Genomic DNA, 115,343 nt, shown 5'->3' with positions numbered 1-115,343 from the left:
AGTTGTCAGTCGGGCCTCTCCATGGTTTCTGGCAAAACAACAGTAAACGTGGTCCCATTAGGGGAACTACTGGTCAACACAAGATCTCCTCCGAGGTTGCGTGCGATCAGCCGGCTAAACGGAAGGCCAAGCCCAAGCCCGCGAACGCGCTGCTTCTTTCCGTTGCCGCGATAAAACGGCTCAACCACATCGACTTGTTCTCCCGGGGGAATGCCTCGCCCCGTATCCGCCACCCGAATGAGCAAACCTGGCGTGCCTGCTCCACGTTCAAGTCTGACGTGGATAACACCATCCGGATCCATGGCATCTCTTGCGTTGTTGAACAAATTCACCAGAATCTGCTCCAGACGAATCGGATCGGTCGGGGTCATCCAGTCGGGGCCGTCCCCCGCCGTTTCGACGTTTAACCGAACCTTGTGCCCTTCCTGACCATACTGCCAACGCATGGCAATTTCCCGAACAGCTTTATTCAGATCGCAGGGTTCCATCGTCACGGACATTGTACCTGCCGCGAAGCTATTGAAATCGAGCAGATCCTCCACCATGTTCTGCAGACGATAACTTTCTTTCAAGCACATCTCCAGGAATGTCTCTGCCTCCGGACCGGTAACAACCCCGCCCTTAACGGCTTGCACCAATCCGCTGATCGAAGTGACCGGCGTTTTGAGTTCATGCGTTACTCCGGCAAGCAGCTGCGTCCGAAGCGCCTCCAGCCGTTTCAACCGATCGGCCATCTCCTTGAAGGCAGCTACCAGCTCATAAATTTCCTTCTCGCGATAATTTTTGTTCAACTTCACGTCGTAGTTTCCTGCCACAACCTGTTGAGCGGCTCCTGCCACCTCACGGATCGGCTTGACTAGGGTCCGTGTCAGTGCATAGACAATCCCCCAGCCCGTCAAGAGAACCAGACTAGCCAGAATTAACCTGGGAAGGCGAAATTGCAAAAAACTACCATAGGAAATCTCTTTAGGCAACAGAAGTAGGATGTACGCTTGTCTGTCTGGCAAGGGGTGTACAGCCACCAGATAGGGAGCATTATTAAGGTGGGGTTCAAGGGTAAGAAAATGCGGCACTCCCGGTCCCGTTATAATCTGCTCCCGCAATCCTGCAATTTGATCCGCTTCTTGCGGCATGGCGGGTGGGAATTTCATGACGGGCTCTCCCTGATCATCCAGCACCATCATTACGGAGCGGCCGTTTAGCCCAAGTTCCCCCGTCCGTGTATCGAGCCAATGCCCGAGCAGCGCCCCATGCGGCAACGTACCTTTCGCCCAGGCATCTGCTATAACGCCGCTCATCCGCTGCATGCCCTGACGTTGACTACGTTGCAGGTCCCATTGGACGAACAAGATCAACAATACGCCCACCAGCGCCATACTGGCGATCAGAACGATAAAATAGCGGATGGTCCAGTAGCGGACCAATCCTTTACGACCCATTGCTGACATGGAATTGATACCCCATTCGTCGGTAGGTGATCAGGTCTCCCTCTTCATTCGGCCATTCGGCAAGGGATTGCCGTATGCGCTTCACGGCCAGGTCTACCGCGCGATCGCTCCCTTCATAATCCATCCCCCATACGCTGCTGATTAAATGCTCGCGATCAAAGGTTCGATTAGGATGACGCGTCAGAAACATAAGCAGCGACAAATCTCGCGGCGTGAGACGTACGGGCTGTCCATTCAAGGTGACTTCGCAAGCAGAATAATCAATTTTTAAACTTCCGAATATCGCGGCATCCTCCGTCTGTACTTGAGGCAATCGCCTCAGCACCGCCTGTACGCGCGAAACCACCTCTTCACCGACAAAAGGCTTGCCCATGTAATCATCTGCGCCCCCATCCAGCCCCACCAGCCGGTTCTGAATGTCATCCAGCGCGGTCAGCATAATGACTGCGCAACTGCTTCGCTCCCGAATGCGTTGTAGAATCGACCAGCCGTCCATGTCGGGCAGCATCACATCGAGCAGCACAAGATCGGGCTTCCATTCGTCGAACAAAGCCATGGCACGCTCCCCGTCGAATGCCTGCTCTACGACGTATCCTGCCTTTGCCAAATACGCCTTCAGCACGACGGATATGCCCGCTTCATCTTCCACGACCAGAACTTTTCTCATGAACAGCAGCCCTTTCCTATATCAAACGGCATCCTGCACTTGCGCTTCGCCCGGGCCAATCCAAGGCAAGTCGAAGAGAAATGCTGTCCCTTCGCCAGCCAAGCTCTCCACACGCACCGTCCCGCTCAGCGATTCCACCGCCTTGTGAACAGCATATAGTCCCATTCCCCGGCCCGACAGTCTGGTGATATTATGTTTCGTTGTGAACCCTTCATGGAAAATCAACTTTCGCTGCTCGTAGGCCGACATGGCCTCCCATTCCTCTACCGTACACAATTGGTTGCTCAGTGCTTGCCTTCTAATTTCATCCAAATTCATTTCTTTTCCATTATTCGACAAATGCACTCGAATTCCTTGTTCGTCTTCGGTCAATTCGCACCGGATCGTTCCACGCCGGTCCTTGCCAACGGATGCCCGATCCTCTGGCGTTTCGATCCCATGGTCGACCATATTACGAAACACATGGACCAGAGAACGCGCGAATTCGGTATATACCTCCGGGTCTACAAGAAAATCTCCGCCAACGATACTGACCGGATAAATTTCCTTGCCGGTTCTTTCCGCCAGCTTTCCCGCGTACTCCGGATACATGCCGAGCAGCTCCCTGAACGGGCGATACCGCAGCTTTTTCAGCTCGATAACGATGGCCTGGGCCGCGGGGCTAGGTAATGTCGCATACACTTGGCGCTCGAGGTGACGCAACCGCTCGGCCTCGACGGTCACTAGCTCCTGCGCGGTATCGAAACGATCCCCCAGAATTTCGCGCAGCTGCTGCAAATCTTCCTCCAACCATTCGAACGGATGCAAAGTCCGCAGCCAATCTTCGAATAAAGAAGCCTGAAGCAGTTCCTCTACCTTATAAGGACTTGCAAGCCGCATCTTCCATTCATCCAGCCGAGTTTCAAGCTCATGCAAGCTCTCGGCCGTATGCATGAAGTCGAATTGCGCAAAATTGCCTTTAAGCGTGTGGACGATCCGGCTCAACTCCGCCCATTTCTCCATGGCCGAAAGCTCTTGAAGCAGCAGCTTGTCCAAACCCTCCGAGAAGAAAACGCGATATTCTTCGACCATCTCTTTGAAATCCCGATAATGCCGAATAACCCAGACCACCATATGCAGCACACGTCTTTCATGTGCAATCTGGCGTTCCATCCGCCGTTGCTCGCTAATATCGCTAAGGATCACCATCACATTGCCGGAGGACGATTCAAAGCCGGGTATCCACTTATACTGCAGCGCAACCCGTCTGCTCTGTACCTCGGCCTCTGCCGGAAGAAGCGTCAGGCATACTTCACGCTGCAGTTCATCTCCTCCAAAAGCGGAATGAAGGATATCCGCATAAAGCGCCTGTTCACTGACATTTTCTGGATAAAGCAACTCTACGAAACTGGCGTAAGCGATCTCTTGCCCGAACAGACGCCGGCATTCCTCGCTATACTCTTCCTGAACAATCAACCGCTCATCCAGCGTAAGAAAGCCCTGACCCGCATGATCCAGCAAATTGCGAATCGATCGCGTACGTTCCTTCACCTTCATTTCCAATGTTGCGTTCCAGTCTGACAACTGCTGGACATAGCTGCGCGTCGCCCGGTAGACTTCGATGTAGCGCTTGAACGAGATCACAGCAAAGAAAAACGTGCTGAAAAGCAGGGAGTAATCCAGTCCGGTACGCAGCAGCTTGGCGAATGCAAGCGGAGCTATCGCCAGACTGTCCGGACGGCTTTCGATATACATACGCAGAGGAAACCCGATTACATTAACAATCAAATACAAGGAAAAACCCGCAACAAACCATTTAGCGTCGCTACTCAGCCCCTTGCGGATAGAGACAACAATAACGGCCAGACATAGCGCGCACAGCACCGAGAAGCCTATATTTCGGACTATGGAAATCTCCTGGTGAAAAGTTTCCATCAGACCGGGGAAAAGCAGCTTGCCAATGGGCATCAGCAGACCTGCGGCCAATAAGACTCGCCCAGCGGTACGAATGATACCCGGGAAGGCAGGACGCAGCACCTCTATGAAGTATAAAGAAAACACATACACCATGGCGCCGCCCAGCGGTTCGCCTATATAGGGCAACAGAGCCGAATAATCCGCAAATAAGAGAGGTGATTTCAAGGAAAGCAACAGATTAACGCTGATGAGCAAGGCAAATAGAGCGAAGGTTAACGTCGCGTTGCTGTCCCGACTTACGAAATACATGAGAAGCGCCACAAAACCGATGATAAAAAAAACGAGCACGCCCGCAGCGTTCATCGCATCGCTGCGAATCAATCCCAGCTTAAGTTCCGTTTGCGAGCCATAATGCACGGGGCCGATTTTGCCGATCAGAACGTTATCCCGAATAGATTGGATTCGCACGAACAGCGGTGTATTAAGCGGAAGCTCTCCCAGCGGCACGAATACCGGATGGCCTGTTAGAACCGGGGTTTGGCCGTCCTCCAAATCTCCATGCTTATAGATCAGTTCCTTGCCCGAATACACTTCGAATTCATATTGGGCGTTGGAGAACAGCAGATAAGGATCGGGCTTACTGGAGTCCCCCGGCAGTGCAGGAATTTTACCCGCTAGCCAGACGTATTCCGTGTTCCTGTCTGGTTCTGAGCCAAGCGGAGGCATTGTGGGCCAATCCCTCAGTGCACCTGGCTTCGTCCATTCGAATGTGCCGCTTGCATCTCGCGGTGAATCGCCGAAATGGTAATGTGAAATGCGGAAGTCCGTTTCTGCCGCTCGCGGTCCTCCCGTCGGATGGGCGGCATACGCTTCTCCTTCTGTCCGAACGAAAAATCCGATGATACCGCTAACAAGCGCAAGCACAACGACTATATAGATGAGACGGCTCCATCGCCGATTCGCGTTACCACTCGATTTCATCATAGGATCGGTACACACCGTTCTGAAGCTTCGCTTTTATTTGCGTATAGTAGCCGTGGGCTCCCGACACGATTCCGACCGTCCCTCCCCTGCTGCGAACGACAGACACGAATTCGAGCATCAGCTTCATTCCTTCCACATCGAAGATTGGTTCCCACAGATCGAGCACATATTTAGCCTTGCGATAATAGAGCAATCCTTGCAGCGCGCTCGCTAAAGCGCCGATATTGACGGGTGTTATATGGCGCTGCACCACCAGCACTGCCCGTCCGTCCTTTATCACCAGTTCGAACGGCAAGGTCGATAGTATCGGAGTCTCTAACAGGGGTAATTCTCGTCCTGCCTGAGCCCGGTCCGTAGAAGCTTCTTTCCCATTGGCAATTGGCTCGGCTTTATCTGCCTGCTGCGGTTCCGGAATCCCGAGCACGGCTTGAATGACCTCGCCCACCTTATCCTCGGTATATGGTTTTACAATGTAATGTCTAGCGCCAAGCTTGATCGCTTCATACACTTTGCCGCGATGCTCCAGCGAACTGATCATCACGATCGCCGCATTCGGATTGCGTTCCCGGATGAGCCGAACGGCTTCGATTCCGTCTATGCCAGGAAGCTGGATATCCATCGTGACCAGATCGATTCGATCCTCGTCATATACTTGAATCGCTTCCTTCCCATCCTCGGCCTCGACTACGATCCGATGCCCCAGCGACTCCAGAATGCCGCGAAGACTGCGACGAATGATCGGGGAATCGTCCACAATCATAATATTGGCCATGTTTATCCTCCCTTTCTCGAAACGATCGCCCGGTTAATATATTCAGCATCATAGGCCACTCCCGCGATTAATGCAGAGCTTCGAGAATGCTGCCAGGGCATACCTAGAAAATACAGGCCCTCCACCGGGCTGATTCCTCTAAGATGAACGGGTTTACCCCCGCTGTCCAAGACGTCCGGAATATGAATCCAGTAGTAATCCGGGGAGAACCCCGTTGCCCAAATCACGTTCTGCACCTCGATGCGTGTACCGTTCTCGAAGAGCAATCGATTGGATTCAGCATTCACCGTGCCGGGCTTGAGCTTCACTTGACCGCTGCGGATCAAGCTAACAAGCCCATTGCCTACGATCGGGTCACCCCTCTTGCTTATTCGTTTCCCCAGCTTGGTATGAATGCCTAACCTGTAAATGCCCAGTTTGTCGAGCCACCAGAATATGCTTTTGCCCCACAATTTAAGCGGCATAAACCGCATCTGCCGATTGGTGGACAAATACACTTCCCGATCGCCTGCAAGCTCTTCGGCAATTTGCGCCCCTGAATTACCGCCTCCCACGATGGTTACAGGCCCTTCTTTCAGTTGGTTATGATTCCGATAACGAGAACTATGAACCTGAAACACGGATTTCGACAATTCACTTGAAAAATGCGGAATCCACGGCTTCTGAAAAGGACCGGAAGCTACGACGACATGCTTCGCGGAATATTCTCCGCTGCTGGTAATGACGATGAATTCGCCGCCTTGTTTGTAGAGAGACTTGACTTCCGTCTCCAACCGGACCGGCAGGTGATATCGAACGGCGTATTCCGCCAAATAATCGGCCGCTTCAAACTTGCCGGCAAATCCATCGGGATCGCCCTTCATTGTCATTCCGGGCAAGGCGCTGAACCACCTCGGTGTAAACAGAACCAGAGAATCATAGCGATTTCTCCAGACGTCGCCGACTCGCTCCTCCTTACCGAGAATGACATAGGAAAGCTCGGTCTGCCGCAAATAATAGCCCATTGCCAGACCCGCTTGCCCGGCGCCAATCACGATTACGTCATAAGCTTCGATGTTGCTGCATCCCCTTTTTCCTGGTTTCTTGTTGGAGCAGGCGTTTGAGCTTCACAATCCCCCATATCCGCTTTAACGCCAACTTTGACGTAAGGCGTGACGGCCGAAGCAAACCGGGGATATCTACCAACACCTTTTCGCGCACTGGACGACCAACGAGCAGGTCAAGGGCTGCCCAAGAGCTCAGCACACCATACAGCTCTGCCGTCGGACCCATCTGCGGTATACTCTTCTGCTTGCCGCGAATCATCGACTCCAGCACCGGCAGCATTTCAATCGGCAAATGAAGCGGAGCAATCACTTTCGACAAGAACGCGAGCGGAGTCAAAGCCGCAAGGTCAATCCCGTCGAATCTCCCATGAAGCGGCAATAGCTTACCCCGGCGGTAATCATAGATCCGCACAAGCTGCGTGCCGGCGATATCATAGCCGGAAATCACCGGCCGCCGCTGTCTCCAAGCCTCCTGGTGGAGCAGAACCTTGGCCTGAAGCGCGCTTGGCTCAGTAACGTCAACACCGTCCAAGATCACTTCGCAGGACCCGACGAAATATTGGACATTCTGCTCCGTAACGCCGCTTGGCAGAATATAACCCTTTATTCCAGGGTTGATTGCGCGCATCCGGCTTAACAATACTTCAGCCTTATGGGTTCCGATGTCCTGACGAGTGGCATGCTGCCGATTGAGGTTGTTCAGCTCATAGGCATCCGGCTCGGCAAGCAGGAATCGTTCTGCTCCCATACGGGCAAGAATTTCAAGCGAGGCCCCTCCAATGCTGCCGCAGCCGGCAACCCCGATTCGTCCTTTTCTCAGCTTCTCTTGATCGTTCTCGCCAATAAAAGGGAAGTTGCGTACGGTGAATTCCCGATACAGCTGGCCCTCATCGGGAAGAAGCTCGGGTGATTCGACGATGTCCAGCACATCCTCCAGATTTCTTCGCATGCTTCTCCGCGCTAGCGTTCTACCGGGGTAACCCATACGGAACAAGTGAACGACATGCGCTTCACCCTCCAGCGCAAATAGCTCGCGAATCCGCCCGGGGAATTGCTCGATCATATTTCGCCATTTGTCAGGCAGTGCCGTATGACAACCGGCCTCCTGAGCAAAAATAACATCTGCTATTGCGCTGTGAGGATGCAGCGAAAGCTGATGTTTCGTCGCGGTAAGCGCCAGGCGTTGTACCAATCTTCCGCCGTTCAAATAATCCGTACGGCGGCCGGTTCTCGACACCAGTAAGCATACCGCCGGAGCGCTTCGCACGAGCTCTGTCTCCTGGGTGCTGGCCAGCGCACGTTGGTAACCGATCTTGTTGAGAACCCGCATGATGGGCCATTTCATCGCTAACTTGCCAAGCCTTGCCGCCAGAGGCGGAATGAAGAATTGCTCCAGGGGCAACCCGTCCCGTTTGACAGCCGTTTCTTCCGAAGTAAATCGCAAATACTCGTAAAGCTCCCGATGAGTGGCTTCATGGCTAAACTTGAACCGGCCGGCTTCGCCGGCCAGGCGAGCTATCTCCTTGATTTGGCTCGGATCGGTTGCCACAATGAGCTCGAAGCCATCCCGCTTTGCGATTTCTTGCAGCTCTGTCATGATAGCGGGCGGTACGGGCTTCCGCTGGTATTTAGACCGATTAACCGTGCGTTTCTCGATATAGGGATAAAGCTCCGACGGCTCGAGATTGTACTGACGATCAAACCGGATCAAGGCGGTCAAATTCCGATCTTCCCCTTCGGGGTACCAATCCGCATAGGCGGCAAAGCCTTCCTGCCTGGCAGCCAGGACTAAATTCTCAAACAACGCTCCCTGTGCAATCGTGCCTTCCTTCTCCGTTGGATCCAATTCTTTGAGAATTTGACGGGAAGGGTCCCGCAGCAGCTCGAGTTCCTTGCCGTTATAACGGAATCTCCAGGCCTGGACATTGTGCGGCGATGGAGCCAGTGTGGCCGCGTAGACGATTCTATCGATCTGCTCGTGAGTTATCATGGTTTCCGTCATTTACACTCCTCATATGTATGGATTTATCCGATACCCGGGGGGATTTCTTGATAGAAGGATTCAACGATTTCCTGATTCCGGGCGTAAAGATTGCGGCGGAATTGCTCATGCTCTTCCATGGATCCCTGCGTCTGCGGTTGTGAATCCTTCGTAACCAGCGCGAACCTCTCAATCTTCTTGTCACCGGGGACTTGTTCATTGATAGCGTGAATGACATCGCAGAAGTACCTTCTCACCTCGAGATGATATAGCGTGATTCTGGCAGAAAGCGACGGCATCGAAGACGGCTCTTCCTGCTCTGCGACCAGCCTGCTTAGTTCATTGAGATCAGGCACGATCAGCGCGGCGTAATATGGCCGATCTTGTCCTACCACGAGGCATGTTTGCACCAATGCGCTTTGATTCAGAGCTTCTTCCAAGGCTTGCAGCAGATTCATTTCCGTTCTCATTCCGTCCCCGCCTCCACTTTATTTTTCCATTCCTCAATGTCGTAAGGCGTTTTTCTTGTATCGATGACGAGATACGTCGGGTTGCAAATATTTTTCACAATCGCATGACACGCGACGCAGTCTTGCTTCAGAGATCCGTAGATTTCCGGATACTCGCTTACGGTTAACGGCTTGAATCTCTTTCTGCGGTACAGAAGGACGGCCGGATTATGTTTGCTAACCTTAACCACTACGCACGGTCGGTCGTGTTCCAACGATTTCAACGTGACGAAGTCGCTGATTTTGTTGAACACTTTGAAGGACCGATATTCCTGGTCGACCAGCAGCGATTTAATCTCGGAAAACCCGGTTCTCGGTATAACAGCCACGCAACCGACCATTCGGCGATCCATCTGCACTTTGTAAAAATATTCCCGGTAGAATTCTACTGAGCCGTAATTCATACCATTTGCTCTTAACAACTCCACGACTCCGGGGATGTCTTCTGTGTCGATTGAAACAATTTGAAGATCCGATTCCAACAGCGTTAAGTTCGACATAACCTTCCTCCTATCGATCAGAACCCTTCTATTTTTCATTCACTAATCGCATCCTACTTGTCTAATTTGTCAGCTATATGTCAAAATCAAAAAAAGTTTTGCTTGGATAATTTCTTAAATCGCCATTTCAAAGCAAATAAGCCGATCTCATCACGCATGAGTCTGCGTAAATAAAAAATTTGTTCTTACGACCAAGGATTCCAGTACACGTCCCATAATTACCACGACATGCTGCAGAAGGTTGGCGTCCTAATCCTAAATGGGATTGTTACCGCAAACCTTTCCTTTACCATCACTTGTGGACGGTTCTCCGTACCACAGGCGAAATGGCAAATACTTGCAAAATGATACTATATGCGATATCATAAGTTTACATCTTGATATCGCATACGGTATTACGTTGTGGAGGTGTATCCCGTGTGTCGAGGGTAGATAAACTGGTACTGAAGATGAAGAACCAACCACATAACATCAGATATCCAGAAGCCGTAAAGGTGTTGGAACACTTCGGTTACCAGTTGGTTCGAACCAATGGTTCTCATCGTCATTTTCGAAATTCTGAGGGGGCGCTAATAACGGTAAAGGAGGATAAGCCCACTATCAAGCGGGCGTACGTGGAAGATATTTTGATCAGGATTGGGGAATAAGATTCCCCTTTCCTGACTACATTTAATTACAGTGTGCAGAGAGAAAAATTTGATCTAATTGGTGAATCGATATTAAGGAGGGTGCGGGTGAGGGGTTTAATGGAAAAAAATCTTGAGTACTACTTGGGATTAGAGTATACGATGGTTATCAGACATGTATCGGACAGTACGGGAAATTACTACCACGGAAAATATATTGAGTTGGAGGGTTGTCAGAGCACAGCCGATACCGTTGAAGAATTAATCAAAAACCTTGAAGAAGTAAAAAAAGACCACATTGAAATTAAACTTGATTTCGGCGATCCCATCCCCGAACCTAAAGAACTTCCAAGTGGGAATATTATGCTTAGAATGCCAAAGACTTTACACAGGGATTTAATTGATAACGCTGAGCGTGAAGGTGTAAGTCTAAATCAGTATATTTTGTACAAACTAAGTGGAAAAGTAAAATAAAAAGGATAAATTTCGGAGGGAAATAGATATGGGATTTTATTTAATTAATAAATCAAACTATGATTAGGAACTTTACAATAATATTATTTTTTGTTTTTACTTATAGAGTTACCTAACGAGAACTTTTCGCAATGTGCGAACGGTTCTCGTTTTGGTATTGTAGGGTTTCAATCACTTATGACTTACTTATGATACGGTTCTCCCCACCTCACTGACTGGTAAAGCGGACTGCAAAGGAGCATCGCCTTCCGTAAACCAGAAGACGATATCCTTTACTTTCTTCCTATCGGGCTCCACATGAATTTCCTTAATAATGGACCGCATCAATTTCCGTTTCTCTTCATTGCTTGCAACTTCAAACAGGTCGTCAAAATTCTTCAATGCCTCAATAATTATCTCTTTATTGATATTGATTGCTGTCTGCGACTTCCCGATCTCCCGCTCAATACCCTTAATCACTGTTTCAAGTTCAAAAATCTCCTCATCTAGGTTCCCTGACAATCGGTCATATGTCTGTACTTTGATTTCCCCTTTGTAGTAATCGGTATCTAATATCTTGCGACGGTCAAGGAGCTCCTTCATTTTCATCATTTGAATATTCAAGTCATGACTTAAATCGGTTATGCTGCCATCTTGATCTTTGTTGAGTTTACCTAGCACTTCATCAACTACATATTCACTGCCCAAGATTAACTGAATTGCCTTGATTATTTGGTCCTCAATCATTTCTTTCTTCATCAAGTTAGATTTGCAAACAGTGCTTCCTTTAGAGTGGAAATTCTGACACATATAGTACAAGTGGTACCCTAATCCATCCCGTTTCTTCTTCTTACTCATGACAGTACCAGCTCCGCACATCGGACAGCGTAAAAGGCCCGATAGGATAAATTCCCCTTTGAAATTGCTCTGACTTACGTTTGACTCTTCTTTTGCCTTTTTAACAGCCTGAACCTTTTGCCACAATTCCCTATCAATGATCGCTTCATGCTTTCCATCAACCATTGTTGGAATAGCCGTCCCTTTCCTGCGCTTTTCACTCCAATCTCTTTGCTTGCCCCATGTCATGTTACCAACGTATTTTTCATTCTCAAGAATGGTTTTAATACTATTAGTGCTGAAGGGAGCCTTCATCTTCGTTTTCTTTCCTCGTTTATTAAGTTGGTTGGCAATCGTTTTATAGCCTTTCCCTTGGGATCGTAACTCAAAAATCTCTTTGACTAATGCGGCTTCCTCTTCGTCCACAACAAGTTTTTTATTGAGTGTATTGTAACCCAGCATCTGACCGCCGTTCCAATCCCCTTCCTCGGCCCGTTTTTCCATACCATTTTTAACCCGTCCAACAATTAACCTGCGTTCGTACTCTGCAAATGTCCCTAGAAGCGATATGAACATTTTGCCTGTTTCAGTTGAACTATCAATATCGCATGTACTGATAAGAAGTTTCTTTCCTTTTGGATGCAGTTCACGATCAATAAATGTTAGAACATCAAGATTATTTCGGGAAATACGATCTACTGCAATTGCTAACACTACATCAAACTTGTCCTCCCTTAAATCCCGAAGCAGCCTTTGTATTCCAGGGCGATTAAAATCCTTGCCTGAATAACCTCCATCCTCATATAAGTCATAGACCTCAATGTTGTTCCTTTGACAATATTGTTCCAGTATTTCAACTTGTGCGGTGAGTGAATAACCCTCTCGACGCTGCTCATCTGTCGAAACCCTCGAATATAATGCTGCCCTAATCTTCTTCATATTCAATTCCTCCAATATCATTTTTTATCTGCCGTTATTGCGTAGCATGGAAATTATGTTGTATGTGATTCAAGACTTGACATGAAGCCTCTGCGGTCATGATTCCTTACGGAAGAGCGAAGCCACAAGGGTTTCGCATGGCTGGGTAGCCTATCATGACCGCCACTCCATGTAAAGTCTTGACAATGTAGCATGTAACAACCTCAGTTCAAGCACTACATTTAAGTATTTTGCTTCGACGCTGCATAATTCTTGATAAGTGCAGCTAGCACGGAATATAACTCCTGCTTCTTCACTTCTTCTTGCGTTTTTACGAGCAGTTCGTAATTTTCGAGTGAATTGCTTGTCTGTTTACCACTCATTTTTTCTATCTCCCTTTACTTTCTGTATTTTCTGTTGCCACGGCGAATTTCGCAAGCTTCTACAAACACACTGAACAACTCATCATCCCAGTTCCCTAGTGCTAAATAAAGGGAAAAATCTGGTTGATTATTGTACATATTCAAGCCTGCTTTAACAATGCATTGAAAGCCATATGATAGTCCTGCAAATACTTCGCTGAGCTCTCCATTCTCTGCAAAGTACCAGTCGAATGGACCATGGCCATCGCTCGCTGGGTCCATGTTGCAGCAGTCGTAAACAATCGGATGAGCTACTACATAAAACCCCGCACGATACTGCGAATCGGTTCTGCCAATCGGATATCTTGACAGCAATTCATTAAAGTTCACTTCATGTTCTCTGTTAACAAAGTACATTGTTAATCCCTCCATGTTTACCTTTCGACAGTTGCTAGAGTCCAGCAACCTGATATGCCATAATGTCCTCTGTAACCACTGACTCGCGTCGCTGGTCTTGAAACCTTTATAAACTGTCGAAATAATAACAGGAAAGTCGGCTTTGAGTTGGTTTTTTTCGAACATACGAACATCTACAAGGCGATATCTAAGGCATTTTTCAAACTGAATGGCTTTTGCAGAATTTCCTCAGTTCTCACAATGGCCTCGACTGGTACTGTCTTAAAATAACGGTAGCATTCCATTTCAAACACCTTACGGTTATGATCCAACGAGATTCGGATAAAATTTTGATCTAACTTGCTTGTATCTACCGTAATAAGGTGCGATCGGTAGGTCTTTGCGAACATACATGCATCTTTAGCGGTTTCGCAAAAGTATACTTCTCCGAAGAATTCGTGTGGTCGAATGCCATCTTTCATGATTGAAGAGAGCGCTCTTCTGTTTGTGATGTGATAAAAGTACGGTGGAATTCCCTTCGGATTAGGGCTCACCTTGAACATTTCTTTTGCTACAATTGTGTTTACTTCAAGTTTCATATAAATCCCCCTAATTGATTGTTTTGGGCATAAGAAAGGCGCCTCAGGGAGTAGGCGCCAATTGGCGGTGATTATTTAAAGGTCCATGGGTTCTGTTACTCTACCTAATGGCAATCCCTCACAAAGACTAACGATACCTACTGCCGCTTGGTGAGGAAACCCCATCCAATATTCCCTTCCCAGTCGATCAGTCGCCTTCCAGTAGTTGTCTTTTAACACCCCATCTTCGGTCTCAGTACCTTCTACAAGATATTCAATTACTGTGTCCATCCACTTAAAGGATTTTGGAAATCTCGGGGATGTCATTAATCTGCAAATATCGTACACTTCTTCATAGATTTTTTGTTGTGCATAAGTAGCTTTCGCCATTGAGTTTTCCCCCTAATAATTCACTTTTAGATTTTGGGCATTAAAAATGGCGGCTCCAGTTTGGAACCACCATAACCCTTACGGGTATAGGAAAAGCATCCGTCACAAATGAACAGATGCCTTGTGGGCTCATATGCAGTTTAATCTCAGGTAGAGATATCCCCCGTGGCCTTCTGCGTATTAAACGCATGAATTTCGAAAAAGTTGCGAAGTCTAGAGATATTTTCAAAACCACATAGTATGACGATTAACTAGCCGAAAGGTTACACCCATTATCGAAACTTTTTTATTTTTGATTTATTTGTCCCAGACGGCGGTAGAACGTAGCCTTCGATATGTTCGTGATTTGACATATCTCTTTCACAGTATACTTCTTGGATTGATACAATTGCATTGCATGATTCAGCGCTTCTAAGTTAAACTTCCTTGGCCTTCCGAGATGTTTACCTTTGCTTTTTGCTAACGCAATCCCTCTCATTTGCTTTTCCTTATTGGTTGTCCTTTCAAGCTCTGCAAACGCCGCCATAATGGTAAGAAAAAACTTGCCTGTCGGTGTTCTAGTGTCTATATTCAAGTTTAGAATGACAAGGTTCTTACGTTGTGTATCCATTGCCTCAGCTAGTTCAATCAACTGGCGTGTGGAACGACCGAGCCTGTCCATTCTTATGGCGACAAGTGTATCTCCCTGCTTCATCATTTCGACTACATCATTAAGCTTCTTATCTTCTGCAACCCCAGTAACTTTTTCGGTGATAATTTGATCGCAGCCGTACTTTACTAATTCGTCGACTTGCGTATCTAAATTTTGGTCAGCTGCCGACACCCTCGCATACCCATAAATCATTTATCTCCACCTCCAAGTTTTGAGACAGGCCTTTGAGACCTCATAAACCTAGATTCTGCCGTTCACCAATATGTCCTCCTAAAAGGTGTACCTTTGAGACGTTCCTGCATTCCTCCATGCACCGAGTGCATCAAGTACCGCACCGACAAATGATAATGCCAGTATCTAACTCCCCTGCGGGTAAGGGGTCCCCAGCAGTTGCTGGGAGGCTATTCTTTTGTCAAAGAACAGCCGCACAAAAAAAGCGCGGGATCACGGAAACCGAGATCACGCACCAATGAATAAAGGCGCACTGATCGTAGGTATGCGATCCAGTACGCCTTTGAATTATTCGGTTAAAATAGTGCTTTATCAATATATCAAGCCTTTTCATCGCAGTCAATAGTTTTTTCATTTTCATCCTTGATTTTGCGGTATTAACTAATAGCGGCGATGAACTTGGTCTCTCAGTTTACTGACTTCCTCTTTTAGTTCATCATTAGCTTTCTTTAATTGTTTCTCTACTCTCTCCCTATGTTCCTGATTCAGTTTCCGTTCTTGAATTTCTTCATTTCTACGATTCTCGGCAACACTCGATTCGTATCCTTCATGCTTACCGTCTTCATATAGTGAAATACAGTGGTCAACTGTAAATGCCTCATAATTACGTACGTATGATTCGAACCTTCTTAACGCTTCTGGATAAACATAGCCGATGGGAATGTCGCACTTGGTCCGCACTTCTTCTCGGATTGAAGCTTCTGTCGATGAAGCCTCATCTATTTGTGCCTTGTAAAGCTTTATCACTCTTTTTTGCTCATCCTGTTCATTCAATATGTCGGCTCGATTGACTAGACCTTTATAGGAACGTAAACCGTATTTGATTACCCCAAATCCGATTACCCCTAATCCGATAATCAAAGTTAACAATCCTGCCCCAAACAAAACGATGAATAAAATCCCTATGACTAAGCAAATGAAGAAGTACACAAGTGGCCGTTTATCCAATTGATCGTTGAGAGATGCAAGGAACTTATCATGTCTAGTCTTTTGAGACTCCAAATGTGAACGTTGCTGCCTTGCCCTTTGCATTGTCTGAAAACAATCATGCGCAAATTCGATTTCGTTCAGAAGCTGTTTCTGCAATTCCGCTTGATTATTCAAATCTCAGTCCCTCCCCCTTCTGACTTGCGGTGTTGCCATGTTTTTGTGACCTATATTACGCCCCAGGGTTGCTACAACCACAGTAGTCACAGGACCTTTGATCTGCCCAGATTGTGTGTCCGCATTCCCTGCATTTGGTTACGCCGCGCGCTTTGCCTCCAACTTCCCTGATTTTGAGAGTCATCCTTGTTCACCTTCAGGTATATTATTTTTGTTTCTGTATCTTAACTAATTCAAGCGATGTAGAGTCCCTAAATTCATTTATATGCCAAATATGAATTTCGTCTTCGGTCTCCGTAACATTAATACTATCTGTAAATAATCGACCTTTATATACCGTAAGCGGTATACCGATGCGTGCCGACTGAAGATTGTACTTATCATCGTACAAGCCTAAGTAAATAGATTGGGTTCTATCTGGATCGGATAAACTGAGGATATGTACCCCATTACTGGCTCCAATAAAGAATCCTCCATTTCCCTCAGTGGCTAGATCCTGACCGTCTTCATTGTAGACAGGTTTTCCTGCGGTAAGGTCATATTGCATTGCTGGCTCAAATGCACTCAATGGCCGATTCTTGTTATGGTAGCTATAATACATAAGGTTTTTATCAAGGTCGGCATGAATTTGCACATCCACAGCAACTGACTCTAAGGAGACAAAACGATCCAAAGCTATCGGTTCAAGTGTATTCTCAAAATACATATTCCTTTGCCGCTTCTCTTCATCCCCAACAACAATGTTTTGATCAATTACTGCACTTTGTCCCTTAGAGGTGGAAATAGAACCGTAAATGCTACAATTCTCGCATAAAAGTTCAGAGCTTGTAATGTCGCCATTATCATTAAATTTCTCAAGTTGAACAAAACGATTTATTATCGAGGCATCTTTTTCGTCATTCTTCCATCTACCGTGGTAAAGGCTATTCCCAACAACTACTGACGAACCATAGTAAGAACCATCGTCGCCAGTTTTCTCCACATCTAGGAGCAACTTATCTTTAACCGTCCACTTTCCATTTATTGCGATTGAAAGATAGAAATGTGAAGGGAATCCTTGACGATTTTCCCCTCTGTGAATCGCGTAAACTACGTTGTCTTTTTTCTGAACTGAAAGATTTGCTATATCGGTGAGACCGCTAGACGTAAAGCCATCCTCGCCATACTGTTTAATATGATCGAGAATCTCAAGCTGTTTTTCAGTCGCTTCTTCACTGTTTGAGTCAACTGTCGCTGCTGGAGCATTCGCTGTTGATTGATGCTCAATTTTATCTTTGTCTGTTTCTACTGATTTACTTGAATCACCAGTGCAACCACTTACTACAAAGACTGCTACTAGAAATAAGGCTAAGAGTGCGTTTTTCATAATAACCTCCAATAATTATTCATCCGTATCACAATCAATGCCGAGTAATACTGCAACTTGCTTGCGGTATCGTTCCGCTTTCCTTGAACCACTTATTAAATTCGATAATCTGTATTCGGGTATGTTATATCGATGGCAAAACTCCTTTTGATCGATTTCTAGTTCCGCCAATCGTTTCTTGATGTCCCAACCGAATTTGCTGATTGGCCTTTTACGACTCAAATGCGTCGCCTCCTTGTTCCTAGATATGCTATAATTTCAAGTGGCAATCTAATTGCCTAAGCCCATTGTATGGCGCATTTAAGTATGTTGTCAATTCAAATATACGCATTTAAGTATGTTTTGTATTATGTTGAAAAGGGTGAGCTACATGACGAAATCACCAAATGAGAACGAAGAGGTCAAAAACCCACTTGGACAAGCAATTGCTGGCCGTATAGAGCAAATCTTAAAGTCAAAAAAAATCACCAAAGTTGACTTTGCGAAGAAATTAGGGATTTCAACGGGTAACATGGGGGATTGGTCTCGCGGCAAGAGTGCGCCTGGCGCAAATGCGCTTGTTGCAATATCAGAGGAACTCGGGGTTTCGCTGGATTGGTTAGTTACGGGTCAAGGTCAGTTCCTAGTGAGCTTTAAGGAGGAACATACACCTTATTTTTTTGACGATTTGTGGCAATCAGATTGCCGTTTCGAGGATTTGTCCAAGGACGAAAAGGCTTTTATTAAGGAATACGTTGAGTTTTCCCTGGAACGAAGGAAAAAGAGAATTACTTGATTTTTTAACAATTCAGTTTTAAGGTTATCTTCTTTGCACCTCTGAAAAGAACAACAAAGACAAACAATGATTTATAATATGCTGGACTGGTCCGACCCGTTGATATTACTGGACTTGGCAAGATTTTCGATGTAAAGAAATCTCCGTAGTTTTGCAGATCGCCGTAAAAATTTGGCCGTTGTAAAAAAATCTGCGTAGTTTTGTTGATAGAAAATGCGCCCAATGATTGGACGCATTTTCCCCCTTAACTCCCTGAATTACGATAAATGGTCCATCTCACAACTATGTTCGCCGTCCCCCTCATGTCGATCAGATAAAAATTCAATCAACTCTTTAAACTCCCGCTCTTGTTCCAAGTTATCTGGATCACTTTCCTTCTCCATAATATTGGGCAAGCAGAATAGGCTGCCAATCACCTTTCTCCACTCATCATCGCATTTCATATTTGGTGAAACATACACCAGTGAAGGATTCATAATAATATATTCGCTCTTTCCTGTCTTCCAAGTTCCTAGTGCTTTAATTCGAGTTAATACGTACAAACAGGCCTCCAACTCCAACTTACGGTCACCGCTTAGGCTTTTGGTTTTCTTCCCCTCGTACAAATTCCACATTTCATACTTTTTCATAAATCGAAATCGTCGTCTCTTATGACTTGATCCAATCACCTCAGATACCGTCTCTTCATCGGAAATGATTTCATCTGTTGAGTTATTGACCAGGAAGAATGACTTGAAATGCGTCTTTGTCAGTAGAGCGCCGAACAGAGCAAGCGGATGGAAGGAGGAGAGTTGTTCTTTGTAAAGTCGCTCTTCCCTTGTGTATGGTTTATTCAAAATTCTATCGACTTCTTGATCGGCGGTTCGAATCATGTCACCCAATGATTTTAGTACCACTTTTTTACTGAAAAACTCCTTGTTACCTTTCTTACCCTTCAAGAACACATCATTTTTGAACTGGAAGACACTTCCGTTGACTTTGCTCAGTTTCACAGGACTCCAAATTCCGTCCTTTATGAATCTCTTTATGTATTTAGTCGCAGTTGGCCTTGTCACTTTCCACAGATTGGCCAAAGCGGATACCGTCGCTGCCTTCCCCTGATTCTTAATAATATTCTGTTCATTGAATTTCCCTGAGTTGTAGTTGATAAACGGCAACGTTCTGATTAGGCATTCCAGCATCCTTGCTGGATACGTTCCAATGACATCGTTTTCGTAGCGCGGCATTGCTTGAGCAAACTGCTCTATTCTTCTTGCACGCATCCTGTATTGTTGCTTTAGCACTTCCTCAGCTTTCTTCCTCTTCTCCTCTTTGCTCTCGATCGTGATAAGGGTATCCTCGTCCATTTCAATCTTGGCATAGTCCTTGAACTCACCTGTTTCGAAATCAACAACCCTTTCAAACTCTGGTTTTTTCTTTTTCGTCACGACAAACCCCTCCTATTTTTAAGGAGAGAAAGATTTGTCATCCTTGGTCATTCATTTTATCATCCACAAAGTTCTGTATCTTTCCCGCTGTATATACTTTCTAACATATGATTTCTGAATTTATCAAGGGTCTCCTTCAAAAGATTTTACAACCTTTCGTTACTTTCTTTTCATTGGGTAATTGCAGTAATAACGAATTACATCATTGCGACCATGCCCTAGAGCTGTTGAAACAAGCCATTGGCAAAGCTCCTTATGGCTCAAGTCTCGACTTTTATTCGGAGAGCAGTCAGATATTTTGGCGCGAATGTTGTGCAGCGTCTTATCGTACTTTGTTTTCAACGATGGATCGGCAGCAATTCGTTTTCCAACCTCACTTTTCAATTGAGACACGTTCCAAACGGAATATCGATCCATTTCCGCTTGTGCGAATGCCTTTCTAGCCGAATGAGAAGTGTAGGTTTTCCCTTCCCGATCTACGCCAGCGCGTTTTGCAGCAGATCGAATGTTATCCTTCATTGCCTTAACTGAACTGCGAAGTGACTTATCTTGCCCCAATTTGTTTATAATCGAGAACAAGGGGGTACCGTTCTTTTTCCCCCTTGCTTGGCTCTGTAAGAGCTCAATTGTTGGTCCATGATCGGTTGTTACATGTCTAACAAGTCCGCCCTTACCTTTAATCGTAACCGTCACTATGCCTTTCCCGAACACCAGATCGTTGACCTTCATTTTGACTGCTTCGTGGATGCGGGCCCCTAAATATCTTTGAATCTGATGGATTTGGGCCGTAGTTGAAGCGTTAGGTGATCGGGAATTAATTATCTCCCGCTGCACTTCCAGATAATCAGCATGATTGGCTTTCAGCGTTTTTGAATCAGCGCTCTTTCTAAACACATTGTTATCCGTAAGCATTTGAAGAATCTCCCGCTTGTCTCCAATCTTCACTTTTCCTTTGAAAACCCCTGTTTTCTGGCTTGCCTCACGAAAAGCATGAATGGCATGCGCAAAACGTCGAAGGCTGAATGCGGATGCTTGACCTTTATGAAACTTCTCAATCCGCTCCTTGATGTAATCATATGCGTGCTTAGGCTTAGCTTTAATAATATCAATGCCATGTTCCCGATGAAGATAATTGGCGTACGCTTTCACCACATCGCAATAGGTTTGTACGGTCCGATCAGAGAGACGCTTCTTTTTAGCGTGATCGCCGAAGGTTAGGCCATTTTGCTTTGCACGGTAAAAAACTTGCTCAATTTTGCTTATATTGATGTCGATGCTCATTTTCTCACCTCCGTAATCGGCTTATTTTCTCATTTTTCAGCACACCGCCTTATCAACCCCTAGGTTAATTAGGTATGCTTAAAAAGAGGATTTCCCGTCCCCTGTCGGGATGGTTCAGTCCGACTTTTTGTTCCCACAAAAAATCAGACTGAACCTCCCGACTAAACATTCTTGCGCATCCTCTGAGTCCATTCGCAAGACTTATCTCCACGCAATCCAGCCGATGTGCGGCAGCATTGCCTAGAGCGCTTGCTCATATTGCGATTGCCAGCGCGTTCTCGCTGACAATGCAATGGTTCCGAAACAATCGAAACCATTGCAAACAAACGGTACTGCACTCATATTTCTAGTCCGCGGCAGTGGTCGGACCTTGCGCAAATTAATCAAGGACATTAAACCTTTACATCATGCCGTTCTCCTTCAAGCTAAAATGATTGTCTTCCCCAACTATGACGTGATCGAGCAGCTCAATGCCCAACAGTTCCCCCACTTTTTTCAATCTATCGGTGATTTGTATATCCTCTGGCGAAGGGGTAGGATCTCCCGACGGATGGCAGTGGCTAATGATGATGCTGGCGGAATTACTTAATACCGCAAGCTTCATTACTTCGCGCGGATGGATAATTGCCGCGTTCAGCGAACCGATTGCAATCACTTGTATGGCTGTGATTTTGTTCTTTGTGTCGAGGCACAGAAGCACTATTTTTTCTCTGTCTTCTCGTCCTAAGAACATTTTCAATAATTGATATACATCCCTCGGATTCCGAATGGTATTTATGGAATAAGGGAATGTCGTTTCTTTGCATATTTGCAGACTGACGACGTTAATCCGTTTCATCCGTGTTACTTGTTCATCCTGCTTCATCATGTGTTGCACCTTCAATGCAACTCCTTTCAATTTTAGTTTCTTTTATCAACTCTAGCTCGCGCCGAGTAGGTCCGCGCTGTCAATCAGCAACGATGTGGTTTTGATTCCGAAATCATAGCGCGCATTTTTATTCGGGTGTGAAAAAATTGCAAAAAAATAATTCTGCGATATAAGCAAACATGGAGGTGATTTGGAATGTCTAAACTTTCTGAGTGGGTAGAGCTAGCACGAGCAATTCCTGAATTACAAATTGACCATGCGGCTGTACACACTGACTTTCAGCGAGTGAAAGAATTTTCCGCTGACATGTTGAAGCCCTTAACAGGCGCATACTTAGAACAAAATCGTATTGTATTGCCCGTATGGGACGACCAGGCCATGGTCGGAAATCTCATGTTTCCTTGGGGTTATCATAAATATGTCGATTACGAAGTTAATCGATTTGGACTTGGATTGGTCAATGTGACGATGATTTATGGGAAGCGAAGCCGAAAATCATCTGATTTCCGATTCCGCTCAGACATAGACACCGTTAATACAGATTTCCACTTCATGTACGACTTTGATAAAGGACACTATGTGGAGCTCGACCCCAATCAGGATCGAGAAAAGAATAAAAAAGCCGCCGAATGGCATCACAGGCTGCAGGAACTAGCTGACATTGAACAGAAAGCAGCTGCTTTTATTTTTGACTTCCTTGTAGACTTGGAGAAACAGATCGGCAGGATTCGTAACTTTACTTTGGACAATCAAAAGAGCTACCGCGAAGTGATTAGTTTTTTGAAATTCGTGAACGCATTCATTGAGGAATCAACAATGTACATGAGTTTGCTGCTAGTTTTGTACGGCGATCTGGATTCAGGAGAGTACACAGCAATAATATGGGCGATTGAGGAACAGAAACGGATGAATAAAAAGGCAGTTGAGCACTGTCAACTCTTTTCGGATGACAGTTCTTATGATGTTTTGCTTGATTACCATGACCGAGGGAAGGAGCACATGCCCTTCGGCCCTGTCGGCAACGCTGTTCAAGCAATTAAGCAATTGGTCACGCCACGTAAAGAGAAGATAAACGATGATGATTGGTTCATATATAACAAACGACAGGGATACTTAAAATCTCGTGAAGGAAAGCTTTATCCGAATATCGGGGAAATTGAACGTAGAAGAGGGCTGTATAAAGAGGCTGCCAACGAGCAATCGGAGCGACAACTTATCAATGAACTGTACAAGAGAGCTACTGAGAAATAAAAGTTGCATATTCTGAAAACTCGATTATACTGCCACTACGGATGACAATTAAACAGACATATTATCTCCTTCATGTTCAATTAGCGGCTGATAAGACGTAACATCAGCCGTTTTTCATTCTTGATATATACGAACAAATGTTCTATAATTTGATTGTGAGGGGATGTTTATTTCCTCAAACACAACATGGGACGTCAAAATGTTGACGTCCCATGTCTTTTATGTTATAAAAAATGTTAAGAGGTGAATCAAATGAGAGTCGTTGACTTATTTGCTGGGTGTGGAGGCATGTCTAATGGTTTCGGACAAGCTGGTCATGATGTTGTAGCCGCATTTGAATACTGGAACGAAGCAATTAAATGTTATTCAGAGAACTTTAACCACCCGATATTTGAGCAAGACTTAAGTAATTTCGAGGAAGCAGCGCAGTTAATTACTCCTTTCCGTCCAGAGATGATTATAGGCGGACCGCCTTGCCAAGATTTTTCCCATGCTGGCAAACGTAGTGAAGGGGATAGGGCAAACCTAACGAATGCTTATGCAGAAATTATTCGAATGGTTAAACCTAAATGGTTCGTTATGGAGAATGTTGATAGATCGAGAACTAGCCGTGCCTTCGCTCAAGCAAGAGCTATTTTTAAGGAAGCAGGATACGGATTAACGGAAAAGGTATTGGATGCCAGTCTATGCGGTGTTCCACAAAAACGGAAAAGATTTTTTTGTATTGGGTTACTTGGTTCAAATGACGGGTTCCTAGATGAATTAATCGAATCTAAAGTATCAGCAACCCCAATGACAGTCCGAGATTATTTAGGTAATCAACTAGGTGTTGATTACTACTACCGCCACCCAAGGAATTACAGCCGCCGTGGTGTTTTTTCTATTGATGAGCCAGCGCCAACAATTCGTGGAGTCAATCGTCCCGTACCTAAAGGTTATACAGGTCATCCAAACGATGTGGCACCTGTAAATGACCAATTGAGGGAATTATCCACATATGAGCGTTCGTTAATTCAAACATTCCCACCGAATTTCATATGGGTAGGAAATAAAACAACTTTAGAACAAATGATCGGTAATGCAGTGCCCGTAAATCTTGCAAGGTTTGTTGGTGAGGTAATATCCGAATACGAGGAGGAATTACTTTCAATAAATAAGGAGTTGGTTGCGAATGGATGAACAACAATTTGATCGATGGTTAAAAGAGCGCCTGGGCTTTACCGACAAGTCGGCTCGGGATGTAAGATCGAGAATAAAAAGGGCAAGCAACTATATTGACCTAAACAAAAAAGTCACAGATGCCGAACTACTTTTTAGTCTCACTCAACATCCCGAATTTGGAAATTTAAGCGTAACTGTCAAATCTCAATTAAAGCGCAGCGTTAAACTTTTTCGCGAATTTAATAACGTTTCCAATTAGGAATTATTCTCCTCTTTCTTCTTCTTCTTGTTCCTCGAAAAGATGCGATGCCGTAAAGTAAATCGATTGGTCAAATCGTCTCTCTGGGCTTAGCATCTTTTCTCCACCGTTTATAATAAGTTCTGTAAGCACTTCCTTCGATAAAGCTGGCGTTACCCTTCTAGGTGATGCCATATAATCACGAGTCATTTTTCCATTTAGTGAAAACTCTTTGTCAGTCTGATGCCCGAACGCCATCTTCGTGTATATTTCTTCTATGTTCGCCCTGCCCCTAGTTGAAAGATCGTAAAACGCTTTTGCTAACCTTACCGATCCTCTCATATGTCTCGTTATTGAAGGGGCTGTTCTTCTAATTGTCGGGTCAGCGTTCGATCTATCTAAAAAAGTCCTACACAAAGCAAAATCACTCCATATAAAAATGTCAAAAGCATTGTCACGGAGGGTTGAATTCTTTCCATCTGTTTTCCAAATGGGTTGCATTAAGAATGGTTTCTGTCTATTGCAGTAATTCCTTTGGAACTGGTTAAGGACATTTAGTATGTCTTCTTTTTTGTTTAGGATTTCAACGTGATTATTCCAATCCCGAATATCGAATAACACTGGTTCGAACATATCTCTTAATTCTCCAACAACATCCTGGCAGGAGTCAAACATCCCCAGAGCGCAGTAAGATGTAGTTGCTGGGCGAATTACTATTTCAGTACCCCAATTCGCTTCTGCTTCTACACTTGTAAGGAGATCGGGCAGCACTGTTAACTTGATTTCAAGCGGTCGCAACCATTCGTTGTTATGTTTTACGACCAGATCTATCCCTCCGATCTCATCATAAGCGTACCTTTGGTACGGTGTATAATGAGATTCGAAATCAAATCGCAGTTGATCGTTAGGAAGAGTGGTGTTAAAAACCTCATCAAATGAAATCTCCCTTGTCTCTACACCTAGTTGATCATTTACATAAACATAGACTGGGTTTATTCCATTATCCCGCATATAACATGCCAACGATACTGGAAATGCACTATTAAATTGGTTCTTTCCAAATAGTTCGTTCCATCTTCTATTTGAGTTTGTTATTCCATATAATCCAGGATTACGTCCAGGCACCGTCATCAGTTCTACCCCTTACTTCGTAGTATTTCCGCTCTCTAATTGTATAACTTCCACAAATTCAATTGTACATACTGCTAAATCTCCATATTCGACAAAACACAAACCATATCCTTTATAAAAAGTGAAAAATCCCTTAAATAGTTCAAGGGATTTCTCATAGTGTTAGAAGAGAATAAAGTGTTGGTCTGGATAAATATAGTTGTAGACTGAGTAAATAAAGTGTTAGACTGAAAGCTAATAAATATGAGCAACTCATTGGAGGGGAAATTAATAATGAGATTTACAAAAGATGTCGTACAAAAACTCTTAGATCTAAATGAAGGATTTGAGAAAAGTGTTACTGATACCCTCGGTGGAGGTAGAAATTATAGTGCAACGAATTACTATTTAATTAAGGGTGGGCAATTACTCATACGTACTGCGGGCAGAACATCATGGGCTGATAGCAAATTTGTTACAAACACTATTGCGAATCCAGACCAAACCAGAAGATTTTTGAAAAAGGTCATTAATTCACTAAAAACAGATGGAATCAAGTAAGACAATCTGAAATTTATTAGGCTCCTAACGGGGAACGTTATTTGAATGGGTTTCCGTGGGATTACTCTCCAAAAATATAATTAGCTTTTCAAGGATTTCTTCTTGCCTATACGTTCCATCCGAAATCTGTTCCTTAATATTATTAAGTACATCTTTAAGTTGGGCATGTACATCATTATTATTAACAAGAGTAGAATTTATCTCTTCTAAATAAACATTCAATAAATCAAATGATAAATTGTTTTGCTGCAAGCTATTATTAATTTGAATTAGTATTTCTGCTTGCTTATCTGTCGCTGCTGGAGCTAATGCCTTTCCACTCATATACAATATACCAATGAATGCAATTGCGATTAAAGCAACTACTATGCTCTTATAAGATAAGTACACATGATTATTTCTAATGGTATTGTAGTTGACATTGTATTCAGTTGAATATGCTAAAATCTCTTTCTTATCCTTCTTTTTTTGGTGAACCTCCGATGGGGCAAGTTCATAAAAGATATTCAAATTTCCAATCACATCAAATGCCATCTTACCTGCTAGTAGTAAATTGGTAAAGGCTACTATAATCATGAGAACTGCAACTAATTTAAAATACTCGACCTTAAATACCAAATCAATAAAAGTCACTATTAACGTTATGGAGATTGTAATAGAGAATAGACTTGTTTTCGCCTTATCCTCAAATTGCTTTTTGTATTCAAATGTTTTTAAATGGAATTTTTCTACTTCATCTATGGTCAACTTCTCATAGCCTTGCATATAGGATAACGGAAGCTTTCCTTCTCCAAGATCCTCATTCTTTTTTAACATTACCCTTTTATAATAGAGGTTTTCGAAAAAGGGAAAAACGTTGAAAATTAACCCCTTAACTATACCCGACAAGAGTTTTACATATTTCCTCATGTATTGGTAATTCAGCGCTCTCCACAAGCCATGCCCACTCTCCAGTTGGGTTTATCTCCAGAAAATAGAACTCTCCATTTGACTCAATTAAATCAATAGCTCCAAAGGATAATCCAAACTTTTTCGCAATGTCAACACATTTCGATTTCACATCGTCTGGTAGTTCGAACCTTACATACTCAATTTCATCTTTTTCTCTTCTCCAATCTCCTTCAATGCCCGCCCCATTTTTTATAATCCGAACCGAGAAGATTTTCTCTTCAATTACAGTCACCCTTACATCAACTTTATTGTTATACGCACCAATATAATTTTGAATTACAACAGGAGATAACCCCAAGGATGCATTTTTTATTTCGTCAGTGGAAACTAGATTTGAATAAATAAATGCCTCTTGTCCATCCACTCTTAGCACTGCCGTATCTAGTGATTTTACAATGTATAGACTCTCTGGTGTTAATGATATTTTATTTGTGTTTGCCACATATGTATCAGGCAAACTAAAACCAATAGTTTTCGCATATTTTAATTGTAGAAGCTTATTTTCAGCTATAAAGGTTGCTGCTGGATTGTTTACCCACTTTACAGTCTCAAGTATTGTTAGATTTCGAATAAATGCTGTCCATTGTGTTCTATACAATTGCACATCCATCTCGATTTGAGACTGGTATACATCTCTTAAGTAAATCGGGGCTCTATAATATACTGAACGCAACGTCTCTTCCGAAATAATGTACTGAATTCCATCAATGTTAATGTGGATTTCCACTTTATTCACATCAAGAGTTATCTCATAACGAGCAAAGTCATCCCTATTTAATCTCAAATACTGAGCATTACGTTTTTCAAGCTCTAAACAAACGTAATCAGTACCAAAATCCAGGCTATTTGAAATGATTAGCACTTCGATAATTTTCATAGGTTACTCTCCCTTTTGATCTTCCCCCGTCTCCCGATCACACTTCTTACTTTTAGGTTTGCGTGCAGATGGCTCCAAAATAAAAGCGGCCTGAGTTTCTTTATTAAGCCAATAGCCTTTTTCGGTATCATAAAGATAATCACTTAAATTAGCTTCGTCTCTTTCTAGTGGGTAAATGTAGGCTTTCTCTAACAACAAATGTTTTTTCACAAAAAGACCTCCTCGTATTAATTAATTACTTCAGTAACATAATATTTTGTCTCTTCCTCAGGTTCCTCACTAAAAATAAAAATTCGTTCTAATTTGTACTCACTAGTGTTTATTGCAGCACCGTAGCTACATTCTAATAATTCAAAGTTTTCATATTTGTAAAATTTAAACTGATTTAGCTCCTTGTCTCTCTCAAAGTAGAATAATTCTGTTGTTCCGAAGTATTCTGCTTTTGTGGCTCCTACTATTTCTAATATTTTCTCCGAAATACCATCTCTTAAATAGATGCTCCATGGGACCATTACCCACTTTATTACGACCTCTTTCAATAAGTTCTTTGCTCATTCACCGCACCTCAGTATCATTTTTATACGATTATACCACTTCGCTGGATAAAGACACCAGTTAATAACATTAGCTATTGACGTTTCCCCAGAAGCTAATGTTTAGATTAGTCTACATATTGGGTATAACAAAAGCCCAAACCGCAAGGTTGGGCTAACTTTTGTTATTACTGTCATAATCGTCTCGCATTATTTATTTCAATCACTTAACATGTCATGGTGTATCTATACTCAAATAAGTAGATCTAGCACCGTTGCCTCAATCTTTAACTCAACCCTTCGCTTTACCACTATTTGTGATACGGTTCAGCGTAACAGGGCTAACGGTGAAACCAAAAGGCACCTGTTAATAAGGCGCCTTTTTCAACCATTTTACTCCGTTCTTGCTGTTCAGATAATTCTACAGATTCTTGAATTGGTGCTTCTGACCGGATGCAGTCTCTACTGCGGTTGCTGTATGCTCTATTTCTCATGTACGTTCGTTAGTTCGTATGAGCGATAGCGCTGATCTCAATCAACTGCTCGGGGAACGCCAGCGCTGATACGCCAATGAGACTTCCGGCGGGACGATGCTGCCCCATATACTCTCTAAACAACCGGATGCAAGGCTCGAAATGCTCCTTCACGTTGGTCAGGTAAATCTCAACATAAGCCAGGTTTGACCTCGTGACGCCGAACCCCGCTAGTACGCGATCTAGATTGTCAAGCGTCTGCTTGGTCTGCGCCTCGATGTCTCCCGCACCGATGAATGTGCTCTGCATATCGTGGGAGAATTGACCCGAGACATAGATCGTGCCGTTAATCGAGTACCCCTGGGATATGCCGCTCCCTTCCTCCCATGCAACACCGTGATTAAATGTTTTTGCTAATCTCATTGTTCTTCTCCTTTCGTTCATGGTGTGATTATTGTAAGATGTGGGCAATCAAAAAAACAGTACGCACTTTATTGATAGGTACTACCAGAAAGGATAGTGTTCTCATGGGTATGACTGTATACACGGGCAAGGTGAAGCAGCTTCAAGACACTCCCTTCGGGTATACACTGTCCGTCATTGGCGGCAAGTGGAAGATGGTCATTATTTACTTGCTAGCGGAGAACGAGCCGGTTCGATTTAACGACCTGAAGAGACAAATCGGGGCGATTACGTATAAAACACTCAGTTCACAGCTTAAGGAGCTGGAGCAGGATGGGATGCTGGAACGGAAAGAATACCCCAAATCCCGCCGAAAGTGGAATACCGACTTACAGAAAAAGCGAAAACCCTGCTCCCTATTCTAGAAGAACTATGCGAGTGGGGAGCGAATCACCGATCTCCCAATATTCGTTAAAGTTTGCGTCACTTGTGATACAGTTCTCCGCACCGTCTGTAACGGCAAGTTTTTCAAAATTCATGCCAGACAATACAAAGAATGATAAATAGACGAAATCGGAAAGCATCAGAGAAAGACGGCATTAATAGTCGAGACCTCTCCCTACAGTTACGGTATTCTAAACTCGGAAAGGAGGTCGGGGAATGGAATTTTTGGAACGGTTGAACAATGCCGTTGATTATATGGAGAACCATCTTACGGGCATCCTCGATTATGAAGAAGCCGCGAAGATTGCATGCTGCTCTCTATACAACTTCCAAAGGATGTTCTCTTATATGATGGACATCCCGCTATCGGAGTACGTGAGGCGCAGACGTTTGACGCTTGCGGCGTTAGACCTTCAGCATAGTGACATCAAAATAATCGACCTCTCGATGAAATACGGCTATGAATCCCATGATTCGTTTACCCGGGCATTTCATAAAATCCATGGAGTCACACCCTCGCGGGCGCGCGACCAAGGGGTCATGCTCCGATCGTATCCCCGTATCTCCTTTCACATATCGGTAAGGGGAGATCAAGAAATGCGTTACACCATTGTGGACAAAGAACAATTTGAAATTTTTGGAATCGAAGAGATTTTTTCCTCTATTGGCGATACAGCCTATAAGAGCGTGCCAGAATTCTGGCAAGAATGCCATGCAAACGGGGCTTACGAGGAGCTTTTCGATGCCGCCGATTTCCGTAAACGGGGTGAATCCTATAATGGAATGTGCTCCATTCATGCAGCGCTGAATTATCGGGATACCGGATATTCTACATTTCCTTATATGCTATTTGCGTTTGTCACAGGCCAGAGTAAACCACAGGGGTATACACGAGTAGCGGTTCCCGCTCAAAAATGGGCTATTTTCACATCAGAGGAGCATGGGGACGATCAGATCGGATCCATGACAGGCAGTTTGTGGAAACGGGTCTATTCGGAATGGCTCCCGAAATCAGGATACGAAAAATTAGATGGGCCGGACATCGAGATTTATGGCAGTTGCGGCAATGGAAATTACTATAGTGAAGTCTGGATACCAGTTGTTAAGAAATAGCCTACTGACAATGAATGTCCCTTACGATCCTCCTTCAGCGGCGGGTTGTAAGGGACATTCCGCAAAAACTTGCCGTTACTTGTGATACGGTTCACCGCGCTGGCTGTAATGGCAAGTTATGGGCTCCCCGCTAAATACCAGTTCAACACACGTAATGCGCGCAATGTAATCCACCGGCTCGCCCGTCCCTCCCCTTCATTCAGCTCGACCGGCATCATGCCGGGGTGCTGGTACTCGAGAAGCCACCGGCCTTCACTGTTCCGCTTCGACTCCACCCATTCAATCGCCTCAGTCACACGCTCGTCTGGCGTAGCGCCGGCTTTGCGCAGATAATCGAGTCCCCGCAGCACGTCGTAGTGCCACCAAGTCGGAAAGGAGAATCGCGTCCAGACCGTTCCGCCTTTGCGGTCTCGCTCGATCACCTCTCCTGTAGACATTCTCTTGAAGAGTCTGCGATCGAGGAGATACTCTTGCCCGCGCAGGCGAGACTCCGTCACCTCGGCCCTGCTTCCAAAGGCCAGCTCGTATTCGAGCAACGCTTCTAACGCGCAGATCGTTGTGTTAAACGAAGAGCGCGGTGAGCCGTTGTGAGCCTCGCAGTTCCAACCACCGTCAGACAGTTGCTCGTTAAGCAGACGATCGACGATTCGTTGAACATTCTGGCCGAAATAGGCACCGCTCGCCGCCACTTGGCCGTTGATGCAAGGCTCTACCTCGCCTGCAAAGAAGGGATTGCCTTCCCATTCCCATCCCCACCAGATTCCGTCCTCGTCCCATCCCCGCCACTTCACTTGATCGCGGACCCGGTTCACCGCTCGAATTGCCGCCTCGCATGCGGGATCGAGGCCTAATTCTCTTAAGAGAGACAAGACATGCATGGTGGAGTCCCACCCTCGGTTCCATGCCGCGCCAGCCCACGACCCGTCAGCCTCTTGAAGAGCAAGCAATCGAGCGCCGACTCCCTTGGTCGCGACCAGTGCACGCTCAGCTGCAACCTCATCTGCGGACGCACCAATCAGATCGCGCATGACTTGCCAACGGATCGAAGGGTCGGAATCAAGTAACCACTCCATGACTGGTCTTGAAATCACCATCCGGTCATTCTCCTTCCCTATTTTGAACAAAAAGGGGGCTGCGACAGGTAGAGATTGCTCCATGCAAAATCGCGGTTTGTATCATATTTGTGTTTAAGCAGCAGATTCCCCTTCTAGATCGGGGGTAACGGCGAAAAAACTAGTCAGTGCGTAAACGTGCTGATTTCTCCATTGTCATATTCGTTCTGACCTAACAAATGGTCTAAGTGTAATTCTAAATCTGCTCCCATTTTCGTCGGTGTGCTCTAACTCCAATTGCCCATTCAGCATCTCAGTCAGGTGCCTCGCGATGTGAGCACGTTAGCAAAAAGTATAAGCCTAGAGGTCGGGTGGCTTTCGCTCGCCCATAATTCGCTTAAGAAGGCAGCATTCGACCAAAATCCAGAAATGGCGGTGCAGGGATAACCCTAACATCGCCATTTTTATTCCCAGCCCAAGTACTGAGTCAAAGTTTTAAACGCTAAGTCACTCGCCTAGGTCTCGTGCAAGCCAGCCTGAGTTATCAAGACGATTGGGGTCAGTCCCAATCAACTCAGCTAGGTGTTTCTCTATTTGCTCGAGTTCGGTGCTTCCAATCTGCCGAGCCCATTTTTTCCGCAACTCATCAAAGATCTCTTCAGCTTCTCGCAGCATGTCAAACCCTCGTGCGGTGACACGAAGGCGTTTGCGCCGAGCGTCAGCTGGATCTGCTTCGCGAACGACGTATGCGCGCTTTTGAAGGATCCCAATGGTTTTCGCCGCCGCCTGTTTTGAGACCATTAAGCGCCGACCTAGCTCCGAAGCGCTATCGGCACCTGCAGCAATCGCTCGAATGGCTACGTCGTGAACGGGACGAACATCCTCGTAACCACGAGCAGCAAGCTCAGCTTGTGCGGCCTCCACCAGTGAACGATAGCCGCCAATTAAAAGCATTGTTAGTGTAGCACCTGAATTAGACATAGTACAAATATACTAGCATAGCTAAAGATACTCGTCAAAAGCACCGTACTCCAACTCGCTTTTCTTTCTCTGTTGTTAAAAGGACGTCACGGACTTCCTGAAGCAGTTTCTCTTGACAAAGACAACCTGGTTGTCTATTGTTTATATTGACAACCAGGTTGTCCATATAAATTGGAGGGGATTTATGAATGACTATAAACAAAAAAGGTGCTTCACTGAACGGTATCTCGCATCACTACTTAGAAGTCAACAACACTAAGCTTCACTACGTATCAACAGGGACAACTGGTACTCCAATCCTATTGGTTCATGGCTTTCCTGAAACTTGGTGGGCTTTCCGAAAACTGATTCCGCTTCTAGCCGAGAATCACCGTGTTTTTGCCGTAGACCTTCGCGGTTTCGGAGACTCAGACAATGGGCCAGGTAATTACAACAGCAAGACCTCTGCCGAAGACTTGCATCTTCTCATTAAAGAGCTTAATGTTGGTCCAGTTCACCTCACAGGCCAGGACATAAGCGGAGCAACCGTCTTTCGCCTCGCGGCTACCTACCCGGAGGACGTGCTCAGCTTCACCGCGATCGAGATGGGTCTGCCTGGATTCGGCTTAGAGATGCTGGCCGACGTCACACATGGGGGTACTTGGTACATTGGCGTTCTTGCCGCTCCGAATATCCCCGAGATGCTGCTCTCCGGCCGCGAACGTGAGTTCCTTGGACAATTCGTATTCCCAACTATGAGCGCGACGCCAGAAGCAATCACCGAAGACGACATCAACGAGTTCGTTCGTACCTACTCACGTCCCAACGGTTGGCGCGGAGCGATTGGCCTCTACCAGTCTATGCTTCAGGAGGGCGAAGACATTGCAGCTCTCGTCGCCGCCCGCAAACTAAGCATGCCAGTGATGGCAATCGGAGCCGGAGGCGGTGAATTCACCTTTGCAACAATGAGCCAGGTAACGTCTGGCGAAGTCCAGTCGGTCCTTCTTGATGGCGTCGGCCACTACGCCGCACTGGAGGCACCCGAGAAGGTGGCAGATGCTCTTCTCAAATTCGTTGACAGCATAGATATTGCATCATTCAAATCGGAGCAATAAACCCACAAATATGTAGAGACCGAGCGCAAAAAAGGTAACTCGATCATTCAGTTCTGAAACCACACGTTACCCATTAGTTCAAAAACTTTCCGTTATTTGTGATACGGTTCTCCGTAACAGCTGTTGGGCGAAATAAAGGACGCCTCAATCGGGCGTCCTTCACACATACTAGCTAAGCGATTCTAGCAATGTCTTCAACTGTGGGTTAAGCTTCAATACGTTCAAAATAGTCTGCAACGCTTCTGCACGTGTTGCATTGCCCTGAGGATCGAATTGCCCATCACCTTTACCACTAACAATACCGGCTTGCGCTGACGCCTGGATCTCATCCGCTGCATAGGCACCGTTCAGGTCATTGAAGTTGCCTTTGGTCGTGTCCTTCTCCACGCCACTAAGGTTTACAATGCGGGACAGCATGACCACCATCTCTTCACGTGTAATCGTCTGATTCGGCCTGAATGTATCGTCCTTGTAGCCAGTGATTACTCTTGCGGCTACCAGGTTCTCAATCGCTTCTTTAGCCCAGCTCCCGTCAATGTCCTTCAATGCCGTATTCGTATGGCTGCCGCCTTGAATATTAAACACACGATTCAGAAGGGCTGCGAACTCCGCGCGGGTGATCGCACTATTGGGTCTAAACGTACCATCTTGGTAGCCACTAATGACTTTCAATTGGATGAATAGATCGATCGTCTTCTCAGCCCAGTGCCCTTGCGAGTCAGCGAAATCAGTGGCAGTGTTCGCTTCCTTAGCCTCCGCTGCTTTGGATTCCATCATCTTAACTAGATTAGTTTCATTAATAATGCTGCTGTTGAATACTTCTACCGTAGGCTCTGGCTCAGCAGGCTTCTGTGCCGAATCAGGCGGCGTAGTCGGTGTGGTCGGTGTACCGCTGGACGGACTTCTCGGCGTCACGGAATGAGAGGCGTCGGAGGCCACGCTGCTACCCGCACTATTGACGGCTTGTACCGTAAACGTATAAGCAACTCCGTTGGATAGTCCAGTTACCGTGATTGAACTATCCGTCCCTGTTACGGATATATTACCCGGCATCGCTGTAACCACGTAGTGAGTGATGTTGCTTTCGCCATTCGCTGGGGCAGTGAAGCTGACCGTTGCTTGTCCATTGCCAGCTACTGCGGTTACACCCGTTGGCGCTGCCGGAACGGTTACAGGCGTTGCACTCACTTCATTGGAAGCAGCGCTGTCTCCTCCCGGATTGGTAGCTTTAACAACAAAATAGTACGTTGTACCATTCGTTAATCCGGTCGCATTATAGCTGTATACCGAGCCACTTACGGTAGCATCTTCTAATCCATAAGCGCCAGAGGTCGTGCTTTTGAATATTTTGTACCCCGTCGCACCGACCGCCGGACTCCAAGTTAGACTTATTTGTGTATCGCCCGATGTGGCAGGCTGAAGTACGGGCGCCCCAGGCTGTGCAACTTGAGGTGTTGCGCTCACTTCATTGGACTTTGCACTTTCGCTGCTGCCGATTAAAGCACTGACCTTAAAGTAATATACGGTGCCATTCGTAAGCCCTGTAATCGTGGCACTGTATACGGAACCGCTCACTGTTGCTTCTGCTGCTCCGTAAGAGTTCGAAGTCGTTGATTGATATACCTTATAGGAGGTTGCCCCTGATACAGCACTCCAGTTTACCGTAGCCTGACCATCTCCGGCTGCTGTTGACACTAATGCCGGCACACCCGGTATCAAGATCGTATAGCTTTCGCTCATGACCCCGCTATCGCCCAGACCGGGCGCTTTCGCTATCGCCTTGATCGTTGTTGCACTTGTTACACTGATCGGTGCGGTATACACCAGGCTGCTGCTTGTCGGCACAGTACCATCTACCGTGTAATAGATCGTCGCATCAGGGGTTATCGTCGTCAACTCTACCATCGTTCCGGCTGCTACCGCACCGCCTGCCGGATTCGCTGACGGTGTTGCAGCATCTGGGATTACTACAGCCGTTGCCTGACCAAATCGCACGGCTGCGCTAGAAGCATCGACTTCCACCACCGCTATTTTATCTCCGTTTGCCGCCGCCACTATACCGTTCGGCGGCAAAGGACTATAATCCGCACCGATGATAACGCCCTCGTTCGGCGTCGTCACGGATGAGCTTGCGAAATTCTTGTACTTAAACGTGTTGCCCGTTCCTACCGTCTCTGCAATATTCACATGTGTGTGCCCATTGGTGCCCGCCCCTGTCGGGTCATCCGTTGTTACAGTTAAACCGCTCGCCGATACGGATGATATCTTGATCGCATAATTGGCATTATATGGACTCATCCATATATTCTGACCATCAAACACAGCCCCGCCAAACCCATCAGTTCCCTTTGTAAATCCCGCTGGCCATGTGTTGTAACCGGTCATCGATTCTGTAACCGTATTGAATTTAATGACCTGACTGGCACGAGCAGGTACCAGCCATATATTCTGACCGTCATACGTCCCGCCCGAAAATGCAGTATTACCCTTCGTAAATCCCGCCGGCCAGTTGTTGTAGCCGGTCATCGTCCCCGTATCCTTGTCGATCTTAATCATACGGTCGGCATCATACGGCACCAACCATATATGTTGACCTTCAAATATACCGCCTTCGAATGCACTACCTCCCTTAACAAATCCCGCCGGCCAGTCGTTGTAGCCGGTCATCGTTCCTGTAATCGTATCAAATTTAATAACACGGTCGGCATTCTGCGGTACCATCCATATATTTCGACCATCGAACGTAGCGCCCGAAAATGCAGAACTACCCTTCGTAAATCCCGCCGGCCAGTCGTTGTAGCCAGTCATCGTCCCCGTAGCCTTGTCGATCTTTATGACACGGTCGGCATTTCTTGGCGCCAACCATATATTCTGACCATCATAAATACCGCCAGCGAACGCACCATTTTGCAGCGTAAATCCCGCCGGCCAATCCTTATAGCCTGTCATTATCCCCGTATCCTTATTGACCTTAACGACACTGTTGGCGCCATATGGAATCAACCATATATTCTGGCCATCAAAAACGCCGCCCGTGAATGGAGAACTTCCCCTAACAAATCCCTCCGGCCATGTGTTATAACCAGTCATTTCACCCGAATTCTTATTGATTTTGACCACGTGGGTGCCACCAAATGGTATCATCCATATATTCTGGCCATCAAACGTACTCGAATAAAAACCATTTGTATGAGTATATCCCGTTGGCCAATCGTTGTACCCGGTCATGACGATGTTCGTTCCTAGCGGATTCCCACTGCCTGTTCCGCTATACCCGAATCCGTCCTGATTATAAATCGTAGCCGCAAAACCTTGATTAGCCGGCAATCCTAGCAGAATAACCATTACCCCTATCATCAGACGAATCCGTCTGCCAATAGCCAACATGCTCAACTCCTCTTTTGTACATGACTTCACCAGAACTTCATTTAAGCCTCCCTTTTATGTACACCTGTAGGGATTTCCGCCTATTATATCTCGCTGATTATTTCATTTGTGAAATATAAAGAAATCTTTAAGTTAAAAGATGAAAATGGAGATGCGGCGACAGAACAAAAAATGGGTCACAGCGTCAAGTAATGCCACACGCCATGATCCCACTTTTTTCACCGAGTAATAACGATCTCAAATCCGAGACGGGCAAAGTAAATCCACAATGTTTAACGAATATTTCGACTTATTTGTGATACGGTTCACCGTATTGCGGCTCAGTATAACATTCTGGAGAAGATTGAAGTGAGATTTGTAATTTAGAACACTCACAGACTCATTCAGTTTTATTTGATTTCTCAATTTTCTCTTTGATTATTTCATTAGTGCTTCTAGCGATCCATATATTTGATAATTCATCGTAAGTCACAATATAGTTAGGTAACCCCGAATTAGTTAAATTACTTAATCTTTGTGGCTGCTGCTGTGTGCTCTTTAGAAAATGGAGAATTTTATCTGTGGCCTCTAAAAATGTTTCATCTGAGGAAATTCCATTAAAGCTGAAGCTATAGTGATCATTATTTATTTTGACTTCAATACCAAAAGTTACTTCTTTTTCTTCTGCACCATTTCTCGTTACTTTACTATACTTTTTTCCTCTTATTTTCTTGAATGTATACGATAAAACAAACTTTATACTGTCCCATGTAGCATTAGTTATTACTCCTGAAACCAAACCAAGAGCTAATGAAGAAGTGACTATATAAGTATACACATTTGTAAAATCTTCAATCGAAGCAGTAATGCGCCCATTTCTATCTCGTGATTGAAAATCAATTCCAATCTCATTTAATCGTAACCTTATTAGTGATAAGTCACTTTCATCTATTGGCCCAGATAAATAAGATAAACCCATTCTATATTGTGGATTAATGACTTTTCTCATCTCGAATCCCCCCTAAGAGATTACTGTTCAATTCGTGGCATCAGCTTAGTGTATGGCTTCATAATTCTTAATAACATATATCGATCCCCGTTTATCGTGATGAGACTCCAAGAATAAACTTATTATACCAAAGAAGAAACATCTTATAATTGACCCTATAAAAGTGATAAAAGGGCCTGAGCCCCTTTCTTAATCTTTGTTCTTCTCGTCATTCTCTTTCTTGGCCAGTGCCTCTCTTACTATCTCTGCGGCGATCTTGATAAACTGTTCGTAGTCTTTGTTATTCATTGTCTGACTAACTCCTTTTTTATATCAAAGGAGTTTTTGTAGGGGTTGCTATTCCTGATATGTAGCTTTACTTGGACAGCATTGAAAATTTGTAGATGTTCAAGACAATGATCAGTACTTAAAGAGATGCTTAAATACAGTCACGCGTAACATGCTCATTTTATCTATCCAAAGTAAAAGGTCACTTGATTCCAAGAATCCAGCAATAGTAATCATAAAAAAGAAGCAGCCTGTTACTTAAACTCAGAAAGAGTTAAGCATTGGACTGCTTAATTTTTGTATAGACATGGAATACAAAACTGAGACTATAACTCACCGACAAGTTGTGAGATCATAAATAAACATGAAGTAAGCGAAAACAGAGTACATACATTACAATCTTGGCGCTCCAGATAGCTCAGATTCGTTTTAAGTAGGATAGAACGATACAAACTATGCAGGGCAATTTATAAAACATCAGAAAGCGCTCTGGGCTACTTCAATTATTGTGTTAGTATCTGAAATGACAGTGGCATATGTTTTCCTAATGTGGCTTACAGCCTTGACGTATTTATATATTAAGTAGCAAATTACAGTTCCATTTTTGAAAGAGAGAAGAATGATAATGGAGAAGAATATCACAAAGAGAGTAAAATACTACACGAATTTCATGAGCTTATATGAATTTCTTGCGGATGCTAGGTATTCAAGTCCAGATCAAGATGTCGATTTCAAGGGAGAGATCGAAATTGAGCCTGAAATGCTCAACAGTCTAGTTCAACAATTCAATAGGCTGTATATCTCCAGAAGAAAGGGCTATCTTGTTCAAAGTTATTCTCAAATTCACGAGTTAGGTAAGGCATTTACTTACAAGGAACAAACGCTTAGTGATATCGTATTGCAGAATCATCTTCTTGGAAAGCAGACAATCGCTTGCTATCCGTGTAACTCTTACACCACCAAGTGGTTTCTTTTCGATGTTGATGTGGCCTTGAATGATAAGAATGCAATTACACTAGCTAAACGCTGTACTAAAAGACTGATCAATACACTAAGAAAGTACATTCCAGAAGAGTACATACATTGCTATAGAAGTGGAAGCAAGGGCTACCACGTTGTTATTTATTTAAGCGAACCTGCTCTAAGACAACGAATTGAAGATTTCCAACAGCGTATTATTGCTATGGCTGGCTTACAGGGATTAAAGAATGCTAGTGTTGAGATCATTCCACAAATAACAGATGAAACTAAGCAAGGCAAAACAGCCAAGCTACCTCTTGGACGAAATCACATCAATTTAGAGTATGGTTCTAATTTTTGTTGCCTTGTAAATCTTGATACGCTTGAGTATAAGCCATCACAGTACAGAAATTTCTTGGAAATAGAACCGTTGAATAGAGACTTCTTTAATAATGACGTTGTCGCTGTTATTGAAGAAGTAGCGCCAGTTGTCACAAAGATGCGAATTCCAAAACGGCGTATAGTAACGAAGGTTGAAACTGCACCACGAGTAATCCAAGAGAAAGATATATTTGCTTTTTGTAACAGCTATGAGATTACAGCTCATGGCCAGCGTCATGACATGACTTTTGATTTGGCTTTAAGGTTAAAGAATGACTACAAATTATCACAGAAAGAAACAGAAGCAGCTCTAATAGATTGGCTTGATAACCAAGAAGGCGGATATGGCTCTTCTAAGGCAGAAGCGATCAGAGATACAAAGTTCCAAGCACAGTATGTATACAGCAGAGGGTATGAACGAAGAGGAAAGTTAATTCAGAGTATCGTGGTGACAAAAGATGAAGCTGCATTTTTTGCTGACATCGTAAATGACAAGAATAAAATTGGCATTATGGAACGGAATGCAATAACTTTGTTAGTTGCGTTCATCAGGCATGCTAAGTTATTTGGCGACAATCAATTCTTTATGTCTTACGATCAAATTGAGAGAATTTCGGCTGTAAGAAGAATGGCGATAAATCCTTGCATAACACGCTTAGAGCATTTAGGGAAAATAGAAATAATAGAGCGAATCGATTTCAAGAAAGGTATAACAAAAGCAAACAGGTATAAGATTGCATTGGATGTTACGCATAAAGAAGCTATGGAAGGTTACATAATCCACTATGACAGCGAGATCAATGTATTGGACATCTTATCGCATTTTTACAGTGTAAATCAATTGAAATCAATGCTTACGAAATCACTTTATAATAACATTTTGGAATCGTAAGAATCGTCTTAGAACGCTGAAAAAGCTTTTTACAATAAGAACAACGGTATATATTTCTAAGCTAACAGGAACGATCTGAACAGCTTATACGAATAACACAAAACCAGTCGTTGCGACTGGTTTATTTGCGTTTCTTTTCACTTGTACTTCTCATAAATTTGACGTTCTTTAACGCATAATCAAGGGCCATGTTAATAAGTTCATTTCTGGAACGCTCACTTTGTAGAGCCAAACTATCTAACTTATCAGCAATTGCTTTATCTACTCGAATAGTGATCGTCACACTTTTCTCTTTAGGTGTCACAATAAAATCATCATTATCCATTTGCGTTCACCTCTTACATCAGTATAGAAATAGTAAGAGATTGAAAATAGAACACAATTTGCAATCATAATAAATTACAAAATAGAATACGCGTGGTAAAATATTACTCAACCTTAATACTAGGAGCGCTACGATGTCAAAATACAAATGGCTAGGCTTTATTGCAATATTGTTGGTGGTTCTTAATGTATTTCTTATCATGCATCTGTACAAAAAAATAACGGAAAGTAGCGAGAGTAACCGCTATGTGGCACAGAGACAAGTGGATAATCTAACTACAAGTAATGCAGACGTAAAGAATGCTATAGACTATTTGGAAATTCAGAGTGATTTGTCACAAGGCTTCAAAAAGTATGTTCTGAATGACTTCAAATCCAAGAATACAATGAGCATTAAGATTAATGAGATGACTTTATCAAAACAAAGTAACGATATTATTCTTAAGGCAGTATTGCTGAACGACTCTGCAAGTAATGTGAATTGGATTCTAATGAATATACAGCTATATAATACAGCCGGACATAATATTGGCCTTGTGCCGTATACCATATTGTCTAGCCAAACTGGTGATAAACCATTAGAACCAGGAAAAGAAATAACTCTAAATCATACGTTTGAAGGTGAAAACGTAGAAGAATGGGATGGTAGATTCTCTGTAGATGTACTCACAAAGAACTCTGATAGCAACCAAGCCTCAAGTCAAAACAATGCTGAGCCTGAAAAGAATGAAATAAATGAACAACTCTCTAATGAGGATCGGATCAAGACAGCAATCACAGGTGCTGTTAGCGAATTGAACGGAATAGAAATTTATCAAAGAGACGGAAAGTATGCAGTTGAGGCGACTTATGATTTAGAAGATGGTCCCTACCTAAAAAGTGCTGCTGAGAAGGTAGCTCGTAACTTTACATTCGCAGCATACGCTACAGGATTGCCTATTCTTAGGACATCCATAATTATCAATAAGCCTGATGGGATAGTGGGGCTAACAGTTACTGTGGGAAGTGCTCAAGCAAATACACAGCCAGAAAGCACTTGGTCTGATTCAAAAATTGGTCCTACAATCTTTATGGATTGGGTAAAGCAAAATTCCAATGACGATTATGATAATCTTGATAATCATACAGTAGCTAAGTACAACTTCTAGCGTGTACTTACAAATTTATGCACTGTACGATAAGTTTCAACTATACGTTAAGGAGTTGAAACAATGGAAACGAATCAAGAATTGATTAACCAGTATGTGAAAAGTGTTATGGAAAAAGAGCAGCTTCTGGAAAAGCTAAACTTAACAGTCTTATCGGAACAAGATTTGCACAAACTGATGTTGCTAACCTGTACTATGAATGAACTAGTCGGACGGATGGTAGATGCCGGACTAATTCAAATTGAAATCGAGAAGTAATCAGATTAGCATTCGTAATACACTTTCAATTTACACTTAAACAAATATGATACTACAAATAGTAATCAATTAAATTTAACTATTTGTAGTATCATATTTTATTTATTGATATGGAATACAAGAATGAAAGTATATCCCACTTCCAATCCTCGCGTGCCTCCGCAAAGCATTTTTATCCAAGTAATTCCAATTAATTAAACAGTTTTTTATATTCCGTAGATCTCTTTCCGTTTTTTAAATGCCTGCTCACTGCCCTCAAGGATTGCACATGTGATTTTCTTCGTTTCTACTGTATCAATTGAGCCACGACTTGTTATTACAGTTTTTTCATTGGTACTTCTTAATGGAATTATTAACTCTGCATCCCCTAATACAGCAATATTAGCATTATGAGTCACTATTATGACTTGTCTGTGCTCTTTTACCTTCCTCAGACTTTTAACGAGTGTTTTATAAATAAATTCACTGTCAAGATTATCTTCTGGTTGGTCAATTATTAATGGACAATTACTTTTTGAATAGAGCAGAACAGTCAATAGAATTGATTGCTGTTGTCCTAACGACAATCTAGAGAAATCGCGGGTGGAATGTTTTCGATTTCCACTTTCGTCAGTTATTACTCTGGTTATCTTTATTTCTGGAAGGTCTTCAAAATTACATCTCTCAATTTTGAAAAGATTCGATGCTTCACTGAGTGTTATTAATATGTTTTCTGCTTCTGACAGAGAGAATATCTTATTTCCATTAGCATCAACCACCTCGTTAATAAGTGCCATTGTATTCTTACTCTTTATTAACTCTAGTAAAGCAATTGGTGAGTACTTATTAGCTATATAAGAAGCTCTTGGTATTTGAGATGTCTTCCAATTCATTGCGTCCTTAATTATTTGCTGAAGTTCAGGCGAGTGTATCCCCTGAACGAACTTAATATTTACAAAGTAATCAACTACACTTGTAGCAAGATTGTCATTCATCTTTTTTGCAAAAGCAACACGATGCATATAAATTTTATTCTTTAGTTCTCTTCTCTGTTTTAGTAGCTCTTTTCGTTCTTGTTGTTTTTCCTCCATTTCCTTCTTCTTTTTTTCAAGTTCAGCTAATTTTTGCGTATAATCATACACATCTTGTGTGATCTTACGGATAAATCCCATATCTAGTTTAATTCCTCTAGCTTCAAGTGCTTTCCTGAGGTTTTCAATTTTAGTTTGTGTTTCAGCTTCCTTTGTTGTCCATGACTTCAATTGTAGTTTGATTCCTGAAATAACATTTTTGAGTTCGTCATTTATATTTCCAGAAACCCCGGAAATAAAGGTTGAAAATCTTTCTACTATTTTTTTTACTTCAGAAAACTCTACTTGCCCTGCAACCAATGTTGCTCCATCAAGCTCTAATACCTGATTTAGAATGGTTTTATCCGATAAGCTCTCACTTATTGTTTTAACCAAGACATTTAAATTATCAACTAATTGAGTCCTAAATGTTCGTTCTTTTACAAGGCTCTCTTCAAGTTCAACAACTTCTTTGGCGTTTTGTGCCTTTAGAGTGTTCAATTGCTCTTCTGCGTTTAATTTAGCCTTCTGTATATCTGGAATCGATTTTACTTGCAAAGAAGCCCTTTCAATTTCGGTTTGATTTGCTAACAACTTCTCAAGCATTTCATTCTCTTCGGTCTTTATTGTTCCAAAATCAATAAATTCATCTAAAAAGCGTAACAGTATTCCCGGGTCTTTATCACAATGTTGAATTGTATCTGCTGTTTCACCTTGGCCATAACTTTCAATTTGAATTTGGGTCAAACCATCTTCAGGATTAGTTATGTTTATTAGATTAGCATTTTTATCTCTAACAAATAATTGTTGCCTTCCTGTTTGATCCTCATAAACAAGTGCTATTCGATCAGGCCATACTTCACTATCTAATAGATTTTTTCTCGCGGTATTACCAGATGCTGCTCGAACTGATTCGAGGGTAGTTGATTTACCAGTTCCACGTCCACCTATTATACATGTAAGATTCTTACTGAAGTTTATAACTTGTCCATCTAAAAAACCGCCGTCAAACTTTATTCCAATAAATTTAGGAATTGACTCTGGTATCAAGTCTTCTATACGTACTCTTGCGCTCGAATCTAAAAGAGCGATGCGGAATGCTTCAAACGTAAGACTTTCCATTTTAAGCCTAGTTAATTTTTTGCTTCCTGCCGCATTTTTCCCTAAGGCACTTAGCGTATGAGCGTCAGATGACATAACTTTTGCCAATTCATAAGTATTCTCTTCATTTAGTGCTCTTTTTCTTGTTTCTAATAGTCTCTTTCTATCTGGATTTGTATCTATATTGGAGTACCAATTGACACTTTGGATATTACTAATTTCAAAGGCTAATAGGTTTTTACAGACCAATATTTCCTCCTTAAATGGTGGATATCCATTAACCATACTTTCAAATCCAGTATCCAAATCAATGTGAGCAGCCACACCAAAACCACCATACTCATTAGCAATTTGTAAACACTGGGGTATGGTGTTATAACACGACACTTTATTGTCTGAAATATTCAGTTTGCCAAAAAAGTTAGTTAGTTTTTCAAACGTTGGTAAGTATACAAGTAGATGCCCCTGTGGGGTTGAAAGTTCAACCCCTGGAATCACTAAAATATCCTTATCTTTAGAATAGTCTAGCGCCCTTTTAACGTTTCCTATTGAATTATGGTCAGTGACGCTAATGACCTTTAAATTTTCGCTAATAGCTGTATCGATAATATTCTCTGGGGTCATATTCGAATCTTTGACATCATAAGATCCTGTGTCGCCGAATGAATGTATATGGAGATCAGCTCTTTTAAACTCAGCACCGCTACTATGATTTGTTATTTCACTAGACACACTTTGTAAACTCGGGCTCATAACTTACCTCCATATTCATGAAATCTCAGTTTGGTCAACAAACCCACCTATTAGTGGTTAAATCAAAGCTATTAGTTTTGTGACAAACCAATATGTACAAATAATCTCCTGCAAAGTAGAATCCCCATATAAAATATATGAAATCAATTCATAGGGGAGCTATTTAATGATTCAGCTAATTAAGAATGTGGTTGGCTATGTCCGAATCAGTTCAGATTCACAAAGAGATAATACTTCAGTCGCAGAACAGAAAAAGAGAATACAGGCATATTGTACCAGTCAAAATTGGCATTTAAAAGGAATTTTTGTCGATGAAGCAAAGTCTGGCTCTAAAATTGACGAAAGAATTGAGTATGCAAAAATGCTTGAATTCGCTCAAGATAAATGCAATCAGATCGATGCAATTATCGTATTCAAGTCAGACAGAATACATCGTCACTTAAAGAATCTTTTGATTATGATTGAAGACGATCTACAGCCACATGATATTGCTTTTATTAGCGTCTCAGAGAACTTTGATACTTCAACGCCACAAGGAATGCTCACGCTACAGATGCTTGGTAGCTTTGCAGAGTTTGAGCGAAACTTGATCAATGAAAGGACACGCTCTGGCCGTGTAGTCACTGCTAAATCTGGCAAGTATGCTGGAGGCAAGATTCCATATGGATATGCAATCATGGACGGCAAATTCATAATCAACGATTTTGAGGCAAAGATCGTGCGCGAGATGTTCCAGATGTACTCTGAGGGCAAAAGCTACGGTTTTATTGCAAAATATATTAGCTCATACTTTAAACAGTCTGGAGACAATCCTGAGAGCTCTGATGCCAATAAAAACTGGTCGAGGACTTCGATATGCTATATTTTGCGCAATGCTTCGTACACTGGACTACTTAGCTATGACGGTAAGAAAGAAAAGAATCAAATTCAGGTTAAAGCTTCGATTCCAGCAATCATATCAAAGCAGCTATTCAATAAGGTCCAAGCAATGCGAGAACTGAAAAGAAAGAAAAACGCTTAGTCATGGAGAAGAAGAAACGAGTTCTTACTGTCTCCAGTGCGTTCATCAATAATCAACTCATACCTCAGATCAGAATTCAGGGCAAGTGGCTGAATGGTCTGGGGTTTTCTGTTGGTTATAGAGTTGAAGTCGAAGAAATGCAAGGCGAATTACGAATTACGGTTTTGAATCAAGATAAGTCTAGTGAGTCTACTCAATAATCTTTAACATTTCAATCGGTCTAATATAATTCCATAAATGCAGACTAACTATTTTTACGGGAGAGATTTGAATGAAAACTAGAGTTGCTCTTTACATCAGAGTAAGTACAGAAGAACAAGCAAAGGAAGGATTTAGTCTTGAAGCTCAAGAGGCTACACTGAGTCAGCATTGTGAAAATCTAGGCTACATTGTTGTTGGGAAATATATTGACGACGGTAAAAGTGGCAAGGACATGAATCGCCCAGCATTGCAGGAACTTTTAAAAGATTGCTCACAAAAGAAGTTCGATATTGTTCTTGTTTGGAAATTATCAAGGCTTTCTCGGAAACTTAAAGATACTCTTCAATTAATTGAGGATTTCGAGAAGGACGATGTAAGTTTTCTTAGCTATAGCGAACAATTTTATAATTCAAAGAACAATTCAACGAATAAGCTTATGCTCAGTATGGTTGGTGGGTTTGCTGAATTTGAAAGAAGTACAATTGTTGAAAATGTGAAGCTAGGTATGAACCAACGTGCTAAGCAAGGTAAATGGAACGGAGGTAGAATATTAGGTTATGACATCGTAAATAAAGAACTCATCTTAAATGAGGATGAAGCCAACATTATACGGATGATATTCAATATGTATGTGAACGGAAAAGGCTGCATCTACATTAGAGACAAGCTAAATGAATTAAACTTGAAGACGAAATACGGAAAGGCCTTTACTCACATTGCCATTCTTACAATTCTAGATAACCCAACTTACAAAGGATTTATTCGTCACGGTAGAACTACTGGAGAGAACAAGAAACGCATAAAACAAGAAAACATCATCATAGTTAAAGGTATTCACGAAGCAATCATCGATGAAGAATCCTTCGATAAAGCTCAACAAATTACTGCTCATAATCGAAGAACTACTCCAAGAATGCCCTCAAACCCCCACTTACTCTCTGGCATTCTGAAATGCCCTGACTGTGGTGGAAGAATGAATTTTCAACCTGCAGGTAAGCGTAATAATAAGAATCATGGTGGGTACTATACCTGTAGCAATTATAAGAACTTCCGAACATGCAGGCCAAGACTATTCAGAGCAAAGCATCTAGAAAGATCCGTCTTGAACCGGATCAAGTCTATTGCTTCTAGCACTCGGATCATTGAAGACATCATTAATGAAATGAACTCAAACCAAGGAATCGATACAGAAATCATCAAGAAACAAATAACTGACGTGGAAAAGCAAATCCGAAAATACGAAAGCCGTATGGATGCAATCAAACAGCAGTTTATTAGCGGTGATCTTACAATTGATGAGTATCGAGAGTTTAAGAGTGAGTTAGAGATGGTCCTGACAGATTTGGGTTGTAGTAAAGAAACGATTTCCCTAGAATACGCCAAAGCATGTAACACTGCGGTGGACGCTAACGATGTACTCTTCGTACTCGAAAATTTTGATGCGCTTATGGAGAATGCCGATGTGCAAATGAAAAAACAACTTGTGGAATCTCTTATTGAACGGATTGAAATAAACCTCGATAGCACAATTAATGAATTTGTCTTTAACTTCGAGGTGCCTAATCCGTTACATCCTAATAATCAAAGCAAGAGTGATATACTCATTTGTGATACGGTTCACCGCGATTAATCCGCATCGCCCGATAAATCTGCTCCACGAGAATAAGCCGCATCAATTGATGCGGATAGGTCAGCCGGCCAAAGCTCAACTTCTTGTTGGCGCGTCCCAGCACTTCGTCTGATAGGCCGAGGGAGCCGCCGATGACGAAAGCGACATGGCTGGTGCCGTAGGTGCCGAGCTTGTCGAGGTGGGAAGCGAGGTCCTCGGATGACCAAAGCTCGCCGCCGATCGCGAGAGCGATGACGTGCGCGTCGTCCTTGATCGAAGATAGAATGCGCTCGCCCTCGCGTTGCTTGACCTGCCGTTCTTCGGCGGGACTGAGCACCTCGGGGGCTTTCTCGTCCGGCACTTCGGTAAGCGTGAGCTTAATATAAGAGCCGAGACGCTTGGCGTACTCGGCGATTCCTTGAACGAGATATTTCTCCTTGAGCTTGCCAACGGAGACGATCTGTATATGCATGGTCGATGGGGTTCCTTTCATCCGAGGTCGAAGTTCGTCATGAAAACTTCCAGATCCTTATCAGCCTTCGATTGGTTGCATAGATTGCAAGCGCACACGCAGTTGTCCGGCGTCGTATGCCCGCCTTTGGCGCGGGGAAGCAGATGGTCGATCGTGTCCCCGTATTGCTTGCAAAAATAACACGTATAATCGTCCCGTTCGAGGATCATCCGACGGAACTCTTTGTTGCCGTAGAGACGCCGAATCGTATGACGGTTAACGACGACGGCAGCGTTCTCCTTCACGAGCACGTAAGCGAGATAAGGTTCGATCTCCTGGTACCACTTGCGTCCGTTGTCCGTCTTGCCGCGCATGCGAATGAAGCCGCCCCAAGTCGGTTTTAGACCGACTTCTTGTAGTTCCGCTGCGGAAATTTGCGGTGCCGGAATGACGGGAGATTGCACGGTCGTCACGGCTGCATCCTTCTTCTTGGATCGCCTCCGGCGTTTTTTGCGTTTCTTGATGGGAGCGGCAGTGTCCTCTTCCGATGTTTCAGCCGCCGGAGCTTCAACAGCCGGATCCATGATAGGTACGGCATCAGGCTTGTTCTTCTTCGAACGCCTGCGACGCCGTCTTCGCTTCTTCTTCGGCTTATCAGGGACTTCCTCATCCACCGATTCGATCGGAGCTTCCGCTTCGACGGCCGTTGCAACGACCTGCGCGACGCCTGGCTTGTTCTTCTTCGACCGTCTGCGTCGTCTCCTTCGCTTCTTGCCCGGCGCGACTTCCTCCAGTACGGTCATTGCGGGGTCTCTGGGGAGATAATATTTTTCACGCGTCCGACCTGTCCGTCCGAGAGCCGCACCTTGATCCCGTGCGGGTGCTGCGGCGAGTTCGTCAGCAGATCCTTTACGACGCCGCGCGTCAGCTTACCCGTCCGTTGATCCTGCTTCAGCACGATATCCACTTCAAGCCCCGGCTTAACGTCGGAGCGCAATTTTCCGTTACCTGCCATTGTCTTTAGTCCGCCTCTTCTTATTCACAGTTGATCTTATCGTACCACAACCCCGCAATAAGCAAAAAGCCCGGCCGTCCCCTAGGACGATCCGGACCCTAACCGCGCCTTATACCGAGACAGCCTTCGCTTTCCGTTTCCGCAATCCTGATGCTAGCAGCAGAGCCAGCCCCACTCCGGCGATCCACCATAGCACCGCGATATTCGAGGACTCGACAGACACCTCTGCAAAATACATCGAGTTACGCAATCCGCCAGCTACGAATTTGAACGGAGTCCATGCGTACAACCAATCTTGCGTCGCTTGCGGCAGAAACTCTTGCGCCATGTTCACGACCGGCATCGAGAAGAACATCAGTAGAATCAGAATCGGCATCGCCGGGTACCCGATCCAATTCAGCAACGCGGATTGCAGCATGAAGAAGGCTAAGCCTGCCCATACAAGAACAAGCCATGTGCCTGAAGCATCGGCGAGATCCATCCCGTACCACGAGGACGCCATCCAGACGAGGAAGCCGGATACGGCGACGACGAGCACGATGCCGGAGGCGGCCTGCGACAGAGAGAGTACCCATCCCCTACCTCCGGCGGCTGAGGCTTTTTGCGACGACAAGAACAAGACAATGCTGACGACCAAGCTGCCGATCCAACTAATCTGAGCGAGCATGCCAGGTGCGTTGCCGCTTGCGTTATTCGCGCCGATCGGGTGCATCGTCTCCTCTTGTACCGTGAACGGAGTAAGCAGCGCTTTGGCCGTGCTTACCGGTATCACTTCAGAATGCTGACTGATTTGGCCTACCCATTGCTGCGATAGCTCGGCACTGACCATACGAGATACCTGCCCGAGCACCTGCTTCACGGCGGTGGCCGCTTGCACGCTCATCCCCTCGTTCGCAAGGATGGTTATCGTAGCGGGCTTCGGTTCTGCCGAAGAGAGAGATGCAAGCCCCGCACTTAAATCGGCGGGCAGCACGAATGCACCATAGTACTCCTGCCGATCGAGCCCTTCGCGTGCTTCCGCCTCCGTGCCGACTTCCTTCCATGCGACCGGCAATTCTTTAATCGACAGCAGCTTTTCCTTCACCATCGCCCCTACGTTCAACGTGTTGCCGTCCGGCAGCGATACCGCCTGATCCTCCACGACGAGCGCGACAGGCAAATCCTTCGGCTTCGCCCCAAGCACCGACCCCATCATCGCCACTCCGAAGATCGCAAGCACAAGGAACGTTGCGACAACGCCGATCCACAGTGTTTTTTGTTTAAACAATGCCATTAGAGCTCTCCCCTATCCGTTCATTTATAATGTACAACTTGTTGATTAACGCTCACATTGTTAATTATAATGAGAATAGTGAGTGAAACAATCGTTAATGTAGAGCGGGAATGTTAAGTAATCGGCACTTCATAGACAGAGTGTTCAATATCGTTCGTGAGTTTGGGAAAATGGGGAGGAGAGTCATTCGTGGGAGATAAAATCGATCGCAGGCAAGTACGTACCAAGCAGCTGCTGCGCAAAGCGTTGATCGAGCTCATTGAGGAGCGAGGCCTGGAAGGGTTGACGGTCACCGACATTACGAACCGAGCGGACGTGAACCGGGGAACGTTCTATCTGCATTACCGCGATGCGCCCGATATGCTGCAGAAGGTGAAGGAGGAGGTTTTCGAATCGGTTTACGGCTTATTGCGGCAGATCGATATCATGGAGCTGATGAGCTACGCCGATAAAGACGAAGCTTATCCGAAGGCAGTCGTCATTATGGAGGAATTCAAGCGTAACGGCGACTTTTTCAAGGTCATGTTCGGACCGAAGGGCGACCCATCTTATGCCTTGAGAGTCAAAGAAGTTATGCGTGAGCATATGGCTAGCCGGCTTGCCTTCTGGCAGCCGAAAGAAGAAGATATGCTCGTGCCCCGCGACTATCTGCTCGCTTACATCACCTCCGCCAACCTTGGCATCGTCACGCACTGGATCGCTTCCGGCATGCGGGAAGCACCGGAGGAAGTCGCGCTGATGGTTACGCGGCTCATCAATTACGGACCGTTAACGTCGACCGGGCTTCGGAATCAATCCCGGGGGAAGGCTTGAGCGCGGGGTATGATTGTCGCTCTGCGCGACAATCTGAGGCTCATTCCGATTCGCGGGCGCATTATTGTTGCTCTGTGCGACAATCTGAGGCTCATTCCGATTCGCGGGCGCATTATTGTCGCTCTGTGCGACAATCTGAGGCTCATTCCGATTCGCGAGTGCATTATTGTCGCTCTTCGCGACAATCTGAGGCTCATTCCGATTCGCGAGTGCATTATTGTCGCTCTGCGCGACAATCAGAAGCACATTTCGCTTCGCGGGGTATGATTGTCGCTCTGCGCGACAATCTCTATTTAGCCCCCTAATCCCTTTGGACACATTCCTTCACTCGAAGTACACTAAAATGAGTGGGGGAAATGTTCAGTGAAGAGACGCTTTTTCTGTAATGAGGACAAGAAGAAGGAATACGTGGGGCTAGTGGTCTCCGGGTATCGGACAGAGCACGTAGCACGGGAACACGGGATGTCTCCTTCTGCCTTACGAGAATGGGTGCGTCAATACTGGGATGAGGTAGAGGCTGATATGGTGAAAAAGAAGCAGCAAGCGGATCAACTCGCAAAAGAAACGCAAGATCTGCAGAAAAAATACGAACAGGCCATGAAGATGCTTGGCGAGAAAGAACTTGAGATCGCCATTCTCAGGGATCTGGTAAAAAAAACGACTCCACGGTCGAGTTCAGACTCCAAGTAGCCTTGCCATGGATTGCAGCGGGATACGCGATCAGGACAGTTCTTCGGATTTGCGGCGTCCCTCGTTCTACGTACTACTACCGATTGAAACATCCGCTAACCAAGCATGCTTCCAAAGGTGGTAGGCCCATCCCGGGGTACAGCTGGAACAATAGGAGCGAGAAAGTACCGGATGGGCGAATTAAGGGCTACATCCGGAATTTGCTCGCGCGCGAAGAGGAATCTACGTACGGCTACAGGAAGTTAACGAAATGTCTGCGGCGCCGCTATGGTCTTTGCATCAACAAGAAGAAGGTCTACAGACTCTGCAAGGCACTTGGCGTCCTAAAGCCACAACGAGAGATTACCAATCGAGTGCCTCGTAAGCTGGCCAACAATCGCGAGGTCACAGGGCCAAACCAACTGTGGCAGATGGACATTAAGTACGGCTACGTGACGGGAAAGCGTCGTCATTTCTACTTGGCCAGCATCATCGACGTTTTCGACCGCTGCATCGTCGCGTATCACCGTGGCAAAGCTTGTGACACCCAAGATATCAAACGGATCGTACACCATGGCTTGCTAAAGCGAGGCGTCTTTGAGGCTGACCAGCGGCTTGTTATACGTACGGATAATGGACCGCAGTTTATTAGCAACGCATTCCACGTGTATTCGGAGGAAATGGGCTTCGAGCACGAACGAACTCCCAATAAGACACCGAACAAGAACGCCTACATCGAATCGTTCCACAGCATTTTAGAAAGGGACTGCTACCAGCGGAATTCATTCGAAACTTACGAGCACGCCTTTACTGCAGTGGACAGATTTATTCGGTTTTACAATGAAAGACGGATGCATGGTAGTCTGCACGATTTAGCTCCTGCAGAGTACCTACGTCAATATGAACTCGGATTGCTCGAACCGCAAAAAATCGCGCTTTGATGCGTTACACCTAGAGTGTGGGCGAATGTGTCCAAACTTAGGGGGTTGAACCGATCTGAGGCTCATTCCGATTCGCGGGCGCATTATTGTCGCTCTGTGCGACAATCTGAGGCTCATTCCGATTCGCGGGCGCATTATTGTCGCTCTAAGCGACAAACAGCAATAATAAAGCGGCACAGCCGTCCGAATAATTCCGGATGACCGTGCCGCTTGTTTCATACTATCTGCCTCGTGGCGACCGCTTGTTCGCCGGGCGACCGCCCGCCCCGCGACTACCGCCGCCACCAGCGCCTGGACCGCCGCGGAATCCGCCGCCCTTCGGCCCGCCGCCGGAGCGGCCTCCGAACCCGCCGCCGCGCTCTTCCGAGAACTTGCGCCCCTCGGCCGCACGCTGCTTGATGCTCGCTCCGCTGGCGCCGCGTCCGCCTCTGCCCGCATCCGCTGCCGGTGCACCACGACCTCCGCCGGATCTAGCGCTCGGGGCATCGCCGAATGCGTCGCTCCTGCCGCGAGGCGATCTTGCCGGAGAAGCAACGCTCCAGCTCGGGTCGCCGCCGCCTCGAGCTTGCCTGCCTCCGCCGCTTCTGCCGCGTCCGCTCGCTTCTCCGAAGCTTTCGCCGCGTCCGCCGAATCCGCTGTCGCCGCCACGCGCTCTGCCCGCCGCAGAGCCTCCGCGTCCACCGTTGCGTCCTGCATCGCCACGCTCGCCAGCTCCACCGCTGCGCCCCGTGCCGCCAGCACGACCTCGCCCGCCAGCACCGCCACCGAACGAGCCCTTATCCCCGCGTCCCCGCCCAGCATCGCCGCGACCGCGTCCCGCTTGCCCGCGACCTGCTGCCGCCGTGCGTGCAGCCGCGCCGCCAGCATCGCGTCCGTACCCGCCGCTCAACCGCTTCGTCCCGAGCGCACCGCCGCTCAGCGACGCGCCTTCCTCGGTCCGCCGCTCCAGCACCATCTCGATGCCGTTCTCGATGTCCGCCAGCTCAGGCTTGTCTTTCCCTACGTACAGAGTGATCGCAAGACCTTTTTCCCCCGCGCGTCCCGTCCGTCCGATCCGGTGAATGTAGCTCTCTACGTCCTGAGGCACGTCGTAGTTGAACACGTGCGTCACGCCTTCGACGTCGAGCCCGCGCGCCGCCACGTCCGTTGCCACCAGCAGTTGCAGACGAGCGTCGCGGAACCGCTTCATGACCTGCTCCCGCTTCGCCTGCGACAAGTCGCCGTGCAACTCGTCCGAGTCGTAGCCCATCTCTTGCAACGCCTGGTTCAGCGTGCTCGCCCGCCGCTTCGTCCGGCAAAAAATTATGCTCAAATAAGGCTGAGTAACCTCCAGCAACTGCACCAACGCCGCCTGCTTCCCGCGATCGGTCGTCTCTACCGCCCACTGGCGAATGTCCTTGACCGTGATGCGTTCCGCCTTCACCGTCACCTGCTCCGGATTGCGAAGAATGCGCCCCGCCAGTTCCCGAATCTTCGGAGGCATCGTCGCCGAGAACAGCATCACTTGCTTCTTATACGGCGTCTGCCTCAGCACCTCCTCGACTTCCGTCAGGAAGCCCATGTGCAGCATCTGATCCGCCTCGTCCAGCACGAGCATCCGCAGGCCCTCGAGCGTGATCGTCTCCCGGCGCAAATGATCGAGCAGCCGCCCCGGCGTCGCCACGACGACATGGTTGTGCCCCTTCAGCTTGTGCAGCTGCGCCTCGACGTCCTGTCCGCCATACACCGCCAGCACCTTGATCTCTCCGCGCGGGTCCAGCAGCTTCTTCACTTCCGCCGTAATCTGAATCGCCAGCTCGCGCGTCGGCGTCAGAATAAGCCCCTGAACTTCCCCCACGTCCGTCCGGACTTTATCCAGCATCGGCAGCACGAACGCGAGCGTCTTCCCTGTGCCCGTCTGCGCTTGGCTAATGACATCCTTGCCCTGGTACACGATCGGAATCGTCTCCGCCTGTACCGGCGTCGGCTTGGCGATGCCCATTGCCTTCAATCTATCTACTAACCGCTCCGATACGCCTAATTGCGCGAAATCCGCCATTTCATCCACTCCATCCTCTAGTCGCCACGACCGGAACTTAACCGATCCGAGTTGCATTACCCTCTATCCTACCACATTCCGCCAATATCATGCCGAAAAACCCGCCGAATCCCGAGCACGGGATCGTCAGCGGGCGCCGCGCACGTATAAAGCCCTTCCCTTCGTCCATCCTACAATAGAGGAGGTGAATGTTATGGCTAAGGACGTATTGTGCGAAGTGAACTCCTGCCGCTATTGGGCTGCGGGCAACGAATGTCGCGCTTCATCCATCTACGTGGTGAACAATCGCAACAAGCAAGCCGGAAGCTCCGAGGAGACGGACTGCAAAACTTTCGAGCCGAAAATGTAGGGTTTTCGCTTGATCGCGCAAGCAAGGGCATCCTTCGGGATGCCTTTGTTCGTTCTCTACCGGTATTCGCGTATGCCCATCCCATCGTATTGTTACCCACAATGAGAATTATTATCAATCGACTGTCAGATTATGCACAAAAAAGCTAATCGAGCATAGGGCGTTCATCCGATATATAAGGTATAAAGGTTCGGAGGAGGGCTTCCTATGCCAGCACCATCCATCTACGTGTTCACCGGCACAAGCGGATCGGGACGCAAGACGGTCGCCCGCAAAGTCGCGGACGGGCTCGGCTGGACCGCCGTTCGCTCCTGCACGACCAGAATGCCTAGAAACCCGGCCAACCCCGACGGCGACTACCATTACGTAACCCGAGACCAATTCGACTTGTGGGAGAGCGAAGGAAAATTCGCGCAAACCGCCGACATCGACGGTAACCGGTACGGCGTACTGCGCCATGAGCTCGAAACCATGCTCGCCGGCGACCGTACCGTCTATCTTGTACTCAACAGGGCTGGAGCCGATGCGCTCGTGAAGCTGTTCGGCGAACGCGTCGTAAGGATTTTCATCTACGTGGACAAAACAACGGTGAGAGAGCGGCTCGAATCCAAGGGAACGCCTTTCGACGTCGTCGAGCGATACTTGGATCACTACTCCGAAGAAGTGACGTATCGCGGCAAATGCGAGCATGTCTTCGAGAACGTGAATGCGGATCGAACCGTGGAACTGATTAAACAAGCGGTAGCTCGATAACGATTAAAAAGCGGCGCCGGGACTCCCCCGGCGTCGCTTTTTAGTCCCTGTAACTTAACCTTCTCTGCAGCCCGGCAATCTCCGCGAACGACTCCGGCAGCTTCTTGCACAACCTCGCGTACACGCCCAGCACTTCGCGGTACACCTCGTTCGCGCGCGGATTCGGCTCCAGCACCTGATCAGCCGGAACCCAGGCCTTCGCCTCGCGCCAACTGCCGATCAGCCCAAGCCCCTGCATCGCCAGCACCGCGGCGCCGAGCGCCGAAGCCTCCGTCACCTTCGGCACGATCACCGGCTGGCCGAGCATATCCGCCAGCATCTGCCGCCATAGCGGCGACTTCGTGAATCCGCCGGAAGCCCGAACCTCGCTCGCCGGTCCCGCCAGCTCCTTCAGCGCTTCCGCCACCGACAGCACCGCAAGCATGACGCCTTCCAGCCCCGCGCGGACGAAGTGCTCGCCGCGATGGCCGAGATTCGCGCCGAAGAACGTGCCCCGCGCCTCCGCGTTCCAGATCGGAGCCCGCTCCCCGGATAGGAACGGCAGGAACAGCAGTCCTTCCGCGCCCGGAGTCACTTTGGCGGCTGCCGTCAGCAGCTCCTCCGCCGAAGACGAGCCGAACATCGATTCCTTCAGCCATTGCAGCACGATGCCGCCGTTATTCGTCGCCCCTCCGATAATATAGGAAGCTCCCGTCACGCTATAGCAGAACGTCCGCGCGTTCGGATCGGTCGCCGGGCGATCCGTCATCATCCGCACCGCCGCGCTCGTGCCGATCGTTACCGCCAGCTCGCCGGCGTCGATCGCCCCGACGCCGATGTTCGCGAGCGCCCCGTCGCTGCCGCCGAGGAACAGCGGCGTATTCGTCGGCAGCCCCATCGCCTCAGCATGCGCGGGCCGCATTCCATTTAGCCGATAGGTACCTTCCCGCACAGCGGATAGTCTATCCGCCGTAATGCCCGCTACCCGAAGCGCCTCCTCGTCCCAGCTCAGGGAATCCAACGCCAGCATTCCCGTCGCAGAAGCGATCGACGTGTCGACGACCCATTCGCCGAACAGATGGAACACGACGTATTCCTTGATCGACACGAATTTGGCGGCAGCGGCGAACGCGTTCGGCTGATTCTCCCGCAGCCACGCGATCTTCGGCAACGGCGACATCGGATGGATCGGCGTGCCCGTACGACGGTAGATACCGCCATTCTCCGCGTTGATCCTTCGAGCCTGCAACTCGCTCCTCCCATCCGCCCAAGTAATACTCGGCGTCAAAGCCTGTCCGCTCGCGTTCACCGCGATCAGCGAATGCATCGCCGCGCTAATGCCGACGCCCGCCACGTCCGCGCCCGCCAGTCCGCTATCCGCGACAGCGCCTTTAACGGTTGCCAGCACGACGCGGAAGATTTCCTCCGGATCCTGCTCCGCCCACCCCGGCTGTTCATGCCGCAGCGGGTAACCGATGTTGCAGCTTCCCAGCATCGCCCCGTCCGTCCCGAACACGACGCTCTTCGTGCTAGTCGTTCCGATGTCGATTCCAACAATCGCTAATGCAGCCGCCATACCTTTTTCACGCTCGATTCCATATAATAAGTTATAAGTGTTATACCACATACGCGAATGAGGGGGAATAGCGATGGACTGGGCGGCTTCGATCGCGAACGAGAAAATCCGCGAAGCTCAGCTGCGCGGAGAATTCGATAACTTGCCGGGCGCCGGCATGCCGCTCCCGGAGGACGAGCTGCGCGGCGTACCCGAAGAACTTCGGATCGGCTTCAAACTGCTGAAAGACGCCGGCATGCTGCCGGAAGAGATGCAGCTTCGCAAAGACATGGTCACGCTCCACGACCTGCTGCTCGCATGCCGGGGAGAGGAGGAGAAAACGAAGCTGCTTGGCCAATTGAACGCCAAGAAGCTCCGTTACCGCGCGCTCATGGAAGATCGCGGCTGGAGCGGCGCCCACGCTTTCGCGGACTACGAGGAACGAATTCAACGCAAGTTGACCGAGGAGTAGCGCAAACGAGCCATGGCGTCGCACCTCACGCTTCCGTTCCTAGCATTCTCATGATCCAATGGCCAAGCATATAGAACACCCGATCGTGAAGCGTTATAACCGAGAACATCGGCCACCTGTACAGCTTCGCCAAGCTCATGTACAGGCAGCAGGCGACGATGATGACGAACAAAGCCAGCTCGAGCTTCCGCCCCTGATCCTTAATCGCGCGCCAGCCGGCCGTCATTAGAATCGCGTACCCGGCCAAGCAGAGGACGAGTTTGTCCATCGCTCCCCGCCTCCTACTCCTTCTCGGTCTGGAACATATACGATTTCGTGCTAAGTCCCGTACGCTTGATCGTAATATCGACCTCGGGCCGAATTTCGATCTGCAGGAACGTCGCCTCCCAATTCGAGGCGAGCTTCTTCCACTCCTTCGGGTACTTCCGATGGATGCGATCGGCGAAGCCTACGACGTCCGTCTTCAGCTTCTTGACCGCGCGCCACGACTCCTCGATATCCGCGGCGATTTTCTTCTCGAGCTGTTCCTCCATGGCGTCGATCGTATTCGGTTTGTTCAAGTCGAGCGGACAATTCGTCTCCAGGAGCGTGCCCTCGCCTTCGACTTTAATGTCCATGACGAAGCTGTTTCCGGATTTGTGCGGCGTTAGGCGGGTTTTGCTCTTCATGAGCCTGAAGGCGGATTCCTCCTCCCTAGAATCGGCGTTACACGCAAAAGAAATCGACGTCATATGCATCTTGTCGCGCATAAAGCCCACCCCGATCGCTTCCTGCCTGGATAACCAGCCAACCAGCTTGTCTTGACCCAGAACCGCAAGCCTCCCTAATCTCAGCTTCGAGCTAAGCGCGGTCTTGTTCAGCGCCTCCGCGGACGTCACGCCGGGCGAACCGGAGACGACGATCTCGGGAAGCACCGAGCTCTTCGCCGACCCGAGCAGCTCCATGGCCAGATCGTACATCTTGATGCTCGGGAGAATCGACAAGTCCCTCGCCTCCCCAACCATCGTCTCATGGATGCCGTCCCCCGGAATAATCTGTATTTGCATGAGTTGCTCGAGAATCGTGCGCGCCTCGCCATCCGAGATCAGCACGTTTACCGTCTCGCGGGAATCGGGATTGCGAAGATACACATCGATAAGCGGCGTCAACCCTTGCTGCGTAGCCGCCGCGCTTACGACGAGCACCCGCGTATGCGAGAAGAACAGGCGGCGAGGGCTCTCCAGCGCGCTTTTCCATACCGCCTCGCGAATCGTCTTGCCTTGCGTCGAGTAGACGATGACCGGAAGCTTGGCAGCCCCGCCTCCTACCGCCGTCATGGCGGCCGAGATCGCGGAAGGAATGACGACTTGGTACGATACGATCCACTGCCCGTCTTTATAATCGATCCCCGTCGCCGAAGTAATCGCGATCTGATTCAACTCTTTGCGATCCCAACATCCCGGAAGCATGAGACAGATCACGCACACCAAGGCGATCCGTCTTAGCAATCGCGCGCTTAGGCTCATCGTTAACCACCCGCCCTCGGCTTCAATCGTTTCATGATCCACAGAGCCAATAACAGCATGAAAGGCAGCACGACGTTCATGGACAGCTTGAACGGAACGATCGCGTACCGCTGATACTCGCTAAGCTTGACGTTGCTTTCCCAGGTGTATAACGCCGTCAGCAAGGCGAGGAGGCCGAACGCGACATAGAAAGGCTTTCGGTGCTTCGCGCGAAACACGGTCCGGAAACAATGCACCGTGCCGAAGAAGAACACGCAAATTTTCAAGTAGACGGTCGCCATCCAGCTGAAAATAAACAAAACGTCCATTCTTTCCACGAAGTCGTAATCGATCGTTTCCGCGACTGCCGCGGTCGGATAAGCCAACATCCCCGGCAAGGAAGGGCCGAAGACGAGAATCGCGACGATGACCGTGATTAGCAGGAACATAGCCGAGAGCGACATCCCCCATAACCCGATCGTCCGAATAGCGGCTTGTCGGCTCACGTAAGGGGCCATCAGCAGGAGCACGGAGCTCTCCGAGAACCACCCGATCGCCGGAAGGCTTCCGCCCGCGATATGATTAACGGACACTTCCCCGATCGGCGCCAAATACTTAAAGTGCAAATGGTCGACAAGCAACAAGATGTGCAGGAAGAACAGAAATCCGCTAACCCCGAATACGAGGATGCCGACCCTGGCGACGACTTCCAAGCCGTGAATGGCGGAATAGGCCGCTACCGCCACCGCCACGCCTCCGATCACGAGCAGCGGCGTCCTCATTAACACGGCGTCCGACAAGAAGTCGATCAATTCTCGGATGATGACCGAGAGCGTGCTGAAATAATAATGAGCCAGCAATATTCCAACGATTACGGATACTGCGCGACCTAATCGCTCCTCTATGAATTTCAGGAAGGGAACGCCGGGATTGTCCCGCGTGATGCGGCTGTACATCAGAATGAAACCTATCCCGCAAGCCCACGCCGCTAAGATCGACATCCATGCGTTCTGATCGGCCGTCTCGATCGCGATGGAAGGAATCACGAGCATGGCCGTCGGCGTAATCGTATGCACGAGCAGAATCGTCGCCTGGAAGGCCGTTATTTGCTGATAAGGTATCTGCTCTTGCGACATCGGCCTTCCCTCCTCCTATTCGTCCGATTGCTTCGTCGTGTCCCGCTCGTGGCCCGACTTCTTCGGCTTCTCCGGCATCTGCCCGCTTCCTTGCCTGGTCAAGTTTCTCATGGACGACACCGCGGTCGGGCGCTTCTTCATCGCCCAATGCGGCAGGCGTACGAGCACGTCTTTCCAATTCGACCAGATGAAAGGCGCGAACGGCGCCGTGTAGGGTACCCCGAACGATCTCAAGCTCGACATGTGAATCAGCAATACCATTAACCCGGACATAATGCCGAACAGGCCCAGCGTAGCCCCGAGAATCATCATAATGAATCGGATCAGACGCGCGGCGTTCGCCATATTAATCGCCGGGATGACGAAGTTCGCGATCGCCGTGAACGAGACGACGATGACCATCGCCGCGGACACCAACCCGGCTTGAACCGCCGCTTGTCCCAGTACGAGCGCGCCGACGATCGAGATCGCGGGACCGATAACCCTCGGCATCCGCACGCCCGCTTCCCGCAGCACTTCGAAAGTGACCTCCATGACGAGCGCTTCGATGATCGCGGGGAACGGCACGCCTTCTCTCTGCGCAGCCAAGCTGATCAAGAGCGGCGTCGGCAGCATCTCCTGATGGAACGTCGTGATGGCGATATACAGCGAAGGAAGCAGCATCGAGACGAAAAAGGCGACGTAGCGGATAAGACGCAGGAAAGTCGCGATATCGTAGCGCTGATAATAATCCTCGCTCGATTGCAGGAACCGGATGAACGTAACCGGCGCGAGCAGCACGAACGGCGTGCCGTCCACGATGATCGCGACCTGGCCTTCGAGAATGCCTCCGGCCACCGCATCCGGGCGCTCGGTGTTCTGTATCGTCGGGAAGAACGTGTACGCGGCGTCTTGAATGAATTCCTCGATGTACCCGCTCTCCAGAATGGCGTCGGTATCGATCCGATCCAGCCTCTCCATCACTTCCCGCACGACGCCGTCCTTCGCGATATCCTTCAAATACACGACCGCGACGTGCGTCTTCGTCTGTGTGCCGATTTGCTTATACGCGACGCGAAGCCCAGGGGATTTAATCCGCCTGCGGAGCAGCGACATATTCGTGTTGATATTCTCCGTAAAGCTTTCCTTCGGCCCCCGTATGACGGTCTGCGAGGATGGCTCCTCTACCGACCGTTTCTCGCCCCCCGCCGTGCTCGCGGCCATCGCCGTTCGGGAACCCTGCAGCATGATGATCGTGTTGCCTTCCATCAACTGCGCGAGCGCCTCGTCCAATCGATGAATATCTTTGAGCCGTCCGACCGAGAGCGCCTTATTCTTAAGCAATCCCATCCATTCGGATGAAGACTTTACGTTCGGATTCTCGCCGATCTCCGCAAGAACCGGCCCAATGAGCATTTGGTTAATCGTCTGTTGATCGACGAGACTGTCGATATAGAAGAACACGCCGTCCAAGCCGGTGTTCGCATCCGAGAACGTGCGCACGACGATGTCCGAGCTTGCGCCAAGCTCGTCGTACAACCATTTCACGTTACTCGGCAAATGCTCGGAAATCGGAAGCTTCGCTCCTTGTTGCGCGTTCATTCTCGTAGCCTCGCTTTCATGGGACATTAGGACTGCCGGTTGCCGTCCGCGCGCAAGCGCGATCGGAATAACATGACGAGCAGCAGCAGCGCGGGGATATAGATCTGGAACATCGGAAAATGGTACTTGAGATTTTGCTCGAATCCGAACCAAATGTGCTGCATGTAACTTCTGAAGGTAAGCGCCCCGATGAACAGCACCGCGCCGACGCCGACGACGAGATATCGCTTCTTCGTCTTCACCAGATGGCCGCCGACCAGAAAAGCGCCGAAGAAGTATGCCGTCATCTTGATGAACACGCCGGCGAATATTAAGCTCGCGGCCAGCGGGTCCAACCGTTCAATGACGGAGGCGATCTCCACTTGGCTCATGATCTGTATGAACGGTACGACGCTTATCTGCGAGATCGGACCAAGACTGGCAATGATGACAATATTCGTTGCCGTAAGGAAGAGCCCCGTGTACACGTAACATCGGATCGTCGTCCTGAACGTTTTTTTCTTGGAGGCAACGTATTTCCACAGCATGAGGAACAGTACCATCTCCCCGAACGGGAACGATACGATTTCCGGCAGCGCGGCCTCCGCCACTTTGCCTAAGCCTTTATCCGCGATCGGCTGGATCCGGTGGATGTCGAACAATCCCGACGCATAGATCATGAAGAAGAATGCGGCGTATATAATCAGAACGACGGGCATGATGATCTGCGTCATGCGAGTGAACGCTTCGATGCCTTGCCAGACGGCGAATCCCGCTACGATCAGCACGCAGCCGATCACGATGAATAGAGGCGTGGACGGCAGCAGATACAGGATCATCAGATCGCCGAATTCCCGAATGTTCCGGACCGATTTGTAAGAAAAATAAACGAAATAAGCGATAGCGAACGCATAACCGATCACGCGACCGAAGTACGTTCTGAACATCTCGACGAGGTCCTTGTCCGGTTCGAGCCGGCGAATCTGCAGTGTCAGCAGAACAAGCAGCAACAACCCCGCCAGCATCGCGACGAGCACGGCGATCCAGGCGTCCGCACCGGCTGATGCGCCGAGGAGGAACAACGGCGAGCTGCCGATCTGGAACATCACAACGAGCGCCGCAAGCTGCGGCTGACTGATTCTCTCCATCTCCGTCGTTCTCCCTCGGTTGGAAATGAATAACAACGCACCTCTTACTATGGCCATTTCGCGGTTATTCATGCATCCCCCGCAACGCGGCAAAGCCGCCCCTCGGTCGCGGACGACCTTGGGACGGCTTTGTTGGAAGCGTCTATTATTCGAAAAACGCTTTCGGATATTGTAGCTCGCCTTCGATTCGTCGACGCGTATTCTCGAGCACTTCGTATACCATGAATACGTCGTCCGGCACATCGAACTGCTTGAGCTCGAGTCCGATCGGTCTCGCGGGCTTGAAGCCGAATTTCGGATAGTACGACGGATGTCCGATCAGCAGGACGAGTCCGAAGCCCAGCTCCTTGCATCTAAGCAAGCCTTCGGTAATGAGCCGCGATCCGATGCCTTGCCGCTGGTAATCCGGAAGAACGGCGATCGGAGCTAGAACGATCACTTCGTTAGCGTCCTCTTCGTTGACGACCGCTGCCTTGCTCAGCAGCAGATGGCCGGCGATCCGGCCATCCGTCTCCGCCACGAGGGAGAGATAAGGGATAAATCCTTCGGACTTTCTAATACGCTCGACGAGATTCGCTTCGTCTTCCCGTCCGCCGAACGCGCGGACGTTCGCTTCCCGAACCTGCGCGTGATCGGCAGGCGTTTCCGTACGTACAAGAATGGTCATGGAACTCTACACCCCCGCTCCTACTGCTCCTTGCTGAAGCTGATACATCGCGTGATATTTGCCGCCATGCTGCATGAGCGCGTCGTGATCGCCGCGTTCGACGATGCGTCCGCGGTCGAGCACGAGAATCTGATCCGCCGCGCGGATCGTCGATAACCGGTGCGCAATGACGAACGTCGTGCGCCCCCGCTTCAGCACGTCGAGCGCTTGCTGGATGATCGCCTCGGTCTCGGTGTCGATGCTCGCCGTCGCTTCGTCGAGGATGAGGATCGCCGGATCGAACGCGAGCGCGCGCGCGAACGAGATGAGTTGCCGCTGCCCCGCGGATAGCGTGCTCCCCTTCTCGATGACCGGAGCGTCCAGACCACCCGGAAGCTGCATGAACATATCGTATGCGCCGACATCGCGAAGTGCTTGCTCGATCTTCTCTCGCGTAATGGACGGGTCGTCCAGGCTCACGTTGGAAGCGATCGTGCCGGTGAACAGGAACGGATCTTGCAGCACGATGCCCATATGCCGGCGAAGCTGCTGCTTCGTCAGATCGCGCACGTCCGTGCCGTCCACCGTGATCTTGCCTCGCTCCACGTCGTAGAACCGGAACAGCAAGTTTAGAATCGAGCTTTTGCCCGAACCGGTATGACCGACAAGCGCGATCGTCTCGCCTTGCTTCGCATGGAACGTTATGCCCTTGAGCACGTCCTCGCCAGGCTTATAGCCGAACGATACGTCGTTGAAGCTGACGTCTCCCCAGTATCGCGCGGTCGTGCTGTTCGATACCTCAAGGCCCGGTTCATCGAGCAGAGCGAATACCCGCTCCGCCGATACGCGCGCGACCTCCAGATTGGATAGCTGGTTCACGATTCCGACGATCGGCTGCATCATCCGGTTCATGTAATCGATGAACGCGTACAGCACCCCGACCGTAACCGCCGCGCCCAGCCAGTCGCCCGCGAAGCTCCAGATCACAAAGATGAAAAGCACGTTCCGCACGACGTTCACGAGATTGTGAGACGTAATGGAGTTAAGGCTCAGCAGCTTATTCTGATATTTGAAATATTCGTCGTTCATCTCATGGAATTCGTTCATCGTCTGCTTTTCCTTGCGGAACGCTTGGATGATCGGCATCCCTTGGATCGATTCGTTAATCATGCCGTTAATATCGCTGAGCCGGCTGCGGATGACGTGATTGTATTTACCCGCGAATTTGCGGTACACCACGATCCACAAGTACAACATCGGCACGAGAGGCAGCGCGATCAATGCCAGACGATAGTCCAGCACGAACAGCGCCCCGAGAATCGCCGTCATGTAGATAATGCCGGAGAAGAAATTCGCGAGAACGGCCACGTACAATTCGCGTATCGCCTCGGTGTCGTTCGTGACCCTGGAGACGACTTTGCCCGCCGGCAAGTTATCGAAGTATTGCACCGGAAGCTCTTGGATGTGCCGGAATACGTCGTTGCGCATTTTCCGAACGATTCGGTTGGCGGATACTTGAAGCAAGTATCGCTGTCCGTAAGTGAATACGGATCCGAGAAGAAGCAAGCCCGCGTAACTGAATCCCATCAGCAGAATGCTGCGGAATTCCGGCTTATAGAACTCGTACACCTCGCCTCGCGACAGCTTAGCCGCCGTGTACGAGACACTTGCCGTCGTCGTATCGTCGATCCTCGTCGAGATGGTCAACTGATCGCCTTCGATCTTCTTCGACCCTTGGGTCGGGACCGGCGAATCGATAAAGTAATAGGACCGGCCGACTTGCAGGACGCGAACTTCGCGGCCTCTCGGTTCCCCGACTTCCATATGGTCCGCGCGCTTATACCAAGCGCCGTTATAAGAGACGGCGTACCGCTCCTGCTGCTGAACTTCGTACCAGCTTTTCTCGATGCCCATGATGTTCGTGTCGATCATGCGTTTCGCCAGGAACGGGCCGATGAGCTCGACGATTACCGCGCACGCCAGCAAGAGCAAGGCGAGCATGATCGAGCGTTTATAATGCAAGGCGTATTGAAATAATCGTTTGCCGTTGTTTCCCATTGGGGTTGTCACCTTCGTTTCTTCGTTAGCCTTCTACGATCTCGGCGAGCTGCTGACGATCATATTGTTCTTTGTACCAACCGCCGAGCTCAAGCAGCTGCTCGTGCGTACCTTGCTCCGTGATGCGGCCTTCGTCCAGCACGATAATCCAATCGGCGTGCTGAACCGCGGACAGCCTGTGCGTCGAGATGAGCGTCGTCTTGCCCGCGCGCTCGGTCCGGATGCCTTCGAGAATCTCGGCTTCGGTCTTCGCGTCGACTGCCGACAGCGCGTCGTCCAGCATGAGAATTTCCGGGTCGGCGATCACCGCCCGAGCGATGCTGACCCGCTGCTTCTGGCCGCCGGACAGCGCCACGCCCTTCTCGCCGACGAGCGTCTCCAGCCCTTCCGGCAGGAACGTAATGTCCTTGCGGAACGAGGCCAGCTCGAGCGCGCGATTCAGCCGCGCTTCGTCGGACGCTCCGTCTTCGGCGCCGAAATAAATATTCTCGCGGATCGTCTTGCTGAACAAGATCGGTTGCTGCGGCACGTAGCCGATCCAACCGCGCAAGCGCGCAAGCTCCACTTCTTCGATCGGAACGCCGCCAACGCTAACGGTGCCTTGACCTGTCGGATACTCTCGCAGCAACTGCTTGAGCAGCGTCGTCTTGCCGCTTCCCGTCCGCCCGACGATTCCTAGCGTCTGCCCGCGGCGAAGCGCAAGCGAGATATCGACCAGATTATCGATCGAAGAGGACGGATATTTGAACGTCACCGCGTCGAACGCGATGGATTCAGGCACGTCGATCGGGCTTGGCGACTCGGCGTCCTTGACGTCGGGCTTCACGCCGAGCGTCTCGCTGATGCGGTCCAACGAGGCGTTGCCGCGCTGCATAATATTAATGAGCTCGCCGATCGCGAACATCGGCCAGATCAGCATCCCGAGGAACATGTTGAACGAGATCATCTCGCCCAACGTAATTTCGCTGTTATACACGAGCACCGCGCCGTAGCAGAGGCCGATGAGGTAACTAAGACCGACGAGCAGCTTAACGGTCGGCTCGAACAACGAATCGATCTTCGTAACCGCGATATTACGCGCGTACACATCGTCCGTCGTGCGGCTGAACCGCGCGCGGTCCGCCTCCTCCTGCACGAACGCCCGTACGACTCGCACGCCCGATACCGATTCCAGCACTTGATCGTTCAGATTGCCGAACGCGTCCTGTTGCTTCATGAAGCGATCGTGAATCTTCTTGCCGAAGTAAGTCATGCAAAGCGCCATGATCGGCAGCGGCAGCAACGCCGCCAACGTCAGCTTCCAACTGATGAAGAAAATCATCATGAACAGAATCGTCAGCATGAACAGCGTCGAATCGATCAGCGTCAGAATGCCGAAGCCCGCAGTCGTCGACACCGCTCCGAGATCGTTCGTGGCCCGGGCCATCAGGTCGCCCGTACGGTTACGTTCGTAGAACGTCGGCGACATTCTGAGGAAGTGCCGCATGAGCCGCGAACGCAGCATGCGTTCGAGCACGAACGCGCCTCCGAACAGCTGATACAGCCATATATACGAGAGTCCGTAACTGGCTATCGTCAATCCGACCCAGAACAACAACACTTCGGTAAGCCGATCGCTGGTCAGCGTCCCTTCTGAAATTCCGTCGATCGTATAACCGATCAGCTTGGGTGGAATGACATCGATGATGCCGACGATAATCAGTAAGAAAATCGCTATAGAGTACCTTTTCCATTGCATTCTGAAATACCAGCTTAACTTCTTAAGTACGATGAACATATATGAGAACACCTCTCTCGATGATGACAAGACAGAAAAAGGACGCATCGCCGTAAGCGATACGCCCCTTTGCGATCCGAAGCCGGCTGCAGGCTCGCGCAAGCGATCGATAGGATCGCAGCCCAAGCCGGCCTTCGGAAGACAAAAGAAAAGCGCACGATTACGACAATCGTAACCGTGCGCCAATCTTGCGCGTCGTAGCGGAGCCGCTCGGGCCCCCGCATGCGAAGCGACTAGATCAGATTCGCGAGAAGGTTACGTTCATGCCGATTGTATGCTGCATGTTGCAACATCAATGCCGCGTCGAAGTTTTTGTTGCGCATGTTCGTAACCCTCCCTTCCGTTCATCAAAGTTATATGTGTCACTTTACCACCCGTTCCCTCCGGCTGTCAACGGGGTGTGTGAACAAATTTAGACCTTTTTTAGGTGCCGTAGAGATCAGCCCCACTACCCAACGATCAAATAATAACAACCATTTGCATTTATTTCGACTTGTTTGGTGATATCTGCCCCGAATAACAGCGATCTGTAGTTATTTCCGACCGAAACTCGTCAATTTCCGTAACCGCGGCCGAATAACTGTCGATTTGTTGTTATTAGCTCCAGTCACGTTGAATCTCCAAAAATTACTATCGATATGCTGTTATTCGCCACTTCAGAGGATTTCGCGATAGAAAAAACCGCCATCCCCTCGGGGACAGCGGTTATCGTTACACCACCAATATTTCGACCGGCTTGCCGCACCATTCGCATTGCTCCGGGGGCTGCCACGCCGAGAACGACGTCGTCTGCAGGTTGACCAGATCAGGCGCGTCTTCGTATTCATCCACGAATTTATCGATCGCAAGCTCTACGTGCTCGCGGCATACACAGTACATGCGTGTGTTCCTTTCCGTCCACGTCCGATGATGTACGGGCGTCGCCCGTTATTATTCTTCTTCTTCCTTCTCCGCCAGTTGCACGGTCAATTCGGACTTTTTCCCGTCTCGATAATACGTTACTGTAAGCGATTCCCCGATCTTCTTGGACTTATACAAATATTTGCGAAGGTCCATCGTGCTCTTGATCGGATGGCCGTCGAGCTCGACGATGACGTCGTTGAACTCCAATCCCGCTGCCTTCGCCGGTCCGACCGCTTCCAACACGATAACGCCGTTCTTCACGTCTTTGGGAAGCTCAGGAGCAGGGTCTTCGAATGCGCCGTCCTCTTCCTCTTCCAAGTACTCTTCGTCTTCCTCGTCTTCGACGGCCTCTTCTTCGTCAGGCTGACTGTCGAGGTAGGCCGCCAAATCCATCGTGTAAACGCCCATATACGGTCTAACGATCTCGCCGTCCTCGAGCAGCGTGCTCAAGATCGGCATCGCGTCGTCGATCGGAATCGCGAATCCGATGCCTTCAACGCCGTATTCCGCTACCTTCATGCTGTTGATGCCGACCAGCTTGCCGTTCAGATCGATTAAGGCGCCGCCGCTGTTGCCTTGGTTGATCGCCGCATCGGTCTGAATGACCTCCTGCTCCCAGTCGTAATTGCCGTCTTGATTCAGCGACACCGGAATGATCCGATGCGTCGAGGATACGATGCCTTGCGTAAGCGTGTCGCCGAATCCGAGCGGATTGCCGATCGCGATGACCATCTCGCCGACGCGAAGCTTCTCCGACTTGCCGATCTCGACGACCGTATCGATGCCTTCGTCGTCAACCGACAGCACCGCGAGGTCGGTTACGAGATCGTGTCCGACGATGGTGGCGTCCTTGCGCTTGCCGTCGACGAGCACCGCCTGCACTTGGGCGGAGTCCTGAATCACGTGCGCGTTCGTAATGATATAGGCCAGACCGTTTTCTTTCTTGAAAATAACGCCGGATCCGAGGCTTGCGTTCTCCGGGATGTATTCTTCGTCCGTCCAATCGACGTCCTCGTCCTGCAGCTTCAACGCATTCTCCGTCATGTTGATGATGCTGACGACGGCCGGCCTGACTTTCTCGGATGCCGCAATAATCCGTTCGGACGTCTCGACCAGCGTCTGCGTACCCGTAATGGCGGGCTTGCTGACTTGCGTCTCATTGCCCCCGCCGCTCAAAGTCAGGAAGAGGATCAGCACGAACGCGGAGCTGGCAAGCGATGAAATGAGCGCCACCCGCAATGCCGAACCTTGTCGCATTCCGCCGCCGGAGAACCGGGAACCGCGGCGATCGCCGAGCCTTGATCTCTTGGATACACGCGTACTATAAAAATCGTCTTTGAACAAGCTCATGCCGATCACCATCCTCTTCTGGGACCTTCGCGGCGGTCCGGACCGTCTGTTGTTATCGGTAAGAAAACCAGGAATGTTTCATTGGATTTTGACTAGAATAGTAATAGATTCGCTAGAAGAGACGGTGTAACACAAGTATAGCAAATTTAACCCGAACTGAATCGTTATTCAAGCGAAAAGTCTCTCATAATTCCTATGAAAAGAAAGGAAGGATCATGAATGAATAACGCGGCATACGGTTGGCATTATCTTGATCTCGCTTCCCGGCTTTCGGATCTTAAGGGCGACCATTACAGACAACTGCTCGCGCTGAGCACGCTGATCGAGCTGCTCGTGGAGAAGGGCTTGCTCTCGGCTGACGAAATCCGCAAGAAGGCCGCGGAGATGGAGGCCGAGCTCGATCGCCAGCTTCTCTTGTAAGCTATTATTTCTATTAATTCGCTAGCTTAACCGTATCCCATAACGTAGGACGATCATAGTGCGTATCGCACAAGACAAGTTCATGCTTCCGATAGAAAATCCCGTTGTCTTGCAGCACGTTATCTACCGTCAGTTTGGCTAGGTCCATTAAGTTGTGCTCCTGGCTAAGATGCGCCAAATACACGCGCTTTAGGCTGCCGTTCAGCAGCTTGCATAGCGCGTCTCCGGCCGCTTCGTTCGACAGATGCCCCTCGTCGCCGAGGATACGCCGCTTGATGTTCCATGGGTATCTCCCCATGCGAAGCATATTGACGTCATGGTTCGACTCCAGCACGAGGACGTCGGACTGCTGCAGCTGGCGCATGACCTTGTCGCTGACGTAGCCGAGATCGGTCGCCAAGCTCAGCTTCGCGCCGTCCGCGGAGAAGCAATAGCCGACGGGTTCCGCCGCATCGTGGGAGATCGCGTAGGACTCGATGCGCAGGTCCGCGATTTCCATGACGCTGTCCGCGGGCATTATTCTTCGCTGCGTGTCCGCCAGCTCCCCGACGTGCCGTTGCATCGCCGCCCACGTCTTCTCGTTCGCGTACACGGGCAGCTCGTATTTGCGGGCGAACGCCCCGAGCCCTTTAATATGATCGGAGTGTTCATGAGTGACGAAGATCGCGTCCAGATCACGTCCGGACACGTCCCGCTCCTTCATGAGCTCCTCTATCTTCTTGCCGCTTAACCCGACATCGACAAGCACCGTCGCCGCATCCGTAGACACGACGGTCGCGTTGCCGGTCGAGCCGCTGGCCAGTACCGTAAACCGAAGTCCCATCGTCAGATTCCTCTCCCTGAATCGTTGAACGTCCCTTGCACCCGGATATGCATCCTATGGCGCTGCGGCGGCGTCTATTTTCTCTGTTGCGACTTCAGCATTAATCGCATTCACGTAATACGTCTCGCCGTTCTCCAGCAACACCCGCCAAGAAGGCGCGGACACTTGTCTCTCCGCATCGGGGAAGATCTCGCCGTAATATCCGAGCTTGATTTCCTTGATCGTCGAACCTACCGGCAAGTTGCGTTCGATCAGGTTGGCGATCGCCTTGGAAGCTGGCAGCACCTGCTGATCCTTCGCACCTTCGCTCGGCATTAGCTCGATGATATCCTGGCTGTACGCCAGAATCCGCTGCTCGCTATAGAACAATTCCATGTGGATTTTGAACATCGGATATCCGCCGACTACCCGGTTAAATACGAAGACGCCTTGCCGGCTGCCCGGGTAATCGAATTGGTAGGAGCCAAGATCCGGGACGATGCCGCCAAGCGCCGTCTTAAGCTCCTGCTCGTTGTAGACGACCCGCGTCTCCGGCGGCTGCGCGAACGCAACCCGCTCGCTGGCGCTCGTCGCGATGCGTTGTTTGAACGAGTAGGTCAACTCGCTGCTCATCGTCGGCGTATCCGTCGGAATTTTGGCCTCGGCCAAGAACGCAATATTCTTCTCGCGCATGATTTGCTGGGTTTCGGGAGACAAGGACGTCCAATCGACCGTCGTATTGAGCCTCTCCCGCCACTCCGTCCATAACTGATAGCCCAGCAAGACGTTCAGCATGAAGAAGGAGACGATCAGTACGCTTTTCGCTCTTCTCCAGTCCATGTCATCCCCTCCTTCCCTCGCGCGTTCGCCTCATCCGCCTCACTTGGCCGGCGCCGGAATCGAATCCGTTAGAATCTCGACCTCGCCGCCTCTGAAGCGAATGCCCCACACCGGCATTAAAGTGAGTTTATCGTCCTTAAGCACGGGACGGTACGCCGGGAACAGCGATTCAATGTCCCTTCCCGGTGCCCGTACCTGGTTGATTAGCTTGCGAAGAACGTCTCCGCCCGGCAACTGCCTTGCGGCTTTGTTCGTCACTTCGTCTCCCAGAACGAGCAATGAGCGCTCATAGGACGAGACGACGCCCTGCTGCATGGCAAGCTGCATGTACCCTAGGCGCAGATTCGAGCCCGAAAGGATCGGAGCCTCGTTATAATACTGCTGGAACCGTACGATACTAGCCGAATCCGATTGGACTTCCTGGCTCAGCGCATGCTTGCCGTTCCAACCGCCGTGCTGGTTAATGAAACTGATTGCCGAAAGGACGTTGTCGATATAGTCGTTCTCGCCCGTCGTCGTCGGCGCTACGGTGTCCGTGAAGGACATCCAGCCGCTGTCCGGCTCGATCTTCAGCCCGCGCTTCGAATCGGTATAATATTGCGGTCCGGCCGGATTATCTTGAATCGTCTTCGTCGTCCCCGGATCGGTGAACAAATTCTCCTTGATTTGCTCGATCGAATATCGGTTGTAAGCAATTTGCATCGAGAAAATACGAGACACCGGCTGATCCGGCACGTAAACCTGCCCGTCGGTGGACGAGTAAGAATCCCAGTATTGGCCGAAACCGACGTAACCCTCTACGTCTTGCGGCGTTAAGTCGGCGCGCAGCGCCTCGTAGACGTTGCGTCCGTCCGCGCTGAAGAAGAACGTCCTCACTTCATCGCGTCCCTTGCTGGCGTAAATCCAGATCTTATCGATCGAATCTCCCGAGAACAAGAAGTCCCCGTCGATTCGGAACACGCGTTGCAGCAGGTCGAACGGAATCGCCCGCGCGAATCGGAGCTCGACCCCTTTGTCCTCGCGGCGCACCTGGTCCCAATCCACCGAATTGTACGACCCTAGCTGAATGCCTTTGAACGCGCGGTCGCTCAGCTTTAGAAGAATGAGATCATAATAAGGCTTCGTCCCGGGGAAAAATACGGTATGCTTGTCGTCGCCCATATGCAGCACGAGCTGTTCGGGGAAGATCAAGTTCTCGACCGTCTCTTCGTCTCCCAGCGGTTCGGCCTTCACGTAATTAAATTCCGATTTCTCTTTGGCGTCCATGTAAGGCGTGCTGTACGCGAGCATGTAGCTTTGCACGAGACTCAGCACGACGAGCACCGCAAGCAATAGCGATTTGCCCTTCTCTATCATGACGGTTCACTTCCTTCCGGCACGATCGGCAGCAGCACCGTTACGACGGTTCCGACGTTCGCCTCGGACTCGATTCCGATCGATCCGCCGTGCGCTCGCACGATTTCCCGGGCAATCGACAATCCGAGTCCCGTGCCGCCCATATTGCGGGAGCGCGCTTTGTCGACGCGGTAGAACCGTTCGAATATGCGGGCGAGATCCTTCTTCGGAATCCCGATGCCCGTATCCTTGATCGCAATGGCGAGCAGGCCGTTGTCGTTCGTCTTGCACGTAATCTCGATCGCACCGCCGTCCAGCGTATACTTGATCGCGTTGGATACGAGATTGTCGAGCACCTGATCGATGCCGTCCCGGTCCAGCCATGCGGTCTTCTTCTTGTCGTCGACCTTCACCGTTGCCGTAATCGCCTTCTGGCGAAGCTGGAACGAGAATCGGTCGACGACCTCCTCCAGCATCAGAGGCAAGTCGGTCTTCTGCCGGCGCAGCTGATTGCGCTTGGAATCGAATCTCGACAAGTGCAGCAGATCGGTAACCAGCCGGATCATCCGCTCGGTCTCATTGCGGATGACGCCGACGAACCGGTCCGCGAGCGGCGGCTCCTCCAGCGCGCCGTCTTCAAGCGCTTCCGCGTAGCTCTTAATCGTCGTTAGCGGCGTGCGCAGCTCGTGGGACACGTTCGCCACGAACTCCCGCCGCGATTGCTCGAGCTTCTCCATCTCCGTTACGTCTTGAAGCACGGCAATGGCGCCCGCTACGCCTTTGTCTCTGCGGCGTATGGGCGTAAGCGTTACTCGGAAGACGAGCTCGCCTTCCGTCTCCGAATCCCGGCGCAGCAGCAGCGAAGACTGCTTGCCTTGCAACGTCTCGGCGATCGGCATCTTCTCGATCCCGAGCGCCGACGACAGCGTCGTGCCGTCTTTCATATCCGCGATCCCCAGCATGCCGCGCGCGCGCCGGTTCGTGACGATCACCTTGCCCAGCTCGTCCGTAGCCAGTACGCCGTCGCTCATATTGGAGAGGATCGAGGCCAGCTTCTCTTTTTCTTCTTCGTTGACCGTAAGCGCTTCGCTTAACCGATCCGTCATATCGTTAAAGGCGCTGCTCAGTTGGCCGATCTCGTCTCTGCCGAATACCGGCACCCGCTGGTCGAATCGTCCTTCAGCTACCTCGGTCGCCTGTCTAGTAAGGGCCTTGATCGGGGACGTAATCGTTCCCGATAGCAGGACGCCTAGCACCGCGGTCAAGCCGAGGGCGATCAGCGTCCCCGAGACGAAGATCCGGTTAATCCCTTCCATCGTCTCGTATACTTCTTTCATAGGCGCGACAATGTAAACGGCGCCGACGATCTTGTTATTGCTGATGACCGGTTTGGCGATCACTTTATTCCGCGTACTATCCTCGTCGATGATCTCCTCTTCGTTATCGCGTACGCCTTGAAGCGCGCGGCTGACGAGGAGCGACGTATTCTTGCGCCCGACGACGGACGGCTGCTGCTTCTTGGACGTAGCCAGCACTTTGCCGCTGCTGTCGAGAACCTGTACTTCCGCTCCGCTGATCGTGAAGAAGTTGCCTACGAGCGAGCTTAACATCTCGTTCGCGCCGGTTTCGCCCTCCCCGTCTTTCGCCGCGTTCGTTGCCGTAAGGCTAGGATCGGACAAGAAAGTCGTAAGCAGCGTCGCCTGCTGATTCAAATTTCCCGTGAAGGAATTGATCAACGAGTTTTTCATCGTGCTGATGAAATACACGCCGATTAATTGCACCGCAATCAAGATGAGGAGCAGCACCATGAGAATGAGCTTGAATTGGATGCTGCGGAACATGCGGAACAAGCTCATCCGTACAGACCGCCCGTCATTTTCGGATTACGGACCAAATAACCGAGGCCTCGCCTCGTCATGATAATCTCCGGACGGCTCGGGTCGTCCTCGAGCTTCTCCCTGAGGCGCCGAATCGTAACGTCCACCGTGCGCACGTCGCCGAAGTACTCGAAGCCCCATACCGCCTGCAGAAGATGCTCGCGCGTCATCACTTTCCCGCTGTTGCGGGCGAGGTAATGAATGAGCTCGAATTCCCGGTGCGTCAGATCGAGCGGTTGATTGTTCTTGTATACGACGTACATATCCGTGTCGATGAACAGGTTGAACAGCTTGATGCCTTGGCGCTCCGTCTCCTGTTGCGACGCGTCTTCGTCCGCCCGGGACGCATCCGTCAGCTTGCGCTGCCGGCGCAAATGCGCCTTGACTCTAGCCAGCAGCTCGCGCGTGCCGAACGGCTTCGTCACGTAGTCGTCCGCTCCGAGCTCGAGGCCGAGCACCTTGTCGATCTCGTTGTCTTTCGCCGTCAGCATGATAATCGGCGTCGATAGACGCGTCCGAACCTCGCGGCACACGTCCATGCCGTCTTTAATCGGCAGCATCAGATCAAGCAGGATCAGGTCAGGATCCTCTTCGAACGCAAGCTTAACCGCCGCTTCTCCGTCGAATGCGCAGATGACCTCGTAGCCTTCTTTTTCGAGATTGAATTTCAGAATATCCGCAATCGGACGTTCGTCGTCCACGACCAATATTTTCCCTAGCATAACGTTACCGCCTCCCGCTTCTCGGAAGTGCCTATATACATTTATTCTAACATAATGAGAGCTCTAGCCCAATGAAGTTCTTCGGACAGGATGATGGAAATAAGAGAAGACCTCCGCGCCCTAGTTCGAGCGTTCGGAGGTCTTCGTACCGGACAGCGATTATAGATAGCTGAGCGGATTTTTGAGTTTGCCGTTCAAATGAACTTCGAAGTGAAGATGAGTGCCGGTAGAGTGTCCCGTGCTTCCCATGACGCCGATGGAATCGCCTTTCTCGACGATCTGGCCCTTCTTGGCCTTCAGCTTCTTCATATGGCCGTAGACCGTCTGGAAACCGTTCTTGTGGTCGATAATGATGCAGTTGCCTAGCGCGCCTTTATACCCTGCATAGATGATTACGCCATCGTCCGCGGCTTTAATGTTACTGTTGCCGATGATATCGATACCGTTGTGCATCCGTCCCCAACGTTTGCCGAGGTAACTTGTAATCCGGTGCCCGGATACCGGCCAGCTGAACTTGCCTGTTCCTTCGCCACGGATGACTTTCGTGCCCTTCATGATGATCGTCGGGGTCGCCGCCTTAAGAACTTTGCTGTCGACGATCTCCTCTTCGATCTCCTCGCCGTTACGGTTCAGAATCCGATAAGTGACTTGCTGCTGGCCCTCTTTGCCTTGGCTGATCACTTTCGTTTGGCCGACCTTCATATCGTCGTTCGTCTTGTATTCGATCGGAGGGTCGATCGTCTCGATCTGAACGACCTGCTCGGTGGAATTCACGTTCAGAATCGGCGGTTTCTCCGTCGAAAGATCGATGACGTCTCCGACTTTGATCAGATCGTTCTTGATCCAAGGATTATTCTTGTAGATGAATTCTCCCGAGATGTTGAACTTGGAAGCGATGCACCCGACGCAGTCGCCTTGCTTGACGGTATACGTGCGCGGCACCGGTTCGCCCTTGGTCAGCTTCTCGTACAGTTCATCCGGATCCGAAATCTGCGCGGCGTCGATATCGGTCTTCTCCGTCGCGACCTTCTCGACGAAGGTGACGGATGTTACCGTCCGCTGCACTTCTCTGTCTGGCTTCTCATCACTGCTGGCGGCCGAGAGCGAGAGCGTCTGAACTTCCGTACCGCCCTTCTTCGCTTTGACCGTTACGTATTTGTCTTTCACCCTTTGCAATAGGGCGTCTGCGGTTTGCTGGTCGCGTACGATGCCGACCACTTCTCCGTCGATCTTCACTTTAACGCCTATGGGATGCGTGGTGAGCATGCCATTGAGCCGATCGAGCGTCTCCGCGTCGTCGGTTACTTTCTTGTAAGCCCTTTCATCCGTGTAGGTGACGACTTGCTCATCGAGCTCGGCTAGTACGGGGGTGTCCGCCTTCTTGAGCTGCTCGGCTTTGTCCGCGATCAGTTGATCGACTTTACTCGGGTCGCTGATCTCTCCTACGACTTGACCATCAAGTACTACGGTATAGTATGGCACGGTGTTGGCTGCTACGTATTTATGTGCCCCGAAGGCAACGGATGCCACGGCGATAATTCCTAAAGCGGTAACGACAGTCGGTACGCGATAATGATTCACGAATCTGACGACGGATCGCGCATCGAACCGTTTGCTGACGTTAGTCAGTTCTTTCAAGTCCAGAGATCGAACACGCCGGATTATTCGCTGCATGGCAGCTTTCGCGCCCCGGATCCGATCTATTCCCCTGAAAACGGCCATGATCTTCTCCTTTTCGCTTACATTCGGTATTCTTTTCCTGTACTATGGAAGAGTTCGTCTCCTACTTTAGCATATGTACGACAAGACTATCAATAAAATCACCGGATTAGAATTATGAAAAATGGAAATAGCCGCCGGTTTAAGCTGCCGCGGCGGCAATTCTTGTACGCGTTTTACTCGTGACCTGCTTCGGAATTAATCCGTATTCGCGGTCCCTTGGAGCGTCTCCATCATTTGGGCGTATTCGTCTTCGGTCAGCGCCGTCTTCAGCATTTCCTTCAGTTCCGCAAGCTTCTCCGCCGATACTCCGCCTTCCAGCGCCTCGGATAAGAGCTGCAGCTGAGACGCATCGAGCTTGGAGACGACGTTCGCGTACAACGCCTGGCGCTCCGCATCGGTCATCTGAGGATCTCCTGCGTCCGCGTTGCCGCTTACCGCCGGAACAGCGTCTTCCGGCTGCTCTTCGCCGCTACTCGGTTGCTGCTCCTGTTCCGTTATCGTGCCAACGTCAACGTCAGTTGTCTCGCTTGGACTTGCTTGTCCATTAGACGCAACCGATGCCTGAGAAGTTGCGGGCGCTGCTTCCTCCCGTTCCTCGTCCGGATCGTCCGAGTCGTCCGGGTCGTTGATGCCGATATCGGAGTTCGTCGCTTTCGTATTCTTCGCCCGCGCTTCCTCGCTGGCTTCCTTCGCCGGGGAATCCGAACCCCATAATGTTCCCCAGACCCCCGACAGAGCGAACGGCTTCGTCTCTAGCGGCAGCTCGAGCTGTTTGATGATCGACTCCATGTAGCTGTTGACGATATAGCCGGTTGTCCATATGCATAGAAAGCTGAGCAGCACCGCCGTCGCCACAAGCCGAAGAGCCCAGCTTATCCATTTGATGTACATGGTATGCCCTCCTGCCACGCTGTTTTCATAGTTTTTAGTATGGGCAAACCTCTCGGCGTTCATTCTCTATTCATATAAAATAAGTGATTGCACTGGATACCACAGGGGAACGAAACGATATCGAGCGGAATTGCGTGAGTTAGCGGAACCTAGTTCCGTTATTGGTGCTCTTTCGTGGATTTCTATGAGTTTAGCGGAACTGAGTTCCGTTATTTCTCTCATTATTCGATATACTCTCCTTGCTGGGTACGAATAGCGGAACTGAGTTCCTTTAAAGCTATACAACTTCTAGTAACTGTTCGAATAGCGGAACTCCGTTCCGTTATTCGTAAGAGCTGCGACCCGCTTAGCCGTGTTAAGTCCGCTAGCCCATACAAAGAAGCCCCTCGGCGGTGATCCGCCGAAGGGCTTCTGGCTTGTTATTCGAATTATTGGCCGTAAATCGCAGCGACTTGGTTCGTCTGCTCGCGGTTGCGGCCGACGGAGAAGATCGCGATCGGGATTCCCGTCAGCTCGGACACGCGATTGACGAAATTACGCGTGTTAACCGGCAAGTCGTCAAGCGTCTTCGCGCCCGAAATATCTTCGCTCCAGCCTGGCAGCTCTTCGTACACCGCTTCGCAGTTATCCAGCAGAGCAAGGTTGGCGGGATAAGTCGTTACGATCTCGCCGTTCAATTTGTACGCGGTACAAATTTTAACGGTTTCAAGACCCGTCAATACGTCCAGCGAGTTAAGCGACAGGCCGGTGATTCCGCTGACGCGGCGCGCATGACGCACGACGACGGTATCGAACCAACCGACGCGGCGAGGACGGCCCGTAACGGTGCCGTATTCATGGCCTTTATCGCGAATCCACTGGCCAAGCTCGTTATGCAGCTCGGTAGGGAACGGTCCGTCGCCGACGCGAGTCGTATACGCCTTCGCGACGCCGATGACCTCGCGGATTTTGGAAGGACCTACGCCGGAGCCGATGCACACGCCGCCGGCGGACGGATTCGAGCTCGTTACGTAAGGATAAGTGCCTTGATCGATATCGAGCATAACGCCTTGCGCGCCTTCGAACAGCACTTTCTTGCCTTCGTCTATCGCATCGTTCAAGACGACGGACGTATCCGTGACGTAAGCGCGAAGCTTCTCGGCGTACCCGAGGTATTCGTTAATGATGCTATCGGCGTCAAGCGCTTCTCCGCCGTACATTTGGGTAATCACTTGGTTCTTATCCGCGATGATCGCGCGCGCTTTCTGGGCGAACGCGTCCGGAACCATCAGATCGGCGATCCGAATGCCGTTGCGAGCGGCTTTATCCATGTAGCACGGACCGATCCCTTTGCGAGTCGTGCCGATTTTGTTATCGGCCTTGCGGTCCTCTTCCAGCGCGTCCAGCACGAGATGATAAGGCATGATCACGTGCGCGCGATCGCTGATTTTGAGGTTGTCCGTGGAGAAGCCGTTATCTTGAATATATTGAATTTCTTCGATCAACGCCCCTGGGTTAATAACCATTCCGTTGCCGATGACGCATAGCTTGTTCTGGTTGAAAATTCCGGACGGAATCATCGTCAGCTTATATTTCTTGTTCTGAATGAGGATCGTATGACCGGCGTTATTCCCGCCTTGGTACCTGGCGACGACGTCGGCTTTCTCCGCGAGATAATCGGTAATTTTCCCTTTGCCTTCGTCTCCCCACTGCGTACCTACGACAACGACTGTTGACAATGCAATCCCTCCACCCGGTGTGATCATCCACGCCGGCATGATGATACCGCCCGAGCCCGCGTTCCGCGATCAGGCAGTCCGTTGCGGAACACGAACATTCAAGCATCTCAGGGTGCCTTCGTCCGTATCCAGCTTTATTAGTGTAGCAACTGGCCTGTCGGAAGTCAACGGAATGACGAACAATTTACATCGTCTTAAAATGAATGTTCGGGATTTGCTCGCACGTTTCCGGCTTATGCGCTGCCAACGAACGCTTCCGCATGGGAATGGTTCAGATTGACGAATTTGTTGAACTGTTTCAGGAATACGAGCTCGACCGTTCCGACCGGGCCGTTCCGCTGTTTGGCGATGATGATCTCGATAATGTTCTTCTTCTCGGTTTCTTTATCGTAGTAATCGTCGCGGTAGAGGAACGCTACGATATCGGCATCCTGCTCGATCGATCCCGATTCCCGAAGGTCGGACATCATCGGGCGTTTGTCTTGACGTTGTTCTACGCCCCGGGAGAGCTGGGACAACGCGATTACCGGCACTTCGAGCTCCCGCGCGATCATCTTGAGCGTACGGGAAATTTCCGATACTTCCTGCTGCCGGTTCTCTCCGGCTTTGCCGCGCCCTTGTATGAGCTGCAGGTAGTCGATGAGAACCATCCCAAGGCCCTTTTCCTTCTTCAGACGGCGGCACTTGGCGCGGATATCCGCTACCGTAATGCCCGGCGTATCGTCGATGTAGATCTGTGCTTCGGACAGCGAACCGATCGCCATCGATAGCTTCTCCCAGTCGTCGCCCTTCAAATCCCCGGTCCGCATTCTTGTCGCGTCGACGTTCGATTCCGCGCAGATCATCCGCTGCACGAGCTGAGCGGCCGACATCTCGAGGCTGAATATCGCAACCGTCTCCGACGCTCGCACGGCTACGTTCTGAGCGACGTTAAGCGCGAAAGCGGTCTTCCCTACGGAAGGACGAGCCGCGAGAATGATGAGATCGTTCCGCTGGAAGCCGGACGTCATCTTGTCGAGATCGACGAAACCGGAAGGAATGCCCGTAACGCCGCCCCGATGGTTATATAGAAACTCCACGCGTTCGAATACGTCCATCAACACGTCGCGAATGCTTATAAATCCGGACGATGAGCGGTTATGCGACAGCTCCATGATCCGCCGCTCCGCATCGCTAAGAAGCAAGCCCACGTCGTCTTCCGACGCGTAACCGCTGGATACGATCTGCGTTGCCGTCCGGATAAGCCGACGAAGCATCGACTTTTCTTCCACGATCTGAGCGTAGTATTCCACGTTCGCGGCTGTTGGAACCGCGCCGGCAAGCTTTGCTAAATAGCTGACTCCGCCAACCTCGTCCAATTGACCGAGGTCTTGAAGCCGGGCCGTTAACGTCACGAGGTCGATCGGCTCTCCGTCTTCCCCGAGCGCGACCATGGCTTCATAGATCCGTTGGTGAGAGACGCTGTAGAAGTCTTCCGCGCGCAGCCGCTCCATCGAAGTGATAAGCGCCTCGGCCTCGAGCAATATCGCGCCCAGGACGGCTTGCTCCGCCTCCATATTTTGCGGCGGCACGCGCGATTCGAACAACTGATCGCCGCTGCCGTTCATGCTTTATTCCTCCACGATCTGCACGTTTAACGTGCCTTTTACGTCCGGATACAGCTTTACCGTTACTTTCGTCGTTCCAAGCGTGCGAATCGGATCGTCGAGCTCGATTTTCCGTTTATCGATCGAGATTTTGTACGCGGTTTCCAACGCCTCTGCGATTTGCTTGCTCGTAATCGCGCCGAACAATCGGCCGCCTTCGCCGGCTTTCGCTTTAATGACGACCGTCATCTCGGACAGTCGAACCGCGAGCGCCTTCGCGTCTTCTTTCTCTTTGTCCTTCTTCTTCTGCGCGGAAGCCGCCATTTGGTCGAGCGACTTCTTCGCTCCGTCGGTCGCGATCTGCACCGCGCCTTGCGGAATCAGGAAGTTGCGCGCGTAGCCTTCGGACACCTCTTTAATTTCGCCCTTCTTGCCTTGTCCTTTAACGTCTTTCAGAAAGATGACTTTCATATGAATAACCCCTCTCCCTCTTCGAGATCTTTGAGTACTTTTCTGAGTTTGCCTGCCACTTCGCCCACCGTGCCTTGCGCCTGCGCGGCCGCGTTCGTGAAGTGACCGCCGCCGCCGAGCTGTTCCATGACGACTTGCACGTTGATCTGGCCAAGCGATCTCGCGCTAATGCCGACTTGGCCGTCCGGTCGCATACCGACGACGAACGAAGCTTTCATTCCCGTCATATTCAGCAGCGTATCCGCCGCTTGAGCGATCAACAACTGCTGTACCGGCTTGCCGGCATCGGCGACCGCGATCGCGATGCATTCTTTATAGATCTCCGCATGGCGGATAATCTCGGCTTTCCGAATGTATTCCTCCAAATCTTCCTTCAACATCCGCTGAATCAGCACGGAATCCGCACCGTTGCGTCGCAGGAAGGAGGCCGCTTCGAACGTTCTCGAACCGGTCCGAAGCGCGAAGCTCTTCGTATCTACGGTAATGCCCGCGAGCAGCGCCGTCGCCTCTCTGACGTCGAGCGCGACGCGGTCGTGAATATATTGGAGCAATTCCGTCACGAGCTCGCAAGTTGACGATGCGTACGGTTCCATGTAGACGAGCACCGCGTCGTCGATAAACTCTTCGCTGCGGCGATGGTGGTCGACGATAACGATCCGTTCCGTCGCCTGCAGAATCTTAGGCTCGGCGACCATCGTCGCGCGATGCGTATCGACGACAACCGCGAGCGTGCGTTTGTGCGTCAGCGCCAGCGCTTGCTCCGGAGGAACGAAAAGCTTCATGAGGCGCTCGTCTTCCTTCATCATCTCCATCATTTTCTGAATGGCCGGGTTGATGCCCTCCAGTACGATGAACGCTTCTTTGCCGTATAGCTGAGCGGCTTTGACGACTCCGATCGCCGCGCCGATGGCATCCATATCGGGCATCTTATGCCCCATAATAATAAGGTTGTCGCTCTCTTTAATGAGATCCCTGAGCGCATGGGAGATGACGCGGGCTCTGACGCGCGTACGCTTCTCAACTGCGTTGCTCTTGCCGCCATAGAAGCTTTGTCGCTGCCCGACTTTGACGACCGCCTGGTCGCCGCCGCGGCCTAGGGCAATGTCCAAGCTACCTTGCACGAGATGGCCGAGCTCGATCACGTTGTCTATACCTGCCGCGAAACCGATACTGAGCGTCATCGGAAGCTTCTGGTCGAGCGTAATCTCGCGGACTTCATCGAGTAATTCGAATCGCGACTGCTCGAGTTGCTTAAGCGAAGCCAAGTTCGCGATGACCATATACCGATCGGACGAAAGTCTCCGTAGGAAAAGCCCGTTTTTTAGCGCCCATTCGTTAATCTCGCCCGTAACCTTGGACAGCATGAGCGCGCGCTGCTGCTCGTCCATCCCTTGAGCGACTTCCTCGAGATTGTCCATCATGACGATCCCTAGCGCCAATTTCTCTTCTTCGTACTTTTTCTTGAGCGTCCAGCGCTCCGTCACGTCCCAGAAATACATGATCCGCTCGTGAGGCTTCACCATCAGCTCGTAGGTACGGCCGGAAATCGAAGTTTCCAAGGTCGTTTCCTTATCCTTAATCGGTTGTTGAAGAGCCGGAAAATAAGCCGCCAGTTGTTCGCCGACGATCGACGATTTCCCTACGATCGAGGACGTAAAAGCGTTATGCCATTGAATTTCCCGGTCTTCATTGAACACGACGATTCCGAACGGCAGATTCCCGATCACGTCGTTGCCCACGCTCTTAATCCGGTGGGACAGCGTAAGGACATAATCGTTGAAATCTTTACGGAACGCGCGCTCCGCCATGATGCCATACGCGCCTACTACGCCGCCGAGAACGAGTCCCAGCAAACCGAGTACCCATTCGTACCAAGTCAGCACAACGATAAGAATAAAAATAAGCACCAAAGCCCAGACGATATGCATGCCGTGCCATCGCTGCACGAGAAACTTGGGCATATCAGATTTCGCCCCCGTAATTAAATTCCGAATGATTGCCTTCTTAGCTAGCTCGCTACTCTTTCACGAAGTATCGCCGCAGCGGGAAAGCCACGTCCAGCATTCCGATCAAGAATAGCGGCTGGATGAATAGCAGCAACGGAATACAGAGCAAGAACGGCGCGAATCTCGGCCATCGTTTAGCGTCGGCTAAGAAAAAGACGAACCCGATGGCTTGTATAAGGAACAGGAACTGGAGGATCGGGATCAAGTTCGTAATCGCAACGTACCAATAGCCTGCGCTCTCCTCCGTCATGATAAAGCTGGCGACCGAAGCGATCAAATAATAGAGCACTAAGCTTCGCGGCATCATCCAATCTTTCGCTTTCGGCAACGCCGGAGCTTCGAATCCAACCGTCCTTAGCGCTTTGCGCGACAGCCAGTGCGTGACGGTCGTGAGGAAGAACGCGGTCAGGAGCAGCATCATCGGGAGGGCCGTGATCATCGCTTCCGTTAAGGACTCCGCATTCTTCGCGGCCCATCCTTCGGAGAAGCTCGACTCGAACTGCTTCAGATTATCCGTCAGCAGACTAACGACCTCGTTCTTGAAGTCGAGCTGCGAGGATAATATCGCTAGTTCAAGGAGAAGCTCCGCGAGGATGACGACGAAACCGGTTATGACGACGGTCTTGGCCGGCTTGCCTTTCTTGTATAGGTGTCCCATCACTACGGATGGAACGAGGAAGAACAAACCCAGCGTAACCACGACCAGTCCGTACGAACCCGACAACAGGAATGCGATGACCGCAATAGGAACGATGTGAGCCGCGAAAGCGCCTGGGTTCAGCATCGTGTACAGGACGACGAATGGCGTCATCATTAGCAGGGAGGACACCACGTTTAACGGCGTCAATATCGATAGCAATATAAGAATGGCCGCTGCGCTCCATGTCAGCGACTTTGCGCTTACCTTCAACCCTTTCACCTCTTGCCCATAGGTTAGAACGTGCTGCCTGAAAAACCTGCAAACTTCATTATAACATACCGGCAAGGGGACTGGCACTGCACCAATCAGATTCGGAGGCTATCGCGCGATCAAAGAACAAGAGCGCAACCTCTATATGCGGGAGCGCTCTTGCCTTGTTCGTTATGCTTCTTTCTTCATTTCGCGGACTAACAGTTTTTCGCAGTAGTCGATAATGTCGCTTCTGCGCACGATGCCGATGAATCGGTTCCGATCGTCGACGACCGGAACGAAGTTCTGCGTCTTCGCGAGCGATATTAAATCTTCCATATTCGCGTCGATTCTTACGGACCGAATGTTCATGCGCAGCGGAACATCCTTAAGCGATGCCCGGTGCAGTTGATCGAAAGAGAGATCGGGATTGTTCTTCAGATGCCACAGCAGATCGCCTTCAGTGACGGTAGCTATATACTCGCCATTCTCTCCGATGATCGGGACGGCCGTATAGCGATGATGCTCCATCCGCTCCAACGTCTGTCTCAGCGTCGTAGTCTCGTTCAAACATACGACTTCCTGCTTCGGCAGGAGAAAGAAAGCGATATTCATAATACCTCCAGCCACCTCGACATTCCGTCTTCAATGATGCTTCCATTATAGCATGGGATTGCTCGTTTGCTTCTTGGCATCTGTTGGTGTCTTCAAATTTTCCGGCGGCGTATTCGGATCAAGCCAAGCGGCGATCGTAGCTCTCACGGCGTTCAGATCATCCTCGTCCGCCACGTAGTACCAAAGATTCTGCGAACCCATCCGTTTGCCTTCGCCCTTGAGGGTGTAGCTGCGGATCGAATGTCCCGTCTGCAGAAATTGCTTCGCCAGATCGTTCATCGTCTCCGGATGGAGGTCGGTCGTAAAGTTGTCGCCGACGATATCCAGCACTTCCGGAATTTTGGTCCATTGCTTCATTGAAGATGCTTTATGAATAAGTGCTTCTAAGAACACGCGATTGCGCTCGGTACGGGACATATCTCCCCCCGCATCTTCGCGGTAACGCACGTAATTTAGCGCCTCGACTCCGCTGTAGCTTGATTGATTCGCTTTGACCGTAAACTTCTCGTGATCCGCGCCTTTGTTCACGATATCTTCCGTAATCGGCAACGAGATCCCGCCAAGCGTATCGACGACCTGTTTGAAGCCTTGAAAATTAATCGTCGCGTAATGGTCGACTTTCGCGTCCAGCAGTTCCTCGATGCTGTTCACTGCCATTTCAGCCCCGCCGAATGCGTAAGCATGCGTAATCTTATCCTTCTTGTCCTTGCCTACGATATCAGCGTAGGTATCGCGAGGGACCGACACCATCAGCACCTTGCCGTCCTCCGGCCTGACTATCGTATAGATCAGCGTATCCGAGCGTCCTCGCTCTTTCGCTCTGGCGTCGACGCCAAGCAAAAGCATGCTGAACGGATCCTTGACGACCATCGGCTCCTTTACCGGACGGTCGTTCAGCGGCTTGTAAGAGTCTTTCATGCTCTCTTCCACTTTGTCCGCGAGTAGCCAATCGTAACCTAACGAGGCTAGCGCGCCTCTATTGGAATAGATAAGTCCTGCCGCTACGATAAGTACTCCTAACGTAGATAATAGCGCGATTCTCATCCGTCTGTTTTTTGGTTTGCGCATGGTTCCTCTCTCCCTTGTTTTACTCTCCCGTCTCTCTTTTTATCTATCTCTCGACCTTAAATATACGATGCACAAGATACAATAGTTACTGGAATAAAAAGAAAACGCCACCGGATGTCCGGCAGCGTCTGTTCTTTTGTGTCGATATAGCGTAGATTACTCCGTCGTGTAAGGCAGCAAAGCCATTTGGCGGGAGCGTTTGATCGCTACCGTCAGCATACGCTGATACTTCGCTTTCGTACCCGTCACGCGGCGTGGCAAGATTTTGCCGCGCTCGCTGATGAATTTGCGAAGCAGGTCCAGGTCTTTGTAGTCGACGTGGGTAATTTTATTCACCGTGAAGAAGCATACTTTGCGACGCTTGTTACGGCCGCCGCGACGGAATTTGCGAGGCTCGCGATCTCCGCCTTCAGGGCGTGGGCCGCGTGGGCCGCGCTCTTCACGTGCTTGTGGTTGTGCAGCTGCTTGTTGTTCGCTCATTGGTTATCCGTCCTTTCCAGTTAGAATGGCAAATCATCGTCCGATATATCTATCGGTCGCCCGTCATCGGCGAAGGGATCGTTATTATTGCTTCCGCTATTGCGCGAACCAGAGCTGCGACCGGCGTTGCCGCCGCCATATCCGCCCGCATTGCCGCTGCCGGATAACTCGTCTCTTGCTTGTCCGCCGCCTTCGCGGTTAGGAGACTCCAAGAACCGTACGTTATCCGCTATGACTTCCGTCACGTAAACGCGGCGGCCTTCGTTGTTGTCGTAGTTACGCACCTGAATGCGTCCTTCGACAGCAGCCAACCGGCCTTTGCGAAGATAGTTGGCGCACGTCTCGGCGAGTTGCCGCCATACCACGATCGGAATAAAATCCGCTTCCCTCTCCTCGCGGTTGCTGGAGAAGCCGCGGTCTACCGCGAGCGTGAATTGTGCGACAGCTACGCCTTGCGGCGTATAGCGCAGTTCGGGATCTTTGGTCAAGCGTCCAATAAGAATGACTCGATTCAACATCTCGTCGTCCCTCCCCTGACATGAAAGCGTTCGGCGGTCATCCGCCAAGTTCGTTGTGCGGTTTACGCAGTCTGTTCTCTAACGACGATATGTCTGATGACTTCGTCCGAGATCTTCAGAACGCGCTCCAGCTCGTTGACAACATCCGACGTAGCCGTGAAGTTAACCAGCACATACGTCCCTTCGCGGTGTTTGTTGATTTCGTAAGCAAGACGACGTTTACCCATGATGTCGTGCTTTACGATCTCTCCGCCGTTCACGATGACGCCCTGGAATTTTTCCACGACGGCTTGAACGGTTTCTTGATCCACGTCCGGACGGATGATGTACATTAACTCGTAATTGCGCATCTTCCGTTCACCTCCTTAAGGTCTATGGCCCCCCGCTTGGCATACCGACCGCAAGATCGGCCGAGGAGCAAGGAGCATGCAAAAAGCATTTACTCGAATCGCATGCCTGAATACTTTATCATAACCGGGCGAGAATCGCAACATAAATCGTCTGCCAAATAGTCACACTAACGAGCAGAACAGGAGGTGAGCTTGTGGGCGAACAGACGCTTTTCGAACCGGGACAGAAGGCTCCGAACGACGGAGAGTACATCGAGGTCGGAGAAGATTCCTTCCATATGGGAATCGAGAATCCGCAGCACGTGACTTTGCGCAAAGGACAACGGTTCCCGGAGACGAGGAACCATAACCGCAAATGGAGAAAGCACAAAGCGCCGTAATACTTTTCGTGAGCCGCGTATAAATGATCCGGATTTGTGCCATTCTATATCTCGGCGACGTTATTAGAGAGGTGTGGTTCCCTTGAACGTCGAGGTGCAACAACAGCAAGAGGATACGTTCCAATCGGAGTAGGCACGGAAGCGAGGCGTTGTGCTAAAGACACTAAGTCCGCAACAATCCGGCATGAGACCGGACCGATTACCGAAGCGCTGGGTTGAGACCAGCAACGATAGTAACCGTAGATCCTGAAGCTCCACAATACGTCGCCCGGAGGGCCCTCGCAAGAGGGCTCTTCGTTATTTCTTGGGAAATATTGTATCGCCCGCCTCGCACTGCTTTGTGCGATATTTCGTACAAACTCAACCCGGTGGCGGAGAGGGTGGGATTCGAGTCCCTGGGTCTACGAACATGTCCCCCGGACATGTCCGCTTTACGACCCGTTCTCATCCCACCACGCCATCCAACAAAAAAGCGACCCCGTTGGGATCGCTCGTTCATTTTTTGTTGGATGGCGGAGAGGGTGGGATTCGAACCCACGCACGCCTTGCGACGCCTAGATGATTTCGAGTCAACCCCCTTGGACCACTTGGGTACCTCTCCGCAGCAAGAAGTATCATATCACAGATCAATCGTGCTTGCAAGCGGTCAGAGAAGCATGGAAAGCTTTGCTATCCCTGCTCCTCTAGATCGTCCTCCGATGCTGCAGATGCCGCGGATCGAAGCACTTTTTTGAACCCTTTTTCGAACTTGGCCCGGGGCAGCAGAATGCTGTGTTTGCATTTTACGCATTTGATCCGAATGTCCATCCCCATGCGAATAACTTCCATTTCGTTAGCCCCGCACGGATGCTGCTTTTTCATTTGTACGATATCCCCAAGCTCGAATACCTTACGCTCCATCTCAAGCTCCTCCCGTTCGATCGACCATATCAGCCCGTTGTTGAATGGTCATCATGCGCTGGTACGGGGCCGCAATGCCGTTGTCCTCGAATACGCGTTTGACCTCTTCGTTGATCTTCCTCGTGACGACGGATTGGGTATTCGGTCTGCACTCCACCGTAACCCTCAAAGTAATGCCCTGCGCGTTCATCGTTTGTATGCCGAGCAATTCCGGCGTGTTAACGATATTCGGGTCTTCGAACTTTACGAGCACGCCTCTGACGATTTCCATCGCTTGGCTGACCTGCTCTTCGTACGCAATGTTCACGTCGATCACCGCGATCGCGTTGTTCACCGAGTAGTTCGTCACTTCGACGATCGAACCGTTCGGGATAATGTGAATCTCCCCGGTCCAGCTTTTAATCCTCGTCGCCCGCAAACCGATCATCTCGACCGTTCCTTTGAAATTGCCCGTCTGAATGACGTCGCCTACGGCGAACTGGTCCTCCAGAATAATGAAGAAGCCCGTAATCACATCTTTAACCAAGCTTTGGGCTCCGAAACCGATCGCGAGTCCGATCACGCCCGCACCAGCCAATAGCGGCGCCAACTGGATGTTAAACTCTCCGAGCACAAGTAGAATGACGACGAAGTTGATCGTATACCCTGCCGCATTCTTCAGCAGCCGTCCTAACGTCTGTACGCGTCTTGTCCTGAGCTTCAGACGGCTCGTTTCGCGTTCGCTGGTGACGTGATCGATGAAACGGTTCAGGATCATAAGGACAAGGCGACTAACGATAAGGATGAGCACAATTCGGCCAATGACCGTCGCTGCCGACGTCCACATCTGCGTATCCTCGATCTTGTCCCTCATTCTATCGATGAACTGCTCCCACAGATTTCCTTTAGAAGTCGTAAATTCGATTATGTTCTCGCCATCCATCGCCATTGTCCCTCCTCTTCCTTATGCGATCTGATCGTACCCGTCAGCGGTTTTCTCGAAAAGTCCTCTGATCTCCACGTTCTCCGAGACGATAATCTGCTTCACTTGCTCCAACTCCTCGGAAGGGAAAGCGATAGATAACGCGCAACCTGCGGTGATTTCCTTCGGAGTCGGGCAAATATCGATCTCGATGTCCGCGTACTCGAGCAACATCTCTGCGCGAAGCGCTTGCTGCGTTGAATCGAAAGCTATCAATAGAGGCATCATTCTGCTGTCCCCTCGTTATTTCAACTTAGCCGCCCGCAATAAGTATAAAAGAACGGCCCCGTCCATATACTAGTAACATGATATGGGAGGAGGCGAGGCGGACGGATGAACGGCTTATGGGAGAAACGTCCGGGCACTGCGACCGATTCGGCAGCGCTCTCTTTGAAGATTCCTTATAACGAACCTACTGTCTTACATCGATTATCCCACAAAGTTGAGCAGTATCTCGGAGGCTTGTCCCAAGAACGTCGGATCATCGTCGTATGCGTAGGCACGGACCGTTCGACCGGAGATTCGCTCGGTCCGCTCGTCGGGACCGCGCTCGCGCGCGAGAACAGCAACCTATACGACCTCTACGGCACGTTGGAAGAACCGGTTCACGCCATGAACTTAGGGGACACGCTTCTGAAAATCTTGCGTTCGACTCGCCAGCCGTTCGTTATCGCCGTCGACGCCTGTCTTGGACAAGTATCCAGCGTAGGATGCATCCAAGTCGGATCTGGACCGGTACGTCCCGGCGCCGGCGTCAATAAGGAGCTTCCTCCGGTAGGAGATATTCACATGACCGGCATCGTGAACGTAGGCGGTTTCATGGAGTATTTCGTGCTGCAGAATACGCGTCTGAACCTCGTCGTTAAAATGTCCGAAATTATCGCCCAAAGTATCTCGAAAGCCATACATAACGCGCGGAACGCGACTATTCCTTTTGCATTGCCTGATTAATCGCCGTTTTCTCCTCCGGGGTTAGCATATATGCGGATTGGCCTTTATCGATCGGCTTCGCGTATAGGAACGTTTGTTCCCTTCCGTGAATACCGGTGATCACGACTCCGTCTTGCGCTTCATTGACTAACGCAACGGAGAAGCTAAGGTCGCTTCCGGAATCAGAGAAAGCGTTAAATCGATGGACGCCGATTCGCCCTTTCAGGGCGGCAAGGCGTCTTTCGTGCTTTCCAAGCGATGCTTGATGCTCGTTAAGCTTTCCGTCCACTTCGGCAAGATGCTGATGGACCGCATGCATGACGTCTTCGATATTCGTAACGCCCGTATCTCCCATTAGTTGCTGGTGCGCCTTCTTCAGCTTGCTCAATCTGCTCGACAATCCGATCACGACGAGCAATACGACGATTAACAATAACCCTTCGCCGGCTGCGACTGCCATCGCAACTTGATCATTCCAACCGCTCATATTTCCTGTCTCCCCCATGTATGAAACTATCGATTTTCTCTATTAGCGATTCAATGTTCGTTTGATTTGCTTGACCGCTTCTATCATGCTTACGATTTCCGATTCGGTTGTAAAATATCCGGGACTTGCGCGTACCGCACCGGTTTCGCCCGAACCCGCCGTATCATGTCCAAGCGGCGTGCAGTGAAAACCAGCCCTTACCGCGATGCCGAATTGTTGATCGAGCAAGAACGCCATCTCCGATGGATCAATGGCTTCGACGATGAATGATACGATCGCCGTCCGATCGACTCCGGGCTCCGGACCGAGGATCGTAATGCCGGGTTGAGCGAGCAGCCCTTCCATCAACATCGTGGTAAGATGCTTCTCTCTTGCATGAATGGCTTGTACCGTTTCCTTCTGAATGAAGGCTACCCCTTCGGCTAGACCCGCGATTCCAACCGTGTTAGGCGTTCCTGCCTCGTATCGGTCCGGCCTTACCGTAGGCTGTTCCGGCGCTTCCGACTTACTGCCCGTCCCCCCGTGCATCAGCGGCTCCAAGTCGATATCGGGATGAATGTACAACCCGCCAGTTCCTTGCGGTCCCAACAACCCCTTGTGACCCGGGAAAGCAAGCAGGTCGATCCCCATGCTTCCTATATGAATCGGAAGCACGCCCGCGCTCTGAGCCGCATCGACAAGCAACTTCGCACCGCTCTTCGCGGCGATCTCCGCAAGCGATTCGATAGGCGTAATACTGCCGAGCAGGTTTGAGCTATGGGTAGTTGCGATCAGCTTCGTGTTCGGTTTCATCGCGGACGCTACATGCTTAAGATCAAGCGTACCTCTCGCGTCCGTCGCCACATAAGTGACTTCGATCCCTAGCTTACGTTTTAATGCTTCAAGCGGTCGCCGCACGGAGTTATGTTCGATTGAAGTCGCGATCACGTGGTCCCCCGGATTCAACAACCCTTGGATGGCCATGTTCAATGCATGCGTCGTATTGTTCGTAAAAGCAATGTCGTTCGGATTGCCGATTCCGAGCAACTTCGCGAGCCGCTTGCGAGTCTCGAACAGCGTTCTACTCGCCTTCACGGCCATCGCATGCCCACCGCGCCCAGGGTTCGCCGCGCTCTCGCGCATGACCCTCTCCATCGCTTCCCATACAGCCGGAGGCTTCGGCCAGCTTGTCGCAGCGTTATCTAAATAGATGAGCGGTCTATCTTGGCTCATGTTCTAACACCGTCCCAACATAGAGATAGCATACCTAAGTTTAATCCTTCCATTGGAAGAATACAACTCAGGTATGCTATCTATTCATTCAATCAAGCCATCGCTTTTAACAGCTCTAACAATCGTTCTAGATCGTTCTTCCCGAAGTAGGACAACTCGATTTTCCCTTTGTCTTTGTTCGACTTAATCTTAACCGTCGTCTTGAACATCTCTCGAAGAGATTCCTCGACCTGCTCGATATAAGGATCGCGCTTCTTCGCTTTCGACTTAACCGCTTTGCCTTTGGCTTTGACTTCGACGTTCTGCACCGCTTCTTCAAGCTCGCGTACGCTCCACTCGTTCGTCACCGTCAGTTTGGCCAATTCGCGTCTCTTCGCATCTTCTTTGACGCCGGCTAGCGCACGGGCATGTCCCATCGATAATGTTCCACGTGAAACATGATCCTTGATTTCCTCGGGCAACGTCAGCAACCGAAGGAAGTTAGCAATGTGCGATCGCGACTTCCCTACTTTGAGCGACAACTCTTCTTGCGTCAAATTGAATTGGTTCATGATCGCTTGGTAGGCGATCGCCACTTCAATCGCGTTCAAGTCCTCGCGCTGAACGTTCTCGATAAGCGCGATTTCCATCACTTGTTGATCATTATAAGTTCTAACGACCGCGGGAATCGTCGGATTACCGAGCAATTGCGAAGCACGGAATCGTCGTTCGCCTGCGATAATCTCGTATCCTCTTAAGGCTTGGCGAACGACGATCGGTTGAATGACGCCATGTTCGCGAATCGATTCAGCCAATTCCTTGATCGCTTCTTCATCGAACGTTTTGCGAGGCTGATAGGGATTGGCTCGCAACTGCGCCAATGGGATTTCAACGACCTTATCGTCTTCCTTGATCGACAGCGAAGTAATTAAAGCGTCGAGCCCTTTACCTAGCCGCTTGCTCATACGTAATCACTTCCTTCGCCAGCTCGAGGTACACCTCGGCACCTTTGGACTTCGGATCGTACGTAATAATCGATTGTCCGTGCGACGGAGCTTCGCTCAGACGTACGTTGCGCGGAATAACCGTCTGATACACCTTCTGCTGGAAGTACTTCTTCACCTCTTCGATGACTTGGATGCCGAGATTCGTTCTCGCATCGAACATCGTCAGAAGAACGCCTTCAATCTGCAAAGAAGTATTCAGGTGTTTCTGGACAAGACGAATCGAGTTAAGCAACTGGCTTAACCCCTCTAACGCATAATACTCGCACTGGATCGGAATCAGGACGGAATCCGCAGCCGTAAGCGAGTTGATCGTCAGAATGCCCAGCGAAGGCGGACAATCGATCAGAATATAATCGAACTCGCTGCGGACGAGTCCGAGCGCCTTCTTAAGCCGAATCTCGCGGGACATCGTCGGCACCAATTCGATCTCGGCACCGGCCAACTGGATCGTAGCTGGGATGATCTTCAGATTGGGCACGGCCGTATCCGCAATCGCTTGCTTCGGATGCACCTCATTAATGAGAACATCGTATATGCAATAGTTCACGTCCGCTTTGTTAATGCCGATACCGCTTGTCGTGTTGCCTTGCGGATCGATATCAACGATCAACACTTTGCGTCCAAGAGAAGCCAGGCATGCGCCCAGATTAACGGCCGTAGTCGTTTTACCGACTCCGCCCTTCTGGTTGGATACCGCAATGATTTTAGACAAACCCGTTCACCTCAATGTTAACTTCCGTATATTAAGCTTTCCGTTTCGGAATTAGGATGGTGATCTCGTAATGATCTTCGAGGTCCTTCTCGCTTGCTTTAATCGGGATCCCGGAGCCATTAACCATATCGACCGACTGACGAATCGTATTAACGGCTAGACGCACGTCTTTACTGAAGGAAATCCGCTTCTTCTTCTCCGGTTTAGCCGCTGCCGTGTAGAACGCGACTCGCGCTTCCGTCTGCTTTACGTTCAACTCTTTCTCGATGATCTCGTTAAGCAGCTTATTCTGCATATCTTCGTTAGGCAGTGACAACAGCGCCCTGGCATGCCTTTCCGTGACCTTCCGCCCGAGCAACGCCTGTTTAACGGTGTCGCCTAACTGAAGTAGGCGAATTTTGTTCGCGATCGTCGATTGGCTCTTGCCGAGCCGTTGCGCTAAGCTTTCTTGCGTTAACTGGTGCAGATCGATCAGTTTCTGATAAGCAATCGCTTCTTCCAGCGCAGACAGTCCTTCGCGTTGCAAGTTCTCGATTAGTGCAATCGAAGCCGCTTGCGAGTCGTTAATCTCCCGAACGATCGCTGGAATATGATCCAATCCAAGCTTCGTGACTGCACGCCAGCGGCGTTCGCCCGCGATAAGCTCGAATTTGCCGTTCCGGACGCGCACGACGATCGGTTGAATAACGCCATGCGTCTTAATCGTCTGACACAATTCATCGATGCGGTCGTCATCGAACACGGACCTGGGTTGATACGGGCTTGGAACGATGTCCTTAACCGCGATCTGTTTTACTTCTTCTTGATTGGTACGGTCGGACAAGCCGAGTAAACGCGAGAATGGTTCTCTCATCTCTCTCTGATCACCACGTTCAATAGATTAGGCAAGGATAACCGGCTGCAGCCCACACACGGAAGGCATACACGTTTATGGGGGCTATACGACAATGAAATTCCGTGCAACCTATTCATTCCAATTACCGTAAAACACAATCCGCCCATAGCGACGAAAAAGCGCCGCCAGTTCACGCTCGAAATCGCATGAATGCGGCACATTACTCTAGTAACTATTATATTCGACTTAAACAGCCTTATTTCCTGCTTCTGAAAAAACTTTCATGCATTTTACAACTTAACAATACCATACGTACAATTCGTATTAAAGCATAAAAATGTTCCACGTGGAACACGTCCGTAAGACGGGAATGTTTCACGTGGAACATCGTATGCAAATATCCGTTTGCTAGAGTGATAGACCTTGCACGCTCGGCTTAACTAAAGGCGATTTCAGCGGAACTCCCGCTTTGCGCGGATAAGTCGGTGGCGTAGCGCTCGTCTTCGCGATAAGCAGTAAATGCCGGTCCGCGCCCTCGGAAGGAAGTTGCATCTGTTCGACTCGAACGAGGCTGCCGTTCAACTTATCGATACTATACTTGCTTTCCGAGAGTTCCTCCGAGATATCCGTCCCTTTCATGGCGACGAACGTGCCCCCTGCTTTCACGAACGGGAGGCAAAGTTCGTTCAGCACCGCTAACCGTGCGACGGCTCTGGCCGTAACGATATCGTATTGATCTCGATGCGCTTTCAGTCTCGCCACATCTTCCGCTCTTCCATGAATAGGGCTCACGCCCGCGAGTGCCAGTCGAGAGGCCACTTCTTCGAGAAATCGAATTCGTTTCGCTAAAGAATCGATGATCGTTACTTTGAGATGGGGAAAAGCGATAGCAAGCGGGATAGAAGGAAATCCTGCTCCTGAACCGATATCCGCGAGAGAGGAAACTTCGTTGAAATCGACGACTTTCGCAAGCGTCAGCGAATCGTAGAAATGTTTCTCGTATACCGCGCCGCGTTCCGTAATCCCCGTTAAGTTCATCTTCTCGTTCCATTCCACCAGGAGCGAGAAGTATGTCTCGAATTGCTCAAGCTGTTGCTCGGACAGAGCAATGCCGAGCATAGCGAGTTGTTCCGTGAAAAGTTGCTGCGTCGCGTCCATCATTGACCTCCGGCAGCTGCAGCCGTAACACGATTATAGTGCTCCAGGTGTACGAGCAGAATGGAGAGATCTGCAGGCGTTACGCCGGAAATGCGCGATGCTTGCCCGATCGAAAGCGGACGCACCTTCGCGAGCTTCTGCTTCGCTTCCATCGCGAGTCCGTTAATGATGTCGTAGTCAATATTGTCGGGAATGCGCTTTTTCTCCATTTTCTCAAGCTTCTCCACTTGCAATAATTGCTTCTCGATATAGCCCGTGTATTTCACTTGGATTTCGACTTGTTCCTTCATATCCTCCGTCAGTTCGACCGGTGACGGTGCCAGAGCTTCAAGGTGACGATACGTTACCTCAGGTCTTCTAAGGAGTGTCAATCCGTCAGTCGTGTTCTGCAACGGCGCGGAACCGCATTCCGCCAGCATCGCTTGCACCGCTTCGTCCGGACGGAACTTCGTTTCTTTCAGGCGCTCGATTTCGGCCTCTACTCGTGCTTTCTTATCGAGGAATTTATCGAAGCGTTCCCGTCCGATCAGACCGATCTCATGACCGATCGGGGTGAGACGCAAATCCGCATTGTCATGCCGAAGCAACAGCCGATACTCGGCTCTCGAAGTCAACAGCCGATAAGGCTCGTTCGTCCCCTTCGTCACCAGGTCGTCGATCATAACCCCGATATAGCCTTTGGAACGGTCTATTATGACAGGCTCTTTGCCTTGTACTTTACGAGCGGCATTAATCCCTGCCATGATCCCTTGCCCCGCCGCTTCTTCATAGCCGGACGTTCCGTTAATCTGGCCCGCGGTAAACAACCCGCCGACCAACTTCGTCTCGAGAGACGGCCACAATTGGGTCGGCACGACGGCATCGTATTCGATCGCATACCCGGTACGCATCATATCAACTTTCTCAAGACCTGGAATCGATCTTAGAATGTTAAGCTGAACGTCTTCCGGCATGCTCGTCGAAAGTCCTTGCACATAATATTCCTTCGTGTTGCGACCTTCCGGCTCTAGGAAAATTTGGTGTTTCGGTTTGTCGGCGAACCGTACGATCTTGTCCTCGATCGAAGGACAGTAGCGCGGTCCTGTTCCTTCGATCACACCGGTGAACATCGGCGCCCGATGAAGGTTGTCGTTAATAATCTTATGCGTCTCTTCGGACGTATAAGTCAACCAACACGGGAGTTGCGTCTCCGAATGGGCTTCGTACTCCGTCTCATAGGAGAAATACTTCGGTTTCGTGTCGCCCGGTTGAATTTCAGTTTTGCTGAAATCGATCGTATCCTGATGAACCCGCGGCGGCGTACCCGTCTTAAAGCGCGCAAGCTGGAACCCTTCGCGCTTCAACGCTTCCGATAGCTTCACGGCAGGCTGCTGATTATTCGGACCGCTCTCGTACATCAGTTCGCCGAGAATCACTTTTCCGCGCAGGTAGGTGCCTGTCGTTATGACGACCGCTTTCGCTCCGTATTCCGCGCCTGTCTTCGTAATAACACCTTTGCACTGGCCGTCTTCAACGATCAGATCGTCGACCATGCCTTGGCGCAGCGTCAGATGCTCTTGCTTCTCGATCGTCTCTTTCATCGTATGCTGATACAGGAACTTATCCGCTTGCGCTCGAAGCGCGTGTACGGCTGGACCTTTACCCGTATTGAGCATCCTCATCTGAATGAACGTCTTATCGATATTACGTCCCATCTCACCGCCGAGCGCATCGATTTCCCTTACGACATGCCCTTTCGCCGGTCCGCCTACCGACGGATTGCACGGCATGAAAGCAACCATATCCAGATTGATCGTCAAGAGCAGCGTCTCGCAACCCATTCTAGCCGCAGCTAGCGCCGCTTCGCATCCGGCATGGCCGGCGCCGATCACAATCACATCGTATTCTCCTGCACGATATCCCATACCCGGTCCCCTCCTTGCTTATCGCTTCATTATTATTTGCCCAGACAAAACTGGGAGAAAATTTGATCGAGCAACGAATCGCCCGCGGCATCGCCAAGAATACCTCCAAGCGACTCCCATGCCGCCGCGATGTCAATCTGAATCAGATCGATGGGGACGCCCTCGTGCGTCGCCGATATGGCATCTTCCAGCGATTGTCTCGTCTGATGCAGCAACGCGATGTGCCTTGCGTTGCTCACATAAGTTATATCACCCGACTCGACTTCGCCGCTGAAAAATAACTTTGACACCGCATCTTCCAACGCCTCGACACCGCTTCCCTCTTTCGCGGATAGCTGCACGATTCGCTCTCCGTCGAAATCGGCTTCAATCTCGGCAAGCTCCAATTGACTTGGCAAATCCATCTTATTCACAACGACGATCGTCGGGCGATCCTTCAATTGCTTAAACAGAGTACGCTCGTCTTCATGCAACGGCTCATGATTGTTCAGAACGAGAAGAATCAAGTCCGCATCCTCGATCGCGCTCCGCGATCTTTCGACGCCTATCCGTTCAACGACGTCGCTCGTCTCGCGAATACCCGCGGTATCCAGAAGTCTTAACGGAATACCGGATATCGAGACGGATTCCTCGACGATGTCTCGAGTCGTTCCCGCAATATCCGTAACGATCGCTTTATTATCCCGCGCTAACGCATTTAATAAAGAAGATTTACCCGCGTTCGGACGCCCGACGATTACGGTTACGATACCTTCTCTCAGTATTTTGCCTTCATCCGCCCGTTTTAGCAGCTCTCTCACCCGTTCGAGAAGATCGCTGCAATTCATGCGAATGTGACTCGTTGTAACCTCTTCGATATCGTCGTCCGGATAATCGATATTCACTTCGACATGCGCGAGCAGTTCGATAAGCTGCTGCCGCATCGGCAGAATCAACTTAGATAACGCCCCGCCTGCCTGCTTCTGCGCAACCTGAAACGCGCGATCCGATTTAGAGCGAATGAGATCGATTACCGCCTCGGCTTGAGCAAGATCGATTCGGCCGTTCAAGAACGCACGCTTCGTAAATTCCCCCGGCTCAGCCATTCTTGCTCCGCTGCGAAGGATCAGTTCAAGCACCGACTTTACCGCCACGATGCCGCCATGCGTGCTCACTTCGACGACATCCTCGGCCGTAAACGATCTTGGTCCTCTCATTACCGTGACGAGTACTTCGTCTAGTACGGTATTCGTCCTTGGGTCCGCAATCCATCCGTAATGTACCGTATGCGTCTGCGCTTCCTTTATATCCGACTTCGATCGAAACACCTTCGCTACGGTGTCGATTGCCTCTGGCCCGCTCACTCGCACGACCGCGATACTGCCTTCCCCTAGCGCGGTCGAAATCGCAGCAATCGTATCCTCAATCATCTGAATCCCTCATTCATACCCTGATCATTAATGCCTCTGAATCGACAAAAACGCAATGACCTCCTGATTACGGAAGCCATTGCGATGCATACTGATACGTTCAGTTACTTCGGCGCGATCACGATTCGCCGATTCGGTTCGTCGCCTTGGCTGTACGTTCTGACATCCGGATGCGTCTGCAGCCAAGCATGTATGATCTTACGTTCATGAGACGTCATCGGCTCAAGAACGATTTCCTTGCGCGATCGAACAACTCTCGTTGCCATACGATCCGAGAGCGCTTCTAGCGTCTGCCTGCGACGCTCACGGAACTGCTCGGCATCCAGTACGATTCGAAGATGGCGGCTAGAGTGGCGATTTGCCACGATGTTAGCCAAGTATTGCAGAGAATCCAAAGTTTGCCCGCGTCTGCCGATCAGAATGCCGAGATCATTGCCGGTAAGGTTGATCCTCACCGCTTCGCTTTCATCGATCCTCTCGACGGACACGGATAGTTCCATTGCTGCTGCGACTTCGCGAAGAAAATCGATCGCTTCTTCGATCCCGTCCGGCTGTAATGTAAGCTCTACTTTCGCATCTCTGGCTCCGATGAGCCCGAACAATCCCTTGCTTGGTTGTTCCAATACCGTAACATTCACGCGGTCTTTCTCTACGCCCAATTGGGATAGGCCGCTCTGAATCGCCTCTTCTACCGATTTACCTGATGCCAGCAGCTTTTTCATTTGGCACGGGCCCCTTTGTTTCTTGGTTTCGGAGAATTGTTGTTATTGGACTTCTTATTCGATGGCGGCGGCGTGTCTCCAGCCGGCTCCGTCTTAGGATTACGTCTGTACATGAAGTAGTTTTGGATAATCGTATAAATGTTGCTGTAAATCCAGTACAGAGGCAAAGCAATTGGGAAATTGATCGCCATGACGAAGATCAGAATCGGGAAGATGTAGATAATCCCCTTCATCGGACCGGCCATCGTCTGTTGCGCCGACATCATCAGAGATTGAATGAATGTCGTTGCGGCCGCTATAATCGGTACAATATAGTAGTACCACTCGCCATCGTTCGGCGAAATGCCGAGCTGCAGACCGAGGAAAGTATGTTCCCTAATCTCAATGTTTTTGTTGATCGACGTATACAGAGCGATGAAGATCGGCATCTGGACAATCAGCGGTAAACATCCGGCCAGCGGATTGACTTGGTGCGTCTGATACAGCTTCATCATTTCTTCTTGCTGTTTTTTCGGGTCTTCCTTGTACTTCTCGCGAATCTTCTTCATCTCTGGCTGCAACGCCTGCATCGCTTTCGTGTTCTTATACTGCTTGATCATGAGCGGAAGAATGACCGTTCTCACGATGATCGTAAGCAGAAGAATCGATAATCCGTAAGATCCGCCGAACCATTCGGCGAACGTATCAAGCATCTTGGAGAAATAATAGACGACGTTCTTCGTCCACCAAGAACTGCTATTAGCCATCTCGTCCGTAGTTACGGCAGTTGTAGATGGCGTACATCCAGACAACAAAGCCATCAGCGCTAACGCTCCGCCGATAACCCACCATTTGCGATTTCGCAACAAGCTTGAAAACTCCCCTCTTCTCAACCAGCACATCTCATCAGATGTACGCGACTTATCCTGTTAAACGCAGGATGCTACATGTACACTATACCATAAGAAGAAAGCCAAAAGAAAGCGCTGGCTCGTCCTCTCCACCGTTCGGGAAAGTTCGTTCATCCTGCGCTTTCATTTAGGTGCGTCCGGCTTCTTTTTATGCGGCGGACCCGATCTTCTGCTTGAATGCATCCCACGCGACTGTTGATTCGCGGGCGTCGATCCCTTCAACAACCCCGCTTTGCGAAGCACATGCAGAATGCTACCTTCCATCTCTTTATAAGGAAGAGACAGCGCCGGCTTGCGAACGATCAAGATCAAATCCATATCCTCAAGCAGCTTTCCCGCGTTCAGCCGTACGATCTCCTTCACCATTCTTCGCAACCTGTTCCTTACGACCGCTCCCCCCAGCTTGCTGCTGGCGGACACCCCCATCCGAAAAGTCCCTTGCCCCCCTCGCTTACGCCAATAAACGACGAATTGCGAGTTCGCGAACGATCGGCCGTAACGATAGACGGTATTGAAATCCTCTCTTTTACGAAGGCGCAGTTTCCTATGCATCTCTCACCGCTCCATCAATCCCTTTATAAGAAAAAAAGACCACCCGAGTGGTCTTTACGATTATGCCGTCAATACTTTGCGGCCTTTTTGGCGACGAGCTTTCAGAACTTTACGTCCGTTTTTGGAGCTCATGCGGCTACGGAAACCGTGAACCTTCTTGCGTTTGCTCACGTTCGGCTTAAATGTTGGACCCATGATTTCAACCCCCTTACTTGCAAACTCACGTTTTATTATTAAACCATGAAGCCGCCCAAAAGTCAAATAAAATGCGCCATTCCAGCTTTTCACTTATGCACATGTGAATAAAAAAGAAGTCGAATTTCGAAAATAGTTGAACCCTGTCGAAGCTTCGCACATCTTATTCACAATATGTAGTGCTGTGCACAGAATTCGTCCACAAGTGCTTGAGTTTGTGGATAACAGGGGGAATTTCGTTGAATTTAGAGGGTTTGTCTGCTATGATTAGACATGTCTTTTCCAGTGGATTTCTTCCTTTCGACCTCGATTTATTAACACCCTGTGTATAACATTGTGAACAAACCCTGTTATTATTGGACATCGTATAAAAGAATTCAGTGATTTCTGTGGATAACTGATCGAAACACCACCTTTTCGACTTTTCCGCTCTCTTCACTTGTCCTCGGAATGGGTTAAAGGAGTGAAATTCGCGTGGACAACCGCAACAACGAGATCTGGCAACAGGTGTTGTCGGTCATCCAAACCAAGCTCAGCAAGCCAAGCTTCGACACCTGGTTCAAATCGACGAAAGCCAATTTCCTTAACGATAACGCCGTTATCATTACCGCTCCTACGACATTCGCCGTAGAATGGCTTGAGAACCGATATACGAAGCTGGTTTCTTCGACTTTGTCTGAATATATAGGAAGGCCTGTGGATATTAAATTCGCGATCGAAGAGGTCCGTACCGTAGAGCCCCCGGCGCCGTTCCCGCAAGTTCCGGCCGTCCGACAACCGCAGACCGAAGAAATCAACATGCATATGCTGAATCCGAAATATACGTTCGATACGTTCGTCATTGGCGCGGGTAACCGGTTCGCTCACGCTGCGTCGCTTGCCGTCGCCGAAGCGCCGGCTAAAGCTTACAATCCTTTCTTCCTATATGGAGGCGTAGGATTGGGCAAAACCCACCTTATGCATGCGATCGGCCATTATATATTGGAACATAACCCGCATATGAAAGTGCTTTATCTTTCATCCGAGAAGTTCACGAACGAATTCATCAACGCCATTCGCGACAATCGCGGCGAAAGCTTCCGTAACAAGTATCGGAACATCGACGTGCTGCTGATCGACGATATTCAGTTCCTGGCAGGTAAGGAAGGGACGCAGGAAGAATTTTTCCATACGTTCAACGCCCTGCACGAGGAACACAAGCAAATCGTCATCTCCAGCGACCGTCCGCCGAAGGAAATCCCGACGCTTGAGGAACGTCTTCGCTCCCGGTTCGAATGGGGTCTCATCACCGATATTCAACCGCCGGATCTCGAGACGCGAATCGCCATTCTGCGCAAGAAGGCGAAAGCGGAGAATCTCGACATTCCGAACGAAGCGATGATGTATATCGCGAATATGATCGATTCCAACATCCGCGAGCTCGAAGGCGCCCTTATCCGTATTGTTGCCTATTCTTCTCTAACAAATCAGGATATATCGTCGCACCTGGCGGCCGAAGCGCTGAAAGACATTTTGCCGACCGGACGCAACAGGCTCATCACGATGCAGGATATTCAGCAGCGGGTTGGAGAGTATTACGGACTCAAGCTCGAGGACTTCAAGGCTCGCAAGCGAACGAAAGCGGTGGCCTTCCCTAGGCAGATCGCCATGTATCTGTCCCGGGAGTTAACCGACTACTCGCTGCCTAAGATCGGGGAAGCGTTCGGAGGAAGAGACCATACGACCGTCATTCACGCGCACGAGAAGATTTCGCAGCAACTGAAAGTCGACCAGGATCTCTACAAAATTATCAACAGTCTGACGGAAAAGATCAAAAATTTAACTTAACAATGACGTAGCGCCTATGCACAAAGCATACACATGTGGATAGGCGTTATTTTCGAGCTTTTAATCACTTATCCACATATTCACGTCGCCTACTACGACTTTAATAATTAAACATGCTACAATAAGATGACATTTAACGAGGTGACCCCATGAAATTGACGATATTGCGCGGCGAACTGAACGAAGCGATTCAGCACGTCTCGAAAGCTGTCGCATCGCGGACGACGATTCCGATTCTAAGCGGCATTAAAGTGGATGCGGGTTATAACGGCGTAACGCTGACGGCAAGCGACACCGATATTTCGATTCAAAGCTTTATTCCGCTTGAAACCCAAGAGAAGACGATCGTGACCGTCGATCGTACGGGTAGTGTCGTGCTGCCGGCTAAATTTTTCGTCGAGATCGTCAAGAAGCTTCCCCATGAAGAAGTTCATATTGAAGTCGGAGAGCGTTTTCAGACGTTGATTCGTTCCGGAGCGACGGAAATTCAGCTTGTCGGCTTGGATCCGGAAGAATTCCCTATTCTTCCTTCGATTCAAGAAGATCAAGTCGTTACGATTCCCGGCGATTTGCTTCGCGATATGATCAGACAGACGGTATTCGCGGTTACGACGAACGAATCGACGCCGATTCTAACCGGGGTACTATGGAATTTACAGGACGGCTATTATAAGTTCGTAGCGACGGATCGCCACCGTCTGGCAAGCCGTACGGCGAATGTCAACGCAGGCGACGTTCGTTTCTCGAACATTGTTATCTCCGGCAAGACGCTGAACGAATTGGCTAAGATCGTACCGGATCAGAACGTTAACGTGGATATTGTCGTCGCGGATAACCAAGTGCTGTTTAAGCTTGGCAACGTCCTGTTCTATTCGCGTATGTTGGACGGGACCTATCCGGATACTTCCAAGATTATTCCGCAATCGTTCAAAACAGAACTGATTCTTAATACAAAACAGCTCAGCGAAGCGATTGATCGCGCTTATTTGCTTTCCCGGGAGGAGAAGACGAACATTGTTCGCCTAATAACGACCGATACCGGCGGCATCGAAATTTCATCGAGCTCTTCCGAGTTGGGGAAAGTAACGGAGCAACTCGACGTTACCGAGCTGCGCGGCGAACCGCTGAAGATCGCTTTCAACTCCAAATATATGATCGATGTTCTTAAAGTGCTCGATTCCGAAGAGCTGTTCATCGGTTTTACCGGCGCGATGAGCCCGATTATTATCAAACCTCGCGACCACGAGAATAGCCTATTCCTCATTCTTCCATACCGAACGACGAACTAAGGAGAGCGGAAGATGAAAAGTATCGGAATATCGACGGAATACATTACGCTCGGACAGTTTCTGAAACTGGCCGACTGCATCAGCACGGGCGGCCATGCGAAGTTTTTCCTTCAAGAGACGAAAGTACTCGTTAACGGAGAGCCGGACAATCGCAGAGGGCGCAAACTGGTCGTCGGAGATCAGATCGAGGTAGAAGGCTGCGGCACGTTCATCGTAAGCGCCCGGTAACTGGGAAGGGGAACCTCATGCAGTTAAAAAGCTTGGAGCTTCACGGCTATCGCAACTACGATACGCTGAAGCTGGCCACGGAATCCGGCGTCAACATCTTCATCGGTCCGAACGCGCAAGGGAAGACGAACCTCATCGAAGCGATTCACGTGTTGTCTCTGACGAAGTCCCATCGGACATCCAAAGACAAGGAATTGATCGGCTGGAATCAATCTACGGCGATCATTCGCGCGGAGATGGAGAAGCGTCACGGCGATGTCAGGCTGGAACTGCAGGTGTCGGCGCAAGGCAAAAAAGCGAAGATTAACGGGCTCGAGCAGCGCAAGCTAAGCGGCTTCGTGGGTACGCTTAACGTTGTTCTGTTCGCGCCCGAGGATCTGGATATCGTCAAGGGAGCACCGGGAGTGCGCCGCCGATTCATGGACATGGAGATCGGCCAGGTGCATCCCGGTTATTTGCACGACATGCAGCAATATCAGAAAATATTGCAGCAGCGGAACAATTACTTGAAATCGACCGACAGCCGGAACGCATCGCCGGAAATGCTCGAGGTCTGGAACGAGCAGCTTGCTACTTACGGTGTTAAAATGATGCAGAAAAGGAAAAACTTTATTGTAAATCTACAAAAGTGGGCGGAGAAAGTCCATGCTGGAATAACGGGTGGAACGGAGCTTCTCACCGTGGATTACAAGCCTTCGTTCGGCGAGTCGATTGGAACGCAAGCCCAAGTTGATCCTTCTTTATTCCAGCAATTTATGTTAAAGTTAACACAGGGCAAGGAACAAGAATTTAGGCGGGGCATGACGCTGACGGGACCTCACCGGGATGACCTTACGTTCGCCATTAACGGCAAGGACGTACAGTCGTTCGGATCGCAAGGACAGCAGCGTACGGCTGCCTTATCGCTTAAGCTTGCAGAGCTTGAGCTCATGCACGAAGAGTTGGGCGAATATCCGCTCTTGTTGCTCGACGACGTGCTCTCGGAACTCGATCAGACCAGGCAGACGCAGCTGATCGAAACTTTTCAGAGCCGTGTACAGACCTTTATTACGACGACAGGTCTGGAGAGCGTAAATATGAGCAGATTGAAGGATGCATCCGTTTTTCACGTGAGGAACGGACAATTGCTGCGGTAATGCCAAGGGGCGAAACTCATGTATATTCATTTGGGCGGGGAGAAGATCATTCGAACGTCACAAGTCGTGGCGATCTTCGATATATCCATCGAGCAATCCTCCAAGCTGTCTCGGCAATTCGTAGCCCAGGCTCAGAAGAACAAGGAAATAGAGACGATCGGCGAAGAAGATCCTAAATCGATCGTCGTCACCGAAGGCAAAGTATATTATTCTCCGATTTCAACGTCCACGCTTAAGAAAAGAGCGCATCATCTGGACGATCTGAAAGGTTAAGACGATAACGGCATCGGCAACGTTAAGAAGGCGGTGGAAGGTTTGTCCGTAAATTCGCAGCAGAATACGACGTACGACGAAAGTCAGATTCAGGTCTTGGAAGGTTTGGAAGCGGTACGCAAACGTCCGGGAATGTACATCGGCTCTACGAGCGGCAAAGGCCTGCACCATCTCGTATGGGAAGTCGTAGACAATAGTATTGACGAGGCGCTGGCAGGCTATTGCACGCGAATCGACGTTTTCGTCCATCAAGATAATAGCATTACCGTCATCGATAACGGCCGGGGTATTCCGGTCGGAATGAACACGAAGCTGCAGAAATCGACGCTTGAAGTCGTATTGACCGTCCTTCACGCGGGCGGCAAGTTCGGCGGCGAAGGCTATAAGGTATCCGGCGGTTTGCACGGAGTAGGCGTATCGGTCGTAAACGCGTTGTCCGAGCTTGTCGTCGTAACGGTTAAACGGGAAGGCCAAATTCATCAACAAGAATACCGACGCGGCGTGCCTCAATATGATGTGAAGGTGATCGGAGATACCGAGGAGACCGGCACCCAGACTCATTTCAAGCCGGATCCGGAGATTTTCACGGAAACGATCGTATTTGATTACGACGTGCTCGTCGGACGTATTCGCGAGCTGGCGTTCCTGAATAAAGGCATCGAGCTCAACTTGACCGACGAAAGAACCGGCATGAGCGATTCCTTCAAGTACGACGGGGGCATTATCGAGTTCGTCCAGCATTTGAACCGCAATCGCGAGGCGCTGCACGAGACGCCGATCTTCGTCGAAGGCTCGAAGGATTATATTCAATGCGAAATCGCGATGCAATATAACGATAGTTATTCCGAGAATCTGTATTCCTTCGCGAACAACATCAACACGCATGAAGGCGGAACGCACGAGTCCGGCTTCAAGAGCGCGCTGACGCGGATCATTAACGATTACGCGCGCAAGATGGGTTTTATTAAAGACAGCGATTCGAATTTATCCGGAGACGACGTGCGGGAAGGACTAACGGCGATTATATCCGTCAAAATTCCTGAACCCCAGTTCGAAGGACAGACGAAGACGAAGCTCGGCAACAGCGAAGTACGCGGAATCGTCGAATCTCTGTTCAGCGAGAAGCTGCTGCAGTTCTTGGACGAGAATCCGACGGTCGCTCGCAAGATCATGGATAAATCGCTCCAAGCCGCAAGAGCGCGCGAAGCCGCGCGTAAAGCACGCGAGCTGACCCGTCGCAAGAGCGCGCTAGAAGTCAGCTCTCTGCCAGGCAAGCTCGCGGACTGTTCTTCCAAGGACGCTTCGATCTCCGAACTGTACATCGTCGAAGGGGACTCCGCCGGCGGTTCCGCCAAGCAAGGTCGCGATCGTCACTTCCAGGCGATCCTGCCGCTTCGCGGTAAGATCTTGAACGTCGAGAAATCCCGGCTGGATAAGATACTGTCCAACTTGGAGATCCGCGCGATCATTACGGCATTGGGTACGGGGATAAGCGACGACTTCGATATTACGAAGGCGCGTTATCATAAGATCGTCATTATGACCGACGCCGACGTCGACGGAGCGCATATCCGCACGCTGCTGCTAACCTTCTTCTATCGTTATATGCGTCAGCTCATCGAAGAAGGATACGTCTATATCGCGCAGCCGCCATTGTTCAAGATCGAACGGAATAAAGTCGTTCGTTACGCGATGAACGAGAAGCAACGCGACGAGATCATCGCCGAATTCGGCGAAGGCTCGAAGCTGAGCATTCAGCGGTACAAAGGCTTGGGAGAGATGAATGCCTCTCAGCTATGGGAGACGACGATGGATCCGGACAGCCGGACGATGCTTCAAGTGCGGATCGAAGACGCGATCAAGGCCGATATGATGTTCGATACGCTGATGGGCGACCAAGTCGAGCCGCGGCGCGAGTTCATTCAACAGTACGCGAAGTTCGTGAAAAACTTGGACGTTTAACGAATCGATCATAACGATAGCCAAAGGGGTATCTCTTGTAGGAGATACCCCTTGCGATTAAGCTTTGCGTTTGCGGTTACGTGTGGAGTAACGGCCATACGCTACCGCGTAGGCGAACATCCTTCGGAATGTCGACTGGTTCGGCAGTTTACGGAACAAAAAGACGTCAGGAAGCGTATTAACCTCGAGAATCCACGGCTTCAATTGTTCATCCAGAGCGATATCGACGCCGATCTCTTTGAGCCTGGGGAACTTTCTTTCCAGGGTCGCGGCGACTTTAACGCCATGCTCCCGCAGATTGGCCTGCAGCTCGTTGATCTGTTCCGAAGCAAGGGTCGGCGCCAACAGTTTTTCGACGGGGAGCGGTGTTCCGCCGCTGTGGTAGTTGGTTACGATTTTGCGCGGATGGGACAGCCTCCCGATCATGCCAGTCGTCTCCCACTTGTTTGCCGGATTTTTCTGTACCATCACCCTAAGATCGAATCGCCGGTTATTGTACTTAAGCAGATGTATGCCTTGTTGGGCGAGATAGGCCCGGTTTCTCTTGACGGCCAGCAACTTGCCGTACATACGATCGAACGAGTCGAAGCGGTATTTGCGTTCTCCGGATTGAAAGAAGTAGGGCTTTGCCCCTCCGGCCGATTTCTCGACGCGGATGACGCCTTTGCCGAAAGTTCCTTTGACGGGTTTCACGTAGATCATGCCGTACCGATCAAGCATGTTGCGGACGGTCTGCTCGCTGAAGCTTCGCGTATCGGGCACGAATGCTTGCAGATCGGCATCGGCAAGAAGGGCGTCCGTCTTTGCTTGTTTGCTTTGGACGCGCTGGATCGACATCTGCGTTCATCCAACCTTTCCCTTCGGCAATATGGTATAATGGAATTACTAATAATCTATGACGAAACGCGCTAAGCGGTGTGCATCTATCACGATGCGCGACGTTTGCACGACGGATCAGTCTCATGGACTAAGGAGGATCTATCTTCATGTCGGAAGAACAACGCTCTCACATTATCGATCGCGATATCGGGGTCGAAATGCGGGAATCGTTCATGGATTACGCGATGAGCGTTATCGTCAGCCGTGCTTTGCCGGACATTCGCGACGGTCTTAAGCCGGTTCAAAGACGTATTCTATACGCCATGTCCGAGCTTGGCATGGCACCGGACAAGCCATATAAGAAATCGGCGAGAATCGTAGGGGAAGTCATCGGTAAGTACCATCCGCACGGCGACTCCGCGATTTACGAAGCGATGGTGCGTATGGCGCAAGATTTCTCGCTCCGATATATGCTTGTCGACGGGCACGGCAACTTCGGTTCCATCGACGGCGATATGGCGGCTGCCATGCGGTATACGGAAGCAAGGCTTTCCAAGATCGCCATGGAGATGCTTCGCGATATCAATAAAGAAACGATCGACTACAAGCCGAACTACGACGGCGAAGAGCAAGAACCGGTCGTATTGCCGGCGCGTTATCCGAACTTGCTCGTTAACGGCAATACGGGGATCGCGGTCGGTATGGCTACCAATATCCCGCCTCACAACCTTCGCGAGGTCATCGAGGGAGCTCAGGCGCTTATCCGAAATCCGGAGCTTAACTCGTATGACCTGATGGAGTTTATTAAAGGTCCCGACTTCCCGACAGCGGGTTACATACTCGGGACGGTGGGAATTCGCCAAGCGTATGCGACGGGCCGCGGTTCCGTTACGATGCGGGCGAAAGCCGAGATCGAAGAAGTGAACGGCAAGGCGCGCATCATCGTGCAAGAGCTTCCTTACCAAGTCATTAAAGCAAGATTGGTAGAGAAGATCGCCGAGCTCGTGCGCGAGAAGAAGATTGACGGCATTACCGACCTTCGCGACGAATCGGACCGCAACGGCATGCGCGTCGTCATCGAATTGCGCCGTGACGTTACGCCGACGGTCGTGCTGAACAATCTGTACAAGCAAACTCAAATGCAATCCACGTTCGGTATCAATATGCTTGCGCTCGTCAACAACGAGCCTAAGATACTAAACCTGCGGGATATGTTGCATCACTATATCGAACACCAAGTCGAAGTCATTCGCCGCCGGACGGAGTACGATCTGAAGAAAGCGGAAGCGCGCGCCCACATTCTCGAGGGCTTGCGCATCGCGCTTGACCATCTCGACGAAGTCATCGCGCTCATTCGCGGATCCCGCACGGCGGACGAAGCGCGCGAAGGCTTGATCACTCGCTTCGGACTCTCCCATGAGCAAGCTCAGGCGATTCTCGACATGCGCCTGCAACGCTTGACCGGGCTGGAGCGCCAGAAGATCGAAGACGAATACAACGAGCTGATGGTTAAGATTGCCGAATATAAAGCGATCCTCGCGGATGAATTGCTCGTGCGCGACATTATCCATTCGGAGCTTGAGGAGATCAAGGATCGTTTCGGAGACGATCGCCGCACGGAGATTACGATCAGCGACGACGAAATTCTGGACGAAGACTTGATTCCGCGCGACGACGTCGTTATCACGATGACGCATTCGGGTTACATCAAGCGCCTTCCGGTTTCGACGTACCGCAGCCAGAAGCGCGGTGGACGCGGCATTATGGGAATGGGGACGAAAGAGGATGATTTCGTCGAAACGCTGTTCATCTCCAACACCCACCACTTCCTGTTGTTCTTCACGAACAAAGGTCGCGTTTTCCGGCTTAAGGCTTATGAAATTCCGGATCTGAGCAGAACCGCTCGCGGAACTCCGATCATTAACCTCATTCAGATCGAGCAGGGCGAGACGATTAACGCGGTTATTCCGGTCGAAGCATTCGAACCGAACAAGTATCTGTTCTTCGCGACTCGGAACGGGGTCGTTAAGAAGACGCCGCTCGACGACTATTCGAATATTCGTAAAGTCGGCTTGATCGCGATCTCGCTTCGCGAAGACGACGACTTGATCGGCGTCAAGCTGACGGACGGCGCCCGCGAGATCATTATGGGTACGAGCCAAGGGATGTCGATCCGTTTCTCGGAAGAAGACGTTAGATCGATGGGGCGTTCGGCAACCGGCGTTAAGGGAATTCAACTGGATGACGACGATAAAGTCATCGATATGGACGTCGTCGATCCGGATCAGGACGTGCTCATCGTAACGGCCAAAGGCTACGGCAAACGTACGCCGATGACCGAATACCGCACCCAGACGCGCGGCGGCAAAGGAATCAAGACGCTTAACGTAACGGATAAGAACGGCGCGATCGTCGGGCTCAAAGTCGTGAACAACGAGGAAGATCTGATGATCATGACGACTTCCGGCACGCTCATTCGGACGAGCATGGCGGGAATCAACACGATGGGTCGTATTACGCAAGGCGTTAAGCTGATTAATATTCGGGATGAGGATTCCGTTGCTACGGTCGCGAGAGCGCCGCGCAGCGAAGACGATACCGAATCGGAAGAAGCCGAAGGAGAAGTTGAAGGCGAGCAGACCGAAAGCTAGTCTGCTCTCGCCGTGCACGCATCCAGGGAGGGTTGAAGCATGCCTGTATTACCCGTCATGCAAGCGCAGCCGGGAGATAGACTTGCAACGGATGTTCAGACCGCGCTTGGAAGCGTGCTGATGGAGAAAGATCGCGCGCTCTCCGAACGAGACTTGGAAATTCTTCAAGCGTTCCTCATTTCAACCGTAGATATTCGCAGAGCGGGATTGGAAGAGAAAGAAGACGACACGGAAGCGGAGGACAGCTCCGACAAGCAAGAGGTGAAGCTTTCCTCCTTGCAGCGGCAGTTCCTGGAGATGGAACGGTTGCTCAGACGGACGATGTCTATGGTCGCCTCCGGTCAGAAAATCCCGGTTCTTGATCTTCGCAACGGACTTAATGCTTTGCTTGAATTCAAGGATGAATATAATGTACTGACGTTCTACCTTCCTCCGTTCGAAGGAGGAGAAAACATACTCGTTCGAAATAGCGTACTGTGCGCGCTGACCTCGTATCACTTGGCGAAGTGGAACAAATTACCGGAGAAAGACTTGCTTCAGATCGCCATGGCTGGTCTGTTGCACGATATCGGGAATTTCAAGGTGGACGAGGCGATCCTTCGTAAACCTTCGCGTCTCACGAACGATGAGTTGCAAGAGGTTCGGCAGCATACGATCTACGGGTTCCGGCTGCTGGAGAATGTTACGGGACTCAACTCTGGCGTATGGTTATCCGCGCTGCAGCATCATGAGCGGATCGACGGCAGCGGTTATCCGATGAAGGTCAAGGGCGACAAGATTCATCCGTACGCCAAGATCGTATCGATAGCGGATATGTATCATGCGATGACTTCGAATCGCAACTACCGTAAAGCGGAGTCGCCGTATTTGGTGCTAGAGGAGTTGTATGCGAACTCTTTCGGCAAGCTGGAGCCGGTATACGTTCAGACGTTCATCGAGAGAACGACGCAATTCCATAACGGTGCGGTCGTACGATTAAACGACGGGCGCATAGCCGAGATCGTATTTACCGACCGGAACAATCCAACGCGCCCGATGGTATCGGTACACGGCCAGATTATTAACTTGGCTCAGCAGCGGCAACTGTTTATCGTAGAAGTGTTTGCGACGAATTAATGTGATGATAGAGGGACCGGGATCGGGGCGAATGCCTAGAATCCCGGTTTTTTGTTATACAGCGAGGAAGGCCAAAATATTTATAAGATAATGCTTGCATTGATTCGCCAATCGTGATATATTATTTGAGTCGCCGCTAACGCGGTGGCCGCGAAAATGCAACGAAGTTTGTTCTTTGAAAACTGAACATCGAGCGTAATTTACGGTAATAAAACGTTCACTTCGGTGAACAAACCAGCAATACAGATTGAGCCGAAAGGCTCTTCGATAAAAGGTTCAACTTTTATGGAGAGTTTGATCCTGGCTCAGGACGAACGCTGGCGGCGTGCCTAATACATGCAAGTCGAGCGGAGTTATCCCTTCGGGGATAGCTTAGCGGCGGACGGGTGAGTAACACGTAGGCAACCTGCCCACAAGACCGGGATAACATTCGGAAACGAATGCTAAGACCGGATACGCAAGCCCGGGGCATCTCGGGCTTG

Annotated in this window: 114 protein-coding genes, 1 tRNA gene and 1 pseudogene; 34 read left to right on the top strand and 82 right to left on the bottom strand. The window is 49.7% G+C overall.

The window, feature by feature from the left end; translation table 11 throughout:
- Window positions 1–5 precede the first annotated feature (5 nt).
- From COHPA_RS0114405 to COHPA_RS0114370, 8 genes are read right to left on the bottom strand one after another with little or no spacing between them, the layout of a single operon-like run.
- Window positions 6–1,448, bottom strand: a complete 1,443-nt coding sequence (locus tag COHPA_RS0114405) for a HAMP domain-containing sensor histidine kinase (protein ID WP_027086860.1) — start codon at window positions 1,446–1,448, stop codon at window positions 6–8.
- Window positions 1,429–2,115: a response regulator transcription factor gene (locus COHPA_RS0114400; RefSeq protein WP_027086859.1), complete on the bottom strand. Its 687-nt coding sequence runs from the start codon at window positions 2,113–2,115 to the stop codon at window positions 1,429–1,431. The genes COHPA_RS0114405 and COHPA_RS0114400 overlap by 20 nt, the downstream gene beginning before the upstream one ends.
- A 21-nt stretch (window positions 2,116–2,136) precedes the next feature.
- A complete protein-coding gene (locus COHPA_RS0114395) occupies window positions 2,137–4,995 on the bottom strand; it encodes an ATP-binding protein (protein WP_084760710.1) in 2,859 nt (952 codons plus the stop codon).
- On the bottom strand, window positions 4,976–5,767 hold the full coding sequence (locus COHPA_RS24855; RefSeq protein ID WP_027086857.1) for a response regulator: 792 nt from the start codon (window positions 5,765–5,767) through the stop codon (window positions 4,976–4,978). The genes COHPA_RS0114395 and COHPA_RS24855 overlap by 20 nt, the downstream gene beginning before the upstream one ends.
- 2 nt (window positions 5,768–5,769) lie before the next feature.
- Complete coding sequence (locus COHPA_RS0114385) at window positions 5,770–6,822, bottom strand: flavin-containing monooxygenase (RefSeq protein WP_035119535.1); 1,053 nt, start codon at window positions 6,820–6,822, stop codon at window positions 5,770–5,772.
- Window positions 6,809–8,815 (bottom strand): ThiF family adenylyltransferase, encoded by a 2,007-nt coding sequence (locus COHPA_RS24515; protein ID WP_027086855.1) that lies wholly within the window; start codon window positions 8,813–8,815, stop codon window positions 6,809–6,811. The genes COHPA_RS0114385 and COHPA_RS24515 overlap by 14 nt, the downstream gene beginning before the upstream one ends.
- A gap of 23 nt (window positions 8,816–8,838) precedes the next feature.
- A complete protein-coding gene (locus COHPA_RS0114375) occupies window positions 8,839–9,264 on the bottom strand; it encodes a hypothetical protein (RefSeq protein ID WP_027086854.1) in 426 nt (141 codons plus the stop codon).
- Entirely contained in the window at window positions 9,261–9,707 is a 447-nt protein-coding gene (locus COHPA_RS0114370; protein ID WP_156926674.1) for a hypothetical protein, read from the bottom strand. The genes COHPA_RS0114375 and COHPA_RS0114370 overlap by 4 nt, the downstream gene beginning before the upstream one ends.
- A 545-nt stretch (window positions 9,708–10,252) precedes the next feature.
- On the opposite strand from COHPA_RS0114370, the gene COHPA_RS0114365 reads away from it, so the two are divergent.
- Both COHPA_RS0114365 and COHPA_RS0114360 read left to right on the top strand, forming a co-directional pair.
- A complete protein-coding gene (locus tag COHPA_RS0114365) occupies window positions 10,253–10,450 on the top strand; it encodes a type II toxin-antitoxin system HicA family toxin (protein WP_245590348.1) in 198 nt (65 codons plus the stop codon).
- An 87-nt stretch (window positions 10,451–10,537) separates the two neighbouring features.
- Window positions 10,538–10,903: a toxin-antitoxin system HicB family antitoxin gene (locus COHPA_RS0114360; protein ID WP_027086851.1), complete on the top strand. Its 366-nt coding sequence runs from the start codon at window positions 10,538–10,540 to the stop codon at window positions 10,901–10,903.
- A 186-nt stretch (window positions 10,904–11,089) separates the two neighbouring features.
- On the opposite strand, the gene COHPA_RS0114355 is transcribed toward COHPA_RS0114360, so the two are convergent.
- From COHPA_RS0114355 to COHPA_RS0114315, 9 genes are all read right to left on the bottom strand, one after another.
- Complete coding sequence (locus COHPA_RS0114355; RefSeq protein WP_027086850.1) at window positions 11,090–12,658, bottom strand: recombinase family protein; 1,569 nt, start codon at window positions 12,656–12,658, stop codon at window positions 11,090–11,092.
- Between the two features lie 221 nt (window positions 12,659–12,879).
- Window positions 12,880–13,020 (bottom strand): hypothetical protein, encoded by a 141-nt coding sequence (locus COHPA_RS25620; RefSeq protein ID WP_156926673.1) that lies wholly within the window; start codon window positions 13,018–13,020, stop codon window positions 12,880–12,882.
- 15 nt (window positions 13,021–13,035) lie between these two features.
- On the bottom strand, window positions 13,036–13,416 hold the full coding sequence (locus COHPA_RS0114345; RefSeq protein ID WP_027086849.1) for a DUF2538 family protein: 381 nt from the start codon (window positions 13,414–13,416) through the stop codon (window positions 13,036–13,038).
- Between the two features lie 173 nt (window positions 13,417–13,589).
- A complete protein-coding gene (locus COHPA_RS0114340) occupies window positions 13,590–13,994 on the bottom strand; it encodes a hypothetical protein (RefSeq protein ID WP_027086848.1) in 405 nt (134 codons plus the stop codon).
- A gap of 75 nt (window positions 13,995–14,069) precedes the next feature.
- Window positions 14,070–14,363, bottom strand: coding sequence for a hypothetical protein (locus COHPA_RS0114335; RefSeq protein WP_027086847.1), 294 nt, complete (start codon window positions 14,361–14,363; stop codon window positions 14,070–14,072).
- Between the two features lie 286 nt (window positions 14,364–14,649).
- Window positions 14,650–15,207: a recombinase family protein gene (locus COHPA_RS0114330; protein WP_027086846.1), complete on the bottom strand. Its 558-nt coding sequence runs from the start codon at window positions 15,205–15,207 to the stop codon at window positions 14,650–14,652.
- A 420-nt stretch (window positions 15,208–15,627) separates the two neighbouring features.
- Window positions 15,628–16,350: a hypothetical protein gene (locus tag COHPA_RS0114325; RefSeq protein WP_027086845.1), complete on the bottom strand. Its 723-nt coding sequence runs from the start codon at window positions 16,348–16,350 to the stop codon at window positions 15,628–15,630.
- A 205-nt stretch (window positions 16,351–16,555) separates the two neighbouring features.
- Window positions 16,556–17,716, bottom strand: a complete 1,161-nt coding sequence (locus tag COHPA_RS0114320; protein WP_027086844.1) for a hypothetical protein — start codon at window positions 17,714–17,716, stop codon at window positions 16,556–16,558.
- A 15-nt stretch (window positions 17,717–17,731) separates the two neighbouring features.
- A complete protein-coding gene (locus tag COHPA_RS0114315; RefSeq protein ID WP_027086843.1) occupies window positions 17,732–17,938 on the bottom strand; it encodes a hypothetical protein in 207 nt (68 codons plus the stop codon).
- A gap of 148 nt (window positions 17,939–18,086) precedes the next feature.
- Here COHPA_RS0114315 and COHPA_RS0114310 point away from each other — a divergent pair, with 148 nt between their 5' ends.
- A complete protein-coding gene (locus tag COHPA_RS0114310; protein ID WP_027086842.1) occupies window positions 18,087–18,491 on the top strand; it encodes a helix-turn-helix domain-containing protein in 405 nt (134 codons plus the stop codon).
- Window positions 18,492–18,748: 257 nt separating this feature from the next.
- Here the strand turns inward: COHPA_RS0114310 and COHPA_RS0114305 are convergent, their stop codons facing one another.
- From COHPA_RS0114305 to COHPA_RS0114295, 3 genes are all read right to left on the bottom strand, one after another.
- A complete protein-coding gene (locus COHPA_RS0114305) occupies window positions 18,749–19,918 on the bottom strand; it encodes a hypothetical protein (protein ID WP_027086841.1) in 1,170 nt (389 codons plus the stop codon).
- 159 nt (window positions 19,919–20,077) lie between these two features.
- The gene (locus COHPA_RS0114300) at window positions 20,078–21,199 is read right to left on the bottom strand and encodes a tyrosine-type recombinase/integrase (protein ID WP_027086840.1); all 1,122 of its coding nucleotides are present in this window, start codon (window positions 21,197–21,199) and stop codon (window positions 20,078–20,080) included.
- A gap of 400 nt (window positions 21,200–21,599) precedes the next feature.
- On the bottom strand, window positions 21,600–22,067 hold the full coding sequence (locus tag COHPA_RS0114295) for a RadC family protein (RefSeq protein WP_027086839.1): 468 nt from the start codon (window positions 22,065–22,067) through the stop codon (window positions 21,600–21,602).
- Between the two features lie 195 nt (window positions 22,068–22,262).
- Here COHPA_RS0114295 and COHPA_RS0114290 point away from each other — a divergent pair, with 195 nt between their 5' ends.
- The 3 genes from COHPA_RS0114290 (at window position 22,263) to COHPA_RS25180 (ending at window position 24,738) form a co-directional block, all read left to right on the top strand.
- The gene (locus COHPA_RS0114290) at window positions 22,263–23,318 is read left to right on the top strand and encodes a hypothetical protein (RefSeq protein WP_027086838.1); all 1,056 of its coding nucleotides are present in this window, start codon (window positions 22,263–22,265) and stop codon (window positions 23,316–23,318) included.
- 252 nt (window positions 23,319–23,570) lie between these two features.
- A complete protein-coding gene (locus COHPA_RS0114285) occupies window positions 23,571–24,497 on the top strand; it encodes a DNA cytosine methyltransferase (protein WP_027086837.1) in 927 nt (308 codons plus the stop codon).
- Window positions 24,490–24,738 (top strand): hypothetical protein, encoded by a 249-nt coding sequence (locus COHPA_RS25180; protein ID WP_027086836.1) that lies wholly within the window; start codon window positions 24,490–24,492, stop codon window positions 24,736–24,738. The genes COHPA_RS0114285 and COHPA_RS25180 overlap by 8 nt, the downstream gene beginning before the upstream one ends.
- Window positions 24,739–24,741: 3 nt before the next feature.
- Here the strand turns inward: COHPA_RS25180 and COHPA_RS0114275 are convergent, their stop codons facing one another.
- A complete protein-coding gene (locus COHPA_RS0114275; RefSeq protein ID WP_027086835.1) occupies window positions 24,742–25,848 on the bottom strand; it encodes a HindVP family restriction endonuclease in 1,107 nt (368 codons plus the stop codon).
- Between the two features lie 273 nt (window positions 25,849–26,121).
- On the opposite strand from COHPA_RS0114275, the gene COHPA_RS0114270 reads away from it, so the two are divergent.
- Entirely contained in the window at window positions 26,122–26,388 is a 267-nt protein-coding gene (locus COHPA_RS0114270) for a hypothetical protein (RefSeq protein WP_027086834.1), read from the top strand.
- A gap of 24 nt (window positions 26,389–26,412) precedes the next feature.
- On the opposite strand, the gene COHPA_RS0114265 is transcribed toward COHPA_RS0114270, so the two are convergent.
- The 5 genes from COHPA_RS0114265 to COHPA_RS0114245 form a co-directional block, all read right to left on the bottom strand.
- Window positions 26,413–27,276 carry a hypothetical protein gene (locus COHPA_RS0114265; protein ID WP_027086833.1) on the bottom strand — a complete coding sequence of 288 codons (864 nt, stop codon included), beginning with the start codon at window positions 27,274–27,276 and terminating at the stop codon, window positions 26,413–26,415.
- Complete coding sequence (locus COHPA_RS0114260; RefSeq protein ID WP_027086832.1) at window positions 27,260–28,216, bottom strand: MvdC/MvdD family ATP grasp protein; 957 nt, start codon at window positions 28,214–28,216, stop codon at window positions 27,260–27,262. Before COHPA_RS0114260 ends, COHPA_RS0114265 begins: the two co-directional genes overlap by 17 nt.
- Window positions 28,217–28,219: 3 nt before the next feature.
- The gene (locus tag COHPA_RS0114255) at window positions 28,220–28,426 is read right to left on the bottom strand and encodes a hypothetical protein (protein WP_027086831.1); all 207 of its coding nucleotides are present in this window, start codon (window positions 28,424–28,426) and stop codon (window positions 28,220–28,222) included.
- Between the two features lie 17 nt (window positions 28,427–28,443).
- A complete protein-coding gene (locus tag COHPA_RS0114250) occupies window positions 28,444–28,755 on the bottom strand; it encodes a hypothetical protein (protein WP_027086830.1) in 312 nt (103 codons plus the stop codon).
- Window positions 28,756–29,252: 497 nt separating this feature from the next.
- On the bottom strand, window positions 29,253–29,645 hold the full coding sequence (locus COHPA_RS0114245) for a RidA family protein (protein ID WP_027086829.1): 393 nt from the start codon (window positions 29,643–29,645) through the stop codon (window positions 29,253–29,255).
- Between the two features lie 104 nt (window positions 29,646–29,749).
- Here COHPA_RS0114245 and COHPA_RS0114240 point away from each other — a divergent pair.
- A pseudogene (locus COHPA_RS0114240) lies at window positions 29,750–30,099 on the top strand (winged helix-turn-helix transcriptional regulator).
- A 185-nt stretch (window positions 30,100–30,284) separates the two neighbouring features.
- Complete coding sequence (locus tag COHPA_RS0114230; protein WP_027086827.1) at window positions 30,285–31,181, top strand: AraC family transcriptional regulator; 897 nt, start codon at window positions 30,285–30,287, stop codon at window positions 31,179–31,181.
- 116 nt (window positions 31,182–31,297) lie between these two features.
- On the opposite strand, the gene COHPA_RS0114225 is transcribed toward COHPA_RS0114230, so the two are convergent.
- Both COHPA_RS0114225 and COHPA_RS0114220 read right to left on the bottom strand, forming a co-directional pair.
- The gene (locus tag COHPA_RS0114225; RefSeq protein ID WP_211237880.1) at window positions 31,298–31,993 is read right to left on the bottom strand and encodes a prenyltransferase/squalene oxidase repeat-containing protein; all 696 of its coding nucleotides are present in this window, start codon (window positions 31,991–31,993) and stop codon (window positions 31,298–31,300) included.
- A 747-nt stretch (window positions 31,994–32,740) separates the two neighbouring features.
- The gene (locus tag COHPA_RS0114220; RefSeq protein ID WP_027086825.1) at window positions 32,741–33,187 is read right to left on the bottom strand and encodes a MarR family winged helix-turn-helix transcriptional regulator; all 447 of its coding nucleotides are present in this window, start codon (window positions 33,185–33,187) and stop codon (window positions 32,741–32,743) included.
- A gap of 215 nt (window positions 33,188–33,402) precedes the next feature.
- On the opposite strand from COHPA_RS0114220, the gene COHPA_RS0114215 reads away from it, so the two are divergent.
- Window positions 33,403–34,308: an alpha/beta fold hydrolase gene (locus COHPA_RS0114215; RefSeq protein WP_027086824.1), complete on the top strand. Its 906-nt coding sequence runs from the start codon at window positions 33,403–33,405 to the stop codon at window positions 34,306–34,308.
- Between the two features lie 168 nt (window positions 34,309–34,476).
- Here the strand turns inward: COHPA_RS0114215 and COHPA_RS24510 are convergent, their stop codons facing one another.
- Together COHPA_RS24510 and COHPA_RS0114205 are read right to left on the bottom strand one after the other, a co-directional pair.
- On the bottom strand, window positions 34,477–37,695 hold the full coding sequence (locus COHPA_RS24510) for an S-layer homology domain-containing protein (protein ID WP_027086823.1): 3,219 nt from the start codon (window positions 37,693–37,695) through the stop codon (window positions 34,477–34,479).
- Between the two features lie 379 nt (window positions 37,696–38,074).
- Window positions 38,075–38,683, bottom strand: coding sequence for a hypothetical protein (locus tag COHPA_RS0114205; protein ID WP_027086822.1), 609 nt, complete (start codon window positions 38,681–38,683; stop codon window positions 38,075–38,077).
- An 892-nt stretch (window positions 38,684–39,575) separates the two neighbouring features.
- Between COHPA_RS0114205 and COHPA_RS0114195 the strand changes: the two genes are divergently transcribed.
- Window positions 39,576–41,183: a TOTE conflict system archaeo-eukaryotic primase domain-containing protein gene (locus COHPA_RS0114195; protein WP_156926671.1), complete on the top strand. Its 1,608-nt coding sequence runs from the start codon at window positions 39,576–39,578 to the stop codon at window positions 41,181–41,183.
- 121 nt (window positions 41,184–41,304) lie between these two features.
- Here the strand turns inward: COHPA_RS0114195 and COHPA_RS0114190 are convergent, their stop codons facing one another.
- Window positions 41,305–41,508 (bottom strand): CopG family ribbon-helix-helix protein, encoded by a 204-nt coding sequence (locus tag COHPA_RS0114190; protein ID WP_027086820.1) that lies wholly within the window; start codon window positions 41,506–41,508, stop codon window positions 41,305–41,307.
- A gap of 133 nt (window positions 41,509–41,641) precedes the next feature.
- Between COHPA_RS0114190 and COHPA_RS0114185 the strand changes: the two genes are divergently transcribed.
- Complete coding sequence (locus tag COHPA_RS0114185) at window positions 41,642–42,655, top strand: hypothetical protein (RefSeq protein ID WP_027086819.1); 1,014 nt, start codon at window positions 41,642–41,644, stop codon at window positions 42,653–42,655.
- A gap of 63 nt (window positions 42,656–42,718) precedes the next feature.
- Window positions 42,719–42,913: a hypothetical protein gene (locus COHPA_RS0114180; RefSeq protein ID WP_027086818.1), complete on the top strand. Its 195-nt coding sequence runs from the start codon at window positions 42,719–42,721 to the stop codon at window positions 42,911–42,913.
- A gap of 206 nt (window positions 42,914–43,119) precedes the next feature.
- Here the strand turns inward: COHPA_RS0114180 and COHPA_RS0114175 are convergent, their stop codons facing one another.
- Window positions 43,120–45,816: a TrlF family AAA-like ATPase gene (locus COHPA_RS0114175; protein ID WP_027086817.1), complete on the bottom strand. Its 2,697-nt coding sequence runs from the start codon at window positions 45,814–45,816 to the stop codon at window positions 43,120–43,122.
- A 166-nt stretch (window positions 45,817–45,982) separates the two neighbouring features.
- On the opposite strand from COHPA_RS0114175, the gene COHPA_RS0114170 reads away from it, so the two are divergent.
- The 3 genes from COHPA_RS0114170 to COHPA_RS0114160 all read left to right on the top strand — a co-directional run bounded on the left by COHPA_RS0114170 (window position 45,983) and on the right by COHPA_RS0114160 (window position 48,668).
- Window positions 45,983–46,837, top strand: a complete 855-nt coding sequence (locus COHPA_RS0114170; RefSeq protein ID WP_027086816.1) for a recombinase family protein — start codon at window positions 45,983–45,985, stop codon at window positions 46,835–46,837.
- Window positions 46,838–46,839: 2 nt separating this feature from the next.
- Window positions 46,840–47,037, top strand: coding sequence for a SymE family type I addiction module toxin (locus tag COHPA_RS0114165; RefSeq protein ID WP_027086815.1), 198 nt, complete (start codon window positions 46,840–46,842; stop codon window positions 47,035–47,037).
- 71 nt (window positions 47,038–47,108) lie between these two features.
- Complete coding sequence (locus COHPA_RS0114160; protein ID WP_027086814.1) at window positions 47,109–48,668, top strand: recombinase family protein; 1,560 nt, start codon at window positions 47,109–47,111, stop codon at window positions 48,666–48,668.
- On the opposite strand, the gene rlmH is transcribed toward COHPA_RS0114160, so the two are convergent.
- The 4 genes from rlmH to COHPA_RS0114140 form a co-directional block, all read right to left on the bottom strand.
- Window positions 48,640–49,119, bottom strand: a complete 480-nt coding sequence (rlmH, locus tag COHPA_RS0114155) for a 23S rRNA (pseudouridine(1915)-N(3))-methyltransferase RlmH (RefSeq protein ID WP_027086813.1) — start codon at window positions 49,117–49,119, stop codon at window positions 48,640–48,642. The genes COHPA_RS0114160 and rlmH overlap by 29 nt on opposite strands.
- A 17-nt stretch (window positions 49,120–49,136) precedes the next feature.
- On the bottom strand, window positions 49,137–49,901 hold the full coding sequence (locus COHPA_RS26125) for an HNH endonuclease (protein ID WP_027086812.1): 765 nt from the start codon (window positions 49,899–49,901) through the stop codon (window positions 49,137–49,139).
- Window positions 49,898–50,113: a YwbE family protein gene (locus COHPA_RS0114145; protein WP_027086811.1), complete on the bottom strand. Its 216-nt coding sequence runs from the start codon at window positions 50,111–50,113 to the stop codon at window positions 49,898–49,900. The genes COHPA_RS26125 and COHPA_RS0114145 overlap by 4 nt, the downstream gene beginning before the upstream one ends.
- A 109-nt stretch (window positions 50,114–50,222) precedes the next feature.
- Window positions 50,223–51,386, bottom strand: coding sequence for a YhgE/Pip domain-containing protein (locus COHPA_RS0114140; protein WP_027086810.1), 1,164 nt, complete (start codon window positions 51,384–51,386; stop codon window positions 50,223–50,225).
- Window positions 51,387–51,575: 189 nt separating this feature from the next.
- Here COHPA_RS0114140 and COHPA_RS0114135 point away from each other — a divergent pair, with 189 nt between their 5' ends.
- From COHPA_RS0114135 to COHPA_RS0114120, 4 genes are all read left to right on the top strand, one after another.
- Window positions 51,576–52,199 (top strand): TetR/AcrR family transcriptional regulator, encoded by a 624-nt coding sequence (locus COHPA_RS0114135; RefSeq protein WP_027086809.1) that lies wholly within the window; start codon window positions 51,576–51,578, stop codon window positions 52,197–52,199.
- A gap of 9 nt (window positions 52,200–52,208) precedes the next feature.
- Window positions 52,209–52,466: a hypothetical protein gene (locus COHPA_RS0114130; RefSeq protein ID WP_027086808.1), complete on the top strand. Its 258-nt coding sequence runs from the start codon at window positions 52,209–52,211 to the stop codon at window positions 52,464–52,466.
- Window positions 52,467–52,562: 96 nt separating this feature from the next.
- Complete coding sequence (locus COHPA_RS23530) at window positions 52,563–52,889, top strand: transposase (protein ID WP_027086807.1); 327 nt, start codon at window positions 52,563–52,565, stop codon at window positions 52,887–52,889.
- A 2-nt stretch (window positions 52,890–52,891) separates the two neighbouring features.
- On the top strand, window positions 52,892–53,809 hold the full coding sequence (locus COHPA_RS0114120) for an IS3 family transposase (RefSeq protein ID WP_069202070.1): 918 nt from the start codon (window positions 52,892–52,894) through the stop codon (window positions 53,807–53,809).
- Between the two features lie 220 nt (window positions 53,810–54,029).
- Here COHPA_RS0114120 and COHPA_RS0114115 read toward each other — a convergent pair whose 3' ends face one another.
- Window positions 54,030–55,847: a DEAD/DEAH box helicase gene (locus COHPA_RS0114115; protein WP_027086805.1), complete on the bottom strand. Its 1,818-nt coding sequence runs from the start codon at window positions 55,845–55,847 to the stop codon at window positions 54,030–54,032.
- 193 nt (window positions 55,848–56,040) lie between these two features.
- Here COHPA_RS0114115 and COHPA_RS25175 point away from each other — a divergent pair, with 193 nt between their 5' ends.
- Window positions 56,041–56,196 (top strand): DUF1540 domain-containing protein, encoded by a 156-nt coding sequence (locus COHPA_RS25175; RefSeq protein ID WP_084760705.1) that lies wholly within the window; start codon window positions 56,041–56,043, stop codon window positions 56,194–56,196.
- Between the two features lie 207 nt (window positions 56,197–56,403).
- Window positions 56,404–56,949, top strand: coding sequence for a guanylate kinase (locus tag COHPA_RS0114105; protein WP_027086804.1), 546 nt, complete (start codon window positions 56,404–56,406; stop codon window positions 56,947–56,949).
- 40 nt (window positions 56,950–56,989) lie between these two features.
- Here the strand turns inward: COHPA_RS0114105 and COHPA_RS0114100 are convergent, their stop codons facing one another.
- A complete protein-coding gene (locus COHPA_RS0114100; protein WP_027086803.1) occupies window positions 56,990–58,504 on the bottom strand; it encodes a gluconokinase in 1,515 nt (504 codons plus the stop codon).
- 73 nt (window positions 58,505–58,577) lie between these two features.
- Between COHPA_RS0114100 and COHPA_RS0114095 the strand changes: the two genes are divergently transcribed.
- Entirely contained in the window at window positions 58,578–58,955 is a 378-nt protein-coding gene (locus COHPA_RS0114095; protein ID WP_027086802.1) for a DnaJ family domain-containing protein, read from the top strand.
- A 25-nt stretch (window positions 58,956–58,980) separates the two neighbouring features.
- On the opposite strand, the gene COHPA_RS0114090 is transcribed toward COHPA_RS0114095, so the two are convergent.
- From COHPA_RS0114090 to COHPA_RS0114040, 10 genes are all read right to left on the bottom strand, one after another.
- Window positions 58,981–59,223, bottom strand: coding sequence for a hypothetical protein (locus COHPA_RS0114090; protein WP_027086801.1), 243 nt, complete (start codon window positions 59,221–59,223; stop codon window positions 58,981–58,983).
- 13 nt (window positions 59,224–59,236) lie between these two features.
- A complete protein-coding gene (locus COHPA_RS0114085; RefSeq protein ID WP_027086800.1) occupies window positions 59,237–60,460 on the bottom strand; it encodes a Ger(x)C family spore germination protein in 1,224 nt (407 codons plus the stop codon).
- A 2-nt stretch (window positions 60,461–60,462) separates the two neighbouring features.
- A complete protein-coding gene (locus COHPA_RS0114080) occupies window positions 60,463–61,575 on the bottom strand; it encodes a GerAB/ArcD/ProY family transporter (RefSeq protein WP_027086799.1) in 1,113 nt (370 codons plus the stop codon).
- Between the two features lie 15 nt (window positions 61,576–61,590).
- Window positions 61,591–63,156, bottom strand: a complete 1,566-nt coding sequence (locus tag COHPA_RS0114075; protein WP_027086798.1) for a spore germination protein — start codon at window positions 63,154–63,156, stop codon at window positions 61,591–61,593.
- A 26-nt stretch (window positions 63,157–63,182) separates the two neighbouring features.
- Complete coding sequence (locus COHPA_RS0114070; RefSeq protein WP_027086797.1) at window positions 63,183–64,283, bottom strand: GerAB/ArcD/ProY family transporter; 1,101 nt, start codon at window positions 64,281–64,283, stop codon at window positions 63,183–63,185.
- A 145-nt stretch (window positions 64,284–64,428) separates the two neighbouring features.
- Window positions 64,429–64,950 (bottom strand): GNAT family N-acetyltransferase, encoded by a 522-nt coding sequence (locus COHPA_RS0114065; RefSeq protein ID WP_027086796.1) that lies wholly within the window; start codon window positions 64,948–64,950, stop codon window positions 64,429–64,431.
- A gap of 6 nt (window positions 64,951–64,956) precedes the next feature.
- A complete protein-coding gene (locus COHPA_RS0114060) occupies window positions 64,957–66,987 on the bottom strand; it encodes an ABC transporter ATP-binding protein (protein WP_027086795.1) in 2,031 nt (676 codons plus the stop codon).
- A 25-nt stretch (window positions 66,988–67,012) separates the two neighbouring features.
- Window positions 67,013–68,764 carry an ABC transporter ATP-binding protein gene (locus COHPA_RS0114055; RefSeq protein WP_027086794.1) on the bottom strand — a complete coding sequence of 584 codons (1,752 nt, stop codon included), beginning with the start codon at window positions 68,762–68,764 and terminating at the stop codon, window positions 67,013–67,015.
- 711 nt (window positions 68,765–69,475) lie between these two features.
- Window positions 69,476–69,643, bottom strand: a complete 168-nt coding sequence (locus tag COHPA_RS24850) for a CxxH/CxxC protein (RefSeq protein WP_069202069.1) — start codon at window positions 69,641–69,643, stop codon at window positions 69,476–69,478.
- A gap of 51 nt (window positions 69,644–69,694) precedes the next feature.
- Window positions 69,695–71,017 (bottom strand): S1C family serine protease, encoded by a 1,323-nt coding sequence (locus tag COHPA_RS0114040; protein ID WP_035120914.1) that lies wholly within the window; start codon window positions 71,015–71,017, stop codon window positions 69,695–69,697.
- A gap of 219 nt (window positions 71,018–71,236) precedes the next feature.
- On the opposite strand from COHPA_RS0114040, the gene COHPA_RS0114035 reads away from it, so the two are divergent.
- The gene (locus COHPA_RS0114035) at window positions 71,237–71,437 is read left to right on the top strand and encodes a hypothetical protein (protein ID WP_027086792.1); all 201 of its coding nucleotides are present in this window, start codon (window positions 71,237–71,239) and stop codon (window positions 71,435–71,437) included.
- A 13-nt stretch (window positions 71,438–71,450) separates the two neighbouring features.
- Here COHPA_RS0114035 and COHPA_RS0114030 read toward each other — a convergent pair whose 3' ends face one another.
- From COHPA_RS0114030 to rpsF, 17 genes are all read right to left on the bottom strand, one after another.
- A complete protein-coding gene (locus COHPA_RS0114030; protein ID WP_027086791.1) occupies window positions 71,451–72,260 on the bottom strand; it encodes an MBL fold metallo-hydrolase in 810 nt (269 codons plus the stop codon).
- Between the two features lie 54 nt (window positions 72,261–72,314).
- On the bottom strand, window positions 72,315–73,079 hold the full coding sequence (gene yycI, locus COHPA_RS0114025; RefSeq protein WP_027086790.1) for a two-component system regulatory protein YycI: 765 nt from the start codon (window positions 73,077–73,079) through the stop codon (window positions 72,315–72,317).
- Between the two features lie 39 nt (window positions 73,080–73,118).
- Entirely contained in the window at window positions 73,119–74,435 is a 1,317-nt protein-coding gene (locus COHPA_RS0114020) for a YycH family regulatory protein (RefSeq protein WP_027086789.1), read from the bottom strand.
- Entirely contained in the window at window positions 74,432–76,270 is a 1,839-nt protein-coding gene (gene walK / locus COHPA_RS0114015; RefSeq protein WP_027086788.1) for a cell wall metabolism sensor histidine kinase WalK, read from the bottom strand. Before walK ends, COHPA_RS0114020 begins: the two co-directional genes overlap by 4 nt.
- Complete coding sequence (yycF, locus tag COHPA_RS0114010) at window positions 76,267–77,013, bottom strand: response regulator YycF (RefSeq protein WP_027086787.1); 747 nt, start codon at window positions 77,011–77,013, stop codon at window positions 76,267–76,269. The genes walK and yycF overlap by 4 nt, the downstream gene beginning before the upstream one ends.
- Before the next feature lie 159 nt (window positions 77,014–77,172).
- Window positions 77,173–78,735 (bottom strand): M23 family metallopeptidase, encoded by a 1,563-nt coding sequence (locus tag COHPA_RS0114005; protein ID WP_027086786.1) that lies wholly within the window; start codon window positions 78,733–78,735, stop codon window positions 77,173–77,175.
- 195 nt (window positions 78,736–78,930) lie between these two features.
- Complete coding sequence (locus tag COHPA_RS0114000) at window positions 78,931–79,626, bottom strand: hypothetical protein (RefSeq protein ID WP_027086785.1); 696 nt, start codon at window positions 79,624–79,626, stop codon at window positions 78,931–78,933.
- Between the two features lie 428 nt (window positions 79,627–80,054).
- The gene (locus COHPA_RS0113995) at window positions 80,055–81,344 is read right to left on the bottom strand and encodes an adenylosuccinate synthase (RefSeq protein WP_027086784.1); all 1,290 of its coding nucleotides are present in this window, start codon (window positions 81,342–81,344) and stop codon (window positions 80,055–80,057) included.
- A gap of 233 nt (window positions 81,345–81,577) precedes the next feature.
- Complete coding sequence (gene dnaB / locus COHPA_RS0113990; RefSeq protein WP_027086783.1) at window positions 81,578–82,951, bottom strand: replicative DNA helicase; 1,374 nt, start codon at window positions 82,949–82,951, stop codon at window positions 81,578–81,580.
- A gap of 3 nt (window positions 82,952–82,954) precedes the next feature.
- A complete protein-coding gene (gene rplI / locus COHPA_RS0113985; protein ID WP_027086782.1) occupies window positions 82,955–83,401 on the bottom strand; it encodes a 50S ribosomal protein L9 in 447 nt (148 codons plus the stop codon).
- Window positions 83,398–85,362 carry a DHH family phosphoesterase gene (locus COHPA_RS0113980; RefSeq protein ID WP_027086781.1) on the bottom strand — a complete coding sequence of 655 codons (1,965 nt, stop codon included), beginning with the start codon at window positions 85,360–85,362 and terminating at the stop codon, window positions 83,398–83,400. The genes rplI and COHPA_RS0113980 overlap by 4 nt, the downstream gene beginning before the upstream one ends.
- A 55-nt stretch (window positions 85,363–85,417) precedes the next feature.
- Window positions 85,418–86,317, bottom strand: a complete 900-nt coding sequence (locus COHPA_RS0113975) for a DUF2232 domain-containing protein (RefSeq protein ID WP_027086780.1) — start codon at window positions 86,315–86,317, stop codon at window positions 85,418–85,420.
- Between the two features lie 171 nt (window positions 86,318–86,488).
- The gene (locus COHPA_RS0113970; RefSeq protein WP_027086779.1) at window positions 86,489–86,911 is read right to left on the bottom strand and encodes a CBS domain-containing protein; all 423 of its coding nucleotides are present in this window, start codon (window positions 86,909–86,911) and stop codon (window positions 86,489–86,491) included.
- 45 nt (window positions 86,912–86,956) lie between these two features.
- Window positions 86,957–87,979: an LCP family protein gene (locus COHPA_RS0113965; protein WP_069202068.1), complete on the bottom strand. Its 1,023-nt coding sequence runs from the start codon at window positions 87,977–87,979 to the stop codon at window positions 86,957–86,959.
- A 156-nt stretch (window positions 87,980–88,135) separates the two neighbouring features.
- Complete coding sequence (gene rpsR, locus COHPA_RS0113960; RefSeq protein ID WP_027086777.1) at window positions 88,136–88,459, bottom strand: 30S ribosomal protein S18; 324 nt, start codon at window positions 88,457–88,459, stop codon at window positions 88,136–88,138.
- A gap of 20 nt (window positions 88,460–88,479) precedes the next feature.
- Window positions 88,480–88,977 carry a single-stranded DNA-binding protein gene (gene ssb / locus COHPA_RS0113955; RefSeq protein WP_027086776.1) on the bottom strand — a complete coding sequence of 166 codons (498 nt, stop codon included), beginning with the start codon at window positions 88,975–88,977 and terminating at the stop codon, window positions 88,480–88,482.
- Window positions 88,978–89,039: 62 nt separating this feature from the next.
- Window positions 89,040–89,327, bottom strand: coding sequence for a 30S ribosomal protein S6 (gene rpsF / locus COHPA_RS0113950; protein ID WP_027086775.1), 288 nt, complete (start codon window positions 89,325–89,327; stop codon window positions 89,040–89,042).
- Window positions 89,328–89,521: 194 nt separating this feature from the next.
- On the opposite strand from rpsF, the gene COHPA_RS0113945 reads away from it, so the two are divergent.
- Window positions 89,522–89,707, top strand: a complete 186-nt coding sequence (locus COHPA_RS0113945; protein ID WP_027086774.1) for a YjzC family protein — start codon at window positions 89,522–89,524, stop codon at window positions 89,705–89,707.
- Between the two features lie 510 nt (window positions 89,708–90,217).
- Here COHPA_RS0113945 and COHPA_RS0113940 read toward each other — a convergent pair.
- From COHPA_RS0113940 to COHPA_RS0113925, 4 genes are all read right to left on the bottom strand, one after another.
- A tRNA-Ser gene (locus tag COHPA_RS0113940) sits at window positions 90,218–90,308 on the bottom strand.
- A gap of 68 nt (window positions 90,309–90,376) precedes the next feature.
- Window positions 90,377–90,607 (bottom strand): DUF951 domain-containing protein, encoded by a 231-nt coding sequence (locus tag COHPA_RS0113935; protein ID WP_027086773.1) that lies wholly within the window; start codon window positions 90,605–90,607, stop codon window positions 90,377–90,379.
- Between the two features lies 1 nt (window position 90,608).
- Window positions 90,609–91,535 carry a mechanosensitive ion channel family protein gene (locus COHPA_RS0113930; RefSeq protein WP_035119520.1) on the bottom strand — a complete coding sequence of 309 codons (927 nt, stop codon included), beginning with the start codon at window positions 91,533–91,535 and terminating at the stop codon, window positions 90,609–90,611.
- Between the two features lie 15 nt (window positions 91,536–91,550).
- Entirely contained in the window at window positions 91,551–91,796 is a 246-nt protein-coding gene (locus COHPA_RS0113925; protein WP_027086771.1) for a putative Se/S carrier protein, read from the bottom strand.
- 105 nt (window positions 91,797–91,901) lie between these two features.
- Here COHPA_RS0113925 and yyaC point away from each other — a divergent pair, with 105 nt between their 5' ends.
- Window positions 91,902–92,519 carry a spore protease YyaC gene (yyaC, locus tag COHPA_RS0113920; protein ID WP_027086770.1) on the top strand — a complete coding sequence of 206 codons (618 nt, stop codon included), beginning with the start codon at window positions 91,902–91,904 and terminating at the stop codon, window positions 92,517–92,519.
- On the opposite strand, the gene COHPA_RS0113915 is transcribed toward yyaC, so the two are convergent.
- The 12 genes from COHPA_RS0113915 to rpmH form a co-directional block, all read right to left on the bottom strand.
- A complete protein-coding gene (locus tag COHPA_RS0113915) occupies window positions 92,494–92,985 on the bottom strand; it encodes a DUF4446 family protein (RefSeq protein WP_027086769.1) in 492 nt (163 codons plus the stop codon). The genes yyaC and COHPA_RS0113915 overlap by 26 nt on opposite strands.
- A gap of 42 nt (window positions 92,986–93,027) precedes the next feature.
- The gene (locus tag COHPA_RS0113910) at window positions 93,028–94,197 is read right to left on the bottom strand and encodes an aminotransferase class V-fold PLP-dependent enzyme (protein WP_027086768.1); all 1,170 of its coding nucleotides are present in this window, start codon (window positions 94,195–94,197) and stop codon (window positions 93,028–93,030) included.
- 92 nt (window positions 94,198–94,289) lie between these two features.
- Window positions 94,290–95,141, bottom strand: a complete 852-nt coding sequence (locus COHPA_RS0113905; RefSeq protein WP_027086767.1) for a ParB/RepB/Spo0J family partition protein — start codon at window positions 95,139–95,141, stop codon at window positions 94,290–94,292.
- Window positions 95,122–95,895, bottom strand: coding sequence for a ParA family protein (locus COHPA_RS0113900; protein ID WP_027086766.1), 774 nt, complete (start codon window positions 95,893–95,895; stop codon window positions 95,122–95,124). Before COHPA_RS0113900 ends, COHPA_RS0113905 begins: the two co-directional genes overlap by 20 nt.
- 31 nt (window positions 95,896–95,926) lie before the next feature.
- Window positions 95,927–96,748 (bottom strand): nucleoid occlusion protein, encoded by an 822-nt coding sequence (gene noc / locus COHPA_RS0113895; protein ID WP_027086765.1) that lies wholly within the window; start codon window positions 96,746–96,748, stop codon window positions 95,927–95,929.
- A 390-nt stretch (window positions 96,749–97,138) separates the two neighbouring features.
- Window positions 97,139–97,888 (bottom strand): 16S rRNA (guanine(527)-N(7))-methyltransferase RsmG, encoded by a 750-nt coding sequence (gene rsmG, locus COHPA_RS0113890; protein ID WP_027086764.1) that lies wholly within the window; start codon window positions 97,886–97,888, stop codon window positions 97,139–97,141.
- Window positions 97,888–99,792, bottom strand: coding sequence for a tRNA uridine-5-carboxymethylaminomethyl(34) synthesis enzyme MnmG (mnmG, locus tag COHPA_RS0113885; RefSeq protein WP_027086763.1), 1,905 nt, complete (start codon window positions 99,790–99,792; stop codon window positions 97,888–97,890). The genes rsmG and mnmG overlap by 1 nt, the downstream gene beginning before the upstream one ends.
- 32 nt (window positions 99,793–99,824) lie before the next feature.
- The gene (gene mnmE, locus COHPA_RS0113880; RefSeq protein ID WP_027086762.1) at window positions 99,825–101,201 is read right to left on the bottom strand and encodes a tRNA uridine-5-carboxymethylaminomethyl(34) synthesis GTPase MnmE; all 1,377 of its coding nucleotides are present in this window, start codon (window positions 101,199–101,201) and stop codon (window positions 99,825–99,827) included.
- 104 nt (window positions 101,202–101,305) lie between these two features.
- Window positions 101,306–101,923, bottom strand: a complete 618-nt coding sequence (jag, locus tag COHPA_RS0113875) for an RNA-binding cell elongation regulator Jag/EloR (protein ID WP_027086761.1) — start codon at window positions 101,921–101,923, stop codon at window positions 101,306–101,308.
- Complete coding sequence (locus COHPA_RS0113870) at window positions 101,920–102,723, bottom strand: YidC/Oxa1 family membrane protein insertase (RefSeq protein WP_425393708.1); 804 nt, start codon at window positions 102,721–102,723, stop codon at window positions 101,920–101,922. The genes jag and COHPA_RS0113870 overlap by 4 nt, the downstream gene beginning before the upstream one ends.
- 213 nt (window positions 102,724–102,936) lie before the next feature.
- Window positions 102,937–103,365 (bottom strand): ribonuclease P protein component, encoded by a 429-nt coding sequence (rnpA, locus tag COHPA_RS23525; RefSeq protein ID WP_027086759.1) that lies wholly within the window; start codon window positions 103,363–103,365, stop codon window positions 102,937–102,939.
- 60 nt (window positions 103,366–103,425) lie between these two features.
- A complete protein-coding gene (gene rpmH, locus COHPA_RS0113860; protein WP_027086758.1) occupies window positions 103,426–103,560 on the bottom strand; it encodes a 50S ribosomal protein L34 in 135 nt (44 codons plus the stop codon).
- A gap of 474 nt (window positions 103,561–104,034) precedes the next feature.
- Between rpmH and dnaA the strand changes: the two genes are divergently transcribed.
- From dnaA to gyrB, 6 genes are all read left to right on the top strand, one after another.
- Window positions 104,035–105,387, top strand: a complete 1,353-nt coding sequence (gene dnaA, locus COHPA_RS0113855; RefSeq protein ID WP_027086757.1) for a chromosomal replication initiator protein DnaA — start codon at window positions 104,035–104,037, stop codon at window positions 105,385–105,387.
- 149 nt (window positions 105,388–105,536) lie between these two features.
- A complete protein-coding gene (dnaN, locus tag COHPA_RS0113850; protein WP_027086756.1) occupies window positions 105,537–106,676 on the top strand; it encodes a DNA polymerase III subunit beta in 1,140 nt (379 codons plus the stop codon).
- Between the two features lie 12 nt (window positions 106,677–106,688).
- Window positions 106,689–106,904 (top strand): S4 domain-containing protein YaaA, encoded by a 216-nt coding sequence (gene yaaA / locus COHPA_RS0113845; RefSeq protein ID WP_027086755.1) that lies wholly within the window; start codon window positions 106,689–106,691, stop codon window positions 106,902–106,904.
- Between the two features lie 17 nt (window positions 106,905–106,921).
- Window positions 106,922–108,040, top strand: a complete 1,119-nt coding sequence (gene recF, locus COHPA_RS0113840) for a DNA replication/repair protein RecF (RefSeq protein ID WP_027086754.1) — start codon at window positions 106,922–106,924, stop codon at window positions 108,038–108,040.
- 18 nt (window positions 108,041–108,058) lie between these two features.
- Complete coding sequence (gene remB / locus COHPA_RS0113835) at window positions 108,059–108,313, top strand: extracellular matrix regulator RemB (RefSeq protein ID WP_027086753.1); 255 nt, start codon at window positions 108,059–108,061, stop codon at window positions 108,311–108,313.
- A 42-nt stretch (window positions 108,314–108,355) separates the two neighbouring features.
- Window positions 108,356–110,275, top strand: a complete 1,920-nt coding sequence (gene gyrB, locus COHPA_RS0113830) for a DNA topoisomerase (ATP-hydrolyzing) subunit B (protein WP_027086752.1) — start codon at window positions 108,356–108,358, stop codon at window positions 110,273–110,275.
- 57 nt (window positions 110,276–110,332) lie between these two features.
- Here gyrB and COHPA_RS0113825 read toward each other — a convergent pair whose 3' ends face one another.
- Window positions 110,333–111,112 (bottom strand): YheC/YheD family protein, encoded by a 780-nt coding sequence (locus tag COHPA_RS0113825; protein WP_027086751.1) that lies wholly within the window; start codon window positions 111,110–111,112, stop codon window positions 110,333–110,335.
- Window positions 111,113–111,261: 149 nt separating this feature from the next.
- Here COHPA_RS0113825 and gyrA point away from each other — a divergent pair, with 149 nt between their 5' ends.
- Both gyrA and COHPA_RS0113815 read left to right on the top strand, forming a co-directional pair.
- A complete protein-coding gene (gyrA, locus tag COHPA_RS0113820; protein WP_027086750.1) occupies window positions 111,262–113,745 on the top strand; it encodes a DNA gyrase subunit A in 2,484 nt (827 codons plus the stop codon).
- 39 nt (window positions 113,746–113,784) lie between these two features.
- A complete protein-coding gene (locus COHPA_RS0113815; RefSeq protein WP_027086749.1) occupies window positions 113,785–114,861 on the top strand; it encodes an HD-GYP domain-containing protein in 1,077 nt (358 codons plus the stop codon).
- The last annotated feature ends 482 nt before the right edge of the window (window positions 114,862–115,343 follow it).

The organism is Cohnella panacarvi Gsoil 349 (assembly GCF_000515335.1).
Taxonomy (GTDB): Bacteria; Bacillota; Bacilli; order Paenibacillales; family Paenibacillaceae; genus Cohnella; species Cohnella panacarvi.
The sequence above is the reverse complement of the archived record's forward strand: the minus strand, read 5'-3'. Positions and strand labels throughout refer to the sequence as shown.

Excerpts from the sequence above, each read along its gene's own strand:
- COHPA_RS0114080 (WP_027086799.1), bottom strand. The coding sequence starts at position 61,575 with ATGTCGCAAGAGCAGATACCTTATCAGCAAATAACGGCCTTCCAGGCG.
- rpsF (WP_027086775.1), bottom strand. The coding sequence starts at position 89,327 with ATGCGCAATTACGAGTTAATGTACATCATCCGTCCGGACGTGGATCAA.
- rnpA (WP_027086759.1), bottom strand. The coding sequence starts at position 103,365 with ATGCATAGGAAACTGCGCCTTCGTAAAAGAGAGGATTTCAATACCGTC.
- COHPA_RS0114405 (WP_027086860.1), bottom strand. The coding sequence starts at position 1,448 with ATGTCAGCAATGGGTCGTAAAGGATTGGTCCGCTACTGGACCATCCGC.
- COHPA_RS0114000 (WP_027086785.1), bottom strand. The coding sequence starts at position 79,626 with ATGTACATCAAATGGATAAGCTGGGCTCTTCGGCTTGTGGCGACGGCG.
- COHPA_RS0113935 (WP_027086773.1), bottom strand. The coding sequence starts at position 90,607 with ATGGAGCGTAAGGTATTCGAGCTTGGGGATATCGTACAAATGAAAAAG.
- COHPA_RS0113980 (WP_027086781.1), bottom strand. The coding sequence starts at position 85,362 with ATGCCCAAGTTTCTCGTGCAGCGATGGCACGGCATGCATATCGTCTGG.
- COHPA_RS0114400 (WP_027086859.1), bottom strand. The coding sequence starts at position 2,115 with ATGAGAAAAGTTCTGGTCGTGGAAGATGAAGCGGGCATATCCGTCGTG.
- COHPA_RS0114070 (WP_027086797.1), bottom strand. The coding sequence starts at position 64,283 with ATGGAGAGAATCAGTCAGCCGCAGCTTGCGGCGCTCGTTGTGATGTTC.
- dnaN (WP_027086756.1), top strand. The coding sequence starts at position 105,537 with ATGAAATTGACGATATTGCGCGGCGAACTGAACGAAGCGATTCAGCAC.
- COHPA_RS24855 (WP_027086857.1), bottom strand. The coding sequence starts at position 5,767 with ATGGCCAATATTATGATTGTGGACGATTCCCCGATCATTCGTCGCAGT.
- COHPA_RS0114090 (WP_027086801.1), bottom strand. The coding sequence starts at position 59,223 with ATGGACAAACTCGTCCTCTGCTTGGCCGGGTACGCGATTCTAATGACG.
- COHPA_RS0114230 (WP_027086827.1), top strand. The coding sequence starts at position 30,285 with ATGGAATTTTTGGAACGGTTGAACAATGCCGTTGATTATATGGAGAAC.
- COHPA_RS0114060 (WP_027086795.1), bottom strand. The coding sequence starts at position 66,987 with ATGGGAAACAACGGCAAACGATTATTTCAATACGCCTTGCATTATAAA.
- walK (WP_027086788.1), bottom strand. The coding sequence starts at position 76,270 with ATGAGCTTGTTCCGCATGTTCCGCAGCATCCAATTCAAGCTCATTCTC.
- COHPA_RS0114335 (WP_027086847.1), bottom strand. The coding sequence starts at position 14,363 with ATGGCGAAAGCTACTTATGCACAACAAAAAATCTATGAAGAAGTGTAC.
- COHPA_RS0114195 (WP_156926671.1), top strand. The coding sequence starts at position 39,576 with ATGGAGAAGAATATCACAAAGAGAGTAAAATACTACACGAATTTCATG.
- COHPA_RS0114180 (WP_027086818.1), top strand. The coding sequence starts at position 42,719 with ATGGAAACGAATCAAGAATTGATTAACCAGTATGTGAAAAGTGTTATG.
- COHPA_RS25620 (WP_156926673.1), bottom strand. The coding sequence starts at position 13,020 with ATGAGTGGTAAACAGACAAGCAATTCACTCGAAAATTACGAACTGCTC.
- COHPA_RS0114065 (WP_027086796.1), bottom strand. The coding sequence starts at position 64,950 with ATGACCATTCTTGTACGTACGGAAACGCCTGCCGATCACGCGCAGGTT.
- COHPA_RS0114245 (WP_027086829.1), bottom strand. The coding sequence starts at position 29,645 with ATGAGATTAGCAAAAACATTTAATCACGGTGTTGCATGGGAGGAAGGG.
- COHPA_RS0113905 (WP_027086767.1), bottom strand. The coding sequence starts at position 95,141 with ATGAGCAAGCGGCTAGGTAAAGGGCTCGACGCTTTAATTACTTCGCTG.
- rpsR (WP_027086777.1), bottom strand. The coding sequence starts at position 88,459 with ATGAGCGAACAACAAGCAGCTGCACAACCACAAGCACGTGAAGAGCGC.
- dnaB (WP_027086783.1), bottom strand. The coding sequence starts at position 82,951 with ATGAACGGCAGCGGCGATCAGTTGTTCGAATCGCGCGTGCCGCCGCAA.
- COHPA_RS0114105 (WP_027086804.1), top strand. The coding sequence starts at position 56,404 with ATGCCAGCACCATCCATCTACGTGTTCACCGGCACAAGCGGATCGGGA.
- COHPA_RS0114365 (WP_245590348.1), top strand. The coding sequence starts at position 10,253 with ATGAAGAACCAACCACATAACATCAGATATCCAGAAGCCGTAAAGGTG.
- COHPA_RS0114375 (WP_027086854.1), bottom strand. The coding sequence starts at position 9,264 with ATGAGAACGGAAATGAATCTGCTGCAAGCCTTGGAAGAAGCTCTGAAT.
- COHPA_RS0114040 (WP_035120914.1), bottom strand. The coding sequence starts at position 71,017 with ATGAGCTTGTTCAAAGACGATTTTTATAGTACGCGTGTATCCAAGAGA.
- COHPA_RS0114205 (WP_027086822.1), bottom strand. The coding sequence starts at position 38,683 with ATGAGAAAAGTCATTAATCCACAATATAGAATGGGTTTATCTTATTTA.
- COHPA_RS0113925 (WP_027086771.1), bottom strand. The coding sequence starts at position 91,796 with ATGATGCCTCTATTGATAGCTTTCGATTCAACGCAGCAAGCGCTTCGC.
- rlmH (WP_027086813.1), bottom strand. The coding sequence starts at position 49,119 with ATGCATATACAGATCGTCTCCGTTGGCAAGCTCAAGGAGAAATATCTC.
- gyrA (WP_027086750.1), top strand. The coding sequence starts at position 111,262 with ATGTCGGAAGAACAACGCTCTCACATTATCGATCGCGATATCGGGGTC.
- COHPA_RS0114300 (WP_027086840.1), bottom strand. The coding sequence starts at position 21,199 with ATGAGCATCGACATCAATATAAGCAAAATTGAGCAAGTTTTTTACCGT.
- COHPA_RS0114260 (WP_027086832.1), bottom strand. The coding sequence starts at position 28,216 with ATGAAAATTATCGAAGTGCTAATCATTTCAAATAGCCTGGATTTTGGT.
- COHPA_RS26125 (WP_027086812.1), bottom strand. The coding sequence starts at position 49,901 with ATGACCGTACTGGAGGAAGTCGCGCCGGGCAAGAAGCGAAGGAGACGA.
- noc (WP_027086765.1), bottom strand. The coding sequence starts at position 96,748 with ATGAGAGAACCATTCTCGCGTTTACTCGGCTTGTCCGACCGTACCAAT.
- COHPA_RS0113930 (WP_035119520.1), bottom strand. The coding sequence starts at position 91,535 with ATGGCGATGGATGGCGAGAACATAATCGAATTTACGACTTCTAAAGGA.
- COHPA_RS0114160 (WP_027086814.1), top strand. The coding sequence starts at position 47,109 with ATGAAAACTAGAGTTGCTCTTTACATCAGAGTAAGTACAGAAGAACAA.
- COHPA_RS24515 (WP_027086855.1), bottom strand. The coding sequence starts at position 8,815 with ATGACGGAAACCATGATAACTCACGAGCAGATCGATAGAATCGTCTAC.
- COHPA_RS0114215 (WP_027086824.1), top strand. The coding sequence starts at position 33,403 with ATGACTATAAACAAAAAAGGTGCTTCACTGAACGGTATCTCGCATCAC.
- COHPA_RS25175 (WP_084760705.1), top strand. The coding sequence starts at position 56,041 with ATGGCTAAGGACGTATTGTGCGAAGTGAACTCCTGCCGCTATTGGGCT.
- mnmG (WP_027086763.1), bottom strand. The coding sequence starts at position 99,792 with ATGGGATATCGTGCAGGAGAATACGATGTGATTGTGATCGGCGCCGGC.
- mnmE (WP_027086762.1), bottom strand. The coding sequence starts at position 101,201 with ATGATTGAGGATACGATTGCTGCGATTTCGACCGCGCTAGGGGAAGGC.
- rplI (WP_027086782.1), bottom strand. The coding sequence starts at position 83,401 with ATGAAAGTCATCTTTCTGAAAGACGTTAAAGGACAAGGCAAGAAGGGC.
- COHPA_RS24510 (WP_027086823.1), bottom strand. The coding sequence starts at position 37,695 with ATGTTGGCTATTGGCAGACGGATTCGTCTGATGATAGGGGTAATGGTT.
- yaaA (WP_027086755.1), top strand. The coding sequence starts at position 106,689 with ATGAAAAGTATCGGAATATCGACGGAATACATTACGCTCGGACAGTTT.
- COHPA_RS24850 (WP_069202069.1), bottom strand. The coding sequence starts at position 69,643 with ATGTACTGTGTATGCCGCGAGCACGTAGAGCTTGCGATCGATAAATTC.
- rsmG (WP_027086764.1), bottom strand. The coding sequence starts at position 97,888 with ATGGACGCGACGCAGCAACTTTTCACGGAACAACTCGCTATGCTCGGC.
- COHPA_RS0114370 (WP_156926674.1), bottom strand. The coding sequence starts at position 9,707 with ATGAATTACGGCTCAGTAGAATTCTACCGGGAATATTTTTACAAAGTG.
- COHPA_RS0114095 (WP_027086802.1), top strand. The coding sequence starts at position 58,578 with ATGGACTGGGCGGCTTCGATCGCGAACGAGAAAATCCGCGAAGCTCAG.
- COHPA_RS0114320 (WP_027086844.1), bottom strand. The coding sequence starts at position 17,716 with ATGAAAAACGCACTCTTAGCCTTATTTCTAGTAGCAGTCTTTGTAGTA.
- COHPA_RS0114140 (WP_027086810.1), bottom strand. The coding sequence starts at position 51,386 with ATGGCATTGTTTAAACAAAAAACACTGTGGATCGGCGTTGTCGCAACG.
- COHPA_RS0114100 (WP_027086803.1), bottom strand. The coding sequence starts at position 58,504 with ATGGCGGCTGCATTAGCGATTGTTGGAATCGACATCGGAACGACTAGC.
- COHPA_RS0114030 (WP_027086791.1), bottom strand. The coding sequence starts at position 72,260 with ATGGGACTTCGGTTTACGGTACTGGCCAGCGGCTCGACCGGCAACGCG.
- COHPA_RS0114130 (WP_027086808.1), top strand. The coding sequence starts at position 52,209 with ATGATTGTCGCTCTGCGCGACAATCTGAGGCTCATTCCGATTCGCGGG.
- COHPA_RS0114145 (WP_027086811.1), bottom strand. The coding sequence starts at position 50,113 with ATGGCAGGTAACGGAAAATTGCGCTCCGACGTTAAGCCGGGGCTTGAA.
- yycI (WP_027086790.1), bottom strand. The coding sequence starts at position 73,079 with ATGGACTGGAGAAGAGCGAAAAGCGTACTGATCGTCTCCTTCTTCATG.
- COHPA_RS0114270 (WP_027086834.1), top strand. The coding sequence starts at position 26,122 with ATGAGATTTACAAAAGATGTCGTACAAAAACTCTTAGATCTAAATGAA.
- yycF (WP_027086787.1), bottom strand. The coding sequence starts at position 77,013 with ATGCTAGGGAAAATATTGGTCGTGGACGACGAACGTCCGATTGCGGAT.
- recF (WP_027086754.1), top strand. The coding sequence starts at position 106,922 with ATGCAGTTAAAAAGCTTGGAGCTTCACGGCTATCGCAACTACGATACG.
- COHPA_RS0114175 (WP_027086817.1), bottom strand. The coding sequence starts at position 45,816 with ATGAGCCCGAGTTTACAAAGTGTGTCTAGTGAAATAACAAATCATAGT.
- COHPA_RS0114185 (WP_027086819.1), top strand. The coding sequence starts at position 41,642 with ATGTCAAAATACAAATGGCTAGGCTTTATTGCAATATTGTTGGTGGTT.
- COHPA_RS0114290 (WP_027086838.1), top strand. The coding sequence starts at position 22,263 with ATGTCTAAACTTTCTGAGTGGGTAGAGCTAGCACGAGCAATTCCTGAA.
- COHPA_RS0113815 (WP_027086749.1), top strand. The coding sequence starts at position 113,785 with ATGCCTGTATTACCCGTCATGCAAGCGCAGCCGGGAGATAGACTTGCA.
- COHPA_RS0114170 (WP_027086816.1), top strand. The coding sequence starts at position 45,983 with ATGATTCAGCTAATTAAGAATGTGGTTGGCTATGTCCGAATCAGTTCA.
- COHPA_RS0113825 (WP_027086751.1), bottom strand. The coding sequence starts at position 111,112 with ATGTCGATCCAGCGCGTCCAAAGCAAACAAGCAAAGACGGACGCCCTT.
- COHPA_RS0114005 (WP_027086786.1), bottom strand. The coding sequence starts at position 78,735 with ATGGCCGTTTTCAGGGGAATAGATCGGATCCGGGGCGCGAAAGCTGCC.
- COHPA_RS0114310 (WP_027086842.1), top strand. The coding sequence starts at position 18,087 with ATGACGAAATCACCAAATGAGAACGAAGAGGTCAAAAACCCACTTGGA.
- COHPA_RS0113910 (WP_027086768.1), bottom strand. The coding sequence starts at position 94,197 with ATGAGCCAAGATAGACCGCTCATCTATTTAGATAACGCTGCGACAAGC.
- COHPA_RS0113965 (WP_069202068.1), bottom strand. The coding sequence starts at position 87,979 with ATGCGCAAACCAAAAAACAGACGGATGAGAATCGCGCTATTATCTACG.
- COHPA_RS0114295 (WP_027086839.1), bottom strand. The coding sequence starts at position 22,067 with ATGATGAAGCAGGATGAACAAGTAACACGGATGAAACGGATTAACGTC.
- COHPA_RS0113870 (WP_425393708.1), bottom strand. The coding sequence starts at position 102,723 with ATGGCTTTGTTGTCTGGATGTACGCCATCTACAACTGCCGTAACTACG.
- COHPA_RS0114275 (WP_027086835.1), bottom strand. The coding sequence starts at position 25,848 with ATGACGGTGCCTGGACGTAATCCTGGATTATATGGAATAACAAACTCA.
- COHPA_RS0114075 (WP_027086798.1), bottom strand. The coding sequence starts at position 63,156 with ATGAACGCGCAACAAGGAGCGAAGCTTCCGATTTCCGAGCATTTGCCG.
- rpmH (WP_027086758.1), bottom strand. The coding sequence starts at position 103,560 with ATGGGTCCAACATTTAAGCCGAACGTGAGCAAACGCAAGAAGGTTCAC.
- COHPA_RS0114165 (WP_027086815.1), top strand. The coding sequence starts at position 46,840 with ATGGAGAAGAAGAAACGAGTTCTTACTGTCTCCAGTGCGTTCATCAAT.
- COHPA_RS0114330 (WP_027086846.1), bottom strand. The coding sequence starts at position 15,207 with ATGATTTATGGGTATGCGAGGGTGTCGGCAGCTGACCAAAATTTAGAT.
- COHPA_RS0113915 (WP_027086769.1), bottom strand. The coding sequence starts at position 92,985 with ATGAGCGGTTGGAATGATCAAGTTGCGATGGCAGTCGCAGCCGGCGAA.
- COHPA_RS0114190 (WP_027086820.1), bottom strand. The coding sequence starts at position 41,508 with ATGGATAATGATGATTTTATTGTGACACCTAAAGAGAAAAGTGTGACG.
- COHPA_RS25180 (WP_027086836.1), top strand. The coding sequence starts at position 24,490 with ATGGATGAACAACAATTTGATCGATGGTTAAAAGAGCGCCTGGGCTTT.
- COHPA_RS0114220 (WP_027086825.1), bottom strand. The coding sequence starts at position 33,187 with ATGCTTTTAATTGGCGGCTATCGTTCACTGGTGGAGGCCGCACAAGCT.
- COHPA_RS0114115 (WP_027086805.1), bottom strand. The coding sequence starts at position 55,847 with ATGGCGGATTTCGCGCAATTAGGCGTATCGGAGCGGTTAGTAGATAGA.
- ssb (WP_027086776.1), bottom strand. The coding sequence starts at position 88,977 with ATGTTGAATCGAGTCATTCTTATTGGACGCTTGACCAAAGATCCCGAA.
- yyaC (WP_027086770.1), top strand. The coding sequence starts at position 91,902 with ATGAACGGCTTATGGGAGAAACGTCCGGGCACTGCGACCGATTCGGCA.
- COHPA_RS0114345 (WP_027086849.1), bottom strand. The coding sequence starts at position 13,416 with ATGTACTTTGTTAACAGAGAACATGAAGTGAACTTTAATGAATTGCTG.
- COHPA_RS0114020 (WP_027086789.1), bottom strand. The coding sequence starts at position 74,435 with ATGATAGAGAAGGGCAAATCGCTATTGCTTGCGGTGCTCGTCGTGCTG.
- remB (WP_027086753.1), top strand. The coding sequence starts at position 108,059 with ATGTATATTCATTTGGGCGGGGAGAAGATCATTCGAACGTCACAAGTC.
- COHPA_RS0114395 (WP_084760710.1), bottom strand. The coding sequence starts at position 4,995 with ATGATGAAATCGAGTGGTAACGCGAATCGGCGATGGAGCCGTCTCATC.
- COHPA_RS0114340 (WP_027086848.1), bottom strand. The coding sequence starts at position 13,994 with ATGAAACTTGAAGTAAACACAATTGTAGCAAAAGAAATGTTCAAGGTG.
- COHPA_RS0114285 (WP_027086837.1), top strand. The coding sequence starts at position 23,571 with ATGAGAGTCGTTGACTTATTTGCTGGGTGTGGAGGCATGTCTAATGGT.
- COHPA_RS0114355 (WP_027086850.1), bottom strand. The coding sequence starts at position 12,658 with ATGAAGAAGATTAGGGCAGCATTATATTCGAGGGTTTCGACAGATGAG.
- jag (WP_027086761.1), bottom strand. The coding sequence starts at position 101,923 with ATGAAAAAGCTGCTGGCATCAGGTAAATCGGTAGAAGAGGCGATTCAG.
- COHPA_RS0114035 (WP_027086792.1), top strand. The coding sequence starts at position 71,237 with ATGAATAACGCGGCATACGGTTGGCATTATCTTGATCTCGCTTCCCGG.
- COHPA_RS0113970 (WP_027086779.1), bottom strand. The coding sequence starts at position 86,911 with ATGAATATCGCTTTCTTTCTCCTGCCGAAGCAGGAAGTCGTATGTTTG.
- COHPA_RS0114085 (WP_027086800.1), bottom strand. The coding sequence starts at position 60,460 with ATGAGCCTAAGCGCGCGATTGCTAAGACGGATCGCCTTGGTGTGCGTG.
- COHPA_RS0114055 (WP_027086794.1), bottom strand. The coding sequence starts at position 68,764 with ATGTTCATCGTACTTAAGAAGTTAAGCTGGTATTTCAGAATGCAATGG.